At 43.3% G+C, this 84,578-nt stretch carries 74 protein-coding genes and 4 pseudogenes; 61 read left to right on the top strand and 17 right to left on the bottom strand.

What is annotated here, in order from left to right; genetic code table 11:
• Positions 1-320: 320 nt before the first annotated feature.
• The 3 genes from RIM23_RS25935 to RIM23_RS25925 form a co-directional block, all read right to left on the bottom strand.
• Positions 321-2,723 (bottom strand): transglycosylase domain-containing protein, encoded by a 2,403-nt coding sequence (locus RIM23_RS25935; protein WP_446370685.1) that lies wholly within the window; start codon positions 2,721-2,723, stop codon positions 321-323.
• Between the two features lie 693 nt (positions 2,724-3,416).
• A complete protein-coding gene (locus RIM23_RS25930) occupies positions 3,417-3,773 on the bottom strand; it encodes a hypothetical protein (RefSeq protein WP_446370678.1) in 357 nt (118 codons plus the stop codon).
• A gap of 55 nt (positions 3,774-3,828) precedes the next feature.
• Entirely contained in the window at positions 3,829-4,194 is a 366-nt protein-coding gene (locus RIM23_RS25925; protein WP_446370676.1) for a papain fold toxin domain-containing protein, read from the bottom strand.
• Positions 4,195-5,076: 882 nt separating this feature from the next.
• Here RIM23_RS25925 and RIM23_RS25920 point away from each other — a divergent pair.
• The 5 genes and pseudogenes from RIM23_RS25920 (at position 5,077) to RIM23_RS25900 (ending at position 7,085) form a co-directional block, all read left to right on the top strand.
• The gene (locus tag RIM23_RS25920; RefSeq protein ID WP_446370674.1) at positions 5,077-5,334 is read left to right on the top strand and encodes a hypothetical protein; all 258 of its coding nucleotides are present in this window, start codon (positions 5,077-5,079) and stop codon (positions 5,332-5,334) included.
• Positions 5,324-5,554 (top strand): hypothetical protein, encoded by a 231-nt coding sequence (locus tag RIM23_RS25915; protein WP_446370672.1) that lies wholly within the window; start codon positions 5,324-5,326, stop codon positions 5,552-5,554. The genes RIM23_RS25920 and RIM23_RS25915 overlap by 11 nt, the downstream gene beginning before the upstream one ends.
• Positions 5,555-5,997: 443 nt before the next feature.
• A pseudogene (locus tag RIM23_RS25910) lies at positions 5,998-6,416 on the top strand (XisH family protein).
• Positions 6,404-6,739: an element excision factor XisI family protein gene (locus RIM23_RS25905; RefSeq protein ID WP_446370670.1), complete on the top strand. Its 336-nt coding sequence runs from the start codon at positions 6,404-6,406 to the stop codon at positions 6,737-6,739. Before RIM23_RS25910 ends, RIM23_RS25905 begins: the two are co-directional and overlap by 13 nt.
• A complete protein-coding gene (locus RIM23_RS25900; RefSeq protein ID WP_446370668.1) occupies positions 6,726-7,085 on the top strand; it encodes a hypothetical protein in 360 nt (119 codons plus the stop codon). The genes RIM23_RS25905 and RIM23_RS25900 overlap by 14 nt, the downstream gene beginning before the upstream one ends.
• Before the next feature lie 153 nt (positions 7,086-7,238).
• Here RIM23_RS25900 and RIM23_RS25895 read toward each other — a convergent pair whose 3' ends face one another.
• Both RIM23_RS25895 and RIM23_RS25890 read right to left on the bottom strand, forming a co-directional pair.
• Positions 7,239-7,412, bottom strand: a complete 174-nt coding sequence (locus RIM23_RS25895) for a hypothetical protein (RefSeq protein WP_446370666.1) — start codon at positions 7,410-7,412, stop codon at positions 7,239-7,241.
• A 387-nt stretch (positions 7,413-7,799) separates the two neighbouring features.
• Positions 7,800-8,144 carry a hypothetical protein gene (locus RIM23_RS25890; protein ID WP_446370664.1) on the bottom strand — a complete coding sequence of 115 codons (345 nt, stop codon included), beginning with the start codon at positions 8,142-8,144 and terminating at the stop codon, positions 7,800-7,802.
• Between the two features lie 780 nt (positions 8,145-8,924).
• On the opposite strand from RIM23_RS25890, the gene RIM23_RS25885 reads away from it, so the two are divergent.
• The 3 genes from RIM23_RS25885 to RIM23_RS25875 all read left to right on the top strand — a co-directional run bounded on the left by RIM23_RS25885 (position 8,925) and on the right by RIM23_RS25875 (position 11,686).
• A complete protein-coding gene (locus RIM23_RS25885) occupies positions 8,925-10,538 on the top strand; it encodes a B12-binding domain-containing radical SAM protein (RefSeq protein WP_446370662.1) in 1,614 nt (537 codons plus the stop codon).
• 65 nt (positions 10,539-10,603) lie between these two features.
• A complete protein-coding gene (locus RIM23_RS25880; RefSeq protein WP_446370660.1) occupies positions 10,604-10,840 on the top strand; it encodes a DUF2288 family protein in 237 nt (78 codons plus the stop codon).
• Positions 10,841-10,879: 39 nt separating this feature from the next.
• Entirely contained in the window at positions 10,880-11,686 is an 807-nt protein-coding gene (locus RIM23_RS25875; RefSeq protein WP_446370658.1) for a hypothetical protein, read from the top strand.
• A gap of 72 nt (positions 11,687-11,758) precedes the next feature.
• On the opposite strand, the gene RIM23_RS25870 is transcribed toward RIM23_RS25875, so the two are convergent.
• The 3 genes from RIM23_RS25870 to RIM23_RS25860 all read right to left on the bottom strand — a co-directional run bounded on the left by RIM23_RS25870 (position 11,759) and on the right by RIM23_RS25860 (position 14,804).
• The gene (locus RIM23_RS25870) at positions 11,759-12,373 is read right to left on the bottom strand and encodes a YdcF family protein (RefSeq protein ID WP_446370656.1); all 615 of its coding nucleotides are present in this window, start codon (positions 12,371-12,373) and stop codon (positions 11,759-11,761) included.
• Between the two features lie 401 nt (positions 12,374-12,774).
• Positions 12,775-13,395: an LAGLIDADG endonuclease gene (locus RIM23_RS25865; RefSeq protein WP_446370654.1), complete on the bottom strand. Its 621-nt coding sequence runs from the start codon at positions 13,393-13,395 to the stop codon at positions 12,775-12,777.
• A 302-nt stretch (positions 13,396-13,697) separates the two neighbouring features.
• Positions 13,698-14,804: a tocopherol cyclase family protein gene (locus tag RIM23_RS25860; RefSeq protein ID WP_446370652.1), complete on the bottom strand. Its 1,107-nt coding sequence runs from the start codon at positions 14,802-14,804 to the stop codon at positions 13,698-13,700.
• Positions 14,805-15,238: 434 nt separating this feature from the next.
• Here RIM23_RS25860 and RIM23_RS25855 point away from each other — a divergent pair, with 434 nt between their 5' ends.
• The 11 genes from RIM23_RS25855 to RIM23_RS25805 all read left to right on the top strand — a co-directional run bounded on the left by RIM23_RS25855 (position 15,239) and on the right by RIM23_RS25805 (position 30,527).
• Positions 15,239-17,080: a fatty acyl-AMP ligase gene (locus tag RIM23_RS25855; RefSeq protein WP_446370650.1), complete on the top strand. Its 1,842-nt coding sequence runs from the start codon at positions 15,239-15,241 to the stop codon at positions 17,078-17,080.
• A 133-nt stretch (positions 17,081-17,213) separates the two neighbouring features.
• On the top strand, positions 17,214-19,019 hold the full coding sequence (locus RIM23_RS25850) for an acyl-CoA dehydrogenase (RefSeq protein WP_446370648.1): 1,806 nt from the start codon (positions 17,214-17,216) through the stop codon (positions 19,017-19,019).
• A complete protein-coding gene (locus tag RIM23_RS25845; RefSeq protein ID WP_446360123.1) occupies positions 18,988-19,425 on the top strand; it encodes an acyl carrier protein in 438 nt (145 codons plus the stop codon). Before RIM23_RS25850 ends, RIM23_RS25845 begins: the two co-directional genes overlap by 32 nt.
• A gap of 171 nt (positions 19,426-19,596) precedes the next feature.
• Positions 19,597-21,066 carry an MBOAT family O-acyltransferase gene (locus tag RIM23_RS25840; RefSeq protein ID WP_446370646.1) on the top strand — a complete coding sequence of 490 codons (1,470 nt, stop codon included), beginning with the start codon at positions 19,597-19,599 and terminating at the stop codon, positions 21,064-21,066.
• A complete protein-coding gene (locus tag RIM23_RS25835; RefSeq protein ID WP_446370644.1) occupies positions 21,066-22,013 on the top strand; it encodes a hypothetical protein in 948 nt (315 codons plus the stop codon). The genes RIM23_RS25840 and RIM23_RS25835 overlap by 1 nt, the downstream gene beginning before the upstream one ends.
• Positions 22,010-23,269, top strand: a complete 1,260-nt coding sequence (locus RIM23_RS25830; RefSeq protein WP_446370642.1) for an NAD(P)/FAD-dependent oxidoreductase — start codon at positions 22,010-22,012, stop codon at positions 23,267-23,269. The genes RIM23_RS25835 and RIM23_RS25830 overlap by 4 nt, the downstream gene beginning before the upstream one ends.
• A gap of 214 nt (positions 23,270-23,483) precedes the next feature.
• Positions 23,484-25,355, top strand: a complete 1,872-nt coding sequence (locus RIM23_RS25825) for a DCC1-like thiol-disulfide oxidoreductase family protein (protein WP_446370640.1) — start codon at positions 23,484-23,486, stop codon at positions 25,353-25,355.
• Positions 25,356-25,548: 193 nt separating this feature from the next.
• The gene (locus tag RIM23_RS25820; protein ID WP_446370638.1) at positions 25,549-27,030 is read left to right on the top strand and encodes an MBOAT family O-acyltransferase; all 1,482 of its coding nucleotides are present in this window, start codon (positions 25,549-25,551) and stop codon (positions 27,028-27,030) included.
• Between the two features lie 15 nt (positions 27,031-27,045).
• Complete coding sequence (locus RIM23_RS25815; RefSeq protein ID WP_446370636.1) at positions 27,046-28,248, top strand: hypothetical protein; 1,203 nt, start codon at positions 27,046-27,048, stop codon at positions 28,246-28,248.
• Between the two features lie 53 nt (positions 28,249-28,301).
• Positions 28,302-29,435, top strand: a complete 1,134-nt coding sequence (locus RIM23_RS25810) for a glycosyltransferase family 39 protein (protein WP_446370634.1) — start codon at positions 28,302-28,304, stop codon at positions 29,433-29,435.
• 84 nt (positions 29,436-29,519) lie between these two features.
• Entirely contained in the window at positions 29,520-30,527 is a 1,008-nt protein-coding gene (locus RIM23_RS25805; RefSeq protein ID WP_446370632.1) for a glycosyltransferase family 2 protein, read from the top strand.
• Between the two features lie 121 nt (positions 30,528-30,648).
• On the opposite strand, the gene RIM23_RS25800 is transcribed toward RIM23_RS25805, so the two are convergent.
• Together RIM23_RS25800 and RIM23_RS25795 are read right to left on the bottom strand one after the other, a co-directional pair.
• A complete protein-coding gene (locus RIM23_RS25800) occupies positions 30,649-31,575 on the bottom strand; it encodes a UPF0104 family protein (RefSeq protein ID WP_446370630.1) in 927 nt (308 codons plus the stop codon).
• Positions 31,576-31,752: 177 nt separating this feature from the next.
• Positions 31,753-33,054 (bottom strand): acetylornithine/succinylornithine family transaminase, encoded by a 1,302-nt coding sequence (locus RIM23_RS25795; RefSeq protein ID WP_446370683.1) that lies wholly within the window; start codon positions 33,052-33,054, stop codon positions 31,753-31,755.
• Positions 33,055-33,627: 573 nt separating this feature from the next.
• On the opposite strand from RIM23_RS25795, the gene RIM23_RS25790 reads away from it, so the two are divergent.
• The 16 genes from RIM23_RS25790 (at position 33,628) to RIM23_RS25715 (ending at position 50,091) form a co-directional block, all read left to right on the top strand.
• Positions 33,628-34,752 carry an RNA polymerase sigma factor, RpoD/SigA family gene (locus RIM23_RS25790; protein ID WP_446370628.1) on the top strand — a complete coding sequence of 375 codons (1,125 nt, stop codon included), beginning with the start codon at positions 33,628-33,630 and terminating at the stop codon, positions 34,750-34,752.
• Positions 34,753-34,815: 63 nt separating this feature from the next.
• On the top strand, positions 34,816-35,313 hold the full coding sequence (locus tag RIM23_RS25785) for an N-acetyltransferase family protein (RefSeq protein ID WP_446370626.1): 498 nt from the start codon (positions 34,816-34,818) through the stop codon (positions 35,311-35,313).
• A 245-nt stretch (positions 35,314-35,558) separates the two neighbouring features.
• Entirely contained in the window at positions 35,559-35,765 is a 207-nt protein-coding gene (locus tag RIM23_RS25780; protein WP_446370681.1) for a glycogen debranching protein, read from the top strand.
• 235 nt (positions 35,766-36,000) lie between these two features.
• Positions 36,001-36,822 carry an ABC transporter permease gene (locus tag RIM23_RS25775; RefSeq protein ID WP_446370624.1) on the top strand — a complete coding sequence of 274 codons (822 nt, stop codon included), beginning with the start codon at positions 36,001-36,003 and terminating at the stop codon, positions 36,820-36,822.
• Between the two features lie 36 nt (positions 36,823-36,858).
• Positions 36,859-38,148 carry an ABC transporter ATP-binding protein gene (locus tag RIM23_RS25770; RefSeq protein WP_446370622.1) on the top strand — a complete coding sequence of 430 codons (1,290 nt, stop codon included), beginning with the start codon at positions 36,859-36,861 and terminating at the stop codon, positions 38,146-38,148.
• Positions 38,149-38,164: 16 nt separating this feature from the next.
• Positions 38,165-38,974, top strand: a complete 810-nt coding sequence (locus tag RIM23_RS25765) for a sulfotransferase domain-containing protein (protein ID WP_446370620.1) — start codon at positions 38,165-38,167, stop codon at positions 38,972-38,974.
• Positions 38,975-39,022: 48 nt separating this feature from the next.
• A complete protein-coding gene (locus RIM23_RS25760) occupies positions 39,023-39,979 on the top strand; it encodes an FkbM family methyltransferase (RefSeq protein WP_446370618.1) in 957 nt (318 codons plus the stop codon).
• 19 nt (positions 39,980-39,998) lie between these two features.
• The gene (locus RIM23_RS25755) at positions 39,999-41,039 is read left to right on the top strand and encodes a glycosyltransferase family 2 protein (protein WP_446370616.1); all 1,041 of its coding nucleotides are present in this window, start codon (positions 39,999-40,001) and stop codon (positions 41,037-41,039) included.
• A 60-nt stretch (positions 41,040-41,099) separates the two neighbouring features.
• Entirely contained in the window at positions 41,100-42,002 is a 903-nt protein-coding gene (locus RIM23_RS25750; protein ID WP_446370614.1) for a hypothetical protein, read from the top strand.
• Positions 41,999-43,102: a glycosyltransferase family 4 protein gene (locus tag RIM23_RS25745; protein WP_446370612.1), complete on the top strand. Its 1,104-nt coding sequence runs from the start codon at positions 41,999-42,001 to the stop codon at positions 43,100-43,102. The genes RIM23_RS25750 and RIM23_RS25745 overlap by 4 nt, the downstream gene beginning before the upstream one ends.
• A gap of 96 nt (positions 43,103-43,198) precedes the next feature.
• Positions 43,199-43,936 carry a glycosyltransferase family A protein gene (locus tag RIM23_RS25740; RefSeq protein WP_446370610.1) on the top strand — a complete coding sequence of 246 codons (738 nt, stop codon included), beginning with the start codon at positions 43,199-43,201 and terminating at the stop codon, positions 43,934-43,936.
• Between the two features lie 22 nt (positions 43,937-43,958).
• Positions 43,959-44,957, top strand: a complete 999-nt coding sequence (locus RIM23_RS25735; RefSeq protein WP_446370608.1) for an FkbM family methyltransferase — start codon at positions 43,959-43,961, stop codon at positions 44,955-44,957.
• On the top strand, positions 44,950-45,228 hold the full coding sequence (locus RIM23_RS25730; RefSeq protein ID WP_446370606.1) for a glycosyltransferase family 2 protein: 279 nt from the start codon (positions 44,950-44,952) through the stop codon (positions 45,226-45,228). Before RIM23_RS25735 ends, RIM23_RS25730 begins: the two co-directional genes overlap by 8 nt.
• A gap of 25 nt (positions 45,229-45,253) precedes the next feature.
• Positions 45,254-46,723: a hypothetical protein gene (locus tag RIM23_RS25725; protein WP_446370604.1), complete on the top strand. Its 1,470-nt coding sequence runs from the start codon at positions 45,254-45,256 to the stop codon at positions 46,721-46,723.
• A 20-nt stretch (positions 46,724-46,743) separates the two neighbouring features.
• Complete coding sequence (locus RIM23_RS25720) at positions 46,744-47,718, top strand: glycosyltransferase (protein ID WP_446370602.1); 975 nt, start codon at positions 46,744-46,746, stop codon at positions 47,716-47,718.
• 234 nt (positions 47,719-47,952) lie between these two features.
• Complete coding sequence (locus RIM23_RS25715; protein WP_446370600.1) at positions 47,953-50,091, top strand: calcium-binding protein; 2,139 nt, start codon at positions 47,953-47,955, stop codon at positions 50,089-50,091.
• Between the two features lie 32 nt (positions 50,092-50,123).
• Here RIM23_RS25715 and RIM23_RS25710 read toward each other — a convergent pair whose 3' ends face one another.
• The 3 genes from RIM23_RS25710 to RIM23_RS25700 are packed head-to-tail and all read right to left on the bottom strand — an operon-like array spanning position 50,124 to position 52,967.
• Positions 50,124-51,056, bottom strand: coding sequence for a glycosyltransferase family 2 protein (locus tag RIM23_RS25710; RefSeq protein ID WP_446370598.1), 933 nt, complete (start codon positions 51,054-51,056; stop codon positions 50,124-50,126).
• Between the two features lie 23 nt (positions 51,057-51,079).
• On the bottom strand, positions 51,080-52,012 hold the full coding sequence (locus RIM23_RS25705) for a glycosyltransferase family 2 protein (RefSeq protein WP_446370596.1): 933 nt from the start codon (positions 52,010-52,012) through the stop codon (positions 51,080-51,082).
• 19 nt (positions 52,013-52,031) lie between these two features.
• The gene (locus RIM23_RS25700; protein WP_446370594.1) at positions 52,032-52,967 is read right to left on the bottom strand and encodes an FkbM family methyltransferase; all 936 of its coding nucleotides are present in this window, start codon (positions 52,965-52,967) and stop codon (positions 52,032-52,034) included.
• A 588-nt stretch (positions 52,968-53,555) separates the two neighbouring features.
• Here RIM23_RS25700 and RIM23_RS25695 point away from each other — a divergent pair.
• The 8 genes from RIM23_RS25695 to RIM23_RS25660 all read left to right on the top strand — a co-directional run bounded on the left by RIM23_RS25695 (position 53,556) and on the right by RIM23_RS25660 (position 61,960).
• Complete coding sequence (locus RIM23_RS25695; protein ID WP_446370592.1) at positions 53,556-54,434, top strand: glycosyltransferase family 2 protein; 879 nt, start codon at positions 53,556-53,558, stop codon at positions 54,432-54,434.
• Between the two features lie 145 nt (positions 54,435-54,579).
• Positions 54,580-55,359: a class I SAM-dependent methyltransferase gene (locus RIM23_RS25690; RefSeq protein WP_446370590.1), complete on the top strand. Its 780-nt coding sequence runs from the start codon at positions 54,580-54,582 to the stop codon at positions 55,357-55,359.
• A gap of 6 nt (positions 55,360-55,365) precedes the next feature.
• On the top strand, positions 55,366-56,595 hold the full coding sequence (locus RIM23_RS25685) for a glycosyltransferase family 4 protein (RefSeq protein ID WP_446370588.1): 1,230 nt from the start codon (positions 55,366-55,368) through the stop codon (positions 56,593-56,595).
• A 67-nt stretch (positions 56,596-56,662) separates the two neighbouring features.
• Positions 56,663-58,168: an O-antigen polymerase gene (locus tag RIM23_RS25680; RefSeq protein WP_446370586.1), complete on the top strand. Its 1,506-nt coding sequence runs from the start codon at positions 56,663-56,665 to the stop codon at positions 58,166-58,168.
• Between the two features lie 34 nt (positions 58,169-58,202).
• Positions 58,203-59,306 (top strand): glycosyltransferase family 4 protein, encoded by a 1,104-nt coding sequence (locus tag RIM23_RS25675; RefSeq protein ID WP_446370584.1) that lies wholly within the window; start codon positions 58,203-58,205, stop codon positions 59,304-59,306.
• A complete protein-coding gene (locus tag RIM23_RS25670) occupies positions 59,303-60,505 on the top strand; it encodes a glycosyltransferase (protein WP_446370582.1) in 1,203 nt (400 codons plus the stop codon). The genes RIM23_RS25675 and RIM23_RS25670 overlap by 4 nt, the downstream gene beginning before the upstream one ends.
• An 18-nt stretch (positions 60,506-60,523) precedes the next feature.
• A complete protein-coding gene (locus RIM23_RS25665) occupies positions 60,524-61,162 on the top strand; it encodes a class I SAM-dependent methyltransferase (protein WP_446370580.1) in 639 nt (212 codons plus the stop codon).
• Between the two features lie 15 nt (positions 61,163-61,177).
• Positions 61,178-61,960 (top strand): glycosyltransferase family 2 protein, encoded by a 783-nt coding sequence (locus RIM23_RS25660; protein ID WP_446370578.1) that lies wholly within the window; start codon positions 61,178-61,180, stop codon positions 61,958-61,960.
• A gap of 211 nt (positions 61,961-62,171) precedes the next feature.
• Here the strand turns inward: RIM23_RS25660 and RIM23_RS25655 are convergent.
• Positions 62,172-62,945, bottom strand: a pseudogene (locus tag RIM23_RS25655) (solute carrier family 23 protein); the annotation flags it as partial.
• Between the two features lie 159 nt (positions 62,946-63,104).
• Between RIM23_RS25655 and RIM23_RS25650 the strand changes: the two are divergent.
• On the top strand, positions 63,105-64,655 hold the full coding sequence (locus tag RIM23_RS25650) for a dolichyl-phosphate-mannose--protein mannosyltransferase (RefSeq protein WP_446370576.1): 1,551 nt from the start codon (positions 63,105-63,107) through the stop codon (positions 64,653-64,655).
• Between the two features lie 168 nt (positions 64,656-64,823).
• Here RIM23_RS25650 and RIM23_RS25645 read toward each other — a convergent pair whose 3' ends face one another.
• A complete protein-coding gene (locus tag RIM23_RS25645) occupies positions 64,824-65,447 on the bottom strand; it encodes a Uma2 family endonuclease (protein WP_446370574.1) in 624 nt (207 codons plus the stop codon).
• On the opposite strand from RIM23_RS25645, the gene RIM23_RS25640 reads away from it, so the two are divergent.
• From RIM23_RS25640 to RIM23_RS25615, 6 genes are all read left to right on the top strand, one after another.
• Entirely contained in the window at positions 65,375-65,533 is a 159-nt protein-coding gene (locus RIM23_RS25640) for a hypothetical protein (protein ID WP_446370687.1), read from the top strand. The two genes, RIM23_RS25645 and RIM23_RS25640, sit on opposite strands and share 73 nt — an antisense overlap.
• A gap of 361 nt (positions 65,534-65,894) precedes the next feature.
• Positions 65,895-66,512: a Uma2 family endonuclease gene (locus RIM23_RS25635; RefSeq protein ID WP_446370572.1), complete on the top strand. Its 618-nt coding sequence runs from the start codon at positions 65,895-65,897 to the stop codon at positions 66,510-66,512.
• A 508-nt stretch (positions 66,513-67,020) separates the two neighbouring features.
• The gene (gene dnaK / locus RIM23_RS25630) at positions 67,021-69,099 is read left to right on the top strand and encodes a molecular chaperone DnaK (protein WP_446370570.1); all 2,079 of its coding nucleotides are present in this window, start codon (positions 67,021-67,023) and stop codon (positions 69,097-69,099) included.
• Between the two features lie 296 nt (positions 69,100-69,395).
• Complete coding sequence (locus RIM23_RS25625) at positions 69,396-70,391, top strand: DnaJ C-terminal domain-containing protein (RefSeq protein ID WP_446370568.1); 996 nt, start codon at positions 69,396-69,398, stop codon at positions 70,389-70,391.
• A 110-nt stretch (positions 70,392-70,501) separates the two neighbouring features.
• On the top strand, positions 70,502-73,024 hold the full coding sequence (locus tag RIM23_RS25620; protein WP_446370566.1) for a DEAD/DEAH box helicase family protein: 2,523 nt from the start codon (positions 70,502-70,504) through the stop codon (positions 73,022-73,024).
• A 91-nt stretch (positions 73,025-73,115) separates the two neighbouring features.
• Positions 73,116-73,457: a hypothetical protein gene (locus RIM23_RS25615; protein WP_446370564.1), complete on the top strand. Its 342-nt coding sequence runs from the start codon at positions 73,116-73,118 to the stop codon at positions 73,455-73,457.
• Between the two features lie 130 nt (positions 73,458-73,587).
• On the opposite strand, the gene RIM23_RS25610 is transcribed toward RIM23_RS25615, so the two are convergent.
• A complete protein-coding gene (locus tag RIM23_RS25610) occupies positions 73,588-74,106 on the bottom strand; it encodes a DUF29 family protein (RefSeq protein ID WP_446370562.1) in 519 nt (172 codons plus the stop codon).
• Between the two features lie 214 nt (positions 74,107-74,320).
• Positions 74,321-75,430, bottom strand: a complete 1,110-nt coding sequence (locus RIM23_RS25605; protein ID WP_446370679.1) for an AAA family ATPase — start codon at positions 75,428-75,430, stop codon at positions 74,321-74,323.
• A 429-nt stretch (positions 75,431-75,859) separates the two neighbouring features.
• Here RIM23_RS25605 and RIM23_RS25600 point away from each other — a divergent pair, with 429 nt between their 5' ends.
• The 11 genes and pseudogenes from RIM23_RS25600 to RIM23_RS25550 all read left to right on the top strand — a co-directional run.
• Positions 75,860-77,146, top strand: a complete 1,287-nt coding sequence (locus RIM23_RS25600) for an RNA-guided endonuclease InsQ/TnpB family protein (protein WP_446370560.1) — start codon at positions 75,860-75,862, stop codon at positions 77,144-77,146.
• 64 nt (positions 77,147-77,210) lie between these two features.
• Complete coding sequence (locus RIM23_RS25595) at positions 77,211-78,647, top strand: cation:proton antiporter (RefSeq protein ID WP_446370558.1); 1,437 nt, start codon at positions 77,211-77,213, stop codon at positions 78,645-78,647.
• 307 nt (positions 78,648-78,954) lie between these two features.
• On the top strand, positions 78,955-79,317 hold the full coding sequence (locus RIM23_RS25590) for a cation:proton antiporter subunit C (RefSeq protein ID WP_446370556.1): 363 nt from the start codon (positions 78,955-78,957) through the stop codon (positions 79,315-79,317).
• Positions 79,314-80,747: a cation:proton antiporter gene (locus tag RIM23_RS25585; protein ID WP_446370554.1), complete on the top strand. Its 1,434-nt coding sequence runs from the start codon at positions 79,314-79,316 to the stop codon at positions 80,745-80,747. The genes RIM23_RS25590 and RIM23_RS25585 overlap by 4 nt, the downstream gene beginning before the upstream one ends.
• A gap of 93 nt (positions 80,748-80,840) precedes the next feature.
• Positions 80,841-81,230 carry a Na+/H+ antiporter subunit E gene (locus RIM23_RS25580; protein ID WP_446370552.1) on the top strand — a complete coding sequence of 130 codons (390 nt, stop codon included), beginning with the start codon at positions 80,841-80,843 and terminating at the stop codon, positions 81,228-81,230.
• Positions 81,227-81,508, top strand: coding sequence for a hypothetical protein (locus RIM23_RS25575; protein WP_446370550.1), 282 nt, complete (start codon positions 81,227-81,229; stop codon positions 81,506-81,508). Before RIM23_RS25580 ends, RIM23_RS25575 begins: the two co-directional genes overlap by 4 nt.
• Positions 81,492-81,782, top strand: coding sequence for a monovalent cation/H(+) antiporter subunit G (locus RIM23_RS25570; RefSeq protein WP_446348559.1), 291 nt, complete (start codon positions 81,492-81,494; stop codon positions 81,780-81,782). The genes RIM23_RS25575 and RIM23_RS25570 overlap by 17 nt, the downstream gene beginning before the upstream one ends.
• A complete protein-coding gene (locus tag RIM23_RS25565) occupies positions 81,769-82,374 on the top strand; it encodes a DUF4040 domain-containing protein (protein WP_446370548.1) in 606 nt (201 codons plus the stop codon). The genes RIM23_RS25570 and RIM23_RS25565 overlap by 14 nt, the downstream gene beginning before the upstream one ends.
• Complete coding sequence (locus RIM23_RS25560) at positions 82,374-83,045, top strand: Na(+)/H(+) antiporter subunit B (protein WP_446370546.1); 672 nt, start codon at positions 82,374-82,376, stop codon at positions 83,043-83,045. Before RIM23_RS25565 ends, RIM23_RS25560 begins: the two co-directional genes overlap by 1 nt.
• 85 nt (positions 83,046-83,130) lie before the next feature.
• Positions 83,131-83,262, top strand: a pseudogene (locus RIM23_RS25555) (element excision factor XisH family protein); the annotation flags it as partial.
• A gap of 590 nt (positions 83,263-83,852) precedes the next feature.
• Positions 83,853-84,437: pseudogene (locus RIM23_RS25550) on the top strand (SbmA/BacA-like family transporter); the annotation flags it as partial.
• Positions 84,438-84,578: the final 141 nt, after the last annotated feature.

The raw sequence follows: 84,578 nt of genomic DNA, 5'->3' as shown, positions 1-84,578 counted from the left end.
ATTTCTTACCAATTAAGTCAACAATATCGATAAGACGATGACCACCAGCGATACTATAAGATTGTATTTTACCATTGAGTGAGCATCGGTGCAAAGTGCAAGACCATCACACAAAGTCGAGTAGCTGCTTCTTGGGGGGGGAAAACTAGACATTGCCTGATTATATCACATAAAATGTCCAGTTATGTCAATAATTGTCTAGATATTTACGGACTGTTAGTTAACCCCTGAGACCGAATTACACTCCCAGGGGAGCCGGGGAATCAGGGGGGAGGGAGTCTTCAAAATCATGCCATTGAGCAAGGCGTTGGGTCAAAACTTTATTCCTCAGACGCGGGAGGAGCAGCGACTGGCGCAGGTGCAGGCGCCGCTGGAGCTGGTTCAGGTGCAGCTTTGCGCGAGGCGGGAGGCGCTGGGGGCGGTGCTACAGGCGCTGGGACAGTATTGCGCTCGACCGGGGGAGCCGAAACCGCCGCTGGTTGAGCTGGGGCTGGGGCTGGGGCTGGGGCTGGGGCTGGCTGAGCGGGTCTGGGTGCGGGTGCGGGTGCGGAGCGTCTGGGTGGTGGGTTGCTGGGCGCTGTGCTGCGAACCGGGGCTTGGGGACGGGAGGAACGGGCGGGTGCAGGTTGGCTCCTGGTGCTGCTGCGACTGCTTCCACTATTGGTATTGGTTGAACGTCTTGGGGAATAACTACGGCTGGTAGAACGAGAGGTTGATCGGCTGTTATTATTAGAAGCGCTGCGACTTGTCCGCCTGCTTCTGGAGCTAGTCTGGTTTGTGGTATTGGATTTCTTGGTATAGGTTTTTTTCGGCTTGATCGGCTTAGCTTCAATAGTCCCTTCACGACCATCTAATTTGTCGGGTCGATCGGGAAAGTCTTCCTCCCTCATATTTTCGACGGCTTCTTCCATAAACTCACGCCAGGTAATCGCGGCTGTGCTACTGGCTCCCCAAGTGGGTTTATTGTCATCATTGCCGAGCCAGACACCGGTAACCAGTTGGGGAATGTACCCGATGAACCAAAGGTCACGGGCTTCGTCTGAAGTGCCTGTTTTGCCCGCTACGGCGCGATCGCGCAGTTGAGCGTTCCCACCTGTCCCGGAGGTGACCACATTGCGGAGCATCCAGGTCATGATCGCGGCGGTGTCTTCGTCAATGGCTTGCTCTCTTTGAATCTGTTCTCGATAAATCACCTTACCCTGTCGATCCAGGATGCGGCGAATCCCATGGGGTTGGACCTGTACGCCTTGAGTTGCTAAGGTACCATAAGCACTGGTCAACTCCATTAAATTCACTTCTGAGGCGCCCAATGCTAAGGAATAGGTTTTGTTGAGGGTCGATTCAATACCCATTTTTTCAGCAATTTCCACCACCGGGTCCCAACCCACCTTAATTAAGGTTTTAACCGCCACAATGTTAACCGAATGGGTGAGAGCATCCCGAATCGACATCCAACCGCGAAAAGTTTCGCTATAATTCTTCGGTTCATAGCCATCAACAACAAAGGGAGCATCCTCATAACTTTGATAGGGAGAAAAACCCGCTGCGATCGCGGTTGTGTAAACAAATGTTTTAAATGTCGAACCCGGTTGGCGTTGTGCCTGGGTGACGCGGTTAAATTGTTGATCAAAGAAATCCTTCCCCCCTACCATGGCTTTAATTTGACCATTACGCGGATCAATTGCCACTAATGCCGCTTGTTCAAACCGTTGGTATTTGCCATAGGTTTCGATTGTCTCTTCCACTGCTGCTTCTGCTGCCATTTGCCACTGAGGATTAAGGGTTGTTTCCACAATCAATCCCTTTTTCCCCAAGACATCTGAGGGAACATATTTGGGTAGTTCCTGTTGAATATATTCAGTAAAATAAGACGCCTGTCGGTCTAACCGCTTGGGATTGCTGCGCGTTGTCCTCAGGGGAGTCGCGATCGCGGCGTCTGCTTCCCCCTCAGTAATATATCCATTTTTCTGCATCCGCCGCAGCACCACATTCCGACGCTCTTGGGCTATTTTTTTGTTAATAAAGGGGGAATACTCACTGGGTGCGGGTGGTAAGGCTGCTAGGGTTGCCATTTCCGCTAAGGTCAATTCTGTGACGGGTTTACTAAAGTACACCCAAGCCGCATCCGCGACGCCATACGCCCCAGAACCCAAATACACCAGATTTAAATAGCGCTCCAAGATTTGATCTTTCTCCAAATCCCGCTCAATTTTTTGCGCCATCCGCATTTCTTTGAGCTTGCGCCCTAGGGTGCGTTCCTGATCGAAATAGACAATCCGCGCCAACTGCTGGGTAATTGTACTGCCACCTTCTACCACATCTCTGGCTAGCAGATTTGAGAACGCCGCCCGGATAATCCCTTGGTAATCCAGTCCGCTATGATTTTCAAAGCGTTGGTCTTCAATCGAAATAAAAGCTTGCTTGAGCGTTTCTGGGATTTCCCATATTTTCAGATTGTCGTGGGTAGCAGGTCCTATTTGCTGGAGGATCGTACCATCGGCTGCTTTTATGGTAATTGTTTCATCCCGGATATAGGTCAGCACATCATCGGTGGACTCTGGTAAACTTTCTTCTAGGGCTTGCCAGCTTAAACCGAAAGCGATCGCACCGCCGCTGATCCCCACCATTCCTATCCCCACCCAGAATTTGCGCTGACGATAGACGGGATCGGGTCCTGTGAATGACTTAACTAGGGTACTAGAAATTCCCTTGATCCCATTCATTGTCACCGTTGCGCCCCGTCGGCATTGTGTCAACAGACCCAACCGTGATAAAGGTTTAGTCTGGGAGTCTGGTTGAATCTGATCATCTGAGGCAGACTGGGTTGGTTGTTCCGTCACCGCCTCCGAATTCAACTGACTTGATGGATCTTCGTGCTTTGGGATAGAATTTGACACTTGAACTCCTCAATTAAACCACAAGCCGCCATTACTTCTTGCTTATTTTAGGGCTTGGGATCAAAATTTGCCGGATGGATGAAGCCAAGCTTCATGCTCAGTAAAATTCCGATGCTGGAGACTTGGGCCACTAGCGCCATCCTAGCATCGGTTCCGTTGGCTTTGAGCTGTCCCGGGGGTTCAATCGATTTTGTCTGCCAATGATTATCATTTTTTACAATTTAAGTCACTCCAGCGCTCAAATTGTATCTTAACTCTTGGAAAAATCCCACCGTACCCAGAGATACCCGGATCGCAGCAAGTTCAGACACCATGAGGCGATCACACGATTCATCTACCGCGTGGGAAGGGATTTAGCCTCGTCATCCGATGTTGCTTGAACCAAGGCGCGATCGCACTTCTATTTTTACCCATTTATTAGCGCAGTCTGACCAAGGGCGCACGGGGCGTGCGCCCCTACCGTTTCTTTCCTTCTGTAATATGTAATGCTCACCTATTTGGCTTCGGGGTGCTACGCGACTACAAGATTGGCGATTCCACTTGATCTTCGGTGGATTTATGTTTGCCATTTTCCCCTGATTCTTGGGTAAATTCTTGAAATAACTCAAAAAAATTATTGAGCGCGGTTCTTTCATCTTCAGAATAAAAGAGGATTATATTATCCCAGGATTGTCCTGTGCTAATGTTAAATTTTTTCTTAATCCAATTTTTAAATTCCACAAATTCTTGCTCGTGTTTGGTTTGGGGGATTCCTAATTCGCGGCGGGCTAGGTTATAGCCAGCTAAACAGGAGCGCAGGTTGCTAATATGGGGCTTTCCTAGGTACATTGAAGGTCGTTTTTGAATTTTCTGGATTAGGTCATATAAGTCACTCATCTTCAACCTCTTGGTTTTGATTGTCACTTTATTTTAACTTAATTCCCCTTAAGATTTAAAAGTCAGTCTCTGTAATTTGGAAATCGCCGCCAAAGTCTTTGATGGGACAGTAGAGGTTATTCAGCCAAGCTTTTCGGGAAATTCCCTGGTGATGAATATTATCATAGATGGGTTCTTCTTCCCCTATTTTCACTGCAATTCCTTGATGTTGACCATTGGTGGCAATAGTCTGTTGGAGGATTTCATGATAGATATTCCCGTAGGGATCTTCTGCACTCCCTGTATATAATTTAATTTGTTTGCCAGGAATTCTTTGTTCGATGAGAAATTGCTTGATTGTCTCAGCGCACTGTTGGCATTGAAATATCTGGAAGCGATTGGCAATTTTGGTAATTTGTTGACGAAGTTCTTCTTTAGGCAAGTCTGTGTCAGTAAAATTGATGACTACTGTAGTATTTTAAGCGATTTGGGCTTAAACTTTTTCGTTCCTTGGGTGATCCCACTCTTTCTCGTTAACCCAACCCTAGCGCGATCGCACTTCTATTTTTACCCATTTATACGACAGAGGCTTGACTTTAGCTAATTTTTTAGGTACTATTTCATCATGGGAAAATGTGCCAGCCTATAGACTCTTTCCTGATTACTTCAAAAACACAGATTACACCGATTGAGTGACACTAAAGAGAAGACACAAAGTGTGAAGGACACAGATTGACACAGAGGACTTAATAATTACCCGCCAATTCGTACATCTTCTGCCAATTGAGAACTAACACCTCAGTGAAATCAGTGCGATTAATCTTTCACTCCCCACCCTTAACGTTTCTATGAATCCGTGAAAGAGCGTGTTACTGCGATCGCACTTCTAGTTTTACCCATTTATACGATAGAGGCTTGACTTTGGCTAGTTTTTTAGGTACTATTTCATCATGGAAAAATGTGCCAGCATATAGACTCTATACTCATCATTTCAAAAACACAGATTACACGGATTGAATGACACTCCCAAGAAGACACAAAGTGTGAAGGACACAGATTGACACAGAGGACTTAATAATTACCCGAAAATTCTTACATCTTGTGGCTATTGAGGACTAACGCCTCCGTGAAATCAGTGTTACTAACCTCTCACCCCCACCCTTAACGTTTCTATAAATCAGTGAAATCAGTGTTACGATCGCACTTCTAGTTTTACCCATTTATACGATAGAGGCTTGACTTTGGCTAGTTTTTTAGGTACTATTTCATCATGGAAAAATGTGCCAGCATATAGACTCTATACTCATCACTTCAAATTCTGCTTATGTCAACGTCTCACTCGGATGAAAAAAAGTCAGTTCAACCTAGGCAACAATCCGATTCTCAATTGCAAGCGATCGCTTACAGCTTAGATAGTCTCGTTCCAGGATTTTATCTTTGGCTAGGTGATCTGAAAATTAGGTTAGGTGGGAGTGAACCGGAAGAAACCTATCCTGGAATTATTCATAGTTGGTGGGGTATAGCACTGGTTCTACCTGGGTATCGGATCTATAGTACCTATCAAGGTAGCTATGACCCTTGATCAGCATGATCTGGATGGCATTGCCAAAATCACGGTTAAAATTCTGCCAACTCCTGAATTTGAAGCGCTTTTAATTGCTGCCGGATATAGTAAGGTAGGTACGGCTCCAGCTAAAGGGAATCGAATTAAAGTTTGGTGGGTTCACACAAGTTTCAGGCGAATAGAAGCAATTTATAGTCCAGATGGCGCAGTTGCTATTACGGCTTATCATGTCACTTGATAGGCGATCGCACTCTCTCCCTTTAACGCAACCCAAACAGCGATCGCGCTCTGTTTATCCTCAATTTTAGGACAGGCGATCGCACTTCTATTTTTACCCATTTATACGATAAAGGCTTGACTTTGGCTAATTTTTTAGGTACTATTTAATCATCGGAAAATGTGCCTGCATATAAACTCTTTCCTCATCACTACAAAAACACAGATTACACCGATTGAATGACACTAAAAAGAAGACTCAATAGTGAATGACACAGATTGACACAGAGGACTAAATAGTTTCCCGACAATTCTTGCATCCTCTGGCTATTGAGAACTAACACCTCCGTGAAATCAGTGGGGCTAACCTCTCACCCCCTACCGCTACCGTTTCTATAAATCCGTGAAATCAGTGTTACGATCGCACTTGTCTAAAATGTTAAGTAAAATCAGAAGACGTTAACGATGGCAGCGAAAGATAAGTTCCATGCTGGGGTTAGAATTGATGAGAGAGAAGGAGCAGTGGACGATAACCGATGATCCTCTGCGATTGGAAGTTGGTGGTACTAAGTTTGAAATCGATTTAGGTGCGGAACAAGTGTTAGCAGCAGAGAGAGGTGAAGAAAAAATTGCAGTTGAGATTAAAACATTTTTAAGTGATTCGCCACTCACCGATTACCATGCTGCGTTAGGACAGTTTTTGAATTATCGGCTTGATGAGAGAAATCAGCGATCCAAATCTGATTCTCTATTTGGCAGTGCCTATCGGTGTTTATGAATCTTTTTTTAAGCGGGAATTTGCCCAAATATCTGTAGAGAGATATCAGATTAAACAAATTGTTTATGACCCAATTCAAGAGGTAATTTTACAATGGATACCCTAGAGTCTTATCGCCAGATCATTCAGTCGGTGTTGACGGATTATGCGGCTATCCCAATTGCGAATGGTAAGATTGATTGTTATACAGTTTTTGATACAAAACAAGACCATTACATGGTTATGAATGTGGGATGGGATGGTCATCGACGAGTTTATGGTTGTGTTTTACATTTGGATATTAAGGAGGGAAAAATTTGGATTGAGCAGAATATGACGGAAATGAGAGTGGCTCAAGAGCTTGTAGAGCGAGGGGTTCCAAAAGATGATATTATTCTCGGATTTCAGGCTCCCCAAATGCGAGAATATACGGGCTATGGAGTGGTTTAACAACAAGAATGTGATCGCACTTACTAACCCAAACGCGATCGCACTCTCTCCCCTCAATCCAATCCAAACAGCGATCGAACATTCTCTCCTCAACCCAACCCAAACGCGATCGCACTCTCTCTCCCCTCGTCCCAACTCAAAGATCGATCGCACTTTCTCTCCTCAACCCAACCCAAACGCGATCGCACTTTCTCTCCTCAACCCAACCCAAACGCGATCGCACTTTCTCCCTTCAACCCAACCCAAACGCGATCGCACTTTCTCCCTTCAACCCAACTCAGAGGCGATCGCACATCCTCCCTTCAACCCAACTCAGAGGCGATCGCACTATCTTCCCTCCACCTAACCCAAACAGCGATCGCATCCTCCCCCTTCAACCCAAAGAGCGATCGCACTCTCTCCCCTCCCCTCAACCCAACCCAGAGGCGATCGAGCTATTTTCCTGATATACTTTTATCATGGAAAAATCTGTCCGCCTGTAAATAGAGCTTCGCTGCGGTTAGACTAAACATTGGCAACAGATTGGGGTGCGGATGGCAAAATTCAATTCCCCCCAGATGTTGGCAATGAATAAGGCAATGTAGGTTGGGTAGAGCGAAGCGAAACCCAAAAGTACCCAAGTTTCCGTTGGTGTTTCGTGATTATTGATAGATATCAGAATGTTGGGTTTCATGCTTCAACCCAACCTACGAGGCGAGCGATCGTACTCCCAACCCAAAGAGCGATCGCTCTGTTTTTAGCGTATAGAATTTATGGTATGTCACCCTGTAGATCAAGCCAAGCTACGGTTGGACTTTACTTTGACCTCTGATTGGTGTGCTGATTTCTAATTTCAATTCCCCCCTGATCGTAGCTATGAATAAGGCAATGTAGCCTAGGGGGGGGTTTCGCTTCCCTCTACCAAACCATATCCAGGTTACCTTTTGTCTTTCTTTCTTTTTGTTCTGTATCTGAAGGTTTGGTTTCGTGCTTCGACCCGTCCATCGAGGCGAGCGTTACGGTACGCGCCGCCCAATGTTGCTGTTTTCTCTTCTTTTAATTGTCTCCCATCACAAGCTTCTTACTCTATATCTAATACCTCACATAATTCTGCTACTGTCTCTACTTCGCATCCATTCAATACTTCCTTTTTGAGGGTTTCATACCCATTGAATATTATTGAGCCGATTAGATGATTTATATCTTCTTGTTCTGTTTTTCTTTGGTACGCTCTAAGACCATTATAATCAAAAAGAATATACTGACCTTCTGCATTGCAACCTATGTTGTCTATTCTCACGTCCCCTTGACTAAGTTTTAGTTCTTTCAACCTCTTGATCGTCTTCCCTACCTGCTCGAGTATTTTTTTTCCGTCCCGGATCATCCTTTCCTTCAATTCCTCCTTTGTTAATGCATTTAACGCCATGACTTTTTCGACGACAATACAATCGCATTCGGGGTCGATGCTCTTTATGGCTGCTACACCGAACGGTTGATTTTCGAGTAATATTTTCAAATATTCCTGTACTTGGCTGAAACTCTTTGAGTTTAGATAGTGCCTGACATTTTCTTAGCTTTCCTCAACCCTGTTTAGGCTAAACCTGTCAAGTTCTCATAATTCAAACTATTCTTTCCCACAAAAAGGTTTGAATATTTAAATCGGTTTGACTTCTTAACAAAACATCATAATTGCTCGTTTTTTACTCTGTTTCCGGAATAATCTACGAATTCACAGGGAATTCAGCCATTGTGAGACGGATGTGCGATTTTCAGGTATATTATCTATGGTGGTTATAGTTTAAGCAAAATTTATCTTGACGCCGCTAGACACCTGGAATCTTCGTAAAACATTGTATAAGTTCTGGTTTTCGTCTCACGCCCAATCTACCCTCGGACGCATGTATTTTGTTAAACTTACAATAAAAATTATTACAAGCTATTGACAAAAACACAGATTACACAGAAAGGAAATGGCACAGACAGAACAGTAAATAGTGAGGGACACAGATTGACACAGAAAACTAAATAATCTCCCCAAAAATCGAATCATTTTTTCATCCTTTGCCTCCCCAGAACTAACGCCTCTGTGAAATCAGTGCTATTAACCCCCAAACACCCCACCCTTACCATCTCCAAAAATCCGTGAAATCAGTGTGCCAGATTCTTACAATAGAAAGCACAAACCTATTTGCCTCAAATACTGCTTGTGACTGCTTCTGCCTTTGCCGCTGAACGCTTACTCTTTACACCGACTCCCCCGGAAACCGATGCTATCCCCACCATCTTTGCTTTCCCCAATGACTACACCGTGGGGATTACCAGCTTGGGCTATCAGGTGGTTTGGGCAACCCTAGCCAAGCGATCTGACCTCCAGGTGAGTCGCTTGTTTACTGATTGCCATGAACCGTTGCCCAGACAGCTAGAGTTACTCGGCTTTTCATTATCATGGGAACTGGATTATGTCAATATTTTGTCCCTACTAGAATCCTTAGAGATTCCGGTACGATCCGCACAACGGAATGAGCAGCATCCCCTGGTGTTTGGCGGCGGACCCGTACTAACCGCAAATCCTGAACCCTTTGCTGATTTCTTTGATGTGATTTTGTTGGGGGATGGGGAAACGCTATTAGGGGATTTTATTGAGGCTTATAAAGAAATTCGCCAAGCCAATAGAACCGAGAAATTGCGGCGATTAGCCCAAGTTCCAGGGATATATGTTCCCAGTTTGTATACAGTAACCTATCAGGAGCAAACAGGCGCGATCGCATCCATTCAACCGGTCGATTCCCAGATTCGGGCCACCGTAACTAAGCAAACCTATCGCGGTAATACTCTATCCGCCTCCACCGTTGTTACCGAAAAAGCCGCTTGGGAAAATATCTATATGGTGGAAGTGGTACGCAGTTGCCCAGAAATGTGCCGCTTCTGTTTGGCGAGTTATTTAACTTTGCCCTTTCGCACGCCAAGTGCAACTGATTCGTTGATTCCAGCGATTGAACGCGGATTGACGGTAACTAAGCGCATTGGTTTACTGGGGGCGTCGGTGACTCAGCATCCAGAGTTTGAGGTGTTGCTGGATTATCTTTCCAAACCGGACTATGATGATGTACGGTTGAGTATTGCCTCAGTGCGAACTAATACGGTTACGCCTAAACTAGCGGAAACTTTGTCGAAACGGGACACGCGATCAATTACTATTGCTGTGGAAAGTGGTTCGGAACGATTACGGCAAATTATTAATAAGAAATTGCATAATCAAGAGATTATTCAAGCGGCAATTAATGCCAAGGCTGGGGGATTAAAGGCGCTCAAGCTTTATGGGATGGTGGGTGTTCCCGGAGAAGAGATGTCTGATGTGGAACAGACGGTAGCCATGATGCAGGCGATCAAAAAAGCCGCCCCCGGTTTACGCTTAACTTTGGGATGCAGTACCTTTGTTCCTAAAGCCCATACCCCCTTTCAATGGTTTGGTGTGAATTCGGCCGCCCAGAAGCGGTTGAAGTATTTACAGAAAGCCTTGCGATCGCAGGGGATTGACTTTCGCCCAGAAAGCTATAATTGGTCAGTGATTCAGGCGCTAATCTCTAGAGGCGATCGCCGATTATCGGAGTTGTTAGAATTAACACGGCATTATGGTGATTCTGTGGGGAGTTTTCGGCGGGCTCTCAAGCAGTTAAAAGGAAAGTTGCCAGAATTGGATTTTTATGTCCATGAGAATTGGTCAACAGAGCAAATACTGCCTTGGAGTCATTTACAAGGGTCTTTACCTCAAGGTACATTATTAAAACATTTGGATGCGGCGATGTCTATTCATCATTAGTCATACTCGCTTGCGCGAGAAGCAAGCTACGTCATTCGTCCTTTGTTATTGTCCTTCGATAACTCATGCAAGATTTAAAAGCCGAACTCGCTCAATCCGTCGATGAAGCCGCCTGGGATTGGCTGGTTCCTCACGCTAAGCGAGATGTTGTGATCGTGGTGACGCAAGAGTTAGATATACTTGATGTTGGAGTCGCGATCGCGAAGGATGATACCTTGTCTGTCCAGTCTTGGATTAGTCACCAACAGCTTCACAGACCGTTTGCGAATCAATTAGCCGAGTTGCTATATATCCTGACTTAAATTAAAGTATTTTTGAATTAAAAAATGTGTAATATAAAGATGAAAGAATCTTCTACTAATAAAGATTATTGTTTCGGTACTTTAGCTATTGGTAAATTACATCAAAATTTAGCTAAACAATTAGCATTAGATTTAGAAAATAATAGCCCTAAAACAACTTTTATTATTCTCACAGATGATCCTAGTGTTTTTAGTGATTTTAAAAACGTTTTAGCTATTAAACATATTCAAGAAAGACCTCTATTAGTTCTGAATGATAAACGAAGAGTTATTGAGAGAGGACTAGAAAAATTTTCAAGTGTTATTTTTATTGATGCCGATTGTCGTATAGTAAAAAGTTTATCAGAAAATATTAGTTGGCCACCAGGAATTACAGTTAATCATGATACACAACGAAGTTTTGGTGAAAATTTTAGAAAACATTGCTCCAGTGATCAAGGTATCTATGAGCAGCTTTTTAAAAAAATTCAATTAGTAATTTCTCTAGATCAATGTAAATTTCCTATTCCAAATTTATTTGTAATTACTAAAGATAATGGTAGAGAAAAAACTTTTCTTGAATATTGGGATAAAATTGCACGATACTGTGAAATAAATCGCTGCAAAAATGTTTTTGAAGCTTATTCAATAGGATTAGCTATGTGTTGTACTGGATGGAATGCAACATCTTTTAATGAAGAATTTTTAGATTTTTATAAGTCAATTAATCATATTGGTACTTATAAAAAAACTAAAAAACAGCCCCAGACTTTTATTGACAAACAGAAGATTAGATATTTATACTATTATCGTTGGGTAAAAGTATGTTTAAGTGGCTTAAAAGATTTTGGATTCTATTTTAGATAAGATCAAGCAAATAAGGGTATTGATTGGGATGCTCCCCACCACTATCATTTCTATAAATCCGTGAAATCAGTGTTATTTTTTGAGAAAATTCGATGTCTGACCCAGAGTCGCGCCAGTATGTCCAGTCGTCACCCACAATAAAGCTCTCGCACCATCCCGCAGGGATTTCTCAATCGGTTCGGGATCACGTCCTAATGACACAGGGACAGGTTGAATCATGATCCCGCGACTGCCAAACACAATTTCACCAATTACCCGCGCCCGTAGCATGTGATCGTCCGCCGTAATCAAATAGACACCATCGATACCTTGGGCTTTCAATTCATCCACCAACGTCGTAAAGTTAGTTACCGTATCGGTAGCGCGGCGATCAATATGCAGGTGATTGCGGGGAATTCCGGCTTTGGCGAATACCTTTTCGGTGTACCAAGACGGACTACCCGACGATACCCAGATATGGAGATTGGGGTGCTGCTGGGCGAAATCCGCCGCAAACAGTTCTCGTTCTTCTTCTCCCCCTAAAACCAAAATAGCTTCTGGCTGGATCAAATAACTTTGAAGTTGCTTATAGCCACACAATAGCGAAACCGCCAAAATCGGCATCAACCAGGACAGTAATCTAACCTTAGAGCGCCGCGATCGCGAAAACAAGTATCGCCGTTGACGCACAGAAATCCTCAAAAGCATGAGTAAATAGATGAATCAGGTGGTATCAAGGAGGAGCGCTCTTTTGGGCGGAACCTGAAAATGCCCTCTACATTGCAAGTTACCAGTCTAAAGGTACGGTTAACCGCAATGCAATCCATTACTGGAAAAGTTCCACAATCCCTTCAAACCTTTCCACCCTAACCCTCTGCTAGTCCGTACAGATTTTGATATAGCAATCGCCATAGCGGTTAGGACGCATCTTATGGTAGAGACGCGCTTTTGAAGCGTCTCTGCATAGTAATTTCAACCGAAAACTTTTCGGTCTACTGATATTCTCTTAATTACGGGACTGGCCGGATTTGAACCGGCGACCTAGCGCTTCAGATTGGTGTGAGTTTCCTCACTCTCTGGACTATCCCTTCACCTTGGACTTGTCGCCTTTAGGTGGTAGCCGTTCTGTTTAAGGACGATTGTACTTTATAGAGCATACTGTCGTGGATATAAGGACGAATGAAAGCTAAAAATCGTTTTCCTTCCTTCGTTCCCATTCGCAGACGATAAAGACCTTTCCCTTTACTCAGCCCCCACTTAAATCCCCAAACCTCGGCAAAATAAGCAACAATGATCTCATTTTGTGGTTTCGAGAGATAAGTATTGAGATTAAGCGTCAAAGCATGAACCTTTCCGTCTTTTTTCGGGAAGGACTTAGCACCATCATCCATAAACCAGATGGCTATTCCCTGGGGGGTTAAGAGATTCAGGAACTTCCGAGTGATTGTTTTCGTTCCAGCTTGATAAAGCTTCTTAACCAAAACCCGCGTCAGCGGAATCAACTTGGGTTCCAGGCGAATCTGCTTATAGCCCTTCCTTGTACTCCAGCGTCCGATACTGACTGGTTTTCCGGTTATTTGTTCGAGAAGATTTTTCTTAAATAAGAGATACTCCTCATGTTTAGATGAAGTCTGGATAAAGAAGTTTTTTTGATTTCTTTTTCCATCACCTAATAACAGTCCAGCCAGAATCCCGCGTTGCTCTACTTTCGATGAGACATTGTAGTCCATCTTTTATTGGTTTCCTTAAACCAGTCTCTGCACCTTCCGATTAGTTATAAGGTTGGAGTTTTACCAGATTGGCTTAAACTCCAACTAATCGGCTTGGCTCAAGATTACCTTATCTGTGATCAGACTTAGGCTTCCTTGAATTTGACTACATTCACTCGTTAGGTTTCCCTGACGGTGCCCGATTTTTCAGGAGGCGCTTGCTCTATCCATCTGAGCCACAGCCCCATTTCGACTCAACCATTATACCCAATAGTTTCTCTATAGTCTTGCCTGATCCCCAACTTCAGCAAAAAATCAGGAATCTAGGAAATCCAGGGCAATTTTGCCTCACCTGTCCAAGCCTCATCCCAAGATTCCCCACCCACTTCTAATCCGCAAAGTGAGCTATCGGCTTTAAGAATCGTTTTAGCCGTTCCCCCGCGTCGCGATCGCAGTTCCAGGGTAAGCTTACCCTGCATGGTATCGCGGCAAACAAAGATTAAACCCTGTTCCGTTGGGGCACGCAGGAGAGTACCCGGTTGAGTTGTCGTACTGATTAACTCAACCTCATACTCAGCATTGCGGGCTTGCATTTGCCAGTCTCCCCAAGGCTGAATCTGCCAGCGCACTTCTGAATTCCAGGGGACAAACTCATAAAATTGCCCTTGATGGTGGATACCAATTAACGCCGCTGATTCCATCCACCACAGCACTCCCCGCCTACCCCCACCCGCCGTGAGCGCCAAGTCAGGTTCATTGTCAAAGCTGTTGCAATTGAGCCAAAACCACTTTTGTGGAAAAGAACGTCCCCAGTTTTTTTCGCCGTAAGCGGGAGCATTGGTAAACTCGTAGCGTTGACCCTTCCACTCAATCCAACCCGTCGCCCAGCCGTGAGCCATCAAAATCTGCCAACCGGGTTCAAATATCTGGAATGACGATAACCAGCCTGCTGTTGATTGCTCAGGTGCATCGCGACTCGCCCAACCATAGATGGGTTGAATTTCATAGCGCCAATGGCAGTAATCCCCCGTGGCGGGATCACTAATTTTACCTTGATTCAAGGTAGCGGTGGCTTGATACCCTTGGTGGATATGATTGTCAAAGGTGGCGGGATCTAAATATTGGGCGGGAATGGCTAAGTCTGTTTTGCCCCAATGTCCTAGCGATAAAGATGTCGGAGATGCCCAAAATTGCTCAACCTCTGGAAAAGTACGGCACAGATAACCATCCTCAGGACCCAAAATTTGAGCGGCGCCACCGGTGTGGGGTTGACCGCCGATGGGATCTTCAATGGAATACATAAAGCCAAAGGTCTGACCCCAATCGGGTAAGGTGACTCGATAGTACCATCCTTCAAAGAAGCGAGAACTACTTCCATCCCAGTGATAGCCGCTATGGGGGGTTTGCAGGAGATTGGCGAATTGGTTCATTGTTTATGGTTTATCGTTCATTGTTCATTGTGAACGATGAATTGAATCCTTCGCGGACAGTGATTTGTACCATTTTTCTCGGCTTCAAGGCAAGCTGCGATCGCGGCAACAGAAGCTAAAATATAAGGACGCTGGCTGGGGTCAGTTTTTGGAGATACTTCAAGCGTGCTGCTTTAAGCGTGGCATCTATAGTGTCAACAAAACTTTATAGAGGATCAGTATCATTCATAAATATTACGCCATAATTATGTAAAGCACTGGGAGAATAATAATTGTGTCACGTTTGGTTATCAATTTTTAAGATTAGTTAAGTGTTCGTGAGGATCAGGTAGCCCAGCTAAGGTGGCGAATCAAACGCCGACTAAGAATGGAGCATCGCGGCTACAACATCCCTCACTTAGCCCAAGCCAACTCCTTAGACAACGTTATTAAAAATGCTTCAAAACCCTGCTAGTTCGACAAATTCCCTAGCTGAATTTTCTACACTTACAGAACTGCTACGTTGGAGGGCGCTGCAGCACCCAGACAAGTTAGCCTATAAGTTTCTCATTGATGGTAAGCCAGAAGGACCCGAACTCACATACACGGAGCTTGACCGTTTAGCCCGGGCGATTGGCGTTTGGCTGCAACAGCATAGTACCAAAGGAGAGCGAGCGCTACTCCTCTATCCCCAAGGATTAGATGTGATTGCTGCCTTTTGTGGCTGTTTATATGGGGGGATAATTGCGATTCCTGTCCCGCCTCCGGATGGGGGACGAATGAAGCGCACGTTACCCAGACTGCGCTCTATTGTTCAAGATGCCCAAGCCTCTATTTGTTTAACCACAGGTCGAATTCTTTCTCTGCTGGAGAATGGACGGGAGGAGTTTCCCGAATTCGACCAAATGCAGTGGCTAGACACCGAACAGGTGGATCTGAATCTGGCCCAAGCATGGCAAGATCCACAAGCAAGTCGGGATGATCTAGCGTATCTCCAGTACACATCAGGATCTACCTCCACACCCAAGGGGGTAATGCTATCTCACCATAACCTGATGTTCCATTCCGGCTATCTTAATCAAGCATGCGGTTACGATTCAGATAGCGCCACCGTGACTTGGATGCCTTACTTCCACGATTACGGGTTAGTCCAAGGCATGGTTCAACCCCTCTATAACGGGACGCCCTGTTATGTAATGTCGCCCTTTTCCTTTATTAAGCAACCGATGCGCTGGTTAGGGGCGATTACCCATTATCGGGCAACTCATAGCCAAGCGCCTAACTTTGCTTACGACTTGTGTGTGCGGCGGGCAAAACCCAAACAACTAGCAAAACTGGATTTGAGCAGTTGGCAAGCGGCGGGAAATGCAGCTGAACCGATTAACCCGAAAGTGATGCAGTCTTTCTTTGAAACCTTTGAACAATGCGGGTTTCGTTGGAATGCCTTTGCCCCTGCTTATGGACTAGCAGAAGATACCCTGCTGGTATCGAGTAAGCCATTACTCACCCCACCGGTTCTTTGTATCCTGGATGCGTCTGCTTTAGAAAAAAATCGGGTTGTTCCCCTATCCAGCCCCCAAGAAGGGGTAAGGATGTTACCCAGTTGTGGGCGTCGGGTTTGTGATACTCACGTCGTTATCGCGAATCCTGATACATTGACCCAATGTGAGCCTGATCAAGTGGGGGAAATTTGGGTGAAAGACCCCAGTGTGGCAAAAGGGTATTGGCAACGTCCAGAGGCGACAAAGGAAACGTTTCAGGCTTACCTGACAGATACCGGGGAAGGTCCGTTCTTACGGACAGGGGATTTAGGATTTTTGCGGGACGGTGAACTGTTTATTACGGGTCGGATTAAAGACCTGATTATTATCCGAGGGACCAATCATTATCCGCAAGATATTGAATGGACAGTACAAGCGGTTCACTCCGCCTTGCGTCCGGATTATGGTGCAGCCTTTTCCATTGAGGCTGGGGGGGAGGAACGGTTGATTGTGCTACAGGAGGTTGAACGCCGGACTCAAGATGTAAACTTTGAGGAAGTAATTACGGATATTCGCCAAGCTGTAGCCGAGGAACATGAAATCCCAGCTTATGCGGTTGTCCTAGTTCAACCGGGAACCATTGAGAAAACCTCAAGTGGTAAGATTCAGCGCCGTGCGGCGAGAACTAAGTTCTTGAATGGAGAACTGGGTGTGATCGCGGATTGGAGCGAAAATCCGAAACTCAGGAGTAAGTTCCGCACCCTCCAGGGAGAAGTCGATGCTTTGGTGCAGCAATTACAAGTTCCCAAGTCTTAGGTTTGGTGATTGGGGATTGGTGATTGGTTAAAGATTTATTGCACCATATCGGGGCGGGTTTAGGAAAATCAAGGTCAAGTAACGATAATCGTAAAACCCGCCCCTAGGAAAAACACAAAGAGGGTACAGGTTAATGCATCAACTGAAACAGTATCAAATAGCACAAGCGCTAGAACAGGATTTAGGAGATCCGGCTCATCCAGAGAGTACGATGTCCTTCAAACGGGTGATGGAACTGGATGAGAGCGAAGAATTTCCTGAAGCTGAAGTGGATTGGCTTTATAACTGGAAACTGCAAGATTACTACGTCCCAGAAAACTGTGGGGGTAAATTTACCTCCTTTGAGGAATTCGTCGCCTTTGTCCGGGTGATGTCGCGGCGAGACCAAACGATCGCGATCGCATTTACCACCATGTTCTGGTCGTTCCTCACCTGGATGGCGGGTACAGATGCCCAGAAAAAGAAACTTTCCCAGTTTATCCGCGAGGAAAAGGGGACGATGTGTCTTGCCTATTCCGAACGAGCCCATGGGAGTGACTTGATTGGTGGCGATGTGACTGCCAAAAAAGTTGAGGGAGGGTATCTCCTAAATGGGGAAAAGTGGCCCATTAACCGCGCTACCCGTTCCGGGGTATCGTTTGTTTTAGCCAAAACCAGTGAAGAAGAAGGCGCTCGTTGTCTTTCCTTATTTATGGTTGACAAACGTCAACTTGACCCCTCTAGCTACTATAACTTACCCAAAATCCTCACCCATGGTATTCGCGCCTCAGATATGAGTGGGATTGGGTTTAAGGATTGCTTCATTCCCGAAGGGATGCGCCTAAAGGACGAAGGTTCGGGTTTAGAACTAGCACTCAAGGGCTTCCAAATCACCCGCATGTTGTGCGCCGCCTTCTCTCACGGTGCTGCTGATACGGCGATGAGAACCACGCTAAACTTTGCCATTAACCGGGTTGTTTATCACAAAACGGTTTTTGATATCCCGCAACCTCGGCAAACCTTAGTTGATGCCTTTATTGACATGTTGGTTTGTGATTGCGAAACCATTGGGGCGGCGAGAGGGTTTCATATTATCCCCGAACAATTCTCGGTTTGGTCGGCGGTGGTTAAATACTTCGTCACCATCAAACTGGAAGAGGTGATTAACAGTGTGTATGTCGTCCTCGGTTCCCGTTTCTATATGCGGGATGAGCATGACTACGGCATTTTCCAGAAACTGCTGCGGGATAATTCGATTATCAGTATGTTTGATGGCAGTAGTGTAGTTAACCTTCATGCCCTAATTCTCCAGTTTCGCCCAATCGCCAAATATCGCTCCAGACGCAAGCAGAAGACGATGGAGGGGATTCAATCTCGCCTAGATACCATTTTTTCCCTAGAAAAATCCGTCCCGCCATTTGAGCCAGAGAAGCTGGAATTATTTGGTCGGGGGGCTGACGATGTTCTGCAAGGGCTAGAAATTGCCCTGGAACAACTCCAGGCGCTGAAGACACAAGGGGATGTTGACGCCGACGTACTGGAAAAAATTATCACATTAACTACCATTGTTCTAGAAGAACTCGACGCCTTCGATGAACGAATTGCCAACTCCGGATTTGAACATGGTCATGATCAAGATCCCGAACTCTTTGAACTGGCGAAAAAATACTGCGACTTACACGCCGCCGCCGCCTCGGTTCACACCTGGATTTACAACCGGACAATCTTGGGTGAGTTCTTTAGCAAGGGAGAATGGTTAGTATTAGGACTTTATCGCCGCTTACGCCCCTGGCGAACCCTACCCACTGTCCCGAAAGCGTACAGTGAAAATGTTGCTCAAGAACTGCTTCAGCTGCATCAGGAAAACAAAATGTTTTCCATTGTACCCATTCAACTAGCCCACACTGAAACACAAGAGGAAAAAACCCATGCAAGTGCAGAACTCCAACTCCAAGCCTAATGACGTTATGGTTCAAAGTGACGTAGAAACCACCAATCAGCCCGTTGATTCCGTCCAAGCTATTCAAAACTGGATGGTGAATCAACTGGTAGAACAACTATCCTTAGATGCCAAAAACATTGATGTCACCGAACCTTTAACCCGCTATGGGCTTGATTCCATTGATGCGGTAACCATTGTCGGTGAACTCGAAGATTGGTTAGAGGTGGAATTACCTTCGACGTTGTTCTGGGATTATCCGACGATTGAGAAATCGGCTCAATATTTGGTCGCAGAATTCGATGTCTCGGCTGCATTAAACAACGCCGAACCCGTAGCCCCCTCGGATAATAAAGACGTGGAACCCGAAGCATCCGAAAAATCCGGCAAAGGCTGGGGTGGATTTTGGAAAGGATTGGGAGGGTAGAGACGTGCCATGGCACGTCTGGGAGCAGGGGGAGCAGGGGGAGAAAATTTCTCCCATTACCCTATTCCCTATTCCCTATTCCCTGTTCCCTATTCCCTAACGAATGACCAATGACCAATAACCAATGACCAATAACCAATGACGAATGACAAAAAAGGAGGAAGCTGCTAATTGAATTTTTCTGACTTTTCCTTCTGGTGGGTGCTACTGCTTTACGCCATTCCTTTCTTTGCCATTCGCTATGTTGGCAAATCACTGAAGCTGTGGCGAGACAACTTTGACACCATCGGTTTGGCGGTGATGTCACTGATATTGTTTTTGAATGCCAGTCGCTCTAGTTTCGCCATATTTATTGTTGAGGTAGTGTTCAACTACTTCATGGTACGGCTGATGCTCCAGCGTCGGGGGAATGGAGCTAAGCTGATTGCCGCGATTGTGATTATCACCGATATTGCGATCCTCGCCTACCTAAAATACTTGACATTTTTTGCCGAAGATGTATTGGGAATCGTTGTACCGGGATTCAGAAACAACTGGGAACAAGGCTTTCCCTTGCCAATTTTTCAACAGATTCCCCCTGGCGTGTCCTTCTACACCTTCCAGATGGTAGCGTTTGTGGTCGATTCCCTCAGACCTAAATATAAAAAACCTATCGCTTTTCTCGATTACATTAACTTTATTGCCTTCTTTCCGCAGATTGTCGCAGGACCGATTGAACGGCGGGCTGACTTATTACCCCAAATTCAATCATTTCGCTTTAAATTCACAGCAGAAAATTTTGAGTTGGGATTACGATGGCTATCCTTGGGCTTCTTTATGAAGTTGGTGCTAGCTGATAATATCGCCCCCTACATTAACTTACAAGAAACCGCAAATCCCTGGATTGTTTGGTTCTTTGCTTACTTATTTACCCTGCGAATCTACTTTGATTTTGCCGGCTATAGTTTCATGGCGCTAGGTGTGGCGAGAATATTGGGAGTTCAACTAACCGTAAACTTCCTGGCTCCCTATACCTCCGTCAGTATCCAGGAATTTTGGCGGCGATGGCACATTACCCTGAATAACTGGTTTCGCGACTATGTGTTTTTACCCCTAATGGGTTCTAAAAAACAATTAGCCGCCTTCTTTTTATTCATCACCTTTACCCTATCCGGATTCTGGCATGGTGCGGCGTGGAATTTTATTATTTGGGGCGCTTATCATGGAGCGTTACTGTTGCTATTACGCTACACAGGTAGACCATTTCAACGCTTTATGGGAAAAGGAAAGCAGGTGTCCCGGTTTCAGTTTATCTCTTGGGCGCTAACATTTGGAGCCGTGACGCTGGGGTGTCTGTTCTTTATGGAAACGGATATTCTCCGATTACTCTCAAAGTTACGCACGATTATTACCCCATGGGCGTATTCTTTATCGAATTTAGGCGAATTCTTGAGTTCCTACAGTCTCAACGAGGGTGCTGTTTTGATTGTCACACTCTTGCTAGCAAATGCTGTGTTATTTATGGAACATCTCGCCGTTTGGCAGAAACGCAAATTTGAATATGAATTGTTACTATTACCTTGGGTATCGCGAGTTTTATTAGGATTAACCATCCTATTCGCGGCGAATCAGCCGTCTGAGTTTATTTACTTTGAATTCTGATGTGGAAATCATTAAAACTGAGCAGTTGGATTGCAGTTGCTGCGATCGCGTGGACAATAGGTTATATTTACAACGCCCGCTATGGTGGAGAGTTGAGCTGGCTACGCATGATGTACGAAGACAAAATCGCGTTAGCCGAGAAGGTAGAAGCGCCGCGACGTTTGCTGATTACTGGGGGTTCAGGGGCGCATTATACGATAAATTCCGAGTTGATGGAACAGAAACTGGGGATTCCCGTGCTGAACTTGGGAATCGATGGACCGGTGGGTTTAAATGTGATTCTTCCCAGTATTATTGATCAGGTTCGTCCCGGAGATATCGTGCTACTGATTCCCGAATATCTCATTTTATGGTCAGAAAATGGATTAGGCGATCGCTCGGCTCAATTTGGTGTCGCCATTGGACGTCCGGGGTTAGGTGGAATTCCCCCCAAGCAACTGGCTCAAGATACCCTAATGCTGGGTACCGCCACACTCAGAGGCGTCACCAAGTCTACGATAGATGTGATCCAAAAAGGACAGATGACGGGTTACTACTCGGATGGGGTGAATGCTTATGGAGATCCCGCCCCTGAAGATGATAAACACCGCACGGGAGACTGGTGGGAATTACCGATTAATCAACCCATCACCAAACACGCCGTCAAGCGGATTGAGCAATTTCGTCAGGAAGTAGAAGCCAAAGGAGGAAAATTAGTTCTATCATTACCCTGGGTCTATGCTCGCACTGATGAGAAATCAATTGCTAATGTGGAAAAAACGGCAGAGGAGTTAGCCAAAATTGCCCCGTTAATTTATGATCCAGAGTCTTTAAATATGAAGACGAACTCAGATTTATTTGCCGATACCCACTACCACCTAACCCCTAAATCTCGGATAATTCGCTCCAGGGAGTTGGTTAAGCAACTCAGGGAAATTCCTGAACTAAACTTTAGGAATGAACAATGAACCATGAACCATCTATTCACATCTGTATTCTAGGCGGGGGTTTTGGTGGACTTTATACCGCCTTATACCTGCAACGGTTTCGCCTGTTTAAATCACCCAAATATAAAATTACACTAATTGACCGCAAAGATCATCTGGTGTTTACGCCCTTACTTTATGAACGGGTTACCGAGGAACTGCAAGCCTGGGAAATTGCCCCCCGTTATCGAACCTTAATTAAAAACACAACGGTTGACTTTTGTCAAGGAACGATTCAGGCTCTCGATCTAGAAAAACGCCAAGTTAAGCTGCAATTAGAGACACTATCAGAATCAGGGCAAAATCTCAGAATTGTAAATTATGACTATTTAGTATTAACCGTTGGCGCCGAGATGCGATTGGAGGGTGTACCTGGTGCGGCGACGTATGCTTATCCCTTCCGCACCGTTACTGATGCGGAACGCCTCAACCAACGGCTTAAGCAGTTAGAACAATCCAATTTGCCCCAAATTCGCGTCGCCGTGATCGGCGCAGGACCGAGTGGTGTAGAGTTAGCTTGTAAACTTAGCGATCGCTTGCAGAAACGGGGACAGGTACGACTAATTGAACGGGGTCAGCAATTGCTGAAAACCTTTACCCCTTACAGTCAAAAATCCGCCTATCGCGCCTTAAGTGCCCGTCGGGTACAAATGGAGTTTGAAACCAGTGTAGAGGTGATTGAAGCCGATCAAATTACTCTAATTAATCCCAACGGGAAAACCATTATGCCCGTTGATCTGGTGTTATGGACAGTGGGGACTCGTTCCATTGAATGGGTAAGCCATCTCCCCTGTCAACAGAATGCTCAAGGTAAGATACTCACCCATCCCACTTTACAGGTTGTGGATTATCCAGAAGTCCTCGCCCTAGGGGATATGGCAGAAATCCCAGATTATCCACAACTCCCCAAAACCGCACAAGTAGCTTACCAACAAGCCGATTGTGCCGCCAAAAACCTGTATCGGGCGGTTAGGGGTAAACGTTTAAAGCCGTTCCGCTATTTACATTTAGGCGAAATGTTGACCTTGGGAAAAGGGGAGGCGGTAGTTTCCAGTTTTGCCCTGAAGATAAGGGGTCCTTTGGCTGGTATTATTAGACAATTCGTTTATCTCCAGCGCTTGCCAACCCTGCGCCATCGCTTGCGGGTGTTGCAGCATTGGGTCGGTCAATGGTTGGTTAATTTGAGGCGACAATTAGCACAGCTATTCTGGAAACGGCGACGAAAAACGGTTCGTTGATTGTCATTTGTCCTACTTCATGCTTAAGGGGAATGTTACTGACTGGTATGCTGGTGGGCAATGCCCACCCTACGGTATATCAAAGGTTTTGGCGATCTCCCCTAGAAGCAAGTTAAATCTTATGTAAGGGTTTGAGGACTATTGACAGAATTTAATAGAGTTGGGTGTATATTTTTTTGAGGCAATTCCCCAAATCGCGTGAGGACTAACGTTTATGGCGTCCAGTGTGCAGAAACCGAAAGGCAAGTGGGTGAGTAAGATTGAACCATTGTTTGGGTTTGATTTGCGCTCGCTGGCTGTTTTTCGTATTGGTGTAGCGATTATCCTGATTGCCGATTTGCTCATCCGTGCCCAGGATATTACAAGACTTTACAGTGATGCTGGGGTATTACCGCGCACCGCATTGATCGATGAGATTCTTCCTCCTTGGTATTGGTCCGTGCATCTAATGGGGGGTCAACCCTTTATTCAAGGTGTTGTCTTTTTGCTGGCGGGATTAATCGCGGTAGCCCTACTTGTAGGATACCGGACCAGGTTGGCTGCGATCGCGTCTTGGGTCATGCTAATCTCCCTGCACAACCGGAATCCCACCGTGTTATTTGCCGCTGATGACATGCTGCGGGCGCTATTGTTCTGGATGATGTTCTTACCCCTAGGGGCGTCTTACTCGGTGGATAGCGCCCTGAATTCATCCAGTAAGCCCTTACCCAAGCGGATTCTCACCGGGGCTACATTCGCGCTAACCTTACAAATTTATTATGTCTATGCCTTTTCCGCTGCGTTTAAAACAACCAGCGATATCTGGTTTCCCAAACTTACCGCCGTCTATTATGCCTTAAGTTTTGACCAGTACGCTGCACCACTGGGTCAATTCTTACTGAACTTCCCTCCCCTGTTAGTGTTTTCCACTGTCGCCACATTAATATTGGAGTGGATTGGTCCCTTATTTCTCTTTATCCCCTGGCGGACTACGTTTTTTCGCTGCGCCACGATTATCACGTTTATCTTGTTACATGTCGGCTTTGGCTTAACGCTGCATATTGGCTTGTTTCCGGCGTTAGGGATATTTGTCTGGTTGGTGTTTATCCCGACTGAGGTATGGGATGCCCTTTATAAGCGAGTATATACCCCTAAACGGGCTGGGTTAAGAATTTATTACGATGCCGACTGTGGGTTCTGTAAAAAGGTTGTTTATCTGCTGCGGACATTTTTAATCTTACCCAAAACCCCCTTACAGACGGCGCAGGATGACCCCTCGATTTATGCCGATATGCAGGAGAAAAACTCCTGGGTGGTTGTAGACTGGCAAGAGAACAGGCATTTTAAGTGGGAAGCGATGGCGTATGTGGTGAGTCTTTCTCCAGTCTTTAAACCCCTAGCCTACGTTCTCCGTTGGCGTCCTTTCATGGCAGTGGGAACAAAGTTCTATGAGACAATTGCTTCAAATCGTAAAATGGCGGGTAAATTCACCGCACCCTTAAAATTTCGTCCGGTGGAAGTCCATTCTTCAGGACTATTAAACATCGTCGCCTTGCTGCTATTTGCTTACGTTACAGTGTGGAATTTCCGCAGTTTAGCCGATGCGCGATCGCTGAAGCAGACGCTAGATCCCAATACTCTTGCCAAAATTGACCGGGTGATGAAGTCAAGGACGCTAAATTCCCTAGACTGGATTAGTCGCCTATTGCGGTTAGATCAGTCGTGGAGTATTTTCGCCCCAGCGCCGCCGAGGGATGATGGTTGGCATGTTATTGTCGGTAAACTGAAGGATGGTAGCGAGGTTGACCTTTTGCGGAATCGGGGTTCTGTAAATTGGGATAAGCCGAGTATTCAGCAGCGCAATGCCCTGTATCCCAATATGCAGTGGCGTACCTACTTCATCAATCTCAATCGCGCGATCGGTAATAAGCTTTATCCTTATTATGCTGCGTATCTGTGTAGAAACTGGAATGAACAAAATCAGGGAAATCAAGAATTAGAGAGTTTGGACATTTATTTTGTAGATGAACGAACTGTTCCACCCGGAGAAACTCAGGATGTAGAGAAGAAGATTCAGTGGCAGCAATCTTGTTCTGGAGAAGACTAGGAAAATTATAAAAATCAACTTAATGAATTAAACAAAAATGAATTGAACTGAGTCGAGTGAAAAATTTAAAATATACCTTTACCTAAGACAATGTAATGCCCGGTATCACAAAATGTAATGGCGTGCCATTTAGTCAATTCAATTTACTCATAGTCATAGTCTTCCAGATCGATTAATATACTTACTATAAAAGATGCTATTTAATTCCTACGTCTTTATCTTTATATTTTTACCGATTACTCTAATTGTTTTCTTTAGCTTAGCCAGATTTAGATTGACTAAGCTGGCTACCCTCTGCTTAACCATTAGTTCCTTCATTTTTTATGGATACTGGAATATCGCCTATCTTCCCCTATTACTCATTTCTATTGTCTTTAATCATCAAATAGGCAAAGCCATAGAAAATACTCAAACGGAGGAGAAGCAAGCCAAAATTCTACTCTGGATGGGAATTGGTGTTAACTTAGCAATCATTGCTTATTACAAATATGCTAATTTTTTCCTCTCTTCAATTAACGGCATTCTCAACACTGAGCTGATCATTCCGACAATTATCTTACCTCTGGGTATTTCCTTTTACACCTTTACCCAAATTGCTTACTTAGTTGATGCCTATCGAGGTGAAACAAAAAATTCTAACTACGACTTGCTCACCTATAGTTTATTTATTAGTTACTTCCCACAATTAATCGCTGGACCGATTCTACGCCATGACGAACTCATCAATCAGTTTCGTCAAAAGCGACATTTCATTTTTTCCCAAAAGAACATGGCGTTAGGATTAACCATGTTTAGTCTGGGGCTATCTAAAAAAGTCTTAATCGCGGATAACATATCACCCTGGGTAGCCCCCGTCTTTAATAATCCAGAGGCTGTCAGCTTTATTGAAGCCTGGGTGGGGGCACTTAGCTATACCTTTCAACTGTATTTTGATTTTTCGGGCTACTCGGATATGGCAATTGGCTTAGGGTTGATGTTTAATATCCGCCTACCGATTAACTTTAACTCACCCTATAAAGCCATCTCGATTATTGACTTCTGGCGGCGTTGGCATATTACCTTATCCAATTTCCTGCGGGATTACCTTTACATACCCCTCGGTGGTAGTCGTCGCGGACAAGTACGCCGTTATACTAACCTTTTGATTACCATGTTACTGGGTGGGTTATGGCATGGTGCGGGCTGGACTTATGTAATATGGGGGGGATTGCATGGTATGTATTTATCCATCAATCATGGGTGGCGTAAGTTGAATATGCCATTACCCAAGCTATTGGGATGGGTTGTAACCTTTATTGCCGTCATTATGGGATGGGTATTATTTCGCTCTCGCAATCTACCCGAAGCCGTTGAACTTATCCAAACAATGGTAGGAATTAACGGTGTTACATTACCCGGTGAAGCTCAAGGTAAGTTGTCAATATTAACCCAGTTTGGATTACAACTCAAGTCATGGAATGATTTAGCTTATTTACCCCAAGTTAATGGCAGTAAAGCTTTAAGTCTACTGGTGTTAATTGGGCTAGCCTTTTGTGTCACCTTTTTACCCAACACGCAGCAAATTTTGCAAAAGCTGAAGCCTCGATGGTGGTGGGCTGTATGGGTGGGAATATTAGCCAGTTTTTCGTTACTCTCACTCAATCGCGTATCAGAATTTCTGTATTTTCAATTTTAATACACTTGAATCAGCATGAAACTATCTACTCAATCCACCTCTAAATCGTCTGAAAAATTATCCAAATTTAACAGAAAAAAAGTATCAAGAAAACCCTATCGTTGGTTTAATTCAATCTTTTTTATCGCTGCCTTCACACCATTAATTTCTGTCGGATTATTCAACAGTCTGATTGATCCTTATGATATCTTCAATACGCCAGATGTATTAGGGCTTAACACGTCTAAACCTAATAAGGATAAAAACGACCGACTGTTCAAAGCCACAGATATTATCCGGATTAAACCTGTCACCGTTTTTATTGGTTCATCCCGAACAAAACAAGGATTAAATCCTAGCTATAATGCGTTAAATAATAAACAACCTGCTTATAATTTAGCCATTAACGGACCAAATGCTTATGAAGTACGGCGTTACTTAGAACATGCGATCGCGAATCAGCCCAATCTAAAAACGGTGGTATTGGGAGTAGACTTTTTTATGTTTAATGATTCTCTCATGAATCAACCCACGTTTTCCAACAATAGACTAGAGAAAAAACACATTGCTATGCAAGACTTTCTGAATTCTACCTTTTCATTAGATGCGCTTTCAGCTAGTCAAGAAACAGTACAGGCAAGTTTGGATAATCCCAACGACAATGATGATTATGGTGAAAATGGCTTTATGCCTAATCGCAATATAGAACCTGATGCTACAGAATGGAGATTTAATGGCGGAATCAAACTTTACTTTGAACTCCATTCAGATTATCAATTTTCTGATCACTATTTCTCCGATTTCAAAAAAATTGTAGAACTGTGTCAAAAACATGATATAGACTTACAAGTTTTTATTTCACCCTCCCACGCCACCCAATGGGAAGCTATTCGCACAACTGGACGTTGGCACACCTTTGAACAATGGAAGCGAGATATTGTAAACATTGTTCCAGTTTGGGATTTTTCTGGGTACAACAGTATAACCACAGAACCCATTCATGATACGATGCAAAATTATGTCGATAACTCTCACTATACGGAAAAGGTTGGGAATTTAGTCCTCAACCGTATTTTCTCACATAACGAAAATACTGTACCTAATGATTTTGGGGTTTGGCTTACACCTCAAACGATAGAGTATCACTTGAGTAAAATTAATACGGATCGGGAATTATGGGCAGAAAAAAATTCTGATGAAATCCAGTTTGTGGAATCCATTAAAAATCAAATGAAATAAGTAGTTGGATAAACAACAATTAATACAATAAGTATTAAAGCAATTCTTGAACTATGCTTAAGTTAATTAAAAAAAAGTTATTCCTGATCAAAGCTATTTTTTGGTTAATAGCTATTATATTAGGCTTGCTACAAGCGTGGTCGAATCGTTATAGCGTATCAACTGGAGACGCTATTTCTTATCTAGATATTGGCGAAGCCTACTTTCAAGGAGATTGGCAGCAAGCTGTAAACGGTTATTTTAGTCCTCTGTACTCATTGTTATTGGGGTTAAGCGTTTCTGTACTCAACCCTTCTAGTTATTGGCAGTTTTTTGTGGTTAAACTCGTCAACTTTACAATTTATTTATTGAGCTTAGTTGCCTTTGAGTTACTCTTAAGTGAATTTATAAATTATTATAACATAAAGCTATCTAATAATACTAATACCCAAAAATCAAGTCTAATTATTCCCAACTGGATTTGGTATGTATCCGGTTACATTTTATTTCTTTGGTCAGCATTAAAGTGGATAGGTATTGATAATGATACCCCAGATATGTGTGTGGCAACACTGGTTTACTTAGCTGCATGGCTAGTATTGCGAGTCTACGCTCGGTCAGATCACTGGTTCAACTTTATCGGGCTAGGAGTAGTCTTAGGACTAGGATATTTATCCAAAGCCATCATGTTTCCCATGGCGTTTATATTCCTTGGCACCTGTTTCTTTTCAGTTGGAAATATCCGCCGCTCTTTGCCCCGAATTTCAGTCGCATTTTTAGTGTTTGCCCTGATATCCACTCCTTTTATTGCGGCAATTTCTCAAGCCAACGGCTATCTGACCTTTGGCACAGCAGGCAAATTTAACTACGCCTGGAATATTAGTCCAGGAGGAATTGAGCCAGAAGAAAAAATAGCGATCTTGGGAAGATATGGGGTGGGTCATTCTTACTATTGGGCAAGATTAGCCCAAGTAAAAATTATCGCTGAGATTCCTAACCTGCAAAAATTCTGGCAATCTAATGATTCCACTCGCTCTCAAGTTTATAAGGTTCTAGAAGAGGCAGGAGCTAAAGTTTTGGTCGAAGAACCGGGAGTAAATTCGCCCTTAGACTATAGATCTATTCAAGGTTGGCAAAAACTGAAAAATGCAGATTGCTATCTTTATTTTTTATCCCCTGAAAATAGTGATCGACGTGATTTTAAATAAACCATAAAATCTTACCGTAAGGCTAAATAATTTAATTGATTGACAATATTGACTCGGAGTCAAGTTCAGAATTGAGCATTAACTATGACAGATTCACTATCCGTTAAAGACTATCAAACGCCCATCATCCAGCCCAATCCACTGGCGTTATCGGTAGTTGTACCCATTTACAATGAAGTCGCTAGTATACCCCACCTAGTTGACGCCGTAGCAACGAGTTTAAAAGCCAATCAGCTTTCCTACGAAATTGTCTGTGTCGATGATGGTTCCCAAGATGGTTCCACAGAACTCCTCTTGGAGTTAGCACGCAGCCGCCCGGACTTAAAAGCGGTGATTCTCCGCCGAAATTACGGTCAAACCGCCGCCATGTCAGCCGGATTTAAACATGCTCAAGGTGGTGTTATTGTGATGATAGATGGCGATTTACAAAATGATCCGGCTGATATTCCCGCCTTACTCGCCAAAATAGAAGAAGGGTATGATTTAGTTAGTGGTTGGCGTAAAGAAAGACAGGATGCGGCTTTAACTCGACTCCTCCCCTCTAAAATTGCCAATTGGCTGATTGGGAAAGTGACTGGCGTAAAATTACATGATTATGGTTGTTCCCTGAAAGCCTACCGTTGTGAACTGGTTGCGGATATGAATCTTTATGGCGAGTTACATCGATTTCTACCCGCGTTAGCCTATATTGAAGGGGCAAGAATTACCGAAATTCCCGTGCGACATCATGCCCGTCGCTACGGTAAAAGTAAGTATGGATTGGGGCGAACGTTTCGTGTGGTCATGGATTTATTGACCGTATTTTTTATGAAAAAATTTCTCACTCGCCCTATGCATGTCTTTGGACTATTCGGTTTGCTTTCCTTCAGTGTGGGATTGTTTTTAGGGCTATATTTAACGATACTAAAACTAGGTTTTGGGCAGAGTATTGGTGACCGACCTTTGCTGATTTTAGCTGTTGTTCTGTTATTAGCAGGCGTCCAGTTATTTAGCTTTGGTCTATTGGCAGAATTGTTAATGCGAACCTACCATGAATCCCAAGGGCGACCGATTTATCGAGTGCGGGAGGTGGTTGGGAGGAATTATGAATGATGACTCCTTACCCGCCACTAACGCCTATCGCTAAACCGAGACGCTAGGGGGGGTTTACTCAAGTTATCGGTTGAAAGGCAAAGGTGATTGGTAAAACCCGCCCCGACAATTGATTGCTATTCTAGGAAGTCCATAAACGTTCGCTGATAAGGGCTAGTCCAGCTGCGCTGAGTTCTGCCAAAATACTAACAAGGCGAAATAGGGCAACCCCTGTAAGAATGAGAACAGCAGACAACTGCTGATCTAAAAGCGCGATCGCAGTGGCTTCAAATACACCTAAACCTCCCGGTGCGCCAGGTACGACTAATCCCAGTAACCAGGCGAAACTAAAAGCACTCAGTAACGGCAGAATTTGACTGGGAGTAATTGCTCCTAGCGCCAGTAAAGTAAATAAAAATCCGGTTCCCCGAAATCCCAAAAAGCCCATTTCACCCAACAATGGCAATAAGGGATAGCGTTCAATGTAGAAGTCTCCCGTATCTGTAACCTTCTTGGAACGGCTTAAGCGTTGAACAATGGGATTGAGAACTCGCGGATGAACTCCCAACAGCACCACGATTAAGCCCAAAATTTGTAAACCCCACATCCGGCTATCAGACGCCGTGTTAATCCACCCCAATCCGCCACTAATTAACGCGATCGCTAATGCAGCGGCTGCCATTAACAGGGGTTCGAGTAACACACTGATACTAGCAGCACCCACTGATCCCCCCGCCCCCCTCACCGCTGAAATTCGACCATAGAAATGCCACACATTGCCAGGTAAATATTTAGCGATATTAGTTTTAAGGTAAACCTGTAGCGCCCAACGCACTCCTATGGGTTGCTTAAAAGCCTGTAAAATCCACGTCCAAACCCAACCCGACCAAATATGTGCCAGCAGCGTAACCAAAAGTGCGATCGCCAGCATTGTCCACCCCTGGGGATCAATGCGAATCCCCGCAACATCTCGCCAATGATCTTTAAAAGCTTTGGCGATAAAAAACAGCGTCCCGCCCAGAATGACCCAGCGAATGTAGGGTTTTATCGACGACCAAATTTTTTTCATCGGCTAGCGGGAGAAGCTGGGGGAGATGAGGGAGATGAGGGAGATGAGGAAGATGAGAGAACTTTCCTTGTCTGTGTAATCAGTGTCAATAAGCTCTCACCTCCCTACCCCTATCTCTCCAATAAATCCGTGAAATCAGTGTTTTGACGAATGACAAATGACAAATGACTAATCCCCTTATTGACCGACAGCAGCAGCGAGCTTGGCTATGGATTGTTCAACGATAGTAGCGGCGGCGTCTACTTCCTCAGCCGAGACAATCAAGGGGGGGACAAAGCGCACCACCTTAGGACCTGCGGGTACTAACAGCAATCCTCGTTCCATCGCCGCTTTCACCACATCCACCGCCGTAAGTTCCACATCCGCGTTCAACTCCATCCCATTAATCAGTCCCCAACCGCGCACCTCAGTAATTAGCTGGGGATAGTTCATCGCGATCGCTCGCAGACGAGTCCGCAACTGTTCGCCCCGTTGCTGAACGTTTTGTAGAATATCTTCCCGTTCCAACGTCTGAGCGACAGTTAATGCAGTAGCACAAGCCAAGGGATTCCCGCCAAAGGTACTCGCGTGATCCCCAGGTTGAAACACATTACAGAATTGCTTACACAGCATCGCCCCAATTGGAACACCGCCAGCCAATCCCTTAGCGCTGGTAAAAATATCTGGCTCAATCCCTAGATTCTCATATCCCCAGTACTTACCCGTGCGACCCATCCCGACTTGTACTTCATCTAAAATCAGCAAGATCCCCGTCTCGTCACAGATTTTCCGCAAGCGCAGGAAGTACTCCAACTCTCCTGGACGCACACCCCCTTCTCCTTGCAGAGGTTCCAGCATCACCGCCGCTACTCGTTGATCCCCTTCATCCAATTCTGTGATCGCATTTTCCAGGGCGCGGATATCGTTATAAGGCACATAATAGAATCCCGGCACCAAGGGGTCAAAATTCTTCTGATACTTTGGCTGACCCGTTGCTGTAATCGTCGCTAACGTGCGTCCATGGAAACTGGCAGTCGCGGTCAAAATTACCGGTTTCTCAATCTCTAGAACCGTGTGGGCGTATTTCCGAGCCAATTTAATCGCCCCTTCATTCGCCTCCGCACCCGAGTTACAGAAAAAGACGCGATCGGCACAGGAATGCTCAATCATCCACTGAGCTAAGTCTCCTTGGGGGGGAATATAGTACAGATTAGAAACATGGTGCAGAGTTTTGATTTGTTGCGTCACCGTTTCGATCAGAGCCGGATGGGCGTGACCCAAGGTACAGGTAGCGATCCCAGCTACAAAATCGAGATAATCACGTCCGGCTGTATCCCAAACCCGGCAACCTGTACCCCGTTCTAGGGCGATGGGGAAGCGACTATATGTTCCCATCACGTTAGTATCGAAATCGTTGGGATCGTAGGCAGTAGATACACCATCTGCTGATTCAGCAGGGATTCCGGGATTCTCGACGAGAGTTGGTCTGGTCACAAACATCATCTCCTAATTTGATTGGTCATTTTTCAGGGAACAGGGAACGTTTTTTCCAATGTAGGGGCGGGTTTCACTATTATCGTTTTTTTCCTGCCCTGATGTGACTCGCACCCGCCCCAACCGAAGTTTTGAGTTAACTCCCTTGTCTCCCCATCTGCCCCATCTCCCCTTGCTTCCCCATCCCCTTGAGCTTATTTTCACCCGATCGGTAGAGAGTAAAACACTGACCTGTATGAGATTCTGTATATAGCCCATTGAATTTCCCGCTATAATCCATACACCTATGCTGTTGAGTAGTTTGTAATCAGGGCAACAACTAGCCAAATTGCTTCTGGTAGCCTTAGAATCAGTATTTTCTAATCCTAAACGTAGAGAAGGTATCGAGATGAGGGGTGCGCCTTGGATGGCAACTCCCATTCAAATCGTCTCCGCTGTTGAACTGTAAAGCCCAGAGCTAAAGCCAGTTTTGAAAAAATTTCTTGAGAACGCTCATTTATATTCAGTCCATCGGCTCAATCTGATTTGCCAGAAAACTCAATCACAATTTTCCATAACACTCCTACTTCAAACCTAACTATGACTATCGCACAATTGAACCCAACTTCTACTCGTCAGTTTACAGAAGATACGGGTTTTTCTCACCCTCAGACTGATCAAATCTCAGACAATGACCAAAATCTTGTAGAAGTCGAATTCTCCGAATCAGAGACTCGTTCGGGAAAAACGCGGCAATCTGGCTACCATAAAACTAGCTCTGATGATACAGTAGGAGCTTTCTTCAAGGAGATGGCGCGTTATCCCTTGCTGAAGCCAGAAGAAGAGATCGAGTTAGCCACTCAGGTTCAATTTTTGGTAGAAATGGACGAGATGACTGAACGCTTGCACCAAGAGTTGGGGCGCAAGCCAACGAATGCGGAACTGGCTCAAGCTTTTGATCTCACCGAACGTCAATTTGAAAATCGCCTCTACCGAGGACAGATATCTAAGCGTAAAATGATTCGCTCCAACTTACGCTTAGTCGTTTCCATCGCCAAGCGTTATCTTAACCGGGGAGTTCCTTTCCTAGATTTAATTCAAGAAGGCGCATTAGGGCTCAATCGGGCGGCGGAGAAGTTCGATCCCGGCAAAGGTTACAAATTCTCCACCTATGCTTATTGGTGGATTCGTCAGGCGATTACCCGTACCATAGCCAACGACGCCCGCACGATTCGCTTACCGATTCACATTGTCGAAAAGCTGAATAAGCTGAAAAAAGTGCAACGCGAACTCAAGCAGAAACTGCAACGGACTCCCAACGAAACCGAACTCGCAGAAGCATTAGAGATTAGCCGCACTAACTTGCGTCAGTTGTTACAATTACGGCGGCGATCGCTCTCTCTCAACCATCGGGTAGGTAAAGGCGAAGATACAGAACTTGTGGATTTGCTAGAAGACAACGATTTACATTTGCCCGAACAGCAGATGAGCGAATCTATGATGCGTCAAGAGATTTCCGATGTCTTGAGTGATGTTCTCACCGAACGGGAAAAGGATGTCATTTCTCTGCGCTATGGGTTGGCTACTCCTGAAGCCTACACCTTAGAGGAAGTCGGCAGCATGTTCAACCTTTCCCGCGAAAGGGTACGTCAGATTCAGAGTAAAGCCATGCGGAAGCTGCGCCGTCCTCAAGTTGCTCGCCGCCTACAAGGGTGGTTAAGTTAGGATGGGTTTTGTAGTAAGCGCTTCAGCGCTGATGGCACGAAGCGTGCAAACTACGAACGAACAATGAATAAGTTGAAGATACGACCAGCTACTCCAACGGATGTGCCAGTGCTGTTTGAACTCATTCAAGCACTGGCTGAGTATGAGAAGCTGTCTCACTTAGTCACAGGGACGGTGGAGGCTCTCCAAGACCACCTGTTTGGCGCTAAACCTTATGTTGAGGCAATTCTGGCAGAATATAAAGGGCAGAGGGTAGGCTTTGCCCTGTTTTTCTCTAACTATTCCACCTTTTTGACCAAACCGGGCATTTATATTGAAGATTTATTCGTGCGCCCGGAATTTCGGCGTCAGGGTATCGGGAAGGCTTTGCTAACATATCTTGCCCAACTAGCGGTAGAACGGGATTGTGGGCGGTTAGAGTGGTCAGTCTTGGACTGGAATGAACCTGCGATCGCGTTTTATCAGCATCTAGGTGCTACAGTGCTACCCGACTGGCGCATTTGCCGAGTTACAGGCGATGCGCTCCCCCAACTAGCGACACAAAGCTTATATAATCATTAAATTGGTTTACAACTTATGTCGCCAAGGCTAATGAAATATCAAAAACTGTGTTTTTCCTCTTGCCGTCAGTGATCCCAGTCTTTTACAAAATTAAGTAGATCGACTTAAGATGAATGGCACTAAAATAAACATTTTGGGATCGCCCAAACCCTTGATATATCGTCTGGTGGGCATTGCCCACCAGACTTAAGTCAGTGCCATTCTACTTAAGATTTTGATTAACTGTTTCAGGAAATGAGGAGAACATCATGATTTGGGTGAATGAACAGGTTGATCCCGGAGGTCTGATTTATTCGTGCATCGCTTGTCGTGACGAGGATCAAGCCAAAGACTGCCACAAATCCTTCCTGCAGAACTTGACAGAGGAGCAAAAATCAGCAGGTTGGGTAGCGCGTCTGAGAACCGTCAGTTCCTGGGATGAGGTGCCAGTCAATGCGTTGAAGCTGGACTGAGGATGTTTGTACATTCCGGGATTGTAGGGGCGCACCGACGTGCGCCCAAAAAAACTACAAGCGGGATTTACGAGGTAAATTAGTTTAAAGTTGTTATCCTGATGGGCTTTAACGGGGGCTGTATGAAGGGTTGACGACTAGAGGCAGGGAGGCACGCGATCGCTAGTGGTATTCTTCTCAGTTTAAAATCAAAGGATTGAAGAAAAGCTACCCAAGGACAAACGACAAATGACAAATGACGCAAGAACTGATAATTGAGGCAGGTCGCACCGAACAAGAATATTGGAAGGACTTGTGGCGTTACCGGGAATTATTCTACTTTCTAGCATGGCGAGATATCCTAGTACGATACAAGCAAACCATCATTGGTATAGCCTGGGCATTAATTCGACCCTTTTTAACAATGGTGGTATTTACGATAGTTTTTGGTAAACTGGCAAAGTTACCCTCTGAAGGAGTTCCTTATCCGATTTTGGTATTTGCGGCGATGTTACCCTGGCAGTTTTTTTCCAATTCCCTTTCCGGGTGCAGCAATAGTTTAATCAGTAATGCCAATTTAATTGCCAAGGTCTACTTTCCCCGCTTGATTGTGCCAGCAAGTGCTGTGATTGTCAGCTTCGTAGATTTTATGATATCGGGGATAATTTTGCTAGGCTTAATGGCGTGGTATGATTTCCTGCCCAGTTGGCGAATTTTGACACTACCATTTTTTACTATAATTGCATTTGCGGCATCAATGGGGGCAGGTTTATGGCTAGCCGCGCTGAATGTCAAGTATCGGGATTTCCGCTATATTGTACCGTTTATCGTCCAGTTTGGTTTGTATATTTCGCCCGTGGGATTTAGTAGTACAATTGTGCCTCAAGAGTGGCGATTAGTTTATTCGCTCAATCCTATGGTCGGGGTAATCGATGGATTTCGTTGGGCTATTTTAGGCGGAGACGCAAAAATTTACCTGCCAGGATTTCTACTTTCATTGGGATTGGTTTTTGGAGTATTGGTGAGCGGGGTGTGGTATTTTCGTAAGGTAGAACGGACGTTTGCGGATGTAATCTAGGTATTTTCAAGGGATAAGCGAACTAGGTAATGGGTAATGTCTGATACAGTGATTCAGGTCGAGAATCTCGGTAAGAAATATATTATTGGTCACCAGCAGCAGGAACGTTACACGGCGCTGCGGGATGTGATGGCTAATGGTGCGAAGTCTCTTGGACAACGGTTGCTGAAGCCTTGGGGGAAACGGATATCTAACCCGGCGTATGAGGAGTTTTGGGCGCTGAAGGATGTGTCATTTGAGGTGAAGCAGGGTGATAGGATTGGAATTATTGGGCGTAACGGCGCGGGAAAATCAACACTGTTAAAGATTTTAAGCCGGATTACGGAACCAACGACGGGTAGAATTCGCATTAAAGGGCGGGTAGCAAGTTTATTGGAAGTGGGAACCGGATTTCACCCAGAGTTGACAGGACGAGAAAATATTTATCTCAATGGCGCGATTCTGGGGATGAGTAAGGCGGAGATTAAGCGCAAATTTGATGAAATTGTTGACTTTGCCGGCATTGAAAAGTTTTTAGACACGCCAGTCAAGCGGTATTCTTCGGGAATGTATGTGCGATTGGCGTTTGCAGTAGCGGCGCATTTGGAACCGGAAATTTTGATTGTGGATGAAGTGCTGGCGGTAGGGGATGCTCAGTTTCAGAAGAAGTGTTTGGGGAAGATGGAGGAGGTGGGACAAGAAGGGCGGACTGTGTTATTTGTGAGTCACAATATGGTAGCTATTTCAACGTTATGCACTAATGCTATACTGCTTAATCAAGGTAGGAAAACATTTGCAGGGACACCTGATGAAGTATGCAAAAACTACTTGGAAAATGCGGGAAGCGCGTCGGCGCAATGGAGTTCTTCTATAGTATCGGATACATCTGATAATCCAACTATTTACCTGAAATCTGTTCAGGTAAAAGATAGGGTAGGCTGTGTTAGAGCCGATTTCACTAATATTGAACCAATTATTATAGAAGTTGTAGTCAATATCAATAAATTGTTCCCTAGACTTAAAATTGGGTTAGAATTGGAATCCGAATGGGGAATTAAAGTTTTTACTATATTTCACAATGATCTTGATCGGAATAGTGAATGGTATAAGTTAGGAAAGGGACTATATAAATTCGCTGTGACTATACCTGCTTGCTTACTCAATTCAGCAACGTACTATGTTTCTCCTTGTGCAGGTGAACATCAAGTTAAATGGCTATTTAAATATGAAAAACTCGTAAAATTTAATGTCAATTTTCAAATTTTCAATACAGAATTTCTTGTGAAAAAAAGACCGGGCGTTATTGCGCCCATATTAAAATGGGAAGTAAATAATTTAAGTATTTAGTATAAACAAAAATTAAATGGCTTGGAATATGTGGATAATTTGTTGTGGTATGGTGCGAGCAGCTTCTACTCTTCAATATCAGTTAACTTCTGAGATTGTAGAATATAAAAATATGGGTAAATCAATTGGATGGATAGAACCTAATAAGTTTTCGTATTTTCAAGATAAATATCATAACTATCAAGGCTGTTTAATTGCCAAATGTCATAAATATATAAAAGAAGCAGTAGATCTGGATCGGAAAGAAAATGCAAAATTAATTTATAGTTTCAGAGATATTAGAGATATCTATCTTTCTCTAATCAATAAAAACCAATCTAAATTATCATTTTGGACAATTATTCAACAGATAGAGTCTGCTTTATCTGATTATTACTCTTGGAATAAACTTAATAATATATTAAGTTCTAAATATGAAATTTTCACAAAACATTTAAGCCAAGAAGTGTTAAGAATTGCTAATCATATAGATATTCAATTATCTCCAGAAGAAGCTCGTCAAATTAGCGATAAGTTTACTCTAGCTCGGCAGAGAGAAAAAATTGCAAGTTTTGATTATAATAAGTTAGGTGTCCAAGTTAATGAAAATACCATTTATGATCCAAAATCACTACTGCATGAAAATCATATATTTTTAGGAGAATCAGAATTGTGGAAGAAGGAAATGACAAAATTACAGTTAAGTATAATCGAAGGGGTATTCTATGCTTGGTTAGTGGAAAATGATTATCCAATTAGCCAAAACTTTTTTAGCCGACAGTATGGAGCTTTTTTATATTATTTACATAAAATTAAGTTTGTGGACACAATTAAAGTTAACGGTTGAGATTAGGGCACAAGGAACAGGGAACAGGGAACGCATGGAAAACGCTGTATGCATATATTCAAGTATTTAAAGAGTAGTTTATTTCACCTAATACAAGGAGATTTACCTGAATACTTAAAAGAAGAATGGTCTTACTATATTAAACGAAAGTACTACCGCACAAAAATAAAACGTTCAAAATGGTGGGAATCTCAGGGTGGTAAGCGCCAAGAATTAGACATCAAAATCCAGCCAGAAGTCAAAATTCGCTTATATTTTGACAGTCATTTATCGAGGATTATTTATGAGGGGCGTTTTGAACGAGAAGAGAGGTATTTTATAAATGCTTTTTTAAAGCCTGGAGATATATTTGTTGATATAGGTTCTAACATTGGATTGTTTACAGTTATAGCTGGAAAAAATGTTGGAAAAATGGGAAGAGTTTATAGTTTTGAACCTGCTTATAAAAATTATCAACGTTTGCTAAAAAATATAGAATTAAACTATTTAAAGAATGTTGAGTCTTACCAATTGGCTATTTCTCATAAAAAGGGGCAGATGGCTATGAACGTATCTTTAGACGGATTTGATGCCTGGAATTCTATAGCCCAACCCATTGCAGGTGATTGTTTTGAAATGGAAACCATTTACTCTGTAAAATGGGATGATTTTGTGCGTGAACATAATCTTCAGGGAAAGGTCACAATGATGAAAATTGACGTGGAGGGATGGGAATCTTATGTTTTATCAGGAGGATGGGAAACTCTCTCTCGAAAAGATGCACCTGTTTTACAGGTTGAATTCACGGAAAAAGCTAGCCAATCAGCTAATTCTTCTTGTAAAGAGGTTTACTATAAACTCGCAAATCTGGGTTATCAACTCTTTACCTACGATAGTAACTCTAGAAAACTGATTCCGGAAACTTTGCGCGAAGAATACCCCTATGTGAACTTGATTGCCGTGAAAAACACAGAACAAGTTTTTGCCCGACTTCAAAGAGGCAAGCATCCACGTTGGCTGCGGTGATTATAGGTAAAAATTAGATATGGCATTTACTCATAAAAGTTTGACTCTGACAGATCTGCCTTCAGCTCCTCCCGGAAAGACAGGCTGGCCTTGGACAGAAAAAAGCCAACCTTTGCCTACTCACATGCCAGATGGTTCGGAATGGCCTCGAATTAGTATTGTTACCCCTAGTTATAATCAAGATCGGTTTATCGAAGAAACTATTCGGTCAGTACTGCTGCAAGGTTATCCAAATTTAGAATACATTATCATTGATGGGGGTAGTACAGATAATAGCATTGAAATAATTAAAAAATATGAAAAATATCTAACCTATTGGATCAGCGAAAGAGACCGAGGGCAATCTCACGCTATTAATAAAGGTTTGAGGTGTATTACTGGGGAGATTTGGGCTTATTTAAATAGTGATGACCGTTATTTGAAAGGAGCTTTTGAGCAGGTGGCTTTGAAGTTTCGTAAGACGCCAAAAACTGTTTGGGTTACAGGATATGCTAGATATTTAGATGAAAATGGCGATCCGATTGAAGATATGATACCAATTCCTGTTCAAGATAAAAAAGATGCCTTAATTAGGTGGGAAAGTTCTAAAAGATACATTTGCATAGAAGTGGCTAATTTTATGCACAGCAACCTACTATCAAAGTATGGTTTTTATAATGAATCATTTCATTATTGCATGGATTTTGATTTTAATTTAAGATTGTTTTTTAACAATATAAATCCTGTTATTATTAAGAGTTTTCTAGCCGAAGCTCATCGGCATAAGGAAAGTAAAACTACATTAAGTGGTAGAGAGTATCATAAATACTTTCGAGAAGAAGATTTAATTATTATTGAAAAATATATGGCATACCTAAACAAAAATGAATTAAAATATGTAAAGAATAAATTATCAAAGCTTCGATTGTGGTTAAGTTTAACATCAATAGACAAAGAATTAAGTACAGTAGGAAAACTTTCATCTATACAAAAGATTTCAAATATTTTAATAATGCATCCATACTATTTATTAAATAGAAGAACTTGGGGAATGATCAGGAGAATTTTGATGTCGAATTAATTTTTCATGCAACTCAGTTAACTTCCCAGGAAAATGAGGTATTTTGTATATAATAAAACTATGTCAATAGGCTCTTTAGTTTGGCAGATACGGGAAAAGTACAAGCACGGTTTAAAAACAGCTTACTACAGGGACTATGTTAGAGATCAGATTTTCGATTCTCGACCAGTTACTGCTACAAATTCTCATATCTGTGAGCTTCATGTCTTGACCTCTGCAACAGACTGGTTGAACTTGATATGGGTATTAAAGTCATTTTACTATTTCTCCAATCGTCACTACGCTTTGTGCATTCACGACGATGGAACACTGACAGATCAACAGTGTAAAGTGCTTCAGGATCATTTCCCGGATGCTCGCGTGATTGACCGAAAGGTAGCAGATGATACGATGCAGGTTTTTCTGGAATCTTATCCTCGCTGTTTGGAGTTTCGTCAGACGAATCATCTTTCACCGAAGGTATTTGACTTTATAGCTTACCTAGAGAGCGATCGCATGTTGCTGCTAGACAGTGATGTGTTGTTTTTCCAGGAACCGACAGAATTGCTGAGGCGGATAGAATCTCCCATCTATTCATACAACTCAGTGAATAGAGATATAGCCAGCGCTTATACCGTTGACTCAGCCGTTGTAAGAGAACGTATGGGATTTACCATACAGCCTAGATTTAATTCTGGCTTGGGACTAATTCACAAAAAATCGATGAATCTCGACTGGATTGAGCAATTTCTCAGTCTTCCGGGGATAATTGGTCATTTCTGGCGTATTGAGCAAACCCTATTTGCTCTATGTAGTTCAAAATTTGGTGTTGACTTGTTGCCTGAAGAGTATGATGTTCATTTAGGAAAAGGAATTAAGAGTTCCCCTTGCCGTCACTATGTTGGAGCAATCCGGCATTTAATGTATAGTGAAGGCATAAGAAATTTAGTAAAAACTGGATTTCTCAAGGAGTTAAGTCAGTGAGTGCTGAGAAGTCTGTCCCCTATAGATCCATTCAAGTATTAATGATGCCAGATTATCGGGTCGATAATCCTTACCAGACGCTCTTAGCTCAATCGTTAGAGTCAAATGGAGTGCAGGTGCATTTTCCCTGGGGTTATCGGCGAGTTTTCCCTATCTTTCGGGCAGTTAAAACTAGTCCCCAACCCTTCGATGTTTTGCATTTACACTGGCTCAGCCCCTATACTAAGGGTGATCAATGGCTGGTAAAGTTTGTTTACAGTGTTAAGTTTTTAATCGATGTCCTCATAACTCGCTGGATTTGCGTAAGGGTAGTTTGGACTGTTCACAATCGCATCTCCCATGATTCCAAGTTTCCGGGATTAGATCTCTGGACTAGACGTATATTAGCGCAGTTGGTGGATCGAATCATCTTACATAATCACTCCACCTTAGAGGCGATCGCTCAGGACTATCGGTTTGATATTGCCAAAGCTATAGTTATACCTCATGGGCATTACCGAAGTATCTACAAACCCGCAATTGACGAACAGTCTGCCCGAAGCCAACTTGGGCTACTTCCTACTGGACGTCTTTACCTCCACCAAGGTCAACTTAGACCTTATAAGGGAATAGAACAATTACTGAAAATTTGGGGCGAAAATCAGGATACCTTTTATGGGGATACATTGTTAATTGCCGGAAAACCTTTGGACGCAGTTTATGAGCAGAAACTCAGACAGCTAGTTTCCGACATCCACATGGTACGTATTCATGCAGAATTTGTGGAAGGTGAGAAAATACACCTGTTTTTTAGTGCAGCAACAGTCGTATTACTTCCTTTTGAAAAAATATTAACTTCTGGTAGTTTAGTTGTTGCTATGTCTTACGGAAAGCCAATTATTGCTCCTAAGCTGGGGGGTATACAGGAGACACTTGAAGCAGCGGACAGCCTGCTATATGACCCTAATGATGAGCAAGGTTTACTACAGGCGCTTAAGAAGAGTATTTATGTTAATCTAGAAGAATTGAGCAAGTTAGTGACTCAAGCATGTGATCGACTTGATTGGAATACAATAGGACTAGAGACTTCAAAGCTCTACCAGGCAACACTTAGCTTTTAGATAAAATTTTCTGTCTCTATCACTAGAAAGTAAAACCATAACTTTGGGGTTTAATAATTAGTCAAAAGGAGAAGATAGATTTTGCTGTGTTTCATCATGGCGATCAAATCAAAGGCTATATCCACGAATTGGGAACGAGTTTCAAGGATTTTTGAAAACTCACTCCGTTCTGCTTATAACCAAATTGATCCTGACTTTAGGATTGTTGTGGTTTGTCATGAAACTCCTAAATTACAACATAGCTATGATGAGCGAGTGGAAATCATTAATGTAGACTTTCCACCTCCCACCCAAGTAAATACTAATCTGACGATGCAAGATAAATGGAGAAAGTTGGCTGTGGGAATGATTAGAGTAGGAGAATTATGTCCCGATTTTGTGATGATTATGGATGCGGATGATCTGGTAAACAGAAGATTAGCCCACCATGCTAACACCAATCTAGAAGCCAACGGTTGGATTTTTAAGCAAGGCTATCTATATAAGTACGGTAGTCAGTGGATATATTGGGACAATAACTTTAACTGTGGCACTAACGCGATTGTTAATAGTAAACTTATTAAATTTCCCAAAAATATAGATAATAGAAGTATTGATGAATGTGTTATTTTACGAAATGGTCATACTATCATTGAAGAAAAGTTAGAGGCTTTAGAAACACCTTTAATGCCTCTACCATTTCCCGGTGCTATCTATGTCTATGGTCATGGAGATAATGATAGCGCTTATAATAAAACTAGGAGATGGCACGGATTCAGGTATTTTATGGGTCAACTCCGACGAATAAGACCTTTGAGCCATCAAATTCAAAAAGAATTTTCTGTCATAATATGAACCATTGATATAGTATATAGCAATGTCCAAAATAATCCAGAAATTAAAGTCAGCCTTATATTTAGTTAGAAATAGCTCTAACCCATTGAGTGCTATTTACAAGCAAACTCGAAAAAACTTAAAGCAATATAGAATTACTTATCAACAAGGCAAAAATTTTTCATATAAAGCTAAGGCAGGGTTCAAGTTCATCTGCATCCCTGAATCCAAAACTTCAGTTAATTTATATATTCAAAACGAATGGTATGAAGATATTGAATTGAAAATTGCTGGAACGTGGCTATGTAAAAATGATAATTGTTTAGATCTAGGAGCTAATATAGGTTACTGCTCCGCACTGTTTGCTAATAAAGTTTCTCGTCAGGGAAAAGTTATTGCTGTAGAAGCATCCCCTCAAACTTCTGAATATTTAGATGAGGCAATTCGCTTACTTGATTTAAGACAAGTTACCTTAGAAGAAGGTTGTGTAATTGATCGAGATGGCTTTGTCGATTTTATGGTTAGCCGTGATGGCAGCGTAGATGTTAAGCAATCTTTAACAATAAACCCTGAAGAAAAAGAGGCTTTTCAAAAAAAGACAGTTAAAGCTTTTACGATTAACCAATTGATTGAAAAACATAAAATTTTACAAGATGTTGCTCTTGTAAAGATGGATATAGAGGGAGCTGAACCTTTAGCATTAAAGGGAAGTCATCTGCTCTTCGATAAAACATCCCTCCCTCTATTTATTATTGAAATATATAAATTAGGTCTATCCAGATTGAGTTTTGAGCCAAAAGATATTTTAAATTTTCTTCCATTAGATTTATTTGATATTTATCATGTGAACAGGAGTCATCCTAATCCTATTCCTGAATTTGAATATGGAGTTATATATCCTCTACTTAATCCTAATACTTACAGTTACCCTTGGCACACAAACATTATTGCTATTCCTAAAGTTGGCAAATACGCCAATCGAAAAAGAAAGATACAATCCTATCTTCCTGAACGTTTAATCAACAATATGGAACATGAATGAACCTTTAATCTCGATAATAATTCCTTGTTTTAATAGAGAAAAATATTTATCCGCAACCCTTTATAGTTGTCTTCAACAGACTTATCAAAATCTTGAAATTATCATTGTCGATGATGGATCAACTGATAACAGTTGGCATATAATCAACAACTATTCAAAAATTCATCCCCATATAAAAGCTGTACACACAGTAAATCAAGGTCAATGTGCTGCCCGTAATCATGGACTAAAATTAGCGGAAGGTCAATATATTAAATTTCTCAATATTTAGTGAAACAATTTCCGAGCAGTAAACAATGATTAATAATTATCTTGATTCTTCAAAAGGACAGTTTATCCTAACGCAAAATGCAGAATTTATTGTAGATGGATGGAATATACAGGAAAAATATTCTTGGCTACTTTCATCTCATCCGTCCTTACCTGTGCTACCTATATTAGACGAAGATGATCAACACTTAGGCTGGATATTAGGCTATTCTATCGAGACCCAAAAAAGTAATTTACTTTTCGAGCATTTATACTTAGATACCAGACTCTATAAAGGAATAAACACTGATTTAATTGAGTCAATGCTTAATAAAATAGGTGGTAGATTTTTAGTGATTATTCTCACTAATGAAATAAAAAGATTATATTTAGATGCATCTGGTTCTTTATCAGCAGTTTATTCTTTAGATCGTCCAGTCATCGCTTCAACACCTAATCTTTTAGAGAAAAAAATTACTCGTCAGGATGAATCAACTCTAAAAATCATAAAACAGGCGATGGCTAGCAGCGGAAATTGGTATCCCTGTAGTTTAACGCCTCTGAAGCAAGTAAAAGTACTTTTGCCTAATCATTATATTGATTTACAAAACTGGCACGTTAAACGTCACTGGCCTCAAAAACATATCCAGCAAGTTAGTAGTAACTTCAAAAAAAATAATAATACAATCAGATCCATTGTTGCGATTATCACAAATCATATTAGTGCGATAGCTAAACATTATCCACTGCATTTAAATTTAACATCGGGAAAAGATACACGAATGCTATTAGCTTGTTCCCGCAATTTAGTAGATAGTATTTTGTTTAGTACATCCTATAATAACAATACAAATCAACCTGATATTGTCATTTCTAAAACTTTAGCAGAAATTTTTGACTTAAACTATGTTGTCAATCCTCCTAACTATATAGATCGGGTTCTTCTAACAGGTTTTGCTGGAGAAGTAGGACGAGCTTTTTATTGGCAAGATCAAGACGATAATACTAAATCAATTCATCCTCAAGATATACTTATCCGCCTTAACTACAAGGAAGTTCATCCAATTCTTATTCAAGAGTTAAGTAGTTGGCTCTTAGAATTGCCCGAGTTGAATATTTTTTCAATTCTTGATTTAATGTATATTGAACAGAGGTTGGGATGCTGCATGGGTAGAGTAATGTACTCATGCGATCAAATTTCAAAATTTAGCCTCTATCCCATGAATTCTAGACTGCTTTTTGAATTAATGTTAAATCTACCAATTTCTTATAAGAAAAAAAAGTTAATGGCAAAAGATGTTTGTGAAATAGCCTGGTCAGATTTGCTGGACATTCCATTTCATTCACTACATTTTACAGGTATTCTAAGATACAAGAAATTGTTTAAATATTTGTGTAATTTATTTTTAATAAACTCTGTTGAACAAAAAGAAAAGAATAAGAAAATACTATATTTAATTATTAATGACAAGTTGTTTTTGAATAATTTATTGGATAAAATAATTGGATACATCTAGTTTTTTATGGGTATAAACACATGTTAAATTACCCTATAGTTAGTCTTCTAATTCCTTGTTATAATGCAGAGCAATGGGTTGCCGACGCAATAGAAAGCGCATTGAATCAAACTTATCCTCACAAAGAGGTAATTGTAGTTGATGATGGTTCAACTGATGGTAGTTTAGAGATTATCAAAACTTTTAGCGATCGCATCCGTTGGGAGACGGGTTTAAATCGTGGTGGAAATGCAGCCAGGAACAGACTTTTGGAGCTTAGTACTGGCGAATGGCTACAGTATTTAGACGCTGATGATTATCTCTTACCAGACAAAGTGGAAAAACAGATCCAGTTTTTAGGGGAAGTTGCTGATGCAGATGTCATTTACAGCCCAGTTATTGTAGAATATCATCAGGATAATCATTCTTGGCAAAAGGTAGATCAAATTACTGAACCTCCGCCTCATGATCCCTGGATTTTACTTGCTAGATGGCATCTGCCTCAAACTGGAGCCTCTCTCTGGCGGAAAGAAGCTATTGTAGATGTGGGGGGATGGAATGAACACCAAAACTGTTGCCAAGAAAATGAATTGTATTTGCGTTTACTGATGGCAGAAAAACACTTTAAATATTTTGATACACCAGGAGCAGTATACAGAGCTTGGAGTGAGTTAACAGTATGTCGAAAAGATTCTTCAGAAACATATCGTCGGAGGTTAGAAATTAAAGATAAAATTGAGCAATACCTTGAATCAAGAAATGAACTAAGCCAGTTGCGACAGGATGCTATCAATCAAGCTCGTTTTGAGTGTGCTAGACTGATTTGGCTGTTTAATCCCAAATGGGCAAATGTTATTATTGAGAAAATAATTTCAAGAGATAATTATTTCGAGATAGTTAATCCAAATATATCCAATAATTATATTTGTATTTATAGGTTATTTGGCTTTTCTCTTGCCGAAAGCTTAGCTCAGTTTACAAGAAACATGAAAACTATATTCTTTAAAAAAATTTAATTTACTTTTAAATCCTTAAATAAATAGGATTGATTTCATGAAGATTATTGAATTAATGTAAAGGATAAAATAATTGTGAGCCAAAAAACCATAAAATTGCTAATCTATTATGGTTGATAATAATTTTTAGGTTTTTCAGAATTAAACAAACCTCACATCAAGAGCGACAACTAGTGGTGGCAACTTCTATCAGTGTATTTACTGAATGTTCATTTATATTAATAGGTAACGATTATGGCGACAAAAATTGGTTCTAATCTGCCAGACATTTTAGACGGAACGACTGCTAATGATTTATTATTCGGTTTAGCTGGGAACGATATTCTGAGCGGATTGGATGGTAACGATGTGCTGGATGGTGGCTTAGGTGCTGACCAAATGAGCGGTGGTTTTGGTAATGATATTTACATCGTTGATGATCCAGATGACGAAGTTATAGAAAATCCAGGAGAGGGTGCTGATGAAGTCCGTTCATCCATTGACTATATTTTGGGTAATGATGTCGATAAACTCATTTTAACTGGAACAGCGATTAACGGCACAGGAAATGACCTCAGAAATACCATCATAGGTAATGGTGAAAATAATCTGCTAGAAGGATTAGCAGGCAATGATGTGATCTATGGACTTGGAGGCGATGATACCCTCGACGGCGGTCTAGGTAGCGATGGACTTGTGGGGGGTCTGGGTGATGACTTCTACATTGTTGATAATCCTAATGATAGAGTTTCCGAACGTCTCGATGAAGGTATCGATACAATTGAGGCTTCCGTTAGCTATACCCTGGCTGCTAATGTAGAACAATTGCTCTTAACTGGAACCAACCATACTAACGGTACAGGAAATGACCTCACCAACACCATTACAGGCAATAACGGCAACAATACTTTACAAGGATTAGCAGGTGATGATAATCTCAACGGCGGTGAGGGTGATGATCGCTTAGACGGAGGAGCAGGAGATGACAATCTTAGAGGTGGTTTAGGGAATGACACTTATGTAGTTGATAGTGACAATGACCTAGTTGAAGAAAACCCTGGGGAAGGTCTTGATACCGTTTTTTCTTCTATTAACTATATCTTGGGATCTAACTTAGAGAATCTGATTCTAACTGGAAGCCTTGCCATTAACGGCACAGGCAACGCACTCAGTAATTTTCTGGAAGGAAATAGTAACAACAACATCTTACAAGGTCTAGGTGGTGCTGATTACCTGTATGGTTTGGCAGGAGCAGATACCTTAGAAGGTGGTGACAACGGTGATTTACTTGACGGAGGTTTAGGGGATGATAGTTTAATTGGTGGATTGGGGAGTGATCGGTATATTGTTGATAGTCCTAATGATATAATTATTGAAAATGTTGGAGAGGGTAACGATAGAGTTTTTTCGACTGCTACCTATATCTTGCCCAATAACCTAGAAGATCTGACACTGATTGGAGCAAGCAATATCAATGGCACGGGCAATAATCTCAGGAATGTTCTTATTGGTAATAACAACTCTAACACTTTACAAGGGTTAGATGGCGATGACGAACTCTATGGTTTTGGAGGCAACGATATACTAGAAGGCGGTAACGGAAATGACCGCCTTGATGCAGGTTCAGGAGTTAATACTCTCAGGGGTGGTGCTGGTAATGACACATACATTCTGGGAAATTCCAGTGATCGGGTTGAGGAAAACAGTGGGGAAGGTACAGATCTCGTATTTTCCCATTTAACCTATTTTTTACCCAACCATGTTGAAAACCTTACCCTAACTGGAACCAATAACATTAACGGCATCGGTAATAACCTCCGCAATACCATTATTGGTAATGCTGGCAACAATCGACTGGAAGGACGAGGAAGCAACGATACCCTCTACGGTGAAGCGGGTAATGATCGTATTGATGGTGGTACAGGTAATGATGGTCTTGTTGGTGGCGATGGCAATGATACCCTCATCGGTGGAGACGGTAGTGACAGAATACTGGGCGGAGAAAATGATGACGTTCTTGTAGGGGGAAACGGTAATGATCAGCTCATTGGCGGCAATGGTCAAGATAGTTTTATCTTATCAGGTAGCTCTTTTGCTCAAGCAGGCATCGATGGGATTGCTGACTTTGTGGGTGGTACTGACACAATTCAGTTGTCTAAGAGAACTTTTGCCGCACTCACAGGTTCCAGTTCCGAACTAAGTGCTGGTGAATTTGCTTCAGTTACGGATAATGCTGCTGCTGCTATCAGCACAGCAATTATTGTCTACAACTCGACTAACGGGTTACTGTTCTACAATCCCAATGGGGACACCATCGGTTTTGGTGGAGGTGGTCATTTTGCAACACTTTCCGGCGCTCCCAGTCTGACGAATACAGACTTTATCCTTGTTTAAGGCTTAATCTTAAATACCTCAGCTCAGACAGGTCATTGTTTTGAGAAGGCTTTGAGCAGACGTTGAGTAATATCAGTAGACATCTTTTCGGGGTGATAATTGCCGGGAAACTGAGGTCTTGTCTGATCCAAAATGGGTAACAGTAAGGCGTGAGCAAATCGCTGTAACCCTCGTTTAGGCAAGGGGGCTAAATGGTTAAAAAATTGGTATTCAGGTAATGGTGTTTCAGGTGTCCAGTATTGCAAATTTTCCGTGTTACAGTCTACAACTAATTGCCGCCAGTCATCGGTCAGCCAATGTCGTCCTGGGTCGAGTGAGGTTGCTGCCATAATCGAACGAAGAGTACATCTTCGTTGTAGCTGCACAGGATCTCGGTGAGGGTAATGGCGAATAGGGATTCTTTCCTGTGCCACATATCCGGCATTATAAGGAAAAGAACAATCGGGTGACCACTGCATCGTCTCCCGATAACGAAACATACGCGGTTCGGAAATTTTCAAGGGAACAAAGAAACGCCGACGCTCTTGGAGCGGGCGTTGTCTATCAGCCACTGTTTCACGTCCCGATTCCCAATCCGCCACATCCTTAGTGGTCAACCGAAAATCATAGCTTTGATTGTAGACACAAGTTTCATGTTTCTCCAGTTTGGTGCGAACAAATTCTGGCGGGGGAATATGGTAAAATTCATCGGCATCAAGACGGATAAACCAATCACCTTCTGCGGCGCGATCGCGAAACTTGGAAAAAACAAAAGCTCTGAGACCCTTGCTAAAAACAGTCGGTTGTTTCTGGAATGGTACGATGCGGCAATCTTGCCGAGCCAAATCTTGAATGATCTCCCAGGTATCATCTGTACTACCTGTATCATAAATATAAACGGCATCACACCATTTTAAGGTGTGTTTCAGGGATTGCTGAATAATATCAGCTTCGTCTCTCACTAAAAGGATTGCGTGAAATCTCATTAATTTTCCTCTGATATTCCTGATTACAGTTTATAGTTAAGTTGCCGTTGGAGCATATATCGAAACCAGAGAAAGATAGCTATCAGGGGTAATCCTAGCAGGTAACGTATACGCATTAACTGAATGTGCCAGAGCAAGGTGTCTCTATACAATTTCATTCCTTTTTTTATGTCACCTTGACGCAAGCATTCTAGACTCACTGGTCTCAGGTGGCGAGTCAAAATCTTGATCCGTTCTATTTTTCGTATCTTTGTTCCTGGATATTGAGCGTTCCTTTCTTGGTTAATTAAATAATAGCTTCCCCTATAGGTTTGAGCCCGATTAGCTGTAGCACTATTTCCATGGCGACGATAAATAAATACAGGTGGTGAATGAATATAAACAAAACCTGGGGCAATTCCCAGTTTCAACCAAAGATCAGAATCTTCAGCATTAATCCGTTTTTCCGTAAATCCTGCCACTTCACGTAAAACGTCTGAACGGATTGCTGCGGCACAAGTACCAATCCACAAAGGTTGCTGACTTGATGCATAGTAATCAGGAAAATATTTTGCCTGAAGAGGTAACGGACAAACAGAATACATTTCATCTTCATCCAAAAGGTGAGATTCTGTTCCAGTGATAAAAGCTGGCAAGCGATGTTGATGAATTACCTGCGCGTAAGTAGACAGTGTCCAAGGAAACCATAGATCGTCACTATCTAAAAACGTGATATACTTGCCGCAGGCATGATGAATTCCCAAATTTCGAGCTGCACCCGGTCCCTTGTTTTCCTGTTTAAGCACCTTTATCTGGTCACCGTAACCCGCCAAAACATCAAGAGTATTGTCTGTCGAACCGTCGTCAACAACAATGATCTCCTGATCATCAAACTCTTGGTTTAATACCGAATTAAGGGTCAACTCAATTAGATTCGCCCGGTTAAACACGGGAATAATGGTTGAGAAGAATGGCATAAATTATCGAATGACTAAATTAGCTAACTGACCACAGCACATGAATCCGGTCATCCATAATTTTCGATGGCTCTAATGGCTGTAATACCTTAGAAGCATCAACTGTATCTTGTTGGTATAAAGCGCGAAGACATTGATGTATTGACACATTATCCTCACGGATATAACTGCCTCGATAACCAAAATCCGAAAACTGGGTTATTAATTTAGCTAGGTCATCTGGAGAGAACGTACTTAAGTGAAGTTCAATTAACACATGACGGATTCGGTGGTGGGACAAAGAATTTACCATGCCTTTGATGGCTTCAATTTCGTGTCCTTCGATATCCATTTTTAACAGATCTACCTGCTTGATTGATAACCGTTCTAATTCCGAGTCAACAGTTGATGCACGAACATTTAAAGAGCCAGATGTACTAACTGTACCCCAACCTGAGTGACCTTGTTCAAGTCCATAATCCTGAAACTTTACAGAGCCGGTGCTTGAAGAAATTGCTAGTGGAATTATTTGCCAATGCTGGTATTTCGATAGTTTTTGCGTTCCAACGAGATCCTCAATATTGCGTGGTGATGGCTCATAGGAAAAGACTCGACCTTGTGAACCTACTCGTTGCGCTGCCAACAAACTAAAATAACCTTTATTTGCACCTATATCCATGAGGCAAACATTAGGAGCAAGGAGCGAAAGAAAAACTAATGTGACCGCAGGTTCATAACACCCCCATAAAAACATTTGTACTGATGTGTACCTGTCTAGGGTATCTACAACAAAGGGGATTCCATGTAACTCGCCAATAAACCTATCAGGAGAACCTAAAGTTTTCCACCCAGCATGAAATAGGGTATATCGACCTTTGGGAACCAGACGTAGGGTTCTCCCCCAACCTCGCAATAACCATGACTGCCAACCTAGTGTTAACTTCCTATCCGACATTAGACCTTGAATTTGAGACATTCTTGATGCTAGAGTAATAAGCTATAATCAGGTCAAGCTGGTTAGGGTATAAATTTAACATAACTGTAAGGGCGGGTTTGAAATTTAGAATATCATCGAACAGTTGCTGGACAATGGTTTTATACTATACCCACTCCGGCAATTGATTTTATAGTATTTTTCGCCCGTCCACCAAGTTAGTGTGTTATCATAACATCCTAAGACCTGTTTATCAACATATATAACAACATATCATGGATGATAAAAAAATTAATAAAATATAGCATTCCTCAAATGAATGGGGTGCTTATGTGAGGGTGTAAGGCTTGCGCCCCGAAATTTAGTTATGCCATTAACACTTGAGAACTGCTATATTCCAGTTGGACATCTCACTAGGGTCAAGGCAATAAGTAGATGGACACAATTAAAGTTAGCGGTGGAGATTAGGGAACGGGGAACAGGGAACAGGGAACAGTAAGGGTTTGAGGCTTGTTTACATCACTTAATCTAGTTAAGTTTATTTCCACCAACCTACTTATCGTCTTTTACTAGAATCGACAGTAGATACCTTCACGCTGCTGAAAAAAATCATGAACTTAGGTGATAGACGTGAATCAAAAAGCAGGAATAGTGATTACAACCCGAAATCGAGAGCAAGACTTAAAAAAACTTTTTGTTCACCTACAAGAGAATGAAAGTTGGGCAAAATACCCAGTTTGGGTTCACGATGATGCAAGTAACACTGTTTCAGACGATTATTGGCAAAGTATTTCTAACTCTGCCTATTGCCTGATTCGCAATCCCAGAAATTATGGAGCAGCTCTCAACCGTAACATTAGCAATTGTTCAGCGCCTTTTGACTATATATTTAGTCTTGATGATGATTCATGTTTCGTCGATGAAATCGGTCCAGAACTAGCGATTAAATACATGGATGATCATCCAAAAGTAGCCGTTTTATCTTTTCCCGTGGTGGATAGCTTCAATCCAAAACCAATTCAGGAAACTTCTCCTTATCCTTGCTTATCTTACATGGCGTGTGCAGCATTAATTCGCAAGAGTATTTTTATGGAGATGGGTGGATATTACAGCAATTTTTTTTATTATGGCGAAGAACCAGAACTCTGTTTGCGAATTTGGAGTGCTGGCTATGAGGTTCATGCATTTCCAGCCTGTCGGGTTTATCACTGGGCTAATTCTAATGTTCAAGACTCTAGAGTCAAGGGTTTTTATGGAACTCAAAATCGTATCTGGTCTCACTTTTTGCATACCCCAATACCTCTACTTCCCCTAGAAATAGCTAGAGCATGTGGTAGCTACATAAAACTATCTCTAAAAACTAAAATACCTCTGGTTCATTTGATAGGTTTAGTTTCTGGAATTCAACAGGGTATATTGACCTGGCATGAGCGGCAAGTTTTACCTATTCGTCTGTATAGATACTTAGAATCTTTACCCATATCAGCTATCAGCTCAAACACCGAATGAAGCAACTAATTCAAAAATACATTGTCCCTAAAGAACATCACATGGAGCCTGTATAATAGATTAGCTAAAGCGATTTCCATGGAGCTATAGCTTCTGATTTTGCCGTTATAAAATTACTATCTATTCCTCATCGAATAAAAATTTTATGAAATCTATATTAGTTAAACTATTTGGCTTTCCGGCAACTTTGATTCATGGAGATACACTGGTACTAGACCGATGGTTATGGTTAAAGAAAAGATTACCGCCAACTTCTACTGCAGAAAAACTAATTGATGTAGGCTGTGGTACAGGTGCTTTCACCATTGGTGCTGCTATACAAGGGTACGAAGCCTTAGGGTTGAGTTGGGATGAAAGAAATCAATCAGTAGCTAGTCAGCGATCTTTACTCTGTAGGACAACTTCTGCTAAATTTGAAGTATTAGACGTTCGTCAACTCGATTGTCGCCAAGATTTAATTTCTAGTTTTGATGTAGCAATATGTTTTGAGGTTATTGAACATATTATTGATGATCAAAAACTTATGATAGATATTGCTAGGTGTTTGAAAAAAAGTGGAAAGCTTTTCTTGACAACTCCTAATTATCACTATAAACCTATTACCGCAATGGATAAGGGACCATTTTTACAAATTGAGACTGGATGGCATGTCCGAAAAGGGTATACCACACAAGATTTGATAAACCTTTGTCTACAATCAGGTTTAGTTGTTGATTCAGTATCTTTTTGCAGTGGATTTTTAAGCCAAAAAATTACATTTATTATGCGAACTTTATCAAAAATTCATCCTTTAATAGGCTGGGGGTTTATTTTGCCTCTACGGATTTTACCTCCCCTGGTGGACTCTAGGTTGACAAAGCTGATGCGTTGGCCTGAATTTTCCATTTGCCTGGAAGCTCATAAGCCAAATGATATAGATGATTAAAAGTAAATGTCTGAAAACTTACCCTGCTGGATTTGCTGTCAACTAGGAGCTCGCGAACACTACGCGATTCCACGCGCATTACACCAAGTTGGACAACTTGCCCATCTAATCACAGATGCCTGGATCTTACCTCAATCTCCCCTGAACCAACTGCCTCAATCTCTTTTCGCTAATTTACGCGATCGCTTCCATCCTGACTTAACCCAAGCCTCCGTTCAAGCTTTCACTGGATCTTTGATTCGCTTTGAACTGGCGCAACGCCTACAAAAAACGTCAGAATGGAAACGCATTATCGCTCGTAATAGCTGGTTTCAACAAAAAGCCATCCAGCGATTAAAGACTATCACTCTTCCTCTCAACTCTCGTCCTATCCTATTTGCCTACAGTTATGCGGCATTAGAACTATTTCGCTATGCCAAAATTAGAGGTTGGTACACTATATTAGGTCAAATCGATCCGGGTCTAGTTGAGGAAACATTCGTTCAGGCAGAATATGCAAAATATCCCACCTATCAGCCCAACTGGCAATCTGCACCCTCTCACTACTGGATTCACTGGAAAGAAGAATGCTTATTGGCTGACCGAGTTGTAGTCAACTCCCCTTGGTCAAGTCAATCTTTACAGCAAGCAGGTGTCTCGGCTAAAAAAATCGACATTATTCCACTTGCCTATGAACTCCCTGATACAGCGATGGATTTTGTTCGCATTTATCCCCCACGTTTCTCAGAACGACGTCCCCTGCGAGTGTTATTTTTGGGTCAAATAATTTTGCGTAAGGGCATTGTCGCGCTACTAGAAGCGGCTGACTTGTTATGCCACCAGCCGATAGAATTTTGGTTAGTGGGTTCTCCAAGTATTGATAAACAAGCTAAAATTCACAAACACATTCAGTACCTCGGTGCAGTTCCCCGGCATACCACCGCCCACTATTATAAGCAAGCAGATGTTTTCCTGTTTCCCACTCTCTCTGATGGTTTTGGTCTGACTCAGCTAGAAGCCCAAGCCTGGAAACTGCCGATTATTGCATCCAGATTTTGTGGTGAAGTTGTGAAAGATCAAGTAAACGGGATCATCTTACCGGAAATAAGTGGGGAAGCGATCGCCCAAGCCTTGGAATTCTGCTTGTATAATCCGCAGCAACTTCAAGCCTTTTCTAGGGCAGCTACTGATATGTCTATGTTTAGTTTGTCACAGTTACATCAGCATCTCAAATCCCTAGCTCATGCCATTGGATAAAATGATTTACCTCTTCTTATCGTTAAACTATCTATAGCAATTTCCGGTCTGATGCGGTATATCTTTTGTGGCGCAAGCCTTGCGCCCCGACGGATGGGCGTATCTCACAGGCAAGATAAGCACTATATCACTCGAACGCTATTGCCGTTTATATGAAATCTCTATGCAAGTCGATTATCCTTTTACCATCCCAGTTTCTTCCCTCTTAGCCAAGAAATACCCTCTATACCCGACGCTTGGCATAGCTGGGACAGCAATTGGTACAGTAGTTGCCCTTCTACTTATCCCTGAAAATCCCTATCCGGCTGGCAATCTAATGCCATCAGCCACAGCGATGACAATAGGTCTTTTAATTGCGCCAACTCTAGCTAGCCTTCGTAATCCCCAGACGGCGTTACGAGCAGAGCATCTACTGGTTTTAGCACCTGTTTACTGGTTGTTGTTGGATTTACTCCAAGGCGCTTACGCTTTAGTCCAAGTAGACAAAGAAGCCATAGAAAGTGCGTTTATCGCTATCGGTTTGTTTGTCATTGGCATTTGGATAGCTGCTTTATCTCGTCCAAGAAAATTGCCTAAACTTTTGAGTAAAGCAGCGACACACCACTTGAATCCCAAAACAATTTTTAGGCTCATTCTAATATTTTTCGCTCTAGGTATCTTCAGGTTTGCTTATCCGAGTGGTTTTAACCCGTTAGTCATGATTTACTATCTTGGTCAAAATCGCTGGAACGCACCTTGGACAAGAGGACAATTAGGAGGCTGGGATGCCTTCCTAGATCACATGGCTTATTTTGGATATTTATTACCAACTCTGACTATCCTATTGGCGTTGAGAAGTCGTTGGTTAGATCATCGAGTCATTGTCTCAATTACTCTATCCCTAATAATGGCAGCATTTTATGCTCAAGGCGGTAATCGACGCATTATTGGAGTGATTTTTGGGGCATCTATTATTTGTTGGATACTTGAACAACATCACTTAAAAATTCGTCATCTAATCGTACTAGCTTTCAGTATTTTTTTGCTCCTGTTTTCCATGCAGTATATGTTAGAGTATAGAAATACTGGATTTAAAAAATTATTTAAAAATCAGCCCAAAGAGCTACAGTATGAACATCTTCATGTCGATGATAATTTTCTCAGGCTCAGTCAAATTATCGACATTGTTCCGGCATCTCATTCTTATATTTATCATAAACAAATAATATTTGTCCTAGTCAGACCTATTCCTAGGGTTCTCTGGTCTAGTAAGCCAGTCGATCCGGGTTTTGATTTAACAAAAGCAGTAGGCATGAAAGGGGTTTCCCTGTCAAGCTCGGTGATTGGGGAATGGTATCTTAGTGCAGGTTGGCTCGGTGTTTTGTTTGGAGGATGGATTTATGGACGTTTAGCCAGTATTACTAGCCTATTGCTAATTCGATATTCAGAATCCGCTGCTCCTCTAGTTTACAGTTTGTCAGCCATGGCTTTATTCGCAGGTATGCGATCTATGCTTGATCTCGTTCTTATGAGTTATGCTCTGCTAGCTTGGATGTTTATAACATGGGTAATTTTCCCTATAAACAAAAAATAAAACAATCATTAATTTGGCTCAAAAAAATAAAGTAATGACAATAAAACAACGATTGCTTATTGTAACTTACATTCCCTCACCTTATCAAGTGGAATTATTTAATGGTATTGCCGACAAAAACTATTGCGATTTATATATAGTTTATATTTATCCCAAATCCAATGATTCACTTTCTCGTTTTTGGCAAGCACCAAAATTATGGCATTCTTACATCATACTAGATGATGATATCAAAAATTATGCAACGGCTGAGTCTTTAATGAATGCCGCTGATTTAGTTATTTTTAACTATTATCAGCATCCTGCAATTAGACAAATGATTGAACGTCGTGCTAATAGCCAAAAAGCGTGGTGCTTCTGGGGAGAGCGGACTGGATATCGCCAACTGGGTTGGTTAGCTTATCACTACAGAAAGTGGAAATTGTCCACCCTCCACCGATCTAATGTGCCAATTTGGGGGATTGGGAATTGGGCAGTGGAGCAATATCGCCGGGAATTTGGCAGCTATCGTCAGTATTTTAATATCCCCTATTTTTCTAATTTGAACCGATTCAGCTTGTCTAGAGATACTAACTACTTTAATAAAGAATCTCGCTGCTTTCTGTATTCTGGTTCCCTAATCCACCGTAAAGGAGTAGATTTATTGGCATCAGCTTTTAGCCGACTGGCTGATGAATTTCCATTTGTCAAGCTAACTATCATGGGTGAAGGAAATCTACGTTCTTGGTTAGAAAAGCAACTTTCCAGATACAGAGAGCGAGTGCAATTTTTAGGGTTTCAGTCTTGGGAGGAGCTCCCTAATTTTTACAAATCCGCAGATATTCTTTGTGTACCGTCTCGATATGATGGCTGGGCTTTGGTTGTACCTGAGGGTTTAGCATCAGGTTTACCTGTAATCGGTACAAATCGTACAGGTGCTGCTTTGGAATTGATCGCGAATAACAAAAATGGATGGCTAATTCCAGCGAATAATAAAGAAGCTCTTTACCAGGCGATGAGACAAGCTACTCTACTGTCTTCAACTCAATTGCAAGAGCGTTCTCAGGCTGCCCAAATGAGCGTCTATCAGCATTCCTTAACGCAGGGAGTTAATAGATTTAATCATGCAATAGAAGAAACATTAAGGATTTGCCAGTGAAAGTTCTCCACGTTATTCCTTCTGTTAGTCCAGTTCGGGGAGGTCCCAGTCAAGCCCTACTCGATATTGTCAAGGCATTACTAGATAGGGGTATTCATGCAGAAGTTGTCACAACCAATGATAATGGAGTTGATCTCCTCGATATCCCTCTTTGCCAACTCACGGAGTATCAACAAGTTCCCATCAGGTTTTTTCCTCGCGTCTCCCCACCGATTACTACCTTGCGAGAATTTGCTGCCTCTAGCCAACTTACGACCTGGTTATGGCAAAATATCTCAGAATATGACCTCCTGCATATCCATGCTCTGTTTTCCTATCCCTGCACAACAGCCATGGTAATTGCCCGTCTGAAGAAGGTTCCTTATCTTGTTCGTCCTCTAGGATTGCTTTGTACTTGGTCGTTACAGCAAAGTGCTTGGAAAAAACAAATTTATTTAGATCTCATCGAACGAGCTAATCTCAATCACAGTCAAGCTTTGGAGTTTACCACCCTTCAAGAACAGCGAGAAGCGGCTCCCTTGGCTCTAAAACCACCTAGTTTTATCCTACCCTTCAGTGTATCTGTACCAACTCCCATCCCTGATGCGCGACAGCTTTTGCGACAACGGCTACAGATTCCTGCTGATGAGCCGATTATTTTGTTTATGTCCCGCCTGCACTATAAAAAGGGATTAGATTATCTCATTTCAGCATTAGGAGCAATAAAAAACCAACGTTTTACCTTTGTCTTAGCCGGAAGTGGTTCTCCGGATTATGAAAGCCAAATCGAGGCTCAGCTATTGGCGGTAGGAATCAGTGATCGCACCCATCGTGTAGGATTCGTTCAGGGTGAGATGAAAGAACTACTGCTGCAAGGTTCTGATATCTTCGCGCTCACGTCTCACTCAGAGAGTTTTGGTTTAGCGGTATTGGAGGCAATCGCCGCAGGTTTAGCGATCGTGATCACGCCTGGTGTACCTTTGGCTCCTGTTGTGGAACAGTACCAACTTGGTTGTATTACTGCGTTGGAGACTGCTACAATTGCGAGGTCACTCCAAAAATGTTTAGAAGACTTAAACAATTGTCAACAGACTAAACAGCGGCGCGATCGCGCTCGTCAGCTAATTCTGAAGCAATATAGCTGGGGTTCAATTGCCTCAAATCTGAGCGAAGTCTATAAAAGTATTTTGAATAAAGAGCCACTTCCGAATTTTGATTAACACAGTTTGTCTAAAGTTATGCCGACAAGTAAGAACTCCTATGAATATCCTTATCAAAACAGTCATCCCGATCATCATCATACTTACTTAATTAAACCCCTCATAAAAGTCATTGCCGATCAAAAACGACCTAACCAGCATCCCTTACGTGTTCTCGATCTTGGCTGTGGTAACGGCAGTCTCAGTCACCTAATTTCACAGCAAGGATATGAAGTTGTTGGAGTAGATGAATCGAGTTCAGGTATAAAATTTGCTCGTCTGAGCTATCCTCATTGCCACTTCATCCAAGCCAGTATTTACAATTTACCGTATAAAGAATTGTCTAGTTCATTTGATATCGTCATCTCTTGTGAAGTTATTGAACACTTACTTTATCCCAAAGAGTTAATAAGATCGGCAAAGAAGTATCTAAAACCGAAAGGACAGCTAATTGTAACTACACCTTATCACGGCTATCTCAAAAATCTGACTCTTGCAGTATTAGGAAAGCTCGATCAGCACTTTACTGTTTTGTGGGATGGCGGACATATCAAATTTTTTTCTGTTGCTACCCTGACGAAAATGCTAGAGGAACAAGGTTTTAAAGATATTCGATTTAAATTTGCAGGAAGATTGCCTTATCTTTGGAAATCTATGATATGTTATTGCCAAAACTAAAATGAAGTAGTGGTAATGATAGAAAATATAACCCCCTTACTCCTTACATTTAATGAAAAAAATAATATCCATAGAACGCTTCAAAAGCTAAATTTATTTGAGATCATTATAGTCATTGATAGTTACAGCAATGATGAAACCGTGGAAAAGTTAAAAACCTATCCGCAAGTCCAGGTATTTCAAAGGAAATTCGATACATTTGCCAATCAATGGAACTACGGTTTAGAGCAAGTCAAGACTGACTGGGTTCTATCCCTAGATGCTGATTATAGAATTACTGACGAATTTATTTCTGAACTCGATCATTTAGCGGATAACTCAGTAGTAGATGGCTACTTTGCCTGTTTCAAATATTGTGTTTTTGGTAAGCCACTTCGAGGAACATTGCTTCCGCCTCGCTTAGTTCTGTTCAGACTAGAAAAAGCATTTTATTTTGATGATGGACATACACAAAAGCTACACTTGAATGGTCGTTCTGGTCAACTTTTATCCTCCATTTACCACGATGACCGTAAACCGCTGAGCCGATGGATAAACTCGCAGGATCGATATATGATCCTTGAAACCCAGAAATTAATAGAAACACCGACTAGTGAACTAAGTATTGGTGATCGCATCCGACTGAAAAAAATCATTGCTCCTTTTATTATCCTCTTTTACTGCCTAATTTTGAAGGGAGGAATTCTAGACGGATGGGCTGGCTGGTATTATGCTCTCCAGCGAATGTTAGCTGAAATTTTACTGGCAATTCGTCTTATAGAAGCCGAAAAAGCAAACGATATTGCTCAGAAGCAATGACTAAGCTATGGTTTTTAGTAAATTAGTCCTACCCTACTAGCATGGCTAGTAACCATAAGGATTAGTCGTAAAGCTCTATCTAACCCCCAATATTCATCGCCATCACGATAAAACGTAGCACAAAAATCCCCGCCAAAACCCACACCGCGATCGCGACTTCATCGACTTTCCCCTGAAACCCTTTAATTAAAGAATATGTAATCAATCCAATCGCCAAACCTTCCGCGATCGCAACCCCAACTAAATCCACGGGTAACTCAGGAACACCAATGATCCCCTCTGGTAACGGAGACACGCCGAGAATCCAGGCTAGCGCCGCCGTTGCCAAAATCCCCCATAGCAGCGCCCCCGTGAGGCGACGGGCGACAAATGCCGAGGTAATCAGGATACCCGCGATCGCAATTAATGTCGAAGGTTGACTCAAATCCCCTAACTTCGTTTTCGTCACCGCATCAGCGGCGATAATCCCCGCCCCACTTAAGCCAATATAGGCGATAAATAAGCCAATTCCAGCCGCCGTTGCCTGTTTCAGACAATCGGGAATCGCTTTGACAATTAAATGACGCACATTTGACAACGTTAGGGCAATAAAAATCAACCCTTCGATTAAGATAGCAGAAAGGGCAATCCGCCAGTCGATGCCTAATCCCAATACCACCGAGTAGGTAAAAAAGGCATTAAGTCCCATACCGGGGGCAAGGGCAAGGGGGTAATTCGCCCACAATCCCATAACTAGGGTAGCAATTGCCGCAGAAAGTGCTGTGGCGATGACTAATTCATTAAACAAATCTCCTGATGCTTGTAAAAAAATGGCATCGGATAAAATGCCCGGATTCACAACCAAAATATAAGCCATTGTCATAAAGGTGGTGAACCCTGCCAATAGTTCTATGCGGATCGTGGTTTGGTATCGATCAAATTTAAAGAATTTAGCCAGAACTCCTAACTGTCTCCTTGGTTGTCCAGAAGGATCATGATGACTCATAACTGTCCCCTGAGATGCCCTACTATTAGCTTACTCCTTTCTCAGAATGAGATATGGAGTAGATGTTAGCGTTAGCGAAGCGGGGTGAACTCCCCACCAGATCCCCGACTTCTTAAAGAAGTTGGGGATCTAATACCAACCCGATTCACCTGATATTATATGATTTTAAATAACAAATCATTAACCTTATCAAACTATTGGTTCCATTTTGGCTTAGCGGCTATTTTTTTAGCCTCATCCCTGCTCCGATTTTGGGGCTTGGGTCGATTTAATGCTTTGGTATTTGACGAGGTATATTATGCCAAATTTGCCAATAATTACTTAACGGGAACAGACTTTTTCAATGCCCACCCGCCCTTGAGTCAATATATTATCGCGATCGGGATGTGGCTGGGTTCTCATATTCCCTGGGATCAGCAGTCCATGAATGGTTTGGCGGGTTCATTGCGATCTACATGGAGTTATCGTTGGCTGAATGCGCTCACGGGTTCGTTTATCCCCTTAGTTGTCGCCGGGATTGCCTATCAGCTTAATCGGCGTCGCAGCTATGCGTTAATTGCCGCTTTTTTAGCCGGGGCAGATGGTCTATTTTTAGTTGAGTCTCGCTACGCGCTGAATAATGTTTATTTGGTTATTTTCGGATTATTGGGTAATTTATATTTGTTAATCGCACTCAGTCAACCCCAGTCAAAACGCTGGATAATTTTGGCATTATCCGGGGCTTTTTTCGGCGCATCTGCTTGTATTAAATGGAATGGTTTATGGTTTTTATTCGGGGTTTACCTCCTGTGGGGGATGGGTTGGTTGCTTCAGTGGAGAGGAGATAGTTCAAAATTTAAACCTTGGGTTGGGGCGGGTTTATTTGCATCTAGGTCAAAAAGAGACGATAGTAGTGAAACCCGCCCCTACAAACCATGCACTACAGCGAAGCGAAGGGTCAACACTCAACACTCAACACTTAAAACTCCCTTAGTTAATCTAACTCAATTAAACGGGATTCAATTTTTAGTGCATTTTGCTCTAATTCCAGCACTAACATATAGCTTGCTCTGGATTCCACACCTAATCATGAATCCCCAACCCGGGTTTTGGGAAGCCCACTATAGAATTTTGACGTTTCACGAAAAAATCGGCAGCGGACCCGATGTTCATCCCTACTGTTCTAAATGGTACACTTGGCTGATTATGCTGCGACCTGTGGCTTACTTTTACCAAACTGCTCAGAATAACCGCGAACAAGTCCCGGCTTACCCTCCGTTACCCAAGGGATATGGTCAGGTGATTTATGATGTCCATGCTATGGGAAATCCTATCCTTTGGTGGCTATCAACAGCAGCAATTTTATTGTTACTGTTGCTGTTGCTACAGCGTCTTTGGTCAGGAATGTGGGGATATTTTCCACCCACAACGGTGAATTATATTAGTCTCTATTTAGGGCTTAACTGGCTGGCTCAGTTATTACCTTGGGTTGGGGTGAGTCGCTGTACATTTTTATACCACTATATGGGCGCTTCTGTGTTTTCTGGGTTAGGGTTAGCTTGGCTGGTTGACCGTTGGCTACATCGAGAGCAAGAGTTTTGGCAAATTGCGTCAATAACGGTTATCAGTTTAATTCTGTTGGCATTTGTCTTTTGGTTGCCGATTTATTTAGGTTTACCTCTATCTCCTGGGGGTCATCAACTGCGAATGTGGTTCGATTCTTGGATTTAGATTATTTGCTCATTGGTCATTGATCATTGGTAATATCGGCGCTTGTCGGGGCGACCCGCTTATATAAATGAGCAAGGTTCGTCGTCTCAATTGGGTCGGGTCGCCCTCTGTAATTCGGTGAGGATGCAAGGATGGTGCCCCTAATTTTCCCTAGATTTAGGTGTACTATTACCCTTCTATCATTGCTACAATTTGAAGCGTTGTTAGTTCTAAGCGAGGAAACAAAAGAGACAGAATTGTTGCGTCTCCTTGATATCGCGCTGCCTGGTATTCATCGTCAATTAAACGATTGATGGTTACAGTGGGTTGTTTAGGAGATCCAATATATTGAACGCCTCCGAGTCCAGCATAATCGACAATCCAGTATTCCCGAATTCCGAGTGTTTCGTATTCATTCAATTTAATCCGGTAATCATCCCGCCAATTGGTGCTGACAACTTCAATCACAAGGGGAGGTGGTATGTATGCTGCCGCAGATGCTGAACTTTGGCGCATTCTTTGCCATTCGTCTTTGGCGAATACAACAATATCGGCTTTACGACTGGACTCATTTTCACCAGGGGCGTTATTCAACCGGACTTGTTTGCTCTGACGGGGAACATAGGGTAAATTAAAGTCTTGGCAATGGTTGTTCAGGAGACGACAAAGCCCATCAACAACGTCTTCATGTTTAGCTGTAGGTTCACTGAGGGGCATGGCAACTCCTTTGACAAGCTCGAATGACCTACCGGAGCCATCATCCCAATTCAGAAATTCCTCGAAGGCTAGGGGTTTGTTGGCGATCGCGATCATTGTTATTGCTCCAATTCATCGGTCAGCTTGATTTGGCTTATGTCTATGTTAAGGGAATTTTTTTACTCAAACGACCAGGGATGTGATCGATGGAAAGCGGGGCAGAACTGAGAAGTTCGGGATAGTGACAATATTCACACCGAAATTGGGCACGTTGTCGAACGGTTTCGTAGAGCGATTTAGGAATGACCATTAGCTCTAGCGACAATGACCGCGTTAATGTAGCTAAAAATCTTGTCGAGTTCGCCAATAGCTTCTAGTTCCAGAGTTTCATCGGTTGGGTGGAGCGATCGCGATACCTAACGTTTCTGGCTCATAACATTTGTAAGTGTTGGGTTTCGTGCCTCAACCCAACCTACGAGGTTACATTGAAGTGGGGAATGTGGGTTCCATCATATACACTGTAATGGAGGTGACTCTCATGGAACCAAAGGAGAAGCGATCGCCATGATTGCAGTGATTGATAAAACACCAGTCTCAATCGATCAATTCCTGGATTGGTATCCACAGATTTCAGAGAACCGCTACGAATTGAGACGCGGGGTGATTGTCGAGATGCCAAAACCGAGAGGGAAGCATTCGGAGATTGCAGGATTTGTGATTAAAAAATTGAATACCGTGATTGACGATAAGCAAGTTCCTTTCTTTATTCCTAGAGAATGCATTATCAAAATTTCGGAGGATACTGGCTATGAACCTGATGTCGCGGTGGTGAATCGACCAAACTTAGCGAATGAATCCCGTTGGGAAAGTTCATCAGTTATTGAGCATGGGGAATCGGTGAAACTCGTAGTCGAGGTGGTTTCCACGAATTGGCGTGATGATTATGCCCTCAAAATGACTGACTACGAGAGTATTGGCATTGGTGAATATTGGATTCTAGATTATCTTGGCATAGGTGGGCGGCGCTACATTGGCTCACCAAAGCAGCCAACGTTCACGGTTTGCACCATGGTGGATGGGGAATACGAATTACAGCAGTTTCGTTGCAATGACCGTATCATTTCTCCCACATTCCCAGAATGGGAATTAACGGTCAACCAGATTTTCCATCCAGGTGAATGAGCCAAAGGATTTCACCATTGTTGACATTAAGCTTTAAATGCCGAACAGCTTAAAAGGGCGTGGAGTAAACAGAGAGCTTTTTTATGGGTTTGGTTACCCCATTTTCAACCAGTCAAAGACTTGGTTGACGCTAATAGATAATTTAAAATCGGGCAAAACTGGCAGGACTTAGTTATAGACTCAATTCTAGTGAAAAGCGATGCGATCGCGCCTTGGTACGATGAACCTATCGTAGATTGGGTTTCGTTCCAGGGGGCAAACCTACGATCCTAGACATTCCACCGGAGGAGTCTCTACAAGTTTCCTCTCTGCTTCCAGAGGCTTCTTGCATCGTGTCTGGAACATTGCTCCCCCTGCACCTGGAACCCCTCCGCTCCCCCTCTTCCTCACGATAGAATAGGTGAAATGACCAGCGATCGCACTGCCTCTGGTCAACTATCTACTAAAATCTCTAAAGTTATTGTATTCAGCGATTTGGCATTAACAGCGAGAGGAGACAAAATTACGCATGGGCAAGGTAGTCGGCATTGACCTAGGGACAACAAACTCTGTGGTAGCCGTCATGGAGGGTGGCAAGCCGGTTGTCATTGCTAATGCAGAAGGTATGCGGACAACCCCTTCTGTGGTGGCGTTTAGCAAGGAAGGGGAACGCTTAGTCGGACAAATGGCACGTCGCCAAGGGGTTCTGAATCCCCAAAATACGTTTTATGGGATTAAGCGATTTGTAGGGCGTCGATATAGCGAACTCAATCCTGAGTCTAAGCGCGTCCCCTATACGATTCGCCGTGATCCAGAAGACGCGATTAAAATTCGCTGTCCCCGCCTGAAGCAGGAATTTTTCCCGGAAGAAATTTCAGCGATGGTACTGCGGAAGTTGGCGGATGAGGCGACTCGCTATCTGGGTGAAGAGGTGACGGGGGCGGTGATTACGGTTCCCGCTTATTTTAATGATTCTCAACGACAGGCGACGCGAGATGCTGGGCGGATTGCGGGTTTGGAGGTGTTGCGAATTCTCAATGAACCGACAGCCGCATCTTTGGCGTATGGGTTAGATCGCCAAGACAGTCAGACTATTTTAGTCTTTGATTTGGGCGGTGGTACGTTTGATGTCTCGATTCTAGATGTGGGGGAGGGTGTATTTGAGGTTAAATCCACCAGTGGGGATACCCAATTGGGGGGAAATGATTTTGACCGCAAAATCGTGGATTGGCTAGCCGAACAGTTCCTCGAAACCGAAGGAGTGGATTTACGCCGCGATCGCCAAGCCCTCCAGCGATTGATGGAAGCCGCTGAAAAAGCCAAGATTGAGCTTTCCGGGGTGGGGGTGACGGAGATTAATTTACCCTTTATCACCGCCACCGCAGATGGACCTAAGCATCTGGAAACCAGACTGACTCGTCCCCAGTTTGAGGGATTGTGTGGGGAATTAGTGAGTCGTTTACGTCGTCCCCTAAAACGCGCCTTCAAAGATGCGGGATTGACGCCTGTGCAAATTGATGAGGTGGTTTTGGTTGGGGGTTCGACTCGGATTCCCTTAGTTCAACAATTGGTGCGGAGTTTAATTGATAAAGAACCGAATCAAAATGTGAATCCCGATGAAGTGGTGGCGGTTGGGGCGGCAATTCAAGCGGGTATCCTGAGTAATGAAGTTAAGGATGTGCTGTTGCTGGATGTGACGCCGTTATCGATGGGATTAGAAACCATTGGTGGGGTGATGAAAAAGCTGATCCCCCGGAATACGACTATCCCCGTGCGGCGATCAGATATCTTTTCCACCAGCGAAAATAATCAAACCCTCGTAGAAATTCATGTCCTGCAAGGGGAACGGGAAATGGCAAGTGATAATAAATCCCTGGGACGATTTAAGCTGACCGGGATTCCGCCTGCGCCTCGAGGCGTTCCCCAAGTGCAAGTAGCGTTTGATATTGACGCTAATGGGATTTTACAGGTAACTGCCCTAGATAAAACCACCGGGCGGGAGCAAAGTGTGACAATCCAAGGTGCATCGACCTTAAATGAGTCCCAAGTGCAACAGATGATTCGCGACGCCGAGGAAAATGCCCAATTAGATCGTCAACGTCGGGAACGAGTCGAGAAGCGCAATCGCGCCGAAACCATGGCGACGGATGCGGAACGTCAAATCAAAGAAGTTACGCTGGATTTTGGCACCCAATTTGCCAGTGCGTATCGGCGGCGGATTGAAGCGTTGGTGCTGGAACTACGAGACGCGATCGCCCAAAATGATGACCGGGGGATTGACCGGGCGCAATCGGATTTACAAGATACCATCTATGAACTCAAACGGGAGGTAAGGTTAGCTTACGCCGAAGATGAGGATGATGACTTTTTTGGCTCAATTCGTCGTGTCTTCACTGGAGAAGACGAAGAGGACGCCTATTGGGAACCCAAACGGCGTGAACCCCGTGAATCCCGTGAACCTTATGATTATGGTGTAGGGACAGGTCGATCCAGTCGCCGACGCGATCGCGATCGTGATAGAGATAGAGAGAAAACCTATTCCCGTCGCGATGTCCGTTCCGCCCCCTTAGAAAATGATTGGGATGAAGAAGATGATGATTGGTTCTAAATAGTATAAAGGCGTAGCATGGCACGTTTGGGTGTAGGGGCGGGTTTTACTGATAACATTTCAGAGAAAACCCTTAACTTAACTCGCACCCGCCCCGATTTGATCCGTTTTATTCATCAACGATATCACCGGAGTTGGGCGAAGCATTTGGGTATAATATTTTGGATAAGTATCATCAGATAGCCCCCCAAATGCTTCGCCCCTACAAATAACGAATGACGAATGACGAATGACGAATGACGAATGACGAATGACAAATGACAAATGACAAATGACAAATGACAAATGACTGAACAATGCAAAACTTTCGGAATTATTACGAGATTTTAGGAGTTCCCCCCGATGCATCCAGTGATGAGATAAAAAAGGCATTTCGGCGACTCGCCCGTAAATATCACCCGGATGTGAATCCAGGGGATAAAGAGGCTGAGGAACGGTTTAAGGATATTAACGAAGCCAACGAAGTCCTGTCTGATCCCAGTCGGCGATCGCAGTATGATCAGGTTGGCAACTTCTTTAAGAAGAAAGGATTTACCCGTAAGGCGGCGAAAACCAATCCCGTGAAAACCGCCTTCTCCCGCAATGGTCGGGGGCGGACTTCTAGCCAAGAAGTGGATTATAGTGAGTTTGGCGATTTTAACAGCTTTGTTGAGCAACTCCTCGGACGCCGTCCTCCTCGTCCCGGTATGGGAACGGAACGGACAGGGGGGAGAGTTGAGTCCTCCGATCCGTTTCGCCCAGGAACCCGGAAAACCGCTTATCGAGTTAATCCTAGCGCCCAGCCTAAAGATGTAGAGGCGCGATTAACATTGCCCTTAGAAAAAGCCTATACCGGGGGAATTGAGCGAATTCGCCTCGAAGATGGTCGATCTTTAGAAGTTGAATTACCCGGAAACATGGTCACAAATCAGCGAGTGCGCCTCAAGGGTCAAGGAATCGCTGGTGGAGATTTGTTTTTAATTATTACGGTTTCGCCGCATCCATTTTTTAAACTGAGAGGGTCAGATATTATTTGCCAGTTACCCGTGACAGCAGCCGAAGCGGTATTGGGAACTCCTGTAGAAGTACCGACTCTGGATGGGCGGGTGAAAATGAATATTCCGGCGGGGGTGCAGTCAGGTCAACGATTACGTCTTGCGAATAAGGGGTATCCCATAGAGGGGGAACGGGGTGATCAGTTAGTCGAGATTCAAATTGTGGTGTCAAAAACGCCAAGTCCCGAAGCCCGAGAACTGTATCAGAAATTGTTAGAAATTGAACGGTTTAATCCTCGGCGGGATTTGCCGATTTGAGGGAAAGGTAGAGGATGAAGGGAGAGCGATCGCGTCCTTAAATGAGGCGCTCGTGAAGCAAAAAACCTAAGATATGCTTAATAGAATCTATAGAAGAGGCGGTCACAACTATGGTAGATTTTAAAAAGTTACGTGAATCTAAAGCTCAAGCTAACGTTATAAACCCAATTGACATCTTTGAACGCACACCAAAACCACCCAACATTTCGGGTTTATATGGAAGTCAAACCCAAGTTCTAGAAGAATGGTTTAAGCGTCGAAATGAACGCGATCTCGTTATTAAGTTACCTACTGGAGGTGGCAAAACCCTCGTCGGCTTGCTTATTGCCAAGTCACTCCTCAACGAACACCATGAGCCAGTTATTTATCTAGCATCAACTAATCAACTTGTTGAACAAGCCTTAACCAAAGCCCAGGAATATAGAATACCAGCAGTAGTCTATCAAAAAAATGTTGATTTACCAGACGATTTTGTGGCAGGCAGAAGTGTCCTAATTTGTACCTACAATGCTATTTTCAATGGTCTTAGCAAATTTGGAGTCAGTGGCAGTTCTAAAGAAATTATAAAGGCAACAGCTATAATTCTCGACGATGCTCATGTTGCTTTTTCAACAGTACGTGACTCTTTCACTCTCAGCATTGATCGAAAAAATTACTCTAACGAGTATGAATACCTAACAAATCTGTTTCGTGTCGATTTCCAAGAACTTGGAAGAGTGGGTACTTTTGATGATATTGTAAGTGGTAAAGAACGCAACAGTATTCTGGAAATTCCTTATTGGAATTGGCAGGTTAAATCGAATCAAGTACGTGATTATCTGCGTAGTAAACAAGATAATTTTCTCTTTGCTTGGCCATTTATTCGCGATGCATTTGATTACTGTCACTGTCTAATAAGCAGCAGAGCATTTGTGATTACGCCTATTTTCCCATTAGTGGATATGATTCCAACATTTGCAGATTGTCCTCGACGCATCTTTATGTCTGCAACCATTAGTGATGACAGTGCTATCGTGCGTACTTTTGATGCCCAGCAAGGTTCAATTGCTGAACCCATTACGTCAGACTCACTAGCTGGCGTCAGCGAACGTATGATTCTTGTTCCAGAATGGATGCAGTTTTCCAAAAAGGATGATATTCCAAAAACTCTTCGTGGTTTAGCTAAGTCGATAGCTGAAGACAATAATGTAGGGACAGTAATTCTTGTACCGTCTGATTCATCTGCCCAAGCCTGGAAAGATGATGCAGAACTAGCCAACTCATCTCCGAAGGTGACTGAACTCGTCAAAAAACTTCAAGACGGAGAGTTAAGGGGTCCAGTTACATTTGCTAATCGATATGACGGAATGGACTTTCCTGGTTCAGCTTGCCGACTATTGATTCTCTCAGGATTGCCTCGCGGGAGTAGCGAGTACGATTCATATCTCGCAAGTGTTTTTGTGGGGGGGTTTGCCTTTAACAGTACTGTAGCACAACGTATCGAGCAAGGAATGGGAAGAGGTGCAAGAGGTTCTAACGACTATTGTGTTGTGATAATTACAGGCAAAGATCTTATTTCTTGGCTTAGCCGTTCCGCCAACCTAAAATTTTTAACAAGCAGTACATTTGCCCAATTTAGAATGGGAGAAGAAACTAGCAAAAGTATTACCGATGAAAAAGAGTTTCGAGAAACTATTATGTTGTGCTTGAATCGAGACAAAGATTGGATGGAGTATCATGCTGAAAGATTGGCTGACCTAGCTGAAACGGCTCAAGCACATCATACTTCACTGAGTCATGCTGATGTAGAACGTAAGGCGTTTAAACTTTTGCGTGATGGTTATTTTGAAAAGGCAATCGCAAAGCTAGAAAAAACTTGTCAGCAAGAAGAAGAGATGGAGAAAAAGAGTAGAGGCTGGCTGAAGCAATTTTCAGCACGTATTGCTCATTATTGGGGAAAGTTTGACTTAGCTCAAGAATTGCAGCAGTATGCCTATGCTGATAATTCAACTTTGTTACGTCCGAAAACTACTCTACCATACATCCAGCTTACACTGCCAGGTCAGCAAGCTAATGCAATTGTAAGTCAGCTTATCGAATTCAATCCTCGTCGAGGCTATGCTACCCATTTTGATCAAGTAGTTTCACAGTTAGTTCCGGAAGCATCTTCCAATCAGTTTGAACAAGCTCTCGCAGACTTAGGTTCTATACTTGGCTTCTGTACACAACGCCCAGATAACCTGTATAGTAAAGGACCAGATGTACTTTGGTTACTAGATGATCAGCGAGCTCTAGTAATTGAAGCCAAGAGTCGTAAGCAGCAAGACAATACATTAACAAAGGATCAACATGGTCAACTCCTCAATGCAGGAGCTTGGTTTAAGAAAAATTATCCCAATTTTTCTTCTGGTATTCTTGTTTCTGTTCATCCAAATACCACTACTACACCAGCTACAGAGACTGTTGACTCCAAAGCATTAACATTTGAGAAGCTTAACGAACTAATCACAGATACTCGAAGACTATTAAGTGAATTATGTGAAGCGGTTATCTCAGACAATGAACTCATTATTCGCTGTGAGCAATTGTTGTCTAATTCTACCCTGAAACCTAAGTCATTGATTGAACAGTATCTTGTGCCGTTTGATAAATAAGATTAATCTGTGAGGTGGATTAATTTTTCTACATAAAGATTAATTTCCTATAGGATAAAGGCTATCATAGCACCACGCATCTAAAGGATTTATGGTTGAAGTTATTCAAGCAAGCAATTTAGCTTTGTATGAACTAGAAGAAAGGTTTAACCTAGTACAGGTTCAAGACTATGACTTTTTCCCAGAGTGGCAGGGTATAGCACAAGACTTGACAGCCTATGAACAGCATTGGCTTAATCAGGCTAAGGCAGATTTCCTCAGCCTTGCTGAGTATCCACTGTATGAGGAAATTGTCAAAATTGCAGTATTGGCTCCAGTTTTGCTAATAGCAGGATTGTGCCGTGCGCTTATTGTTCCTGCGGCAAAAAAGCAGGTAAAAGTTAGCTTTGAAGATGAAGATAAGGTAATTCGAGGACGAGAGGAATGGTACTGACTGGCATGCCGGTGGGCAATGCCCACCCTACGGTATATCAAGAGTTTTGGTAATTAAAAAATGCACGCTTTTCAGTGCAATTGAACTTAAAAGCTGATAATTAATCAACAAAACCCGCCTTGATTAACTGTTATTCTCTACCCTCTTTCCATTCTTCTCCACCGGGTAGCTGAACTAAATTCTCATCAATAATGGCTGGCAACGTCTTTGCTGAATGTTCATACGTTAAATCGAGCAATCTCTGAGCCGTCATCATTATCTCTGCTCTATCCACCAATTCTGAGAGTTGAAAGGAATTATAGACACCATCCATAACTTCCACACTCGCCGGACGAATTGCCGCCTCAATTGCCTCTTCTAAAAAAGGCTCCCATTCATCTTGTTTGATGTAGTAAGCTGTTTTATTCGCTTTGAGATTTAATTTTTGAATTTGTCGAAGAGAATCGGAAATTGAAGCCACCCAGGAATTGGTTAAACGCTGCTCAATTTGGTTTTTAATCAAGTGAAGCAACAACCTGACGAGAAACGATTCAATATTACGGAGGATTGCTTGTTTACTCATCCCCTCTAGTTCATCTACAATCGCCAAAGCATCTGTATAGCGTCCTTCTACGATGCTAGTTCTGAGGTCGATTAGTTCTTGAGTCATAATCCCACCTTAAAAGATAGGCACTGATACGCTGAATATAGCATTCAGTCCCTACACCTGCCCGGAGTTCAAACTCCGGGCTAATAGCTCAAGTCCATTAAAATGGACTAAAACTCTTATCCAATCGGGCAGCAACAGTTTCAACCCAAGGCAGGGATAATTGATTGGGTAGGGGCACGATACTATCGTGCCCTGATCTAGCTCCAGAAAAGGATTAACTCAAGCGCTGGCGTAGCCACAACGCCAACAGAGGGAGAGCCAGTCGATAATTTTGCTCGGAGCCATAAATCAAGCCTTTGTGTTGCAATCCCGCGATCGCGCCTTGGAGACTTCCCCCTCTGGATAGGTAATGTTTGTGAATATAATCGCGACTTTGGGGCTTGTCAGTCGGATCTAACGCTAGAGACTCCAACAGATGCGCCTGATTCGCCGGAAGCAGCATGAGTAATGACTCGAAAACCATGGATAAGTCCGATAAGAGTTCTTGAATTGCTTGCTGGATGTGGCGATCGCGAATTAACCCGTCAGCCACTCGCACCGACTGGAGGCGTCGCACCAGTGCGGAAGCATCGCCTAAATGCCCCTGTACCGCATTAACAAACAATTCCAAGGCTTGCGATCGCGGATCGAATGTCAGCCCTTCGACATGGAGGACTTCTTGCGCCCAAGCCGCCACCACATCATCGGCTAAGGGAGCAAGCTGCACGATTTCTAAACTATTCCCCGGTTCATCAGGATGAATGCTAATTTCTGCGATCGTTGCTACCAAGACATAACTCACCTGAGTCTGACGCTCGATCTCTTGCTTCAAAAAATTTTCCCACACCCCATGACGATCCCAAGAGCGAATGTGGGGGAAGCTTTCCAAAATTAACACTACCCGTTCACCTGTAGATTCGGCTAATTCTTGTAGGAAATCCAGTAATCCCTCAAATGCTTTCCATTGCTGCTCTTGATTTTTTACCCGAATTGGTTTGAGCTGTGCTCTACCTCGTCCGTTATCATGGAGGACAAATAATTCAACCGCCTTGTGTTCAATCCACTCTTGCATGAGAGCGTGAGCCGTTGCACTTAGAAACGTCTGATTGATGCTCTCACACAGCAATTGCACGAAGCGCTGACCATCAGTAACCCGGATACAGTCAACTTCCAAGATTTTCACGCCAACTTCCCGAGCCGCCCGCCGTACCAGACTCCGACGTCCGCTTCCAGGCACTCCCACAATCAACAGGTTACCCTCATGGGCTAAAACCTGGGTAATTCGTTGGAATTGCGCTTGCCGTCCAACCAATTGAAACGGTGTTGATACATCCAAAATGGTCACGGTTTTAGCATCCTGATCGCAAGAGTAGACAGGTTCCGGCGGTACGCCTTCACTCCTTCGGCAGCCGCCCACGGTATTGGTAGGCGACTCAGAGCTGAGGTTAAGTATTGATTTGCCACGAATCGGTTCTCTAATCTGGCTATTGCATGTTTTATCATGTCGCTCCCAAGCTCAAACCAACCCATTGGTGTGGTATGAGTCTATGGTTGGCATTGACACTTTTCAATAGTGTCAGTCTTTTTTAGCACTATTAAAACGTGCTATATATGTTTTAGCACCTTTTTCCAAGACAGCATAGCCGTGTTAGCTTGTTCCGCAAGAAGCCTCGCGCTGTACTCGTTGGCGAAGCCTTCTCCGAAGGAGTAGAGTCAGCGTCGAGATGAATTGCGGGGTCAACGTAGGATAGGTCGATAAACAGGAGGAAAACAAATGAGAACTGCGTACCAGTACCGATTGCGCCCAACAAAACAGCAGGCTGTCAAAATAGATAGATGGTTGTCTATGCTTTGTAGTCAGTACAATTACTTGTTGGGTGATAGGTTTAATTGGTGGGAGCAAAACCGCTCTCCAGTCAATGCTTGTCCTCTTGTTTGTCACCTGCCAGAGTTGCGGGACAATCCTGAGTATTACTCTCAAAAGAAAACATTACCTAAGCTCCAGAAAACACATCCTTGGTACGGCGAGATATATTCTCAAGTTCTTCAGGATGTAGTCAAGCGAGTCAAGGTAACGTTTGACCGCTTTCTTAAAGGTGACTGTAATGGCAAACGTAGCGGTAAGCCAAGGTTCAAGTCTCGGAGTCGCTACCGTACCTTAACCTATCCCCAAATGAAGGATGGATGTTTGCAGGGGAGCTTGATAAACTTGACGATGTTTGGCAAAGTCAAAGTTTTCCTGCATCGTCCTATTCCTGATGGCTTCAAAATCAAAACAGCATCTGTTACAAAGAAAGCGGATGGCTATTACTTGACCTTATCCCTGGAAGACAAAACTGTTCCTGAAATCAAGCCAGATTTCAACCCGGATAAAATCGCTGGGGTTGATATGGGTTTAAAGGAGTTTTTGACAACTTCCGATGGCGAAACCGTTACCATTCCACAACATTATCGTAAAGCTCAAAAACGCCTACGAGTTATCCAGAAACGGGTATCACGCAGGAAAAAAGGAAGTAACGGCAGACTTAAAGCCATTAAACAACTAGGAAAACAACATAAAACAGTTGCAGACAAGCGCAAGGATTTTCACTTCAAAACAGCGAAATGGCTGTTATCAAAATATGACGTAATCGCTCACGAAGACCTGAACGTCAAAGGACTTGCTCGTACAAAGTTGGCTAAGTCTGTGTTGGATGCTGGGTGGTCAAGCTTTCTGTCGATACTGACAAACAAAGCCGAAAATGCTGGTTTGTTGGTTGTACCAGTAAGCGCTCACAATACCTCACAAGATTGCTCCAATTGCGGTGATAAAGTACCCAAAAAGGTGCATATTCGTTGGCATGACTGTCCTCACTGTGGGTGCAGCCTTGACCGCGATCATAATGCAGCCATAAATATAAAAAACAGGGCGGCTGGGCAGACCGTCCTTAAAGCCAAACGCCTCCTAAGCAATAGCCGGATTGGTTTGGAAGCCTACACCGTACCAAAGAGTCGGTGTAGGAGCTGTCACAAACATGCCTATTCGCCACCATACTGTGCGGATTTTGCGGCATCATCTTAAAAAAGACGCTAGCACAGGATCATCCCACCTTAGAACGCAGCGAGGTTGAGAAATACAATACCCCATGAGTACATTAACGATTGCCTGGATAGCACTACCGCTATTTGTGGGGTTCAGCATTTATCTGTTCCCCAAACTTGACCGATATCTGGCACTGGGCGTCGCCCTGGTTTCGGTTGGATATGCGTTGCAGTTATTATTTGTGGCTAAATCGCCGATAACCCTGCAATTATTGGATAATTTTGGCGTCACCTTAATCGCTGACGAATTGAGCGGTTTTTTTATATTGACCAATGCTCTGGTAACAACCGCCGTTATACTTTATTGTTGGCACACGAATAAGTCAGCTTTCTTTTTTACACAGACGATTATTTTACATGGCAGTGTCAATGCCGCGTTTATCTGTGCCGATTTCATCAGCTTATACGTATCCTTAGAGGTGATTAGCATTGCCGCATTTCTGTTAATTGCCTATTCCCGAACAAATCGTTCGATTTGGGTGGCTTTACGTTATATGTTTGTCGGCAATGTGGCAATGCTGTTTTATCTGGTAGGTGCGGTTTTAGTTTATCAGGCAAATTATTCCTTTGCTTATGAGGGGTTGAGTAATGCACCCATCGAGGCAATTGCCTTGATTGTTCTGGGACTGCTGGGTAAGGGGGGTATCTTTGTATCGGGATTATGGCTACCATTGACCCACTCGGAATCCGAGACACCGGTGTCAGCGTTGTTATCGGGGGTTGTGGTGAAAACAGGCGTGTTTCCCCTGGTGCGCTTTGCTTTGATGGTGCCAGAGGTTGATCCCATTGTCAGACTCTTCGGTGTGGGAACTGCGCTGCTAGGAGTCGGGTATGCCGTCTTTGAAAAAGATACCAAGCGCACACTAGCATGTAGCACGATTTCCCAAGTAGGCTGGATACTCGCTGCACCAGAAGTCGGTGGTTTTTTTGCCCTAGCCCATGGATTGGCGAAATCAACGCTGTTTTTGATCGCGGGTAACTTACCCAGCCGAAACTTTAAGGAACTTAAAGAGCAGCCGATGAATACCGGACTCTGGATTGCCCTCATCATGGCTAGCCTCTCGATTTCGGGCTTTCCCTTGTTCGTCGGCTTTGGCGCGAAGGTTTTGACGTTGAAAAATGTCCTGTCTTGGCAATGGATTATCATGAACCTTGGGGCGGTGGGAACAGCAATTGTCTATGCCAAATTCATCCTTCTGCCCCATGGGAAAGGGAAGCCTGTTCGAGCCAGTTTCTGGATTCCAGTGCTACTACTGCTCGGTGCGCTGATTGCCACAAGCGGGATGTATTTAGAAGGATACACCCTGATAAATATCACCAAAAACCTGGCAATCATCGCCGTTGGATGGTTGGCATACTTTTTAATTTTTCAACGAGTGGTACTCAAACTCCCCCGTGTGCTTGAGCAATTGGAGCATCTAATCGGGGTGATGGTAGTGATGAGTCTAGCGTTGATTCTTCTATTCAAGATGGTGGTATAGCAGGACTAAGGTAGGTTAAGACGAATACCACGCTCCTCATATTCTGGTGGGCAATGCCCACCCTACCGTATATCAAAGGTTTCGGCGATGCCAAAATGCCAATTCTCAGTGCCGTTAAGGTTACTCGCTTCTGGCTTCCTTGAGTATGACGAATGACGAAAATCATCATTGCCTCTGCTCAAACCAATCCTTTGGTGTGGTATGAGTCTATCGTTGGCATTGACACTTTCCAATAGTGTCCATCTTGGTTAGCACTATTAAAACGTGCTATATATGTTTTAGCACCTTTTTCCAGGACAGCATACCCGTGTTAGAAGCCTGCATATTTGCCACCATCCTGTGCGGATTTTTCGGCATCATCCTGAAAAAAAACCTGGTGATGAAGATCATCTCCATGGATGTGATGAGTACGGGGGTTATTGCCTATTACGTGCTGATCGCATCACGCAAAGGTGAAGCCTTATTCACACCGATTATTTCCGTCGAAAATGGGATTATTGCCAACGTCGAAAATGGCACTTACTCTGATCCAGTTCCCCAAGCGGTGATTTTAACCGCGATTGTGATCGGCTTTTCGATTCAAGCCCTGATGCTAGTCGGTGTGATGAAGCTAGCACGGGATCATCCGACTTTAGAAAGCAGCGAGATTGAGAAGCACAATACCCCATGAGTACATTGACGATTGTCTGGATAGCACTACCGCTATTTGTGGGGTTCAGCATTTATCTGTTCCCTAAACTTGACCGCTATCTCGCATTGGGCGTCGCCCTGGTTTCGGCTGGATATGCATCGCAGCTATTTTTGGCTCAGTCAACCTTAACCTTGCAATTATTGGATAGTTTCGGCGTCACCTTAATCGCTGACGAATTGAGCGGTTTTTTTATATTCACCAATGCCCTAGTCACAAGCGCCGTTATCATCTATTGTTGGCACACCAATAAGACGGCTTTTTTTTATACACAGATGATTATTTTACACGGCTGTGTTAATGCCGCCTTTGTCTGTGCCGATTTCGTCAGCTTATACGTGGCGTTAGAGGTCATTGGTATTGCCGCATTTCTGTTAATTGCCTATCCCCGAACGAATCGTTCGATTTGGGTGGCGTTGCGCTATCTGTTGTTCAGCAATGTAGCAATGCTGTTTTATATGATGGGTGCGGTGTTGGTGTATGAGGCGAATTATTCATTTGCTTATGAGGGTTTAAGTAATGCTCCCATCGAGGCAATTGCCTTGATTTTTCTGGGACTGTTGAGTAAGGGGGGTATCTTTGTATCGGGATTGTGGTTACCCTTAACCCACTCGGAATCCGAGACACCGGTGTCGGCGTTGCTATCGGGGGTTGTGGTAAAAGCCGGGGTGTTTCCCCTGATGCGCTTTGCTTTGATGGTGCCAGAGGTTGATCCCATTGTCAGAATCTTCGGCGTAGGCACAGCTGTGCTAGGAGTCGGTTATGCCGTCTTTGAAAAAGATACCAAGCGAATGTTGGCATTTCACACGATTTCGCAGTTAGGCTTTGTCCTAGCAGCACCCGAAGTCGGTGGTTTTTATGGGCTAACCCACGGGTTAGTCAAATCAGCGCTGTTCTTAATCGCGGGAACCTTACCCAGCCGTAACCTCAAAGAACTGCACCATCAGCCGATGAATACCTCGATTTGGATTGCCCTAGTCATTGCTAGTTTCTCTATCTCCGGCTTTCCCTTATTATCGGGTTTTGGGGCGAAGGTTTTGACGATGGAAAATCTTTTGCCCTGGCAAGTGATTGGCATGAATATTGCGGCTTTGGGAACAGCAATATCCTTTGCCAAATTCATTTTTCTACCTCACAAACCACAAGGAGAGGGAAATGTCAAGCCCGGTTTCTGGTTAGCCATGATCATATTAATCGGGGGTTTAATTTTAGCAAATGTTGTGTATTACGAGGCGTATACGGTTAAGAATATCGTGAAACCCCTAGTCACTATCGCACTTGGATGGTTGGCATATTTTTTGATTTTCAAACGACTTGCCATCAAACTCCCTCGTATGCTTGAGCAATTCGATCATCTGATTGGGATGATGAGTTTAATGTTGCTGCTGCTGTTTGGGATGGTATTCGCTTGAATTGTCTTGGCGCTATAAGTAGAAAAATGTAGGTTTTCTAGCTATTGTCCCCACAGTGACAAAGGACAAAGAACAAAGGACAAATGACGAAAAATGATTGGACATCTGAATTTGATATTGCGATTAACCATCTGGTTTTTGCTCACCGCTAGTCTGAGTGTACCAAATATCATCATTGGCATCGCCATCGCCTTTCTCTTGCCGGGACGCCCCAAAACTCCGGAATCCTTAAAGGATTGGTTTCGGGTGCTGGGTGAGGTACTTGTGGCGATTCCCCAGGCGTATTTTGAGGCATTTGAAATCATGCTCCGTCCTCATAAGTACGAAGATGTAATTATGGAAAGAGTCAAACCCCAGCGTACACCTGGACTGATTTTTCTCGATATATTTTTAATTACGTTTACACCCAAAACCATTGTTTTAAAATATCACGAGGAAGGCTCGTATGAAGTCCACAGAATTAGCCGGAGGAAAAGAACATGAATTTGATTTTAATTAGCATGATTTTGGCGCTACTTATCCCCATGTATGAGGCATGGCAGGATGATGATATTTGGCAAAAAATGTTGGCATTTGCCAGTATTGCCACCAAAACCTCAATCATGATTCTGGTTGTTTCTGTCTTGCGGGATGATTGGATGATCGGAGTTGTCGGGGTGATCATCCTGAGTGTGGGGAATGCAGGATTAATGTTGTTGGCACATATCCTTAAACGAATCAATGATTCAGCGAAAGAGTCCTACTATGATCAACGTGCTTAGTTATATCTGTATCGGGTTAGGAATTGTCTTCTGGTTTTGGGGAACATTTCCGTTGATTGGTCACCGATCTGTATTATTTAAACTGCATACTCTTTCGGTGGCAGATACTCTCGGTTCAATGAGTATTATCGTGGGATTGTTGCTAAAAATACCCAGTGAGTGGCCCCTACTGATTCTTGCCATTATTTCGTTGGCGATTTGGAATACAGTGCTGGGGTATGTGTTGGCGTACTGTTCGAGTAGTGGGGAGGAGTTTGACTATGAATCAGAGTGATCTCTATGTGATTATCGCCCTGCTACCTTTGGCTGCCTGTATGCTGGTCTTTCAGGTGAATCCTTACCATGCTTTGGTGATTCGGGGCATCTTAGGAGCAGTGGCGGCATTGGTTTATGCAGTTTTGGGTGCGGCGGATGTGGCGTTGACCGAAGCCTTGGTGGGTACTATGCTGGCGATTACGCTGTATGCGGTGGCGGTGCGTTCATCCTTAACCCTGCGTCTGGGTGTACTGGAAGAGAGTGGCGCTAAAGCGCCGACTACGAACGATGAGAGCCATCATTTTGGGGAACTGATGGATGATTTACGCACTGTTTTTAGCAAGCATTATATGCGTGTCGAGGTAGTCCCGTACACGGATCAGCAGGCGTTACAGCGGGCGTTGATGGAGAAAGAAATTCATGCCACCTGTACGCGATCGCACTTATCAGAACTGGAGCCTCAAGACCCGACAGCACCTGAGTCTGAGACGCCATTCTATCACACCGAGACTCGGGTTCAACGCCTCTATGACATCATACGAACCGAACTGTCGTCACCCGCGACACATTTGACATATATTAATACACCAGATTCAGGGGAGGGACATTGATGAAATGGATCTACATTGCATCGGGGATAGCGCTGTATATCATATTCCTGATCATGCCGAATATGCCCAATCCGGCACCGAATTTATCGGATCACTCTATCGTCGATTTAATTGCACAAGACAGTGGAGTGTCCAATGTGGTTTCGGGTATCATTTTCCGGAATCGGCTGTATGACACAATTTTTGAAGTGGTTGTATTTACGATCGCGATTATGGGTGTCCGGTTTCTGCTGACAGATGAAAAGCCATTCTGCACGATTTATCAGTTTACCGATCAACCCTCGGTAATTCTGGCGCGTTTGGGAGCAACCATTTCTGCCTTAGTGGGTATCGAATTAGCGATTCGGGGGCACTTAAGTCCCGGCGGCGGGTTTGCGGCTGGGGTAGCTGGGGGAACCGCGATCGGCTTGGTAGCGATTACCTCATCAACGGAGTGGATGCAGGGAATCTATAAACGCTGGCACGCCTCTAGATGGGAGAAAGTTTCGGTTCTGGTTTTCATTGTCCTAGCGGTGATCACTCTGGCTGGAGTCGAGTTACCCCATGGAAACTTAGGCGCACTGCTTAGTGGCGGGATTATTCCCCTGCTCAACATTCTAGTCGCCGTAAAAGTCGCCTTGGGTTCGTGGGCAGCTATTTTAGTTTTTGTTCATTATCGGGGGTTGTTGTGATCTCAAGTCCGGTAGCATCGGTTGTGTAAAGTGGGCATCGTATTTGAGCGAGAAACAGTGGGCTAATCCGCTTGGGAAAGTTCCTATGGTGAAAGATAGATTCCATGATGTTGTTAGAACTGCTCTAGAAAAGGACAACTGGAAAATTACGGCTGATCCTTACGAAGTTAGTATCGACGATGTGGATTTTGAGATTGATTTGGCAGCGGAGAAATTGCGGTTCTTCCAGACTTAGTGTGCTAAACTATCAGCTTTCACGTAATCGCGAAAGTCCTCACCCTCAACAAAGTAGGGTGAGGATGGACAGCGGGAAATCGAAGGCACGGAGATTTCCAAATTACATTGGCTAGATGCGATTTTTTAGTGCTATAATAACAGCCACCCACTTAGGTCTACCTTCTTTGGCATGGGCTGAAGATAGTCGGGCTAGGTGTGATAGAGATGTAGTCAAAAGCGCGTTAATGAACTCGACCACCGTTCGCTTTTATAGCGTCCTCCAAAACAATAGCGCAAGATGCCTATTGGCATTATCCGGTTAGTATTCTAACCACAAACCGCTCGCAACCAAGCGGACTAACAAAATATCACTGCCTGCGGAAGGCGGGCGGCTGCCTGTTGACGCCCTTGTAAGACCATCACGCCTATTGAGTTCTGGACTTTCTGTTCTTAGAAATTAGAAAGTACCCAACGTGGCATCGGCGGATGAAACGGGAAATCCCGTTCGCGTAAGCGTGGCGTAAGCCAAGACGAATAAAACCGTCCTTGTTTTTAGAAGTTGGAAGCCCCAACTTCAGCGAAGCAAGTTGGGGTACTTCACTCTCAGCCCTTTCTGCCCAAGATGAAGCCCGCTTCTGGCAAACGGTGATCATTTTCATCGGTGTGCTGGTGATTTATGCACCTCTGTTAGCCGGCTATACCTATCTGCGCGATCGCCTCAGCCTGCAATGGCGCAAATGGCTCACCCATCGATTCGTGGATAACTATTTTCGCGATCGCGCTTATTACAATTTGCATATCGGTAAAACCGAGATTGATAACCCGGATCAGCGGATTGCCGAGGATGTCAGGAGTTTTACCCAAGAGTCTCTCACCTTTTTACTGGTGTTGGTGGAGTCTGTGCTGTCGGTGATTGCTTTCTGCAGTGTACTCTGGGGCATTTCTAAACCACTGGTGTTTTTTCTGGTGCTGTATGCGCTGATCGGAACTTTGGTGACGACTGTAGTATTTGGGAAACCCCTTGTCCGACTCAACTTTGAACAACTCAAGCGGGAAGCGAATCTCCGGTTTAGCTTAGTGAGAATTCGAGAAAATGCGGAAGCGATCGCGTTTTATCAGGGGGAGGATCAGGAGTCGAATCAGGTCAAACAGCGGTTTTTTGATGTCTTTGAGAATTTGACACTCCCCGCCCTATAAGTGCGGGGATTCTTAGTTCCGCGACACACCTTACAATTATCTATCCTTGCGGCAATACTTAAACCAAACACCCGTAGAAAACTACCAAGTATTGAGCCTAATTTAGATAACTCCAGAGGG

The organism is Coleofasciculus sp. G3-WIS-01, from assembly GCF_040223135.1.
Taxonomy (GTDB): Bacteria; Cyanobacteriota; Cyanobacteriia; order Cyanobacteriales; family Coleofasciculaceae; genus Coleofasciculus.
Note: the sequence above shows the minus strand (reverse complement) of the source record. Positions and strands in the feature narration are given on the sequence as shown.

What these genes read in the sequence shown, in the direction of transcription:
- RIM23_RS25935 (WP_446370685.1), bottom strand. Translation starts at nt 2,723, where the DNA reads ATGAATGGGATCAAGGGAATTTCTAGTACCCTAGTTAAGTCATTCACA.
- RIM23_RS25930 (WP_446370678.1), bottom strand. Translation starts at nt 3,773, where the DNA reads ATGAGTGACTTATATGACCTAATCCAGAAAATTCAAAAACGACCTTCA.
- RIM23_RS25920 (WP_446370674.1), top strand. Translation starts at nt 5,077, where the DNA reads ATGTCAACGTCTCACTCGGATGAAAAAAAGTCAGTTCAACCTAGGCAA.
- RIM23_RS25915 (WP_446370672.1), top strand. Translation starts at nt 5,324, where the DNA reads ATGACCCTTGATCAGCATGATCTGGATGGCATTGCCAAAATCACGGTT.
- RIM23_RS25905 (WP_446370670.1), top strand. Translation starts at nt 6,404, where the DNA reads ATGGATACCCTAGAGTCTTATCGCCAGATCATTCAGTCGGTGTTGACG.
- RIM23_RS25900 (WP_446370668.1), top strand. Translation starts at nt 6,726, where the DNA reads ATGGAGTGGTTTAACAACAAGAATGTGATCGCACTTACTAACCCAAAC.
- RIM23_RS25895 (WP_446370666.1), bottom strand. Translation starts at nt 7,412, where the DNA reads ATGAAACCCAACATTCTGATATCTATCAATAATCACGAAACACCAACG.
- RIM23_RS25890 (WP_446370664.1), bottom strand. Translation starts at nt 8,144, where the DNA reads ATGGCGTTAAATGCATTAACAAAGGAGGAATTGAAGGAAAGGATGATC.
- RIM23_RS25880 (WP_446370660.1), top strand. Translation starts at nt 10,604, where the DNA reads ATGCAAGATTTAAAAGCCGAACTCGCTCAATCCGTCGATGAAGCCGCC.
- RIM23_RS25875 (WP_446370658.1), top strand. Translation starts at nt 10,880, where the DNA reads ATGAAAGAATCTTCTACTAATAAAGATTATTGTTTCGGTACTTTAGCT.
- RIM23_RS25870 (WP_446370656.1), bottom strand. Translation starts at nt 12,373, where the DNA reads ATGCTTTTGAGGATTTCTGTGCGTCAACGGCGATACTTGTTTTCGCGA.
- RIM23_RS25865 (WP_446370654.1), bottom strand. Translation starts at nt 13,395, where the DNA reads ATGGACTACAATGTCTCATCGAAAGTAGAGCAACGCGGGATTCTGGCT.
- RIM23_RS25860 (WP_446370652.1), bottom strand. Translation starts at nt 14,804, where the DNA reads ATGAACCAATTCGCCAATCTCCTGCAAACCCCCCATAGCGGCTATCAC.
- RIM23_RS25855 (WP_446370650.1), top strand. Translation starts at nt 15,239, where the DNA reads ATGCTTCAAAACCCTGCTAGTTCGACAAATTCCCTAGCTGAATTTTCT.
- RIM23_RS25850 (WP_446370648.1), top strand. Translation starts at nt 17,214, where the DNA reads ATGCATCAACTGAAACAGTATCAAATAGCACAAGCGCTAGAACAGGAT.
- RIM23_RS25845 (WP_446360123.1), top strand. Translation starts at nt 18,988, where the DNA reads ATGCAAGTGCAGAACTCCAACTCCAAGCCTAATGACGTTATGGTTCAA.
- RIM23_RS25835 (WP_446370644.1), top strand. Translation starts at nt 21,066, where the DNA reads ATGTGGAAATCATTAAAACTGAGCAGTTGGATTGCAGTTGCTGCGATC.
- RIM23_RS25830 (WP_446370642.1), top strand. Translation starts at nt 22,010, where the DNA reads ATGAACCATGAACCATCTATTCACATCTGTATTCTAGGCGGGGGTTTT.
- RIM23_RS25825 (WP_446370640.1), top strand. Translation starts at nt 23,484, where the DNA reads ATGGCGTCCAGTGTGCAGAAACCGAAAGGCAAGTGGGTGAGTAAGATT.
- RIM23_RS25820 (WP_446370638.1), top strand. Translation starts at nt 25,549, where the DNA reads ATGCTATTTAATTCCTACGTCTTTATCTTTATATTTTTACCGATTACT.
- RIM23_RS25815 (WP_446370636.1), top strand. Translation starts at nt 27,046, where the DNA reads ATGAAACTATCTACTCAATCCACCTCTAAATCGTCTGAAAAATTATCC.
- RIM23_RS25810 (WP_446370634.1), top strand. Translation starts at nt 28,302, where the DNA reads ATGCTTAAGTTAATTAAAAAAAAGTTATTCCTGATCAAAGCTATTTTT.
- RIM23_RS25805 (WP_446370632.1), top strand. Translation starts at nt 29,520, where the DNA reads ATGACAGATTCACTATCCGTTAAAGACTATCAAACGCCCATCATCCAG.
- RIM23_RS25800 (WP_446370630.1), bottom strand. Translation starts at nt 31,575, where the DNA reads ATGAAAAAAATTTGGTCGTCGATAAAACCCTACATTCGCTGGGTCATT.
- RIM23_RS25795 (WP_446370683.1), bottom strand. Translation starts at nt 33,054, where the DNA reads ATGTTTGTGACCAGACCAACTCTCGTCGAGAATCCCGGAATCCCTGCT.
- RIM23_RS25790 (WP_446370628.1), top strand. Translation starts at nt 33,628, where the DNA reads ATGACTATCGCACAATTGAACCCAACTTCTACTCGTCAGTTTACAGAA.
- RIM23_RS25785 (WP_446370626.1), top strand. Translation starts at nt 34,816, where the DNA reads ATGAATAAGTTGAAGATACGACCAGCTACTCCAACGGATGTGCCAGTG.
- RIM23_RS25775 (WP_446370624.1), top strand. Translation starts at nt 36,001, where the DNA reads ATGACGCAAGAACTGATAATTGAGGCAGGTCGCACCGAACAAGAATAT.
- RIM23_RS25770 (WP_446370622.1), top strand. Translation starts at nt 36,859, where the DNA reads ATGTCTGATACAGTGATTCAGGTCGAGAATCTCGGTAAGAAATATATT.
- RIM23_RS25765 (WP_446370620.1), top strand. Translation starts at nt 38,165, where the DNA reads ATGGCTTGGAATATGTGGATAATTTGTTGTGGTATGGTGCGAGCAGCT.
- RIM23_RS25760 (WP_446370618.1), top strand. Translation starts at nt 39,023, where the DNA reads ATGCATATATTCAAGTATTTAAAGAGTAGTTTATTTCACCTAATACAA.
- RIM23_RS25755 (WP_446370616.1), top strand. Translation starts at nt 39,999, where the DNA reads ATGGCATTTACTCATAAAAGTTTGACTCTGACAGATCTGCCTTCAGCT.
- RIM23_RS25750 (WP_446370614.1), top strand. Translation starts at nt 41,100, where the DNA reads ATGTCAATAGGCTCTTTAGTTTGGCAGATACGGGAAAAGTACAAGCAC.
- RIM23_RS25740 (WP_446370610.1), top strand. Translation starts at nt 43,199, where the DNA reads ATGGCGATCAAATCAAAGGCTATATCCACGAATTGGGAACGAGTTTCA.
- RIM23_RS25735 (WP_446370608.1), top strand. Translation starts at nt 43,959, where the DNA reads ATGTCCAAAATAATCCAGAAATTAAAGTCAGCCTTATATTTAGTTAGA.
- RIM23_RS25730 (WP_446370606.1), top strand. Translation starts at nt 44,950, where the DNA reads ATGAATGAACCTTTAATCTCGATAATAATTCCTTGTTTTAATAGAGAA.
- RIM23_RS25725 (WP_446370604.1), top strand. Translation starts at nt 45,254, where the DNA reads ATGATTAATAATTATCTTGATTCTTCAAAAGGACAGTTTATCCTAACG.
- RIM23_RS25720 (WP_446370602.1), top strand. Translation starts at nt 46,744, where the DNA reads ATGTTAAATTACCCTATAGTTAGTCTTCTAATTCCTTGTTATAATGCA.
- RIM23_RS25715 (WP_446370600.1), top strand. Translation starts at nt 47,953, where the DNA reads ATGGCGACAAAAATTGGTTCTAATCTGCCAGACATTTTAGACGGAACG.
- RIM23_RS25710 (WP_446370598.1), bottom strand. Translation starts at nt 51,056, where the DNA reads ATGAGATTTCACGCAATCCTTTTAGTGAGAGACGAAGCTGATATTATT.
- RIM23_RS25705 (WP_446370596.1), bottom strand. Translation starts at nt 52,012, where the DNA reads ATGCCATTCTTCTCAACCATTATTCCCGTGTTTAACCGGGCGAATCTA.
- RIM23_RS25700 (WP_446370594.1), bottom strand. Translation starts at nt 52,967, where the DNA reads ATGTCTCAAATTCAAGGTCTAATGTCGGATAGGAAGTTAACACTAGGT.
- RIM23_RS25690 (WP_446370590.1), top strand. Translation starts at nt 54,580, where the DNA reads ATGAAATCTATATTAGTTAAACTATTTGGCTTTCCGGCAACTTTGATT.
- RIM23_RS25685 (WP_446370588.1), top strand. Translation starts at nt 55,366, where the DNA reads ATGTCTGAAAACTTACCCTGCTGGATTTGCTGTCAACTAGGAGCTCGC.
- RIM23_RS25675 (WP_446370584.1), top strand. Translation starts at nt 58,203, where the DNA reads ATGACAATAAAACAACGATTGCTTATTGTAACTTACATTCCCTCACCT.
- RIM23_RS25665 (WP_446370580.1), top strand. Translation starts at nt 60,524, where the DNA reads ATGCCGACAAGTAAGAACTCCTATGAATATCCTTATCAAAACAGTCAT.
- RIM23_RS25660 (WP_446370578.1), top strand. Translation starts at nt 61,178, where the DNA reads ATGATAGAAAATATAACCCCCTTACTCCTTACATTTAATGAAAAAAAT.
- RIM23_RS25650 (WP_446370576.1), top strand. Translation starts at nt 63,105, where the DNA reads ATGATTTTAAATAACAAATCATTAACCTTATCAAACTATTGGTTCCAT.
- RIM23_RS25640 (WP_446370687.1), top strand. Translation starts at nt 65,375, where the DNA reads ATGACCTACCGGAGCCATCATCCCAATTCAGAAATTCCTCGAAGGCTA.
- RIM23_RS25645 (WP_446370574.1), bottom strand. Translation starts at nt 65,447, where the DNA reads ATGATCGCGATCGCCAACAAACCCCTAGCCTTCGAGGAATTTCTGAAT.
- RIM23_RS25635 (WP_446370572.1), top strand. Translation starts at nt 65,895, where the DNA reads ATGATTGCAGTGATTGATAAAACACCAGTCTCAATCGATCAATTCCTG.
- dnaK (WP_446370570.1), top strand. Translation starts at nt 67,021, where the DNA reads ATGGGCAAGGTAGTCGGCATTGACCTAGGGACAACAAACTCTGTGGTA.
- RIM23_RS25625 (WP_446370568.1), top strand. Translation starts at nt 69,396, where the DNA reads ATGCAAAACTTTCGGAATTATTACGAGATTTTAGGAGTTCCCCCCGAT.
- RIM23_RS25620 (WP_446370566.1), top strand. Translation starts at nt 70,502, where the DNA reads ATGGTAGATTTTAAAAAGTTACGTGAATCTAAAGCTCAAGCTAACGTT.
- RIM23_RS25615 (WP_446370564.1), top strand. Translation starts at nt 73,116, where the DNA reads ATGGTTGAAGTTATTCAAGCAAGCAATTTAGCTTTGTATGAACTAGAA.
- RIM23_RS25610 (WP_446370562.1), bottom strand. Translation starts at nt 74,106, where the DNA reads ATGACTCAAGAACTAATCGACCTCAGAACTAGCATCGTAGAAGGACGC.
- RIM23_RS25600 (WP_446370560.1), top strand. Translation starts at nt 75,860, where the DNA reads ATGAGAACTGCGTACCAGTACCGATTGCGCCCAACAAAACAGCAGGCT.
- RIM23_RS25595 (WP_446370558.1), top strand. Translation starts at nt 77,211, where the DNA reads ATGAGTACATTAACGATTGCCTGGATAGCACTACCGCTATTTGTGGGG.
- RIM23_RS25585 (WP_446370554.1), top strand. Translation starts at nt 79,314, where the DNA reads ATGAGTACATTGACGATTGTCTGGATAGCACTACCGCTATTTGTGGGG.
- RIM23_RS25580 (WP_446370552.1), top strand. Translation starts at nt 80,841, where the DNA reads ATGATTGGACATCTGAATTTGATATTGCGATTAACCATCTGGTTTTTG.
- RIM23_RS25575 (WP_446370550.1), top strand. Translation starts at nt 81,227, where the DNA reads ATGAATTTGATTTTAATTAGCATGATTTTGGCGCTACTTATCCCCATG.
- RIM23_RS25570 (WP_446348559.1), top strand. Translation starts at nt 81,492, where the DNA reads ATGATCAACGTGCTTAGTTATATCTGTATCGGGTTAGGAATTGTCTTC.
- RIM23_RS25565 (WP_446370548.1), top strand. Translation starts at nt 81,769, where the DNA reads ATGAATCAGAGTGATCTCTATGTGATTATCGCCCTGCTACCTTTGGCT.
- RIM23_RS25560 (WP_446370546.1), top strand. Translation starts at nt 82,374, where the DNA reads ATGAAATGGATCTACATTGCATCGGGGATAGCGCTGTATATCATATTC.